113 protein-coding genes (1 of these 113 only partly in view) are annotated in these 113,101 nt (G+C 61.9%); 56 read left to right on the forward strand and 57 right to left on the reverse strand.

Annotation, left to right across the window (positions count from 1 at the left end):
- Positions 1-83: 83 nt before the first annotated feature.
- From B5526_RS25005 to B5526_RS25035, 7 genes are all read right to left on the reverse strand, one after another.
- Positions 84-794 (reverse strand): ABC transporter ATP-binding protein, encoded by a 711-nt coding sequence (locus tag B5526_RS25005; protein ID WP_079542511.1) that lies wholly within the window; start codon positions 792-794, stop codon positions 84-86.
- On the reverse strand, positions 787-1,566 hold the full coding sequence (locus B5526_RS25010; protein ID WP_079542512.1) for an ABC transporter ATP-binding protein: 780 nt from the start codon (positions 1,564-1,566) through the stop codon (positions 787-789). Before B5526_RS25010 ends, B5526_RS25005 begins: the two co-directional genes overlap by 8 nt.
- Positions 1,563-2,498 (reverse strand): branched-chain amino acid ABC transporter permease, encoded by a 936-nt coding sequence (locus B5526_RS25015; protein ID WP_079542513.1) that lies wholly within the window; start codon positions 2,496-2,498, stop codon positions 1,563-1,565. The genes B5526_RS25010 and B5526_RS25015 overlap by 4 nt, the downstream gene beginning before the upstream one ends.
- Before the next feature lies 1 nt (position 2,499).
- A complete protein-coding gene (locus tag B5526_RS25020) occupies positions 2,500-3,366 on the reverse strand; it encodes a branched-chain amino acid ABC transporter permease (protein WP_079542514.1) in 867 nt (288 codons plus the stop codon).
- Positions 3,367-3,373: 7 nt separating this feature from the next.
- Entirely contained in the window at positions 3,374-4,543 is a 1,170-nt protein-coding gene (locus tag B5526_RS25025) for an ABC transporter substrate-binding protein (RefSeq protein WP_172842102.1), read from the reverse strand.
- Between the two features lie 108 nt (positions 4,544-4,651).
- Positions 4,652-6,109 (reverse strand): dihydropyrimidinase, encoded by a 1,458-nt coding sequence (gene hydA, locus B5526_RS25030; RefSeq protein WP_079545328.1) that lies wholly within the window; start codon positions 6,107-6,109, stop codon positions 4,652-4,654.
- A 343-nt stretch (positions 6,110-6,452) separates the two neighbouring features.
- Entirely contained in the window at positions 6,453-6,836 is a 384-nt protein-coding gene (locus B5526_RS25035) for a tautomerase family protein (RefSeq protein ID WP_079542516.1), read from the reverse strand.
- Positions 6,837-7,079: 243 nt separating this feature from the next.
- On the opposite strand from B5526_RS25035, the gene B5526_RS25040 reads away from it, so the two are divergent.
- A complete protein-coding gene (locus B5526_RS25040) occupies positions 7,080-7,433 on the forward strand; it encodes a MarR family winged helix-turn-helix transcriptional regulator (RefSeq protein ID WP_244562052.1) in 354 nt (117 codons plus the stop codon).
- Between the two features lie 23 nt (positions 7,434-7,456).
- Here the strand turns inward: B5526_RS25040 and B5526_RS25045 are convergent, their stop codons facing one another.
- Together B5526_RS25045 and B5526_RS37925 are read right to left on the reverse strand one after the other, a co-directional pair.
- The gene (locus B5526_RS25045; protein WP_079542517.1) at positions 7,457-8,449 is read right to left on the reverse strand and encodes an alpha/beta hydrolase; all 993 of its coding nucleotides are present in this window, start codon (positions 8,447-8,449) and stop codon (positions 7,457-7,459) included.
- Positions 8,450-8,532: 83 nt separating this feature from the next.
- Positions 8,533-8,688, reverse strand: coding sequence for a hypothetical protein (locus B5526_RS37925; protein ID WP_154071446.1), 156 nt, complete (start codon positions 8,686-8,688; stop codon positions 8,533-8,535).
- A 14-nt stretch (positions 8,689-8,702) separates the two neighbouring features.
- Between B5526_RS37925 and B5526_RS25050 the strand changes: the two genes are divergently transcribed.
- The gene (locus B5526_RS25050) at positions 8,703-8,957 is read left to right on the forward strand and encodes an SDR family NAD(P)-dependent oxidoreductase (RefSeq protein ID WP_079542518.1); all 255 of its coding nucleotides are present in this window, start codon (positions 8,703-8,705) and stop codon (positions 8,955-8,957) included.
- Positions 8,958-9,005: 48 nt separating this feature from the next.
- Here the strand turns inward: B5526_RS25050 and B5526_RS25055 are convergent, their stop codons facing one another.
- From B5526_RS25055 to B5526_RS25070, 4 genes are read right to left on the reverse strand one after another with little or no spacing between them, the layout of a single operon-like run.
- A complete protein-coding gene (locus B5526_RS25055) occupies positions 9,006-9,761 on the reverse strand; it encodes a GntR family transcriptional regulator (RefSeq protein WP_172842103.1) in 756 nt (251 codons plus the stop codon).
- Entirely contained in the window at positions 9,751-10,740 is a 990-nt protein-coding gene (locus B5526_RS25060) for a Gfo/Idh/MocA family protein (protein WP_079542520.1), read from the reverse strand. The genes B5526_RS25055 and B5526_RS25060 overlap by 11 nt, the downstream gene beginning before the upstream one ends.
- Positions 10,737-11,624 (reverse strand): NAD(P)-dependent oxidoreductase, encoded by an 888-nt coding sequence (locus B5526_RS25065; RefSeq protein WP_154071447.1) that lies wholly within the window; start codon positions 11,622-11,624, stop codon positions 10,737-10,739. The genes B5526_RS25060 and B5526_RS25065 overlap by 4 nt, the downstream gene beginning before the upstream one ends.
- Positions 11,625-11,646: 22 nt before the next feature.
- A complete protein-coding gene (locus B5526_RS25070; RefSeq protein WP_079545333.1) occupies positions 11,647-12,612 on the reverse strand; it encodes a Bug family tripartite tricarboxylate transporter substrate binding protein in 966 nt (321 codons plus the stop codon).
- A 276-nt stretch (positions 12,613-12,888) separates the two neighbouring features.
- Here B5526_RS25070 and B5526_RS25075 point away from each other — a divergent pair, with 276 nt between their 5' ends.
- The 6 genes from B5526_RS25075 (at position 12,889) to B5526_RS25100 (ending at position 17,380) form a co-directional block, all read left to right on the forward strand.
- On the forward strand, positions 12,889-13,281 hold the full coding sequence (locus B5526_RS25075) for a carboxymuconolactone decarboxylase family protein (RefSeq protein WP_079542522.1): 393 nt from the start codon (positions 12,889-12,891) through the stop codon (positions 13,279-13,281).
- Between the two features lie 12 nt (positions 13,282-13,293).
- Positions 13,294-13,527 (forward strand): hypothetical protein, encoded by a 234-nt coding sequence (locus B5526_RS25080; protein WP_079542523.1) that lies wholly within the window; start codon positions 13,294-13,296, stop codon positions 13,525-13,527.
- Positions 13,528-13,571: 44 nt separating this feature from the next.
- Positions 13,572-14,636, forward strand: coding sequence for an amidohydrolase family protein (locus B5526_RS25085; RefSeq protein WP_079542524.1), 1,065 nt, complete (start codon positions 13,572-13,574; stop codon positions 14,634-14,636).
- 18 nt (positions 14,637-14,654) lie between these two features.
- The gene (locus B5526_RS25090; protein WP_079542525.1) at positions 14,655-15,767 is read left to right on the forward strand and encodes an amidohydrolase family protein; all 1,113 of its coding nucleotides are present in this window, start codon (positions 14,655-14,657) and stop codon (positions 15,765-15,767) included.
- Between the two features lie 20 nt (positions 15,768-15,787).
- A complete protein-coding gene (locus B5526_RS25095) occupies positions 15,788-16,207 on the forward strand; it encodes a Rieske (2Fe-2S) protein (RefSeq protein WP_079542526.1) in 420 nt (139 codons plus the stop codon).
- Positions 16,208-16,351: 144 nt separating this feature from the next.
- Complete coding sequence (locus tag B5526_RS25100; protein WP_079542527.1) at positions 16,352-17,380, forward strand: LLM class flavin-dependent oxidoreductase; 1,029 nt, start codon at positions 16,352-16,354, stop codon at positions 17,378-17,380.
- Positions 17,381-17,606: 226 nt separating this feature from the next.
- Here the strand turns inward: B5526_RS25100 and B5526_RS25105 are convergent, their stop codons facing one another.
- Positions 17,607-19,007, reverse strand: a complete 1,401-nt coding sequence (locus B5526_RS25105) for a TAXI family TRAP transporter solute-binding subunit (RefSeq protein WP_079542528.1) — start codon at positions 19,005-19,007, stop codon at positions 17,607-17,609.
- 455 nt (positions 19,008-19,462) lie between these two features.
- Between B5526_RS25105 and B5526_RS38670 the strand changes: the two genes are divergently transcribed.
- Complete coding sequence (locus tag B5526_RS38670; protein ID WP_154071448.1) at positions 19,463-19,978, forward strand: hypothetical protein; 516 nt, start codon at positions 19,463-19,465, stop codon at positions 19,976-19,978.
- Positions 19,979-20,202: 224 nt separating this feature from the next.
- Positions 20,203-20,409, forward strand: a complete 207-nt coding sequence (locus tag B5526_RS25115; protein ID WP_079542529.1) for a hypothetical protein — start codon at positions 20,203-20,205, stop codon at positions 20,407-20,409.
- A gap of 68 nt (positions 20,410-20,477) precedes the next feature.
- On the opposite strand, the gene B5526_RS38490 is transcribed toward B5526_RS25115, so the two are convergent.
- On the reverse strand, positions 20,478-20,642 hold the full coding sequence (locus tag B5526_RS38490; RefSeq protein ID WP_244562053.1) for a hypothetical protein: 165 nt from the start codon (positions 20,640-20,642) through the stop codon (positions 20,478-20,480).
- Positions 20,643-20,834: 192 nt separating this feature from the next.
- Between B5526_RS38490 and B5526_RS25120 the strand changes: the two genes are divergently transcribed.
- The 3 genes from B5526_RS25120 to B5526_RS25130 all read left to right on the forward strand — a co-directional run bounded on the left by B5526_RS25120 (position 20,835) and on the right by B5526_RS25130 (position 24,632).
- Complete coding sequence (locus B5526_RS25120; protein WP_172842104.1) at positions 20,835-21,635, forward strand: substrate-binding domain-containing protein; 801 nt, start codon at positions 20,835-20,837, stop codon at positions 21,633-21,635.
- A gap of 197 nt (positions 21,636-21,832) precedes the next feature.
- The gene (locus tag B5526_RS25125) at positions 21,833-22,831 is read left to right on the forward strand and encodes a hypothetical protein (RefSeq protein ID WP_079542531.1); all 999 of its coding nucleotides are present in this window, start codon (positions 21,833-21,835) and stop codon (positions 22,829-22,831) included.
- A 304-nt stretch (positions 22,832-23,135) separates the two neighbouring features.
- On the forward strand, positions 23,136-24,632 hold the full coding sequence (locus B5526_RS25130) for an aldehyde dehydrogenase family protein (protein ID WP_079542532.1): 1,497 nt from the start codon (positions 23,136-23,138) through the stop codon (positions 24,630-24,632).
- 236 nt (positions 24,633-24,868) lie between these two features.
- Here B5526_RS25130 and B5526_RS25135 read toward each other — a convergent pair whose 3' ends face one another.
- The gene (locus B5526_RS25135; RefSeq protein WP_079542533.1) at positions 24,869-25,243 is read right to left on the reverse strand and encodes a winged helix-turn-helix domain-containing protein; all 375 of its coding nucleotides are present in this window, start codon (positions 25,241-25,243) and stop codon (positions 24,869-24,871) included.
- A gap of 752 nt (positions 25,244-25,995) precedes the next feature.
- Positions 25,996-26,847, reverse strand: a complete 852-nt coding sequence (locus B5526_RS25140; protein ID WP_079542534.1) for an SDR family NAD(P)-dependent oxidoreductase — start codon at positions 26,845-26,847, stop codon at positions 25,996-25,998.
- Between the two features lie 232 nt (positions 26,848-27,079).
- On the opposite strand from B5526_RS25140, the gene B5526_RS25145 reads away from it, so the two are divergent.
- Both B5526_RS25145 and B5526_RS25150 read left to right on the forward strand, forming a co-directional pair.
- Positions 27,080-28,207 carry an alkene reductase gene (locus B5526_RS25145; RefSeq protein WP_079542535.1) on the forward strand — a complete coding sequence of 376 codons (1,128 nt, stop codon included), beginning with the start codon at positions 27,080-27,082 and terminating at the stop codon, positions 28,205-28,207.
- 107 nt (positions 28,208-28,314) lie between these two features.
- Positions 28,315-28,797 (forward strand): GFA family protein, encoded by a 483-nt coding sequence (locus B5526_RS25150; RefSeq protein ID WP_079542536.1) that lies wholly within the window; start codon positions 28,315-28,317, stop codon positions 28,795-28,797.
- Here the strand turns inward: B5526_RS25150 and B5526_RS25155 are convergent, their stop codons facing one another.
- From B5526_RS25155 to B5526_RS25165, 3 genes are read right to left on the reverse strand one after another with little or no spacing between them, the layout of a single operon-like run.
- Positions 28,798-29,193, reverse strand: a complete 396-nt coding sequence (locus B5526_RS25155; RefSeq protein ID WP_079542537.1) for a TfoX/Sxy family protein — start codon at positions 29,191-29,193, stop codon at positions 28,798-28,800. It abuts the gene before it with no gap.
- Between the two features lie 7 nt (positions 29,194-29,200).
- Complete coding sequence (locus B5526_RS25160) at positions 29,201-29,674, reverse strand: SRPBCC family protein (RefSeq protein WP_079542538.1); 474 nt, start codon at positions 29,672-29,674, stop codon at positions 29,201-29,203.
- The gene (locus B5526_RS25165; RefSeq protein ID WP_079542539.1) at positions 29,671-29,991 is read right to left on the reverse strand and encodes an ArsR/SmtB family transcription factor; all 321 of its coding nucleotides are present in this window, start codon (positions 29,989-29,991) and stop codon (positions 29,671-29,673) included. Before B5526_RS25165 ends, B5526_RS25160 begins: the two co-directional genes overlap by 4 nt.
- 173 nt (positions 29,992-30,164) lie before the next feature.
- Here B5526_RS25165 and B5526_RS25170 point away from each other — a divergent pair, with 173 nt between their 5' ends.
- Positions 30,165-31,826 carry a thiamine pyrophosphate-binding protein gene (locus B5526_RS25170; RefSeq protein WP_079542540.1) on the forward strand — a complete coding sequence of 554 codons (1,662 nt, stop codon included), beginning with the start codon at positions 30,165-30,167 and terminating at the stop codon, positions 31,824-31,826.
- Between the two features lie 122 nt (positions 31,827-31,948).
- Here the strand turns inward: B5526_RS25170 and B5526_RS25175 are convergent, their stop codons facing one another.
- On the reverse strand, positions 31,949-33,328 hold the full coding sequence (locus B5526_RS25175; protein ID WP_079542541.1) for an LLM class flavin-dependent oxidoreductase: 1,380 nt from the start codon (positions 33,326-33,328) through the stop codon (positions 31,949-31,951).
- Positions 33,329-33,394: 66 nt separating this feature from the next.
- Complete coding sequence (locus tag B5526_RS25180; protein WP_079542542.1) at positions 33,395-34,021, reverse strand: carboxymuconolactone decarboxylase family protein; 627 nt, start codon at positions 34,019-34,021, stop codon at positions 33,395-33,397.
- Positions 34,022-34,199: 178 nt separating this feature from the next.
- Between B5526_RS25180 and B5526_RS25185 the strand changes: the two genes are divergently transcribed.
- The 8 genes from B5526_RS25185 to B5526_RS25220 all read left to right on the forward strand — a co-directional run bounded on the left by B5526_RS25185 (position 34,200) and on the right by B5526_RS25220 (position 42,370).
- The gene (locus B5526_RS25185) at positions 34,200-35,582 is read left to right on the forward strand and encodes a M20 family metallopeptidase (protein ID WP_079542543.1); all 1,383 of its coding nucleotides are present in this window, start codon (positions 34,200-34,202) and stop codon (positions 35,580-35,582) included.
- Between the two features lie 48 nt (positions 35,583-35,630).
- Positions 35,631-36,935: an MFS transporter gene (locus B5526_RS25190; RefSeq protein WP_079542544.1), complete on the forward strand. Its 1,305-nt coding sequence runs from the start codon at positions 35,631-35,633 to the stop codon at positions 36,933-36,935.
- Between the two features lie 156 nt (positions 36,936-37,091).
- Entirely contained in the window at positions 37,092-38,009 is a 918-nt protein-coding gene (locus B5526_RS25195) for an amino acid ABC transporter substrate-binding protein (RefSeq protein ID WP_079542545.1), read from the forward strand.
- A gap of 104 nt (positions 38,010-38,113) precedes the next feature.
- Entirely contained in the window at positions 38,114-39,031 is a 918-nt protein-coding gene (locus B5526_RS25200; protein ID WP_079542546.1) for an amino acid ABC transporter substrate-binding protein, read from the forward strand.
- A 96-nt stretch (positions 39,032-39,127) separates the two neighbouring features.
- Positions 39,128-39,859, forward strand: a complete 732-nt coding sequence (locus B5526_RS25205) for an amino acid ABC transporter permease (protein WP_079542547.1) — start codon at positions 39,128-39,130, stop codon at positions 39,857-39,859.
- Between the two features lie 9 nt (positions 39,860-39,868).
- On the forward strand, positions 39,869-40,561 hold the full coding sequence (locus B5526_RS25210; protein ID WP_079542548.1) for an amino acid ABC transporter permease: 693 nt from the start codon (positions 39,869-39,871) through the stop codon (positions 40,559-40,561).
- Positions 40,562-40,571: 10 nt separating this feature from the next.
- Positions 40,572-41,303 (forward strand): amino acid ABC transporter ATP-binding protein, encoded by a 732-nt coding sequence (locus B5526_RS25215; protein WP_079542549.1) that lies wholly within the window; start codon positions 40,572-40,574, stop codon positions 41,301-41,303.
- Positions 41,304-41,512: 209 nt separating this feature from the next.
- Positions 41,513-42,370 carry a D-amino-acid transaminase gene (locus B5526_RS25220; RefSeq protein WP_079542550.1) on the forward strand — a complete coding sequence of 286 codons (858 nt, stop codon included), beginning with the start codon at positions 41,513-41,515 and terminating at the stop codon, positions 42,368-42,370.
- A 72-nt stretch (positions 42,371-42,442) separates the two neighbouring features.
- Here the strand turns inward: B5526_RS25220 and B5526_RS37935 are convergent, their stop codons facing one another.
- The 4 genes from B5526_RS37935 to B5526_RS25235 form a co-directional block, all read right to left on the reverse strand.
- Positions 42,443-42,646: a hypothetical protein gene (locus B5526_RS37935; RefSeq protein ID WP_154071449.1), complete on the reverse strand. Its 204-nt coding sequence runs from the start codon at positions 42,644-42,646 to the stop codon at positions 42,443-42,445.
- Between the two features lie 243 nt (positions 42,647-42,889).
- On the reverse strand, positions 42,890-43,348 hold the full coding sequence (locus B5526_RS25225) for a carboxymuconolactone decarboxylase family protein (RefSeq protein WP_079542551.1): 459 nt from the start codon (positions 43,346-43,348) through the stop codon (positions 42,890-42,892).
- Between the two features lie 38 nt (positions 43,349-43,386).
- Positions 43,387-45,024, reverse strand: a complete 1,638-nt coding sequence (locus B5526_RS25230; RefSeq protein WP_079542552.1) for an MDR family MFS transporter — start codon at positions 45,022-45,024, stop codon at positions 43,387-43,389.
- Between the two features lie 122 nt (positions 45,025-45,146).
- A complete protein-coding gene (locus tag B5526_RS25235; protein WP_079542553.1) occupies positions 45,147-46,304 on the reverse strand; it encodes an HlyD family secretion protein in 1,158 nt (385 codons plus the stop codon).
- Between the two features lie 137 nt (positions 46,305-46,441).
- Between B5526_RS25235 and B5526_RS25240 the strand changes: the two genes are divergently transcribed.
- From B5526_RS25240 to mctP, 9 genes are all read left to right on the forward strand, one after another.
- On the forward strand, positions 46,442-47,353 hold the full coding sequence (locus B5526_RS25240) for a LysR family transcriptional regulator (RefSeq protein ID WP_079542554.1): 912 nt from the start codon (positions 46,442-46,444) through the stop codon (positions 47,351-47,353).
- An 82-nt stretch (positions 47,354-47,435) separates the two neighbouring features.
- Positions 47,436-48,722, forward strand: coding sequence for a serine hydrolase domain-containing protein (locus tag B5526_RS25245; protein ID WP_244562054.1), 1,287 nt, complete (start codon positions 47,436-47,438; stop codon positions 48,720-48,722).
- A 44-nt stretch (positions 48,723-48,766) separates the two neighbouring features.
- Entirely contained in the window at positions 48,767-49,954 is a 1,188-nt protein-coding gene (locus tag B5526_RS25250) for an acyltransferase family protein (protein WP_079542556.1), read from the forward strand.
- 124 nt (positions 49,955-50,078) lie between these two features.
- Positions 50,079-50,957, forward strand: a complete 879-nt coding sequence (locus tag B5526_RS25255; RefSeq protein ID WP_244562055.1) for a tripartite tricarboxylate transporter substrate binding protein — start codon at positions 50,079-50,081, stop codon at positions 50,955-50,957.
- 142 nt (positions 50,958-51,099) lie between these two features.
- Positions 51,100-52,194, forward strand: a complete 1,095-nt coding sequence (locus B5526_RS25260; protein WP_244562056.1) for an alpha/beta hydrolase — start codon at positions 51,100-51,102, stop codon at positions 52,192-52,194.
- Between the two features lie 58 nt (positions 52,195-52,252).
- The gene (locus tag B5526_RS25265; protein WP_244562057.1) at positions 52,253-52,864 is read left to right on the forward strand and encodes a hypothetical protein; all 612 of its coding nucleotides are present in this window, start codon (positions 52,253-52,255) and stop codon (positions 52,862-52,864) included.
- A 208-nt stretch (positions 52,865-53,072) separates the two neighbouring features.
- Positions 53,073-53,501 (forward strand): GlcG/HbpS family heme-binding protein, encoded by a 429-nt coding sequence (locus B5526_RS25270; RefSeq protein WP_244562058.1) that lies wholly within the window; start codon positions 53,073-53,075, stop codon positions 53,499-53,501.
- A 237-nt stretch (positions 53,502-53,738) separates the two neighbouring features.
- The gene (locus B5526_RS25275) at positions 53,739-53,963 is read left to right on the forward strand and encodes a DUF3311 domain-containing protein (protein WP_433994597.1); all 225 of its coding nucleotides are present in this window, start codon (positions 53,739-53,741) and stop codon (positions 53,961-53,963) included.
- An 18-nt stretch (positions 53,964-53,981) separates the two neighbouring features.
- Positions 53,982-55,478, forward strand: coding sequence for a monocarboxylate uptake permease MctP (gene mctP, locus B5526_RS25280; RefSeq protein WP_079542560.1), 1,497 nt, complete (start codon positions 53,982-53,984; stop codon positions 55,476-55,478).
- 24 nt (positions 55,479-55,502) lie between these two features.
- On the opposite strand, the gene B5526_RS25285 is transcribed toward mctP, so the two are convergent.
- Genes B5526_RS25285 through B5526_RS25295 form a run of 3 tightly spaced genes read right to left on the reverse strand, consistent with a single transcriptional unit; the run spans position 55,503 to position 58,752 of the window.
- On the reverse strand, positions 55,503-56,288 hold the full coding sequence (locus B5526_RS25285) for a fumarylacetoacetate hydrolase family protein (protein WP_079542561.1): 786 nt from the start codon (positions 56,286-56,288) through the stop codon (positions 55,503-55,505).
- Between the two features lie 12 nt (positions 56,289-56,300).
- Positions 56,301-57,668 (reverse strand): LLM class flavin-dependent oxidoreductase, encoded by a 1,368-nt coding sequence (locus B5526_RS25290; RefSeq protein WP_079542562.1) that lies wholly within the window; start codon positions 57,666-57,668, stop codon positions 56,301-56,303.
- 31 nt (positions 57,669-57,699) lie between these two features.
- Positions 57,700-58,752, reverse strand: coding sequence for an Ldh family oxidoreductase (locus tag B5526_RS25295; RefSeq protein ID WP_079542563.1), 1,053 nt, complete (start codon positions 58,750-58,752; stop codon positions 57,700-57,702).
- Between the two features lie 334 nt (positions 58,753-59,086).
- On the opposite strand from B5526_RS25295, the gene B5526_RS25300 reads away from it, so the two are divergent.
- Positions 59,087-63,208: a sensor domain-containing phosphodiesterase gene (locus tag B5526_RS25300; protein ID WP_079542564.1), complete on the forward strand. Its 4,122-nt coding sequence runs from the start codon at positions 59,087-59,089 to the stop codon at positions 63,206-63,208.
- A 6-nt stretch (positions 63,209-63,214) separates the two neighbouring features.
- On the opposite strand, the gene B5526_RS25305 is transcribed toward B5526_RS25300, so the two are convergent.
- The 3 genes from B5526_RS25305 to B5526_RS25315 all read right to left on the reverse strand — a co-directional run bounded on the left by B5526_RS25305 (position 63,215) and on the right by B5526_RS25315 (position 65,637).
- Positions 63,215-63,508 carry a hypothetical protein gene (locus B5526_RS25305; RefSeq protein WP_154071450.1) on the reverse strand — a complete coding sequence of 98 codons (294 nt, stop codon included), beginning with the start codon at positions 63,506-63,508 and terminating at the stop codon, positions 63,215-63,217.
- Between the two features lie 70 nt (positions 63,509-63,578).
- A complete protein-coding gene (locus tag B5526_RS25310) occupies positions 63,579-65,102 on the reverse strand; it encodes an MFS transporter (RefSeq protein WP_079542566.1) in 1,524 nt (507 codons plus the stop codon).
- Between the two features lie 64 nt (positions 65,103-65,166).
- On the reverse strand, positions 65,167-65,637 hold the full coding sequence (locus B5526_RS25315) for a cupin domain-containing protein (protein WP_079542567.1): 471 nt from the start codon (positions 65,635-65,637) through the stop codon (positions 65,167-65,169).
- A 229-nt stretch (positions 65,638-65,866) separates the two neighbouring features.
- Between B5526_RS25315 and B5526_RS25320 the strand changes: the two genes are divergently transcribed.
- The gene (locus B5526_RS25320) at positions 65,867-66,475 is read left to right on the forward strand and encodes a 3-keto-disaccharide hydrolase (protein WP_154071451.1); all 609 of its coding nucleotides are present in this window, start codon (positions 65,867-65,869) and stop codon (positions 66,473-66,475) included.
- 79 nt (positions 66,476-66,554) lie between these two features.
- Here B5526_RS25320 and B5526_RS25325 read toward each other — a convergent pair whose 3' ends face one another.
- From B5526_RS25325 to B5526_RS25340, 4 genes are all read right to left on the reverse strand, one after another.
- Positions 66,555-67,379 carry a WecB/TagA/CpsF family glycosyltransferase gene (locus tag B5526_RS25325; RefSeq protein ID WP_079542569.1) on the reverse strand — a complete coding sequence of 275 codons (825 nt, stop codon included), beginning with the start codon at positions 67,377-67,379 and terminating at the stop codon, positions 66,555-66,557.
- Entirely contained in the window at positions 67,372-69,639 is a 2,268-nt protein-coding gene (locus B5526_RS25330) for an exopolysaccharide transport family protein (protein ID WP_079542570.1), read from the reverse strand. The genes B5526_RS25325 and B5526_RS25330 overlap by 8 nt, the downstream gene beginning before the upstream one ends.
- Positions 69,640-70,050: 411 nt before the next feature.
- A complete protein-coding gene (locus B5526_RS25335) occupies positions 70,051-71,493 on the reverse strand; it encodes a polysaccharide biosynthesis C-terminal domain-containing protein (protein WP_079542571.1) in 1,443 nt (480 codons plus the stop codon).
- Positions 71,487-72,653, reverse strand: a complete 1,167-nt coding sequence (locus B5526_RS25340; protein ID WP_154071452.1) for a DUF6492 family protein — start codon at positions 72,651-72,653, stop codon at positions 71,487-71,489. Before B5526_RS25340 ends, B5526_RS25335 begins: the two co-directional genes overlap by 7 nt.
- A gap of 195 nt (positions 72,654-72,848) precedes the next feature.
- On the opposite strand from B5526_RS25340, the gene B5526_RS25345 reads away from it, so the two are divergent.
- Entirely contained in the window at positions 72,849-73,907 is a 1,059-nt protein-coding gene (locus B5526_RS25345) for a glycoside hydrolase family 26 protein (RefSeq protein WP_154071453.1), read from the forward strand.
- Positions 73,908-73,984: 77 nt separating this feature from the next.
- On the opposite strand, the gene B5526_RS25350 is transcribed toward B5526_RS25345, so the two are convergent.
- Positions 73,985-75,157 (reverse strand): radical SAM protein, encoded by a 1,173-nt coding sequence (locus tag B5526_RS25350; RefSeq protein WP_079545343.1) that lies wholly within the window; start codon positions 75,155-75,157, stop codon positions 73,985-73,987.
- Positions 75,158-75,616: 459 nt separating this feature from the next.
- Here B5526_RS25350 and B5526_RS25355 point away from each other — a divergent pair, with 459 nt between their 5' ends.
- Both B5526_RS25355 and B5526_RS25360 read left to right on the forward strand, forming a co-directional pair.
- A complete protein-coding gene (locus B5526_RS25355) occupies positions 75,617-76,660 on the forward strand; it encodes a glycosyltransferase family 2 protein (protein ID WP_079542574.1) in 1,044 nt (347 codons plus the stop codon).
- Between the two features lie 219 nt (positions 76,661-76,879).
- A complete protein-coding gene (locus B5526_RS25360; RefSeq protein WP_154071454.1) occupies positions 76,880-78,346 on the forward strand; it encodes an O-antigen ligase family protein in 1,467 nt (488 codons plus the stop codon).
- Between the two features lie 37 nt (positions 78,347-78,383).
- On the opposite strand, the gene B5526_RS25365 is transcribed toward B5526_RS25360, so the two are convergent.
- A complete protein-coding gene (locus B5526_RS25365) occupies positions 78,384-79,604 on the reverse strand; it encodes an SGNH/GDSL hydrolase family protein (protein ID WP_079542576.1) in 1,221 nt (406 codons plus the stop codon).
- Positions 79,605-79,619: 15 nt separating this feature from the next.
- Entirely contained in the window at positions 79,620-80,705 is a 1,086-nt protein-coding gene (locus B5526_RS25370) for an acyltransferase family protein (protein WP_079542577.1), read from the reverse strand.
- A 15-nt stretch (positions 80,706-80,720) separates the two neighbouring features.
- On the opposite strand from B5526_RS25370, the gene B5526_RS37940 reads away from it, so the two are divergent.
- Positions 80,721-81,215, forward strand: coding sequence for a hypothetical protein (locus B5526_RS37940; protein WP_154071455.1), 495 nt, complete (start codon positions 80,721-80,723; stop codon positions 81,213-81,215).
- A 13-nt stretch (positions 81,216-81,228) separates the two neighbouring features.
- Here B5526_RS37940 and B5526_RS25375 read toward each other — a convergent pair whose 3' ends face one another.
- The gene (locus B5526_RS25375; RefSeq protein ID WP_154071456.1) at positions 81,229-82,320 is read right to left on the reverse strand and encodes a glycosyltransferase; all 1,092 of its coding nucleotides are present in this window, start codon (positions 82,318-82,320) and stop codon (positions 81,229-81,231) included.
- Positions 82,321-82,589: 269 nt separating this feature from the next.
- Between B5526_RS25375 and B5526_RS25380 the strand changes: the two genes are divergently transcribed.
- Complete coding sequence (locus tag B5526_RS25380) at positions 82,590-83,741, forward strand: GNAT family N-acetyltransferase (RefSeq protein WP_079542578.1); 1,152 nt, start codon at positions 82,590-82,592, stop codon at positions 83,739-83,741.
- Positions 83,641-84,999 (forward strand): acyltransferase family protein, encoded by a 1,359-nt coding sequence (locus B5526_RS25385; RefSeq protein WP_079542579.1) that lies wholly within the window; start codon positions 83,641-83,643, stop codon positions 84,997-84,999. Before B5526_RS25380 ends, B5526_RS25385 begins: the two co-directional genes overlap by 101 nt.
- A 22-nt stretch (positions 85,000-85,021) precedes the next feature.
- Here B5526_RS25385 and B5526_RS25390 read toward each other — a convergent pair whose 3' ends face one another.
- The 5 genes from B5526_RS25390 to B5526_RS25405 form a co-directional block, all read right to left on the reverse strand.
- Positions 85,022-85,981, reverse strand: coding sequence for a DUF5996 family protein (locus B5526_RS25390; protein WP_079542580.1), 960 nt, complete (start codon positions 85,979-85,981; stop codon positions 85,022-85,024).
- A 148-nt stretch (positions 85,982-86,129) separates the two neighbouring features.
- Positions 86,130-86,261 (reverse strand): hypothetical protein, encoded by a 132-nt coding sequence (locus B5526_RS39485; RefSeq protein ID WP_283807555.1) that lies wholly within the window; start codon positions 86,259-86,261, stop codon positions 86,130-86,132.
- A gap of 69 nt (positions 86,262-86,330) precedes the next feature.
- Complete coding sequence (wrbA, locus tag B5526_RS25395) at positions 86,331-86,930, reverse strand: NAD(P)H:quinone oxidoreductase (protein WP_079542581.1); 600 nt, start codon at positions 86,928-86,930, stop codon at positions 86,331-86,333.
- Between the two features lie 198 nt (positions 86,931-87,128).
- On the reverse strand, positions 87,129-87,827 hold the full coding sequence (locus tag B5526_RS25400; RefSeq protein WP_079542582.1) for a pirin family protein: 699 nt from the start codon (positions 87,825-87,827) through the stop codon (positions 87,129-87,131).
- Positions 87,828-87,864: 37 nt separating this feature from the next.
- The gene (locus tag B5526_RS25405; protein WP_079542583.1) at positions 87,865-88,617 is read right to left on the reverse strand and encodes an SDR family NAD(P)-dependent oxidoreductase; all 753 of its coding nucleotides are present in this window, start codon (positions 88,615-88,617) and stop codon (positions 87,865-87,867) included.
- 117 nt (positions 88,618-88,734) lie between these two features.
- Here B5526_RS25405 and B5526_RS25410 point away from each other — a divergent pair, with 117 nt between their 5' ends.
- A complete protein-coding gene (locus tag B5526_RS25410) occupies positions 88,735-89,667 on the forward strand; it encodes a LysR family transcriptional regulator (RefSeq protein ID WP_079542584.1) in 933 nt (310 codons plus the stop codon).
- A gap of 154 nt (positions 89,668-89,821) precedes the next feature.
- Here the strand turns inward: B5526_RS25410 and B5526_RS25415 are convergent, their stop codons facing one another.
- The 3 genes from B5526_RS25415 to B5526_RS25425 are packed head-to-tail and all read right to left on the reverse strand — an operon-like array spanning position 89,822 to position 91,931.
- Complete coding sequence (locus B5526_RS25415) at positions 89,822-90,277, reverse strand: YbaK/EbsC family protein (RefSeq protein WP_079542585.1); 456 nt, start codon at positions 90,275-90,277, stop codon at positions 89,822-89,824.
- Entirely contained in the window at positions 90,267-91,013 is a 747-nt protein-coding gene (locus B5526_RS25420) for a haloacid dehalogenase type II (RefSeq protein WP_079542586.1), read from the reverse strand. The genes B5526_RS25415 and B5526_RS25420 overlap by 11 nt, the downstream gene beginning before the upstream one ends.
- A 33-nt stretch (positions 91,014-91,046) precedes the next feature.
- Complete coding sequence (locus B5526_RS25425; protein WP_079542587.1) at positions 91,047-91,931, reverse strand: amidohydrolase family protein; 885 nt, start codon at positions 91,929-91,931, stop codon at positions 91,047-91,049.
- Between the two features lie 92 nt (positions 91,932-92,023).
- Here B5526_RS25425 and B5526_RS25430 point away from each other — a divergent pair, with 92 nt between their 5' ends.
- From B5526_RS25430 to B5526_RS25445, 4 genes are all read left to right on the forward strand, one after another.
- Positions 92,024-92,500, forward strand: coding sequence for a MaoC family dehydratase (locus B5526_RS25430; RefSeq protein ID WP_079542588.1), 477 nt, complete (start codon positions 92,024-92,026; stop codon positions 92,498-92,500).
- Between the two features lie 7 nt (positions 92,501-92,507).
- Positions 92,508-92,942, forward strand: coding sequence for a MaoC family dehydratase (locus B5526_RS25435; RefSeq protein ID WP_079542589.1), 435 nt, complete (start codon positions 92,508-92,510; stop codon positions 92,940-92,942).
- A 183-nt stretch (positions 92,943-93,125) separates the two neighbouring features.
- Positions 93,126-93,251, forward strand: coding sequence for a type B 50S ribosomal protein L36 (gene ykgO / locus B5526_RS25440; RefSeq protein ID WP_002718645.1), 126 nt, complete (start codon positions 93,126-93,128; stop codon positions 93,249-93,251).
- Between the two features lie 122 nt (positions 93,252-93,373).
- A complete protein-coding gene (locus B5526_RS25445) occupies positions 93,374-94,021 on the forward strand; it encodes a tetratricopeptide repeat protein (protein ID WP_079542590.1) in 648 nt (215 codons plus the stop codon).
- Positions 94,022-94,187: 166 nt separating this feature from the next.
- On the opposite strand, the gene B5526_RS25450 is transcribed toward B5526_RS25445, so the two are convergent.
- Entirely contained in the window at positions 94,188-94,370 is a 183-nt protein-coding gene (locus B5526_RS25450; protein ID WP_079542591.1) for a hypothetical protein, read from the reverse strand.
- A 300-nt stretch (positions 94,371-94,670) separates the two neighbouring features.
- Here B5526_RS25450 and B5526_RS25455 point away from each other — a divergent pair, with 300 nt between their 5' ends.
- Entirely contained in the window at positions 94,671-95,633 is a 963-nt protein-coding gene (locus B5526_RS25455) for an alpha/beta fold hydrolase (protein WP_079542592.1), read from the forward strand.
- Between the two features lie 123 nt (positions 95,634-95,756).
- Here B5526_RS25455 and B5526_RS25460 read toward each other — a convergent pair whose 3' ends face one another.
- Together B5526_RS25460 and cycA are read right to left on the reverse strand one after the other, a co-directional pair.
- Entirely contained in the window at positions 95,757-96,008 is a 252-nt protein-coding gene (locus B5526_RS25460; protein WP_172842106.1) for a hypothetical protein, read from the reverse strand.
- Positions 96,009-96,208: 200 nt separating this feature from the next.
- Positions 96,209-96,601, reverse strand: a complete 393-nt coding sequence (gene cycA / locus B5526_RS25465; RefSeq protein ID WP_079542594.1) for a cytochrome c-550 CycA — start codon at positions 96,599-96,601, stop codon at positions 96,209-96,211.
- Between the two features lie 255 nt (positions 96,602-96,856).
- Here cycA and B5526_RS25470 point away from each other — a divergent pair, with 255 nt between their 5' ends.
- On the forward strand, positions 96,857-98,350 hold the full coding sequence (locus B5526_RS25470; RefSeq protein WP_079542595.1) for an FAD-linked oxidase C-terminal domain-containing protein: 1,494 nt from the start codon (positions 96,857-96,859) through the stop codon (positions 98,348-98,350).
- 215 nt (positions 98,351-98,565) lie between these two features.
- On the opposite strand, the gene B5526_RS25475 is transcribed toward B5526_RS25470, so the two are convergent.
- Entirely contained in the window at positions 98,566-98,901 is a 336-nt protein-coding gene (locus tag B5526_RS25475; protein WP_079542596.1) for a putative quinol monooxygenase, read from the reverse strand.
- Between the two features lie 119 nt (positions 98,902-99,020).
- Between B5526_RS25475 and B5526_RS25480 the strand changes: the two genes are divergently transcribed.
- The 5 genes from B5526_RS25480 (at position 99,021) to B5526_RS25500 (ending at position 104,120) form a co-directional block, all read left to right on the forward strand.
- Positions 99,021-100,259, forward strand: coding sequence for an FAD-binding protein (locus B5526_RS25480; protein WP_079542597.1), 1,239 nt, complete (start codon positions 99,021-99,023; stop codon positions 100,257-100,259).
- The gene (glcF, locus tag B5526_RS25485) at positions 100,256-101,572 is read left to right on the forward strand and encodes a glycolate oxidase subunit GlcF (RefSeq protein WP_079542598.1); all 1,317 of its coding nucleotides are present in this window, start codon (positions 100,256-100,258) and stop codon (positions 101,570-101,572) included. Before B5526_RS25480 ends, glcF begins: the two co-directional genes overlap by 4 nt.
- A gap of 77 nt (positions 101,573-101,649) precedes the next feature.
- Entirely contained in the window at positions 101,650-102,105 is a 456-nt protein-coding gene (locus B5526_RS25490) for a hypothetical protein (protein WP_079542599.1), read from the forward strand.
- 405 nt (positions 102,106-102,510) lie between these two features.
- Positions 102,511-103,527, forward strand: coding sequence for a TorF family putative porin (locus tag B5526_RS25495; RefSeq protein ID WP_079542600.1), 1,017 nt, complete (start codon positions 102,511-102,513; stop codon positions 103,525-103,527).
- 68 nt (positions 103,528-103,595) lie between these two features.
- Positions 103,596-104,120, forward strand: a complete 525-nt coding sequence (locus B5526_RS25500) for an HPP family protein (RefSeq protein ID WP_172842107.1) — start codon at positions 103,596-103,598, stop codon at positions 104,118-104,120.
- Between the two features lie 16 nt (positions 104,121-104,136).
- Here B5526_RS25500 and B5526_RS25505 read toward each other — a convergent pair whose 3' ends face one another.
- The gene (locus B5526_RS25505) at positions 104,137-105,885 is read right to left on the reverse strand and encodes an ABC transporter ATP-binding protein/permease (protein WP_079542601.1); all 1,749 of its coding nucleotides are present in this window, start codon (positions 105,883-105,885) and stop codon (positions 104,137-104,139) included.
- Positions 105,886-106,209: 324 nt separating this feature from the next.
- On the opposite strand from B5526_RS25505, the gene B5526_RS25510 reads away from it, so the two are divergent.
- Together B5526_RS25510 and B5526_RS25515 are read left to right on the forward strand one after the other, a co-directional pair.
- Entirely contained in the window at positions 106,210-107,874 is a 1,665-nt protein-coding gene (locus B5526_RS25510; RefSeq protein ID WP_079542602.1) for an L-lactate permease, read from the forward strand.
- 168 nt (positions 107,875-108,042) lie between these two features.
- Positions 108,043-108,438 carry an META domain-containing protein gene (locus B5526_RS25515; RefSeq protein WP_154071457.1) on the forward strand — a complete coding sequence of 132 codons (396 nt, stop codon included), beginning with the start codon at positions 108,043-108,045 and terminating at the stop codon, positions 108,436-108,438.
- 99 nt (positions 108,439-108,537) lie between these two features.
- On the opposite strand, the gene B5526_RS25520 is transcribed toward B5526_RS25515, so the two are convergent.
- The 3 genes from B5526_RS25520 to B5526_RS25530 form a co-directional block, all read right to left on the reverse strand.
- Complete coding sequence (locus B5526_RS25520; protein ID WP_079542604.1) at positions 108,538-109,734, reverse strand: hypothetical protein; 1,197 nt, start codon at positions 109,732-109,734, stop codon at positions 108,538-108,540.
- Between the two features lie 156 nt (positions 109,735-109,890).
- Positions 109,891-111,537 (reverse strand): chaperonin GroEL, encoded by a 1,647-nt coding sequence (groL, locus tag B5526_RS25525; RefSeq protein ID WP_079542605.1) that lies wholly within the window; start codon positions 111,535-111,537, stop codon positions 109,891-109,893.
- Positions 111,538-111,672: 135 nt separating this feature from the next.
- Positions 111,673-111,969 (reverse strand): co-chaperone GroES, encoded by a 297-nt coding sequence (locus B5526_RS25530; RefSeq protein WP_079542606.1) that lies wholly within the window; start codon positions 111,967-111,969, stop codon positions 111,673-111,675.
- Positions 111,970-112,300: 331 nt separating this feature from the next.
- Between B5526_RS25530 and B5526_RS25535 the strand changes: the two genes are divergently transcribed.
- Positions 112,301-112,822 carry a hypothetical protein gene (locus B5526_RS25535; protein ID WP_079542607.1) on the forward strand — a complete coding sequence of 174 codons (522 nt, stop codon included), beginning with the start codon at positions 112,301-112,303 and terminating at the stop codon, positions 112,820-112,822.
- 153 nt (positions 112,823-112,975) lie between these two features.
- On the opposite strand, the gene B5526_RS25540 is transcribed toward B5526_RS25535, so the two are convergent.
- Positions 112,976-113,101, reverse strand: the end of a protein-coding gene (locus B5526_RS25540) for a protein phosphatase CheZ (RefSeq protein WP_079542608.1). The gene runs 648 nt beyond the window's last position; only the last 126 of its 774 coding nucleotides appear in the window; its start codon lies beyond the right edge, outside the window — the gene reads right to left on this strand; it ends in the stop codon at positions 112,976-112,978.

Below are 113,101 nucleotides of genomic sequence, written 5' to 3' on the forward strand. Positions count from 1 at the left end.
TCAAAGTTCCGTTGAAACGCAGCGGCTCCGCACGCTTTCCGCAGAGATCGACGGTTTTTGGCGGACGGGTAAGAGTCTGACGCTCACCCTCCCAGATACGCCTCGCGCACGCGCGGATCGTCGGCTAGCGTGGCGGATGGTCCGGACAGCGTGATGGTTCCGGTCTCCAGCACAAAGGCGCGGGCGGCGATTTCCAGCGCCATCGCCGAATTTTGTTCCACGAGCAGCACGCCGAGCCCGGTGCGGCGGTTGAGTTCGACGATCTTGTCGAACACCTGCTCGATGACGATCGGCGCCAGCCCCAGCGACGGCTCGTCCAGCATCAACAGATTGGGGCGGCTCATCAGCGCGCGGCCGATCGCGAGCATCTGCTGCTCGCCGCCGGACAGCGACCATCCGCCCTGCTTGATGCGCTCCTTCAGTCGCGGAAACAGTTCGAACACCAGCGCCAGATCGTCCTCGACTTCGGATTTTTTGTAAGAGCGCGACGCCGTGCCGGTGAGCAGGTTCTCGCGCACGGTCAGGCCCGGAAAAATCCGTCGCCCCTCCGGGCAATGCGCGATGCCGGCGGCGACGATGGTCTCGACCGCTGTCGTGTGGATGACTTCGCCCTTCCAGAAGATTTTGCCCGAGGCCGGGCGCAGCAGGCCGGACACGGTAGCGAGCGTCGTGGTCTTGCCGGCGCCGTTGCCGCCGATCAACGCGACGATCTCGCCCATCTCGACGGTGAAGGAAATGCCCTTCAGCACTTCTATATGGCCATAGGAAACGTGCAGGTTTTCGACCTTAAGCATGGCGGTGCCGCCTGCCGAGATAGGCCTCGATCACGAGTGGATTGCGCTGGACGTCGGCGGGCGCGCCTTCGGCGATCTTCTTGCCGAAATCCAAAACCGCGACGCGGTCGCTGATGCCCATCACCAGTCGCACATTGTGCTCGACCAGAAGGATCGTGATGCCCCGGTGTTTCAGTTTTGCAATCGTATCCAGCAACGTCATGCTTTCGGTCATGTTCATGCCGGCCGCGGGTTCGTCCAACAAGAGTACGCTGGGCTTTGTGGCCAGCGCGCGGGCGATCTCCAGGAGGCGCTGTTGCGCGTAAGGTAGCTGCGCGGCACGGTCGCCGGCGCGGCGGGAAAGGCCGACGATGTCAAGCGCCTCGCGCGCCGAGCGCTCGATCTCGGCTTCATTCTGTCTTTGCAGCGCATTCGCCGTCACGATGCCGAATAGCGATGCATTGATGTTGCAGCTGGCCGCGACCTTCACGTTTTCGAGCACGCTGAGATCGGTGAAGATTCGGATGGTCTGGAAGGTGCGTGCGAGTCCGAGCCGGGTGATCCGGTGCGGCTTGAGCCGGAAGACTTCGTTCCCGTCGATACGTATCGAGCCGGAATCCGCATGCGAGGCTCCGCTCAACGCATTGAGCAGCGTGGTCTTGCCCGAACCATTGGGCCCGATGATCGCCTGCACGATGCCGCGGGGAACATCGAGGTCGATGCCATCGAGCGCCAACAGGCCGCCGAACCGCCGGGTGACGCCGCGCGCGGCGATGATTGGTGCATCGCTCATGGCGCGCGCGCCTGGCGCTGATGTATCAGGGATGCGATCGACGCGAGGCCGCCCGGCGCCAGCACGATCACCGCGATGACGCCGAGGCCGTAGAGCACGAGATACCACTGGCCGAGGAATCGCAAGGCCTCGGGCAGGATCGTCAGCGCCACCGCGCCGATGACGCAGCCGGCAATCGAGCCCATGCCGCCGACGATCAGCATCGTCATCAGCAGCACGGCCTGCGTGCCCGAAAAACTGTCGGGGCTGATGAAGCGGATCGACGACGCATAGAGACAGCCGGCAAGGCCCGCATAAACCGCGCCGATCATGAACGCCAACACCTTTATGCGCGTGGTATCGACGCCGCTCTGCTCGGCGGCGATCTCGCTGTTCTTGGTCGCGATCATGGCGCGGCCGAGCGACGAGTGCCGGATTCGCGCTGCGACCAGCACCGCCAGCGCCAGCGCGGCGACTAAAAGATAAAAATGTTCGATCGGTCCCTGCGGCGCGAGGCCGAACAGGCTGATGCCGGGGATCGCGCGCAAGCCCGAGGTGCCGCCGGTAACCGGCTCCCAATGCACGATGACGAGGCGGACGATTTCGCCGAACCCGATCGTGGTCATGGCGAGATAGTAAGTCCGCAGCCGCAAGGTCGGCACGCCGAGCGCAAGAGAGGCGATCATCACCATGATGGCGGAGAGAAATGGCGTGGCGACCCAGGGCAATCCGGCCTTGCTGGCGAGCGCGGTGGTGTAAGCGCCGAGGCCATAGAACGCGGCCTGACCAAAGTTGATCTGGCCGGTCCAGCCGGTGGCGAAATTCAGACCTAAGACGACGATTGCGTTGAGGATCGCGATATTGAGCAATTGAATGACGTAGCCGTCACGGGTTGCGAGCGGGATCGCCAGCGCGGCGGCGGCGCAGAGCGCCACTGGCATCAGACGTTTCACCTCAGACCTTCTCGCTGCTCTTCTCGCCGAACAGGCCGCGCGGCCAGGCGACGAGGACGGCGATCATGACGATGAAGGCGTAGGCGTCGCGAAAATTCGACGAGATATAGCGCGCACCAAAGGTCTCGATCAGGCCGAGGAATAACCCGCCGATCACCGCGCCCGGCAGATTGCCGAAGCCGCCGATCACGCTGACGACGAATCCCTTTAAGCCGAGGCTCCCGCCCATGGTCGGCTCGGCCAAAAATATCGGCGCCACCAGAAGCCCGGCGATGCCGGACAAAACGGCCCCAAGCGCAAACGCAACCGCGATGGTGCGGTTGACGGGAATGCCGACGAGACGCGCGGTATGCAGATCCTGAGCGGTTGCCTGCATCAGGATGCCGAACCGGGTTTTTGTCAGCATCAGGAATTGCAGCAGCAGGATCACCGCCAGCGTCGCAAAGATAAAAAGCTGATGCATCGAGATCACGATACCGGCAAAGCGCAATGGCGCGCCGTGAACCGGCGAGGGCAACGATACCGGCAGCGGTCCCCAGATGATCAGTGCGAGGTTTTCCAAAACGATCCCCATCGCGATCGTGGTCAGGATCACCAGGAACGGCGGCCGGCCGCGCAGCGGAAAGTAGACCAGCACCATGAACACGATGCCGATCAGCGCCATCGCCAGCATGGTCAGCGCCCACGCCGCCGCTACCGGCAATTCATGCGACACCGCGCCGCTGATGCCGATGAAGGCACCCAGCATCAATAATTGTCCCTGGGCGAAGTTGACGATCTGGACGGTGTTGAAGATCAGCAGCAGACCGAGCGCGACCAGAGCATAGATGCTGCCGAGCGCGAGGCCGTTGACGACGAGCTGGCCCATGAAGCGATCAGTATCCGCTCTCTTTGATCGGGCCGGTCAGTTCGGGCATCTTGCCCTTGTTGCGATAGATCCCGAGCATGTGCGCGAGGTCGCCTTGCTTGTCAGCCTGATAGTTGATCAGCATGCCCTTCCAGTCTTTGGTCGCGGCCAGTGCGTCACGGATCGCGCCCTTGTCGCAACCCACCTTCTCGATGATCGATTTCAGCATGTAGACCGTGTCGTAATACGACACCGTGAAATTATCGGCCGGCACCTTGTATTTTTCCAGCACGCGCTTTGACCAGTCGAGAATCTTGGCGTCGATCGAAGTCTGCGGGATCATGCCGCCGATCGCATAGCTGCCGTCGGCTTCAGCGGCGGAGAGGTTGTTCAGCGTGGTCTGCGCGACGAGGCTCGAATTGCCGATCGTCGTCAGCTTGATGCCGAGATCACCCATCTGCTTCATCACCAGTGTCACGTCGGCCGGGCGGCCGAACAGGATCAGACTGTCGGCGCCCTTGTCCTTGATCTCGAGCAATTGCGCGCTCATGTCCTTGTCCGACGGCGCATAGGACGTCACCGCGACCGGCGCCACGTTGAGTTTTGCAAGCGCGGCCTGAATGCCCTTGGAGGCGCCGAGCCCGTAATCGTCGGCCACCGCCATGATGCCGGGTTTTGCCATCTTGAGCGACTTCACCAGATATTCCGGAATGAGGTCGGCGAGCTGGCCGTCATGGACATGGGTGCGGAACAGCCACGGGCTGCCCTGCGCCGTGACTTTCGCATTGGTGGCGCCGACCAGGAACGGCGTTTCCGATTTGGTCACGACCTCGGTCTGCGCGAACACATGCGGGCTGATCATCGATCCGAAGATGACGAGCGGCTTGCCCTCGAGAATGCGGTTCATCGCGTTGAGCGCATCGGTGGATGACGCGCCGGTATCTTCGCTCGTCAACGAAAATTTCTTGCCGGCGATGCCGCCGCCGGCGTTGATCTCGTCGACCGCGAATTCGACGCCGTTGCGCGCCTGGGTGCCGAGCAATGCCAGATTGCCGGTGAGCGCGGTGGTCAGGCCGAGCGGGATCGGCGAGGGGCAGCTTGCGGGCTCGGCTTGCGAGGAGGGCGCGGCGAATGAAGACAGGCAGATGACGGCACCCACCATCAAGGTCTTGCCTAATATCAACGTTCTAAACGACATCCGAAACATCCCGCGTCCTCCAGGTGAATTTGCTCGCAATTTGCATGCAAATGAAGTGCCATTTGACGCTGCAATCGAGAGGATTTCGGCGCGGGAATTTTCCCGCGCTCACGGTGTTACGTCAGCCCGCCTTACCGCTTGCGGCGCGGTCTGCTGTTTCCACGTCGAATTCGCGACATGGACCGGTGAGAACGGCGGCCGCTCGACATATTTTCCATCGCCCTTCTCGGCGCGAAGCTCGCCGTCCTTCCAGGCGATTTTTCCGCGCGATAGCGTGACCGCCGGTCCGCCGGTGCAGGAGAAACCTTCAAACACATTGTAGTCGATGCGGCTCATTTGTTTTTTGGCGCTGATCGTCTTACTTGCGGACGGGTCCCACACCACGACGTCGGCGTCGGAGCCCACCGCGATCCGCCCCTTTCTCGGATAGACGTTGAGGATGCGGGCGATGTTGGAAGAGGTCACCGCGACGAATTCTTCTTTTGTCAATCGGCCGGTAGTGACGCCCGCGGTCCAGAGCAACGGCATGCGGTCTTCGAGGCCGCCGGTGCCGTTCGGGATCTTGCGGAAGTCACCGACGCCGAGCCGTTTCTGGTCGGTGGTGAATGCGCAGTGGTCGGTCGCGACCACCTGCAGCGAACCGGATTGGAGTCCTGCCCAGAGCGAGTCCTGGTGCGACTTGTCGCGGAATGGCGGCGACATCACGCGCTGGGCGGCATGGTTCCAGCTCTTGTTCTGATATTCACCCGCATCGAGCAGGAGATGCTGGATCAACGGCTCGCCATAGACGCGCTTGCCGCCGGCGCGCGCGCGTGCGATCGCCTCATGCGCCTCGCGGCAGCTGGTATGCACGACATAGAGCGGCGCGCCGGTCATGTCGGCAATCATGATGGCGCGGTTGGTGGCCTCGCCCTCGACTTCCGGCGGCCGCGAATAAGCATGGCCCTCAGGGCCGGTGACGCCGCGCCCGAGCAGCGCCTCCTGCATCCGCGCCACGACGTCGCCGTTTTCGGCGTGCACCAGCGGCATGGCGCCGAGATGGGCGCAGCGCGCGAACGAGTTGTAGAGCTCGTCGTCGTTCACCATCAGCGCGCCCTTGTAGGCCATGAAATGCTTGAAGGTGTTGATGCCGTAGGTCTTGACCACGATCTCCATTTCGTCGAACACCTGCTTCGACCACGAGGTCACCGCCATGTGGAAGCCGTAGTCGCTCGCCGCCTTTTCCGATTTGCGCCGCCAGTCCTGATACGCCGCCAGCATCGATTGTCCGGGATCGGGAAGGCAGAAATCGACCACCATGGTGGTGCCGCCGGCCAGCGCCGCCTTGGTGCCCCATTCGAAATCATCCGCTGTGACGGTCCCCATGAACGGCATTTCGAGATGGGTATGCGGATCGATGCCGCCCGGCATCACATAGCAGCCGCCGGCGTCGATCGTTTGCGCGCCTGTGGGCGCATCGATCGCGGTGCCGATCGCGACAATGGTCTCGCCGTCGATGAGGACATCGGCAGGGTGCGAATGATCATGATTCACAACCGTGCCGCCGCGGATGATGAGATTGGTCATGGCATCTCCGAGCAGGTTTCTTGCGAACATGGCATCGCGCGTCGGCGATGCCAGTTTTCCCACTCGGATTGAAGCATCGCTTCAGCTTCTCGGCAATGGCGGTGCACCCTCTCCCCTAAGAGTCTGACTGAAAATGCGGCCAACGGATTCGGTGGTTTTAGTGAAGCTCGTCATGCCCGGGCTTGTCCCGGGCATCCACGTCTTCCCTCCTTGGCAGCAAGAAGGACGTGGATGGCCGGGACAAGCCCGGCCATGACGTTAGAAAGTGCCTGAATGGGCTGGCTGCATTTTCAGTCAGACTCTAAGGGGAGGGGCATGCATTGTCAGCTTTCCAGCATAGGGATCAGGATGCGTATTGAGCGACGCCGTTGCCGAACGACCAGTTCTCTTTCTTCACCTCGACGAGGCTGATGAAGACATCCTCGGGCCGAAGCTGCAGCGCGGTTGAGAGTCCCTCGGCGATCGCCTTGTAGAGCGCCTGCTTCTGCGCAACCGAGCGTCCTTCATTGAAGAAAATCTGCACGAAGATCAGGTCGCCCGTGCGATGGATGCCGAGATAGTCCGGGTCAAAGATGAAGTTGTCGGCGGAGTGCTCGCCGATGATCTGAAAATGGTCGTTTTTGGGGACGCCGGTGCTGGCCACCATCGCCTCATAAACGATCTGGCCGGCCTTTTGCCGGTAGCTCGCGTCTTTTCCCTTTTGCAGGTCGATACGTACCAGCGGCATCGGTCGTCTCCTTTGCGTGAGAATGGCTTACGTTTCGGCGTGACGGCCGCTTTGAAAGCACTTGCATATGCAAGCATTAGGCAATATGTGCATATGCAAATAATCGTCAAGGCTGGATTTTGGGAAGCGGAAAATATGGCGGCCCCGAGCGGGAAGCACAAAACCCCCTGCGATTGCACGGCGTTACGCAAGGCGACGCGCCGGGTCTCGCAACTCTATGATTCCGCATTGGAGCCCTGCGGATTGCGGACCACTCAGCGGGCGATCCTCAGTCAGATCGCTCGGACCGGCCGCCCGCCGGTAGGAGAACTCGCCGCGGCGCTGGTCATGGACCGCGGCGCGCTCACGCATAATCTAAAACCTCTCGAGCGCGACGGGCTTGTCGAAATCCGGGTCGATCCGGACGACCGCCGCAACCGCCTGATCGCTTTGACAAAAGCGGGGCGGGCAAAACTCGCCGAGTCGGAACCGCTCTGGCAGCGGGCGCAGGATGGATTCGAGGCGGCCTTTGGAGCCGCCAAGTCGGCGACGCTGCGCAAGGCGCTTGAGCATATCGTTTCGGAGGAATTTGTCGCAGCCTTCGCCCATCGCGATTGAGGAACCCTCAACCCGGTGGCCCCTCACGGCATGCCGCGGGCTTCGATTTCCCGCACCAGTTCCAGCGTCGGCTGCGCCAGGCTGCCGCCGGAAGGATCGAGCCCGAAGGCGGGGGCGAGACCGTCCTTGTTCTTCAGGATTGCCGTGTGCGGGCAATGGGTGTGGGAGTTGCAGAGCAGCTCTTTCAGCTTTTCACCCTGCGCGACCAGGCGCGGCGGGTCGAGCACCGACCAGGCGAGCAGGATCGGCGTCTCGATGTTCAGGATGCCGGGAAAGGCCGATCGCGCGTCATATTTGCTCACGTCCGCGCCGAAATAGGATTTTTCGGCGGCGCTGGCGTCGGGGCTTGGACGGTAGATGCCCGACACCAGCACGACTGCTGCGACGTCGGAGTCGCGCTCCTGTAATTCCGGATGGGCGAGAAGGCTCGCGACGTGAAAGGCGCCGACGGAGTAGCCGATCGCGATGATCTCGTCGCGGCTGCCGCCGAACAGGTCGACGTTCTGATGCAGCCAGGAGATCGCCGCCGCGACATCTTTGGTGGCGGCGGGCCAGGGGTTTTCCGGCGCGAGCCGGTAGTTCACCCTGACACCGACCATGCCGTGGTGCGCTGCAAAGCACAAAACCTCATCGCGCAGCGGGCCCGCGGCGTCGCTCGCCCCGGCCGCAAAACTTTCGCCGGCGACGAACACCAGCACCGGATGCGGCGATGATTCCTTCGAATCGCCCGCCGCGACGTCCAGCACGTTCTGGTCGCTCTCGCCATATTTCAAGCCGCGGGTAAACGACACGCCGGCGCAAACTTGCGATTGATCCGGCGCCGCCGCCGCAGGAGCTGCGGCGGAAGGCGCCGCGTCGGCCGGCGCAGGGGCTGCCGGGGGCGCGTCCGAGCCGTCGAGCGCAAGGCCGGCTTGCACCTGATTGGCCGCGATGTCCGATGAAGCGGCATCGCGGCCACCAACCGATGCCCCAGTGATTGCGCTCAGCAGAAAGCAAACAAGAAGAAATTTTGTCATTACAAACGACCACGCACGAACTGGAACCGGGTCAAGCTTCGAACCGCATTTTTGGCGATTTGACGGCACCGCCACATCACCGGCTATTTGAGCTCTCGCGCGAGATATTCAACCAGTGCCCGGACTTTTGTCGAGGGCCGCGGACCGCCGGGAAAAACCGCGTGCACCCCCACGGGCTTAAGCTTGTAGCCGCGAAGCAGCGGCACCAGCGTGCCCGCGTTCACCTCGGGTCCGCACATCGCGGACCTGGGCGATGGAATTGAAGGACCGCGGCATCCGCGTCAACACGCTGTCGCCGGGCGCTGTCGATACGCCGATCATCGATGGCCAGTTCAAGAGTAAGGACGAGGCCGACGGCGCGCGCGCCTTCTTTGCCGGCATCACGCCGCTCGGCCGCATCGGCCGCCCGGAAGAGATGGCGTCGGCCATTCTGTTCCTGGCATCGGACGACAGCAGCTACTCCACCGGCATCGATCTCGTTGCCGATGGCGGCATCACGCAGGTCTGAACGCGGTTGCGGAGGGGCGCGGCGATCTTGCCGCCCCTTCCGCGTCGCTCACGGCGCCGGCCGCAGCGATCGCTGCATGTCCATCGTATAGATGTAGCGTCCCTCCGGATGCGTCGTCACCGTGACCTCGAACAGCTCCTCGCGCAGACCGTAATAGCGGCGCACCATGGTCAGTGCCGGCGAGCCCGGCTTTGCCTGCAGCGGTTTTGCCAGTTTCGTGGGCAGGCCGCGCGCGAAAACTTCGAGCTGCGCGTATTCGATGGTCTCGCCGTACATCTTTGCGATCTGCTCATGCACGGGCGTGCGGCCGTGATCGCGCCGTTTCACGACGCCTGCAAATTTCCGCAGCACATAGATCTCGGTCCAGCCCAGCGGTGCGGCGAATTCATCCGAGCGGCGAATGGCCTCGATCAGGAACCAGCGCTTGCCCAGTTCGCATTTCAGCATGCCAGCGAGCTTGCGGTCGGCGACGATTTCGCTGGAGCGAACCACCTGCCGATAGGTCTCGTTCGAATAGCGCAGCCATTCATTCAGTGACTTGACGCTATGGGTGAACAATACCGGCGGCTCGGCCGCGATCACCACCGAACCCAGGCCGGCGCGGCGGATGATCAGGCCTTGTTCGAGCAGGATCCGCAAGGCCTCGCGCACGGTCTGTCGGCTCGCCGAATAGCGCGCCATCAATTCGGTCTCGGTCGGCAACAATTTACCGACGGCGTAAGTGCCGAGCCGGATTTCCTTCTGCAGCTCGGCCGCGATGTCGCGATAGCGCGTCGATGTGCGGTGTTTTGTCTTAGGCGCCAAGGTCGTCACCGCCATCGCAGTTGACGGGAAGGCCTGATGTCATCGACTGCAGCGCCGCCTCGAACGCCGACAATGTCGTGAGCACGTCCGCTTCCGGCACCGGAAACGGCCGCTGCGTCTCGATGGCGTCGGCGAAGGCGTCGAGCTCAGCGCGCAGCACATCGATCGCGGGATAGCTGATCCGCTGCGGCTCGCGGCCGCTCATGCGCAGGACCATGGTGCGCTCGTCCAGCACTTCGGCGGAGCCCTTGGTGCCGAACACATGGACGCGCCAATAAAGCGGCGTCGCCCGCACCGTGGCCAATGTGCCGGTCACGCCGTTGGCGAAATCGAGCGTCATGAGAGCCGTGTCGAGCCGCGGAGGGCCGGCGTCGCGCGAGGTCAGTTGCGCGTAGACGCGACTGACCGGACCGAGCATGCTGACAAAGGCGTCGAGCACATGAAGTCCGGCGCCAGTCAGTCCGCCGCCGGGCGATTCCTCCGGCGACAATCGCCAGCCGGACGTGATCTTTTGCGAGTTCTCGTTGCTGTTGTGGCCTTCGACATGAAGGATGGTCCCGAGCTCGCCGCTCGCGACCACCTCGCGCAAGGCGCGCATCGCGGGCCAAAAGCGCCGGTTATGCCCGACCGCGAGCACGATGCCGGCTTCGCCGCAGGCGTCGAACATCGCAGCCGCATCGGCGCGCCTTAGCGCCAGCGGCTTTTCGCAAAACACTTGCTTGCGCGCGGCGGCGCAGGCCCTCACCTGTGCCGAGTGCTGCGAATGCGGCGTCGCCAGCAGCACCGCGCCGATGCTGTCATCGGCCAGCACGGCGTCCAGATTGTCGGTCAAGTCGAGTTGATGTTGCGCGCAAAAGCCCTGCGCGCCCTTGGTGTCGGTCTCCACGGCGCGGACGATTGTGAGTTGCTCGTGGCCGCGCGAGGCCTCGACCAGATTGCGGCCCCAGCGGCCGAGGCCGACAATTGCGGCTTCGATCATCGCAAAACTCCCGCAGCCGGTTGCCGGATCGCCTCGATCACCGCGGCGCTGTCGCTGTCCGGACTTTCAAGCGCGATCGCCGCGCGCAACAGGTCGGCCTGCGTCGTGGTCATCGGGAGCCGCATGCCCAGCCGCCCGGCCTCCGCAAGAATCAATTCGGCGTCCTTCAAGGTCTGCGCGATATGCGAGTCGGGCCGAAAATCGCGCATCAGCATTTTTTCACCCTTGGTTTCCATCACGCGCGAATACGCCGCCGATTGTCGTGCCGCCGCCAGAAAGGCGTGTCCATTCAATCCAAGGCGCTCGGCGAAGGCAATTCCTTCCGCCAGCGCCGCGCGGTTGTTCTGCAGGATCAGGTTGATCGCGAGTTTTGTCCGGCTGGCATCGCCGATGGCGCCGACCCGCAAGCTGCGCGGACAGAGAATCTCCACGAGCGCGCCGACGGCGTCGAGCGTGCCGGCGTCGCCCGCGAGCAGCGCCGTGGCGGTGCCGTGGCGCACTTCCGCGCTGGTGCCCGATATCGGCGCCTCCACCAGCGGAATGCCTGATCTCGACGCGCGCTGGGAAAGGCGAAAAATTTCGTCGGGCGCGCAGGTCGTCGTGCAGATCACGATCGGCCGCGCGGAGCCCGCGCCGCTGACAATTTCGCCGAACAGCGCGTCGGCCTGTTCGCCATCATAGACGGCGATCATGAGCGTTTGCGTTGCGCCGGCGAGTTCACGCACCGATGTTGCGACCATGCCGCCGCTGGCCTTCAGCCTGTCGCATTGGGACGCTTCGATATCGAACCCGATCACCGGAACCTTGGCGTCGATCAAACGCGCGGACAGCGCGGTGCCCATCAGGCCGAGGCCAATGATCCCGACGGGCGCATTCACGGGCATGATCTGATCGCCATCGCGCCTCTCATTGCGGTTCAATGCCGGCAGCCTTGCATTCCGCGGTCCAGCGCGCGATCTCGCTGCGGATGAAGGTGCCAAATTCGTCGGGGCCCATCGGCGAGACGATCACGCCGACGCTCGCGAGTTTTTCCCGGGTCGACGGCATCGTGAGAAATTTCTCGCTTTCGGTGTAGAGCTTGTTGACGACAGGCGCGGGCGTTCCCACTGGGGCCAATAATCCATACCAGATGGTGGCCTCGAAACCGGGCATGGCTTCGGAAAGCGGCGGAAGGTCCGGCGTCAGTTCGTTGCGCGCCGGCGATGTCACGCCGATGCCGCGCAGCGTGCCGCCTTTCATCTGCGGGATCGCGAGGGAAAAATCCGCAAACGCCAGATTGATCGCGCCGCCCATCACGTCGGTGACGGCCTGCGGCACGCCGCGATAGGACGCCGCGATCACCGACAGGCCGCCGCGGCTCTGCAACTGCCCGATCGATATTTGCGATGCGCCGGAGCCGTAGCCTGCCGTCATGTTCGGATGCGCGCGCGCATAATCCATGAACTCCGCGAGGTTTTTCGCCGGGAAATCCGGCTTGACCACCAAGACCATCGCCGTCGTCGTGGTGCGGATGATGGGGGCGAAATCCTTTGCCGGGTCGTAAGCGAGATTCTTCAGCATCGCGACGTTGGCGGCCTGGGTGGTGTTGGTTCCCATCAACAGCGTGTAGCCGTCGGGTGCGGCGCGCGCGACCTCTTGCGCGCCGATGGAGCCAAGCGCGCCGGCGCGGTTCTCGATCACGACCGTCTGCCCGAACGCTTCCTGCAGATGCTGGCCGAGCAGGCGCGCGACCTGGTCCGGGCCGGCGCCGGCGGGAAACGGCACGATGATTTTGATCTGACGTTGCGGGTAGTCGTCGGCGGCCGCGGCGGCTTGCGGCGCCGCAAGTCCCAAAAAGACAAAACCGGCGAGAACGATCGAGCGCAGCTTCATCTTTGTTCCTCCGAAGTCGCTCAAGAAATCTCTGACGGATTTCCTTCCGCCGTCATTGCGAGCGAAGCGAAGCAATCCAGCTTTGGCGCCGCGAAACAGAAGCTGGATTGCTTCGTCGCTTGCGCTCCTCGCAATGACGACATACCGCATTTATACGGACAAATAGGCTCGATGCAAGATATTGTGCCTGTCCAGAAGCGAACTGTGCGGTTGAGGCGCCTTGAACTTGACCGTATAAATCAAAGCCAATAGCAAAGCCTGTGCGGGAGCGAAAACATGGACACCAGTGAATTATACGCGCGGGGCCTCTCCCGCCGCAAAAAGCTGTTCGGCGAGGCCGAGGTGGAGAAGCGCATGGGCGCTGCCGGCGAATTCGGCGCGCCGCTGCAGAACATCATCAACGCCTACGTCTATGGCGACATCTGGGAGCGGACGGGCCTATCGGACGCCGTCCGCAGCCTGGTCATGCTCGGGATCACGGCTGCCGGCAACAAGCCCGCCGAATTCCGCGTCCACGCCAAGGGCGCGCTGGCGAACGGGTGCAGCAAGGAGCAGGTGCAGGATGTGCTGCTATTGGTCGCGATGTATTGCGGCATTCCGGCCGCGATCGAGACCAATCGCATCGCCTCCGAGATTTTTGGCGAGATGCCCGAATCCGCGAAGCCCTAGCGGAACGGCATCATGAAATCGGTGCCGACGATCGACGCCCATCATCATATCTGGCGTCTCGACGACCTGCCGTGGCTGTCCGGGCCCCAGGTGCCGCGCATCTTCGGGCCTTACGCGCCGATCTGTCGCGATTATTCAATCGATGAATACCGCGGCGACATCGCCGGCTTGCCCGTTCCATCGCGTAACCCTTGTAGAACCCTTGCACCCGGGCGCTATCGGCGGCACATTGGGCGCGCGGCGTGACAGCCGCCAAGAACGATATTAGGGAACGATATTAGGGAATGCGCATGGCGGCCACGCGGATCGACTGCGATATTCATCCCGCCGTGGGCGGCACGCGCACCACGCTATTGCCCTATCTCAACGACCACTGGAAAGAGCAGGTGGTGAGCCGGGCGATCGACGGCCTCGACCTCACGAGCTATCCACCGAATATGCCGCTGTCCGGACGGGCCGACTGGCGGCCGACCAACGGCGGCAAACCCGGCAGCGATTTTGAAATGGTGCAGCGCGGCGCGTTCGATCAGCTCGGTTCGAGCCACGCGATCTGCAACGTGCTTTACGGCGCGCAGGCCGTGTTCGATCCTTATATGGCTTCGGCCTTCTGCAAGGCGATCAACGACTGGATCGCGGCCGAATGGCTTTCGCGGGATTCGCGCCTGCGCGCCTCGATCGTGGTGCCGATGCAGGCGCCTGATCTCGCCATTGAAGAAATCGAACGCCGCGCCGGCGATAACAGGTTCGTTTCCGTTCTGGTGCTGGCGCAGGGCGAGACCCTGTTGGGGCGGCGGCATTATTGGCCGGTCTATCAAGCCGCCGAAAAGCACAAGCTGCCGATCGCGATCCACGCCGGCAGCCAGTATCGCGGCGCGCCAAGCTCGATCGGCTGGCCGTCCTATCGCTACGAATATTATCTCGCCGAGGCGCAGGCGTTCCAGGCCCAGGTGCTGAGCCTCATCTATGAAGGCGTATTCGTAAAGTTCCCCGCCCTCAAAGTGGTGCTGATGGAATCCGGCGTCAGCTGGCTGCCGGCCTTCATGTGGCGCGCCAACAAGACCTGGCGCGGGGTGCGGGTCGAGGTGCCCTGGATTGATCGCGAGCCGGCCTCGATCATGCGCGACCACATCCGCCTGACCACGCAGCCGTTCGACAGTCCGGGCGATGCCAAGGGCGTTGCCGATATCATCGACATGATCGACTGCGACAAGATGTTCCTGTTCGCGTCCGATTATCCGCATTGGCAGTTCGACGGCGACGACGCGATCCCCCCGCATCTGCCGAAAAGCATCGTCTCGCGCATGTGTGAAGAGAACCCGCTCGAAACCTTTCCGCGGCTGAAGCTTGCCGCTTGAACATTCAAGGAGGATCGCATGAGTGACGTCATCGACCGCCCGCTGCTCGAACAGGAAACGCCAGCAAAAAGCCGCTTGCGCATCATCGACTGCGATATTCATCCGAGCCTGCATTCGCGCGCCGACCTCAATGCATTTTTGCCGAAACGCTGGCAGGAGCATTTGAAGACCTACGGCGATCATTTGCGCACGCCCTATATCGGCACCACGCCCTATCCGCGGTCCTCGCCTTTGATCGCGCGCCGCGATGCCTGGCCGCCGACCGGCGGCCCGCCTGGCTCCGATCTGGCCTTCATGCGGAAGCAGCACCTCGATCCGCTCGACGTCGAGTTCGGCATCCTGCAGGTGCTCGATCTCTTCATCTTCTCGCAGCAAAATCTCGATTTCGGCGCCGCGATCCAGCGCGCCATCAATGACTGGCAGCTCGCCTTCTGGTCCGACCGCGACCCGCGGCTGAAGGCCTCGATCCTGGCGGGGCAGGACGACACGGAAGCCGCGATCGCCGAGATCGATCGCTGCGCCAAGATCGGCCGCTACGTCCAGATCAATGTTTCGCCGCGCGCCAACGAGCCGCTCGGCCGGCATCGCTATTGGCCGATCTACGCCCGCGCCCAGGAGCTTGGCCTGCCGCTCGGCATTCATGTCGGCGGTTATGGCGGCCACGCGCCGACCGGCGGCGGCTGGCCGTCTTATTATGCCGAGGAGCACCAATCCAACGCGCATTCGGTGGCGGCGACGCTGACGAGCCTGGTGATCGAAGGCGTGCTCGAGCGCTTCCCGCGGCTGAAGATCGTATTCATCGAAGGCGGGTTCGGCTGGATCTCATCCACGATGTGGCGGATGGACCAGCATTTTGAGCGTTTCCGCAGCGAGGTCCCGCATCTCAAGCGGCGTCCGTCGGAATATGTGAAAGAGCATTTCTGGTTCACGACGCAGCCGATCGACGAGCCCGACGAAGCAAAACACCTGCGGTCCCTGATCGAATGGGTCGGCGTCGACCGCCTGCTGTTCTCGTCGGATTATCCGCATTGGGACTTTGACGATCCGCGCTTTGCCTTCAAGACGCCGCTAAGCGAAACCGAGCGGGCAAAAATCTTCAGCAGCAACGCCCGCGCGCTCTACAAGCTCTGATCGCAAGGCTTTAGCCAAAAATGGCCCGTCACATCGTCGCCCGCACCACGGAGATTCCGCCCGGCGGCAACAAGGTGGTCGACATCGACGGCCGCGACATCGTCGTGTTCCATGTCAATGGCGAGTTCTTCGCGCTGCTCAACCGTTGCCCGCATGAAGGCGCGCCGCTCGACAAGGCCGCCTGCGTGGCGCGGCTGACCTCGCCGGAGCCCGGTGTCTATCAGCGCTCGCGGGTCGGCGAGCTCCTGCGTTGCGCCTGGCACGGCTGGGAATTCGACATGCGCACCGGTCAATCCTGGTTCGATCCGAACAAGGTCAGGATTCGCACCTATCCGGTCGTGATCGAGGACGGCGAGACGCTGGCCAAGGGGCCTTATGTGGCCGAGACGTTTCCGGTGCATGTCGAGGACAGCTACGTCATTGTCGAGATCAACAATTAAGGCCGTCATTGCGAGCGTAGCGAAGCAATCCACCCTTGCTTTGCGGCCCGATGGATTGCTTCGTCGCTTCGCTCCTCGCAATGACGAAAAATCGCCGCAAGTCGTCACGGCTGATCAAAAATAATTTCAACGGGTGGTGGTGCGATGCAGTTCGGCATTTTCGATCAAAACGACCGCGGGCCCTATGAGCTCGGCGAGCAATACGAAAACCGCCTGAAACTGATCGAGTTCTACGATGCCGCGGGCTTTCGCACCTATCACATGAGCGAGCACCATTCGACGCCGCTCAGCCTCACGCCGTCACCGAGTGTGTTCCTTGCGGCGGTCGCGCAGCGCACCAGACATCTCCGCCTCGGCCCGCTGGTATATGTCTTACCGGCCCATCACCCGCTGCGGCTCGCGGAAGAAATCTGCATGCTCGACCATTTGAGTGGTGGCCGGCTCGAGGTGGGCATCGGCCGCGGCGCATCGGCGCATGAACTGCAATATTTCGGCATCGATCCGGATTCTGCGCCGGCGATGTATGTCGAGGCCTACAACGTCATCAAGCAGGCGCTGACCGGGAGCGAGGTCAACTTCAGGGGCAAATTCTACAATTTTGCAGACGTGCCGATCGAAATAAAGCCTGCGCAGCTGCCGCATCCGCCATTCTGGTATGCGGTTCCGGTCCCTGAGGGCGCCGCGTGGCCGGCGCAAAACAACATCAATGTCGTTTGCGGCGGGCCGGTCGCAAAAGTGCGCGAGATCACCGATCGCTATCGCGCCGAATGGGCGGTGGCGGGGAATTCGCCTGACGAACTTCCGTTATTGGGTATCAACCGTTTTGTCATTGCGGCCGATACCGATCGCGAGGCGATGGAACTCGGACGCCGCGCCTGGCCTCTATTTTATGCGAATTTCATGAAGCTCTGGAAAAAGCACGGTACCCAGCCGCGCTATGCGCGGATCCCGGAAGATTTCGACAGTGTGGTCAAGAACGGCGGCGCGCTCGCGGGCTCGCCCGGCACGATCCGCGAGCAGGTGAGCGTGATGGCGAGCGAGGCCGGCGTGAACTATTTCATCGCGCAGTTTTCCTTCGGCGACCTGTCGCAGCAGGAGGTGCTGCATTCCGCAGGCATCTTCGCCCGCGAACTGCTTCCCTCGTCTCGGGAGCGTGTTGCCCGCGCCGTGTGAATGACGGCGAGCCCGGAACCGGCCACTTCTGCCTCGCCCCGCTTGCGGGGAGAGGGCATAGGCGGCCTACGGCCGCCGTTCTTGATAGAAGAACGCCGATGCGAAGCATCGGCTATGGTGAGGGGCTCTCTCCACGAATACCGAATGCGCGGTGAGTCCCCGTCACCCGGATTGCTTCACAATCCGACCTCTCCCCGCAAGCGGGGCGAGGTGAAACGACGCAAGCCTATCGCGCGCGCACGCGGGCCAGTTCCGGTGTGCCATTCATAGCCAAACGTCTGTCGGCAACGGCATGATGGAACTGCTCGAGCACGAGGCTAGAGGCGGAGAGGTCTTCCTCTTCGATCGCGCCGTCATCATAGGCATCGAGCGTTTCACGGAGTATGGCGTCCACCTCGTCTTCCAGCGCCAACAATTGTTCCGGAGTTTCCGCGACGCGCGCCCGCGAAATCAGGTCCAAGATCCTGTCCCGATGCGATGTGTTGAGCTCCCTTTCGTCGCGCTTCCAAAAGTGGCGGAACCAGGCGCCGGCCGAACCGAGCCCCGAGAGAACCAGGATCGCGAACCAGAAGTAATCGCTGTATTTCTCGAGGAACGTCCGTTCATTGCCGTCGATATAGGCCGCCGCGCCGCGATGGACCGGCAACTCGGCATCTTTATCGGTGTCCGGCTTCTTGATGTGGGCGGCACCGGGCACCTGTTTTGCCAATGCCTGACGAATGGAAAATAGTTGCCGGGCCAACGTAGCGACCGTCGTTTCAGACAAAGCCTTTCGCGCGACGATCAAATGGTTGACGCTGATCGTATCGATCTTGTCATCCGGCCACGCTGGTTTTGCATTGAAGATGCTGCCCGGAATTTCCTCGGATTCATAAAGCGGGTGTTTGAGGGCGATCGCTTCCGATACATCGATCGGCAGAAATTTTGGTTCGCCTCTGGCGCGCGCGGTAGCAGTGAGGGCGTCAGTGGTGATCTTGCTGTCCAGCGGGCCCACGGCCATGAACGCATCGAGGCTCGAATCGTGCGCCATCTCTTCGATCTCTTTGATGGCAAACTGTTTGACCGTGACCTTGTCGGCATCGACGCCGGATTCAGTCAGGATCAGGCGCAGCAATGCGACATTCGCGGGTGTCTTGCCGATCACGCCGACCCGATGGTCGGCGAGATCGTCGAGGGTCTTGATTTTCGCCGCCGGTTGCCGCTTCGAGCCCTTGGCCGGCAGGCCGGAAGGCGACCACAGCACGACAAAATTCTTGCGCACGATGGCAACGGTTTCGGCCTCGCTGGGCATGTCGAGATCGCCGCGAGCAACCCCAAGATCGGCTTTGCCGGCGCCAAGCAGGCCGAGGCTTTCCACCGCGCCTTCGGTCGTTATCGGAGACAGCCTGACGGAGTAGCGGTCGAGGTCAAAACTTTGCGCCAGCGCCTGGACCAGCTTCTGATCATCGCTTCCCGGCGGGCCGACGGCGATCCGCAGCGTTGTTGGTTTTAGTGCGTAATACAGCGTGCCGGCGGCCGCACAAAAAAGCAGCATTCCAGCGGCCAGCACCAGCAGCGAATAGTTCCGCCTTTTCCGGCGCCGGCCGGACAGGTCCCTGGTTTCGCTTACATCGTCGGTTGAGGACATTGCGGCTGCCGGGTTGAGACAAGGAACAAAGAGGTATTCCGATCCCAGGAATACCACGTTTCTCGGCTCGGGTCAGAGGCCGGTATCTCACCCCAGAAATATGGCGGAAGGCCATCGTCGTGAAGCAGGGCAATAAGCCGCATCGAAAAGAATTGACCTCAGCGCGAGAGAGAGGGCGCGCTGAGGTCATCTGACGGCCGCCGATCAGGCGGTCGGTCGGCCGTTCCAGATCGCGATCAAGATCGATCTACGACAGTCCATCAACTGCAGACCTGACGGGGTTGCACGCGCCAGCCGTGGGTGGTGTGCACCCGTCGCTGAACCACATAGCAGCTGCCGTTGTCATAGTATGAATCGTTGTAGCCATACGGATAATCGTAGGCGTAGTCGTTGTAGTAGTCGTACGGGTAGTAGCCGCCGTAGCCGAATCCGAAACGGTGCCCGAAGTCGCGGTCATGGTCGAAGCCGCGACCATGTTCGAATCCACGCCCACCATGAAATTCACCGCCGCGGAAACCACCATCATGGAATGCCATGCCACCGCGGTGGCCGCCTGCGAAGCCACCATGGAAGCCGCCGCCGCCAAAGCCGCCGCCATGGAAGCCGCCACCACCCATCCCCATGCCGCCGTGGAAACCGCCGCCACCGCCGCCAAAGCCGCCGCCATGGCCACCACCAAAGCCGCCGCCACCGCCGCCTCCGTGGCCGCCGCCACCACCACCACCACCACCACCACCACCACCACCGCCGCCGCCACCGCCACCGCCACGCGCCAGCGCCATCGTTGGCGCAGCCAGGCCAACCGACGCAACTGCCAACAACGCGATCACCGTCTTACGCAACATGATCATTCTCCGTCAGAGATTTCGCTCCCAACCGCGACACTGGTCGCAGGTGGCGATCGCTTCGGAGAAACGCTACTGGCGTCGACTTCACTGTTGCTCAATTCTCCGCGAGAGACGGCAGATTAAACTTAAATTCAGAGAACGCGTTGTGAGCGCCGCATCGCATTGTTGCGGATGTAACTTGATCCGGAACATCGCAACAAAAAAGCTGTCGTTCGAACACGGAATCGAAGCTGGATTGAGCGGAGATACGATCCGGCTTCAGACCTATTTTTTTTGTAACAGACCGGTCGCAAGGCGCGACGTTGGTGCTATAAGGCTGCGGCAGCTTTCACGGCGGGTGCGGGCGGATGTCAAAACAGTCGATGCGGGAAGAGGCCGAGCGTCTGATCCGCGAAGCCATGGCGAGCAAGCCCCTCGTGGTGAAGCAGGGCCATACCAGGATCGAGGCGGTGTGCGGCAAATGCGGCGCGCCGAACCGCATCTCCGCCGAAAAAGGCGCGACGCGGGTGAAATTCGCCTGCAAGCAATGCGGCCACAAGCAAGAGACGCTGTGAGATTTCCTCCGCTGTCATTTCCGGGTTCGATGCTTTCGCATCGCCCCGGAATGACGGCGTCCGGCTTCCTACTTGAACGCTTCGCAAACGGTCTGGTGATCCCGTCCGATCGTCCCGGTGCTGCGGGTTGAGACGGCCTGCCACCACGCCGCCAGCGCCTCGCGCTCGCAGCGCAGCTTGACGCTCATGCCGTCGGCGAACCTGATCCAGTCCGCAAAACGATGGCTGGGCACCGTGGCGCAGTACGCGCCGAATGTGACGCTGCGGGCGCATTAGGGGTTTGAGGTCTGATGAGTATTTGATGCATCGTCATTCCGGGGCGCGCGAAGCGCGAGCCCGGAATCCATAACCACGATTGGGGGTCATGGATTCCGGGCCTGCGCCAAGCCGCGCATCCCGGAATGACACCGATTTGGAATAATTCGATGCGTGCTTGGCCGGTAGCGATCATGATTGTGTTAGCGGCGTCGTCCGCGCCGGCGGCGGAACTCCGGGTGATGGCGGCCGGAAGCCTGAAGGATGCATTCACGGCCATCTTTGCAGACTATACGAAGCGATATGGCGACAGCTTCGCTTCCGTCTGGGGGCCATCGGGCGTCTTGCGCGAGCGGCTGCAAAACGGCGAGGTGTTCGACGTCTTCGCATCGGCAGCGTTGCCGCATGCCCAAACCCTCACCGATGCCGGAGTGTCCGGTCCGAGCGTGCTGTTCGCGCGAAACGCGCTGTGCATCGTGACGGAGGCCGATCGCGGGCTCGATACCGGGAACCTGATCGAGACGCTGCTTCGACCGGATATTCGCGTGGGAACGTCGACGCCGGTTGCCGATCCGGCCGGTGACTACACCTGGGAGATGTTCCACAAGATCGAGGCCAAGCGGCCCGGCGCGTTCGAGACCTTGGCCAAAAAGTCGCAGCAATTGTTCGGCGGCCCCGCCACCGCAACTCCCATTGACGGCCGCTCCCGGCCGCTGGCAGCACTTGATGATCACGGGATTGACCTGTTCATCTCTTACTGCTCGAGCGCGCTACAGATTGCCCGCGACTCCCCGAAATACAAATCGATTGCGCTGCCGCCGGAGCTTTCGGTCGGAGCCGAATACGGTCTGACGGTTTCGCGCAAGGCGCAGCCGGGCGCGGCCGATTTCGGAATGTACCTGCTCTCGCCGCAGGGACAAGCGAGCCTGAAGGCTTTCGGCTTTATTCCCGTCGCGTTGCCGGCGGAATAATGTTTTCGCTTTAAAGGCGTAAAGTGGTGGCCTAGAATTGATTCATCGGGATCACTCCGGGGCTGCCATCGATGGATCGCAGTCCGTCCCTGCGCATCTCGAAGCGCAGCGAACCGATGGCTGGTGACGATCGGCCCCTGAGGCACTGCCTCACCCATCCCAACTCATCCATCCTATCTCGATCAGGAATCTCAATCATGAGCGTTGTACTGTGCTCGCCTGCACAGGGAGACTTGCTCAAGAACCGTCGCGCACATGCGTTCGGCATCGCGGGACTGACACTGATGCTCGCCGTCGCCTCCGGCGGGGTCGCGCGCGCCCAGTCCGCGCCGGTCGGCGTTCCCGACAAAAGCTTTCCGGAAAGTGTGACGTCAACCAACGACGGAACTCTTTATGCTGGCAGCTTCAACCTCGGCGGCGTGGTGAAAGCCACATCGGGCGGCAAGGCGGAACAATTCATCAAGCCCGGCGCCGGTGACAGCCGTTCCACGCTCGGCGTGCTCGCCGACGAGAAGGGTGGAATGCTGTACGTCTGCTCCAATGATCTGTCGGGCCTCGGTGTTGCCGGCCCCGGCGACGCCAAGGGCGCCGCGCTGAAACTCTTCGATCTTAAAAGCGGCGTCCTGAAAGGCAGCTTTGCGCTGAAAGACCCAAAATCCCTGTGCAACGACATTGCTGTCGGCGGCGACGGCACCGCCTATATCACCGATTCCTTCACGCCCAACGTGTACAGCCTAAAACCCGGCGGCAGCGCGCTCGAGGTCTTTGCGACCGATCCCGCGCTGGCCCCGGCCAAGGACGGTGTCGGCCTCGACGGCATCGCGTTCGGGGCCGACGGCAATCTCTATGTCACGACCTATATCCCGGCCGCGCTGTTTCGGATTGCGGTCAAGGACGGCAAGGCCGGCGCGGTCACGGCGCTGAAATCGTCGCGCCCGCTCGATCATGCGGATGCCATGCGCAGCTTCGGCGACAGCCTGTTGCTGATCGAGGGCAACGGCAAGCTCGACAAGGTCACGGTCAAGGGCGACGCCGCCGAGATCGAGACCATCAAGGACGGTTTTACCGAACCGGTCTCGGTGACGCAGGTCGGCAACACCGCCTGGGTTGCTGAAGGCAAGCTGTCTTACATCATCGGCGACAACAAGGGGAAGGATCCCGGCGCTTTCGCGCTCAAGCCTGTCGCGTTGCCGTAGTCGGGCCAGATTCGCGTACAGCTGTGGCCGCCGCGGCTTGGAACGGCGGGCGGACTTAACTCGGCAAGCGTTTCTCGGCCCAAGCAGAGAACCTCATGTCGAGTAGGCGCCCGCCGCTGCTACCTCTCGCCTTCATTATGCCGATGCGGCACGTCTGCCATGCCCAAAACGGCATGGCAGGTTTTCGTTCCACGCTCAAACGGTGGCGCGCTTTACGGTTTGACACTGTCGCTGTATAAGTTGGGATATAACGATCCGACGCATCGCGATGCTAGATTTGGATCGTCACCAAGGGAGTGCAGAGATGGCCGTGACGCAGGCGATACCGATGACCCGTCATCCCTATGCGGATGGTTCCTACAAGAAGATGCTGATCGACGGCAAATGGGTCGATGCCGCGTCCGGCAAACGGTTCGAGACGCATAACCCGGCGACCTCTGAGTTGCTGGCGACCGTCGCCGAGGGCGACGCCGAGGATATCAACCGCGCAGTCGCAGCCGCCCGCCGCGCCTTCGAAGGGTCCTGGAGCAAAGTAAAACCGTTCGAGCGCCAAAACCTGCTGCTGAAACTCGCCGATCTCGTCGAGAAGAATTTCGAGGAGCTCTCGCAGCTCGACACGCTCGACATGGGCGCGCCGATCAGCCGTACCCGCGGCAACAAGCTGCGCGTGCTCGGCATGCTCCGCTATTATGCGGGGCAGGCGACCGCGCTGCATGGCGAGACCATCGAGAATTCGCTGCCCGGCGAAATTTTTTCCTACACCTTGAAGGAGCCGGTCGGCGTCGTCGGCGCGATCATTCCCTGGAACGGCCCGCTGGGCGCCAGCGTCTGGAAGATCGGCCCCGCGATCGCGACCGGCTGCACCGTGATCTTAAAACCCGCGGAAGAAGCGCCGCTGACCTCGCTGCGTCTGGGTGAACTTTGTATGGAAGCCGGCATTCCGCCCGGCGTCGTCAACGTCGTGCCGGGATTTGGCGAGACCGCGGGCGCAGCACTTGCGTCGCATTCGGGCGTCGACAAGGTCGCCTTCACCGGCTCGCATGTCACGGGGCAATCCATCGTCAAGGCGTCCGCGGGCAATCTGAAGCGGGTGTCGCTCGAACTCGGCGGCAAGTCGCCCGACATCGTGTTTGCCGACGCCGATCTTGATGCTGCGGTGCCGGGCGCGGCGATGGCGGTGTTCGCGAATTCCGGCCAGATCTGCAGCGCGGGCACACGGCTGTTCGTCGAGCACAAAGTGTATGACGAGTTCGTCGGCCGCGTCGCCGAATTCGGCAAGAAGCTGCAGGTCGGTAACGGCCTCGATCCGAACACGCAGATCGGTCCGCTGGTATCGGAGCAGCAGCTCGAACGCGTCAGCGGCTATCTCGCCGTCGGCCAAAAGGAAGGCGCCAAGGCTCTCGCCGGCGGCGCGCGGTTAACTGAAGGCGCACTGGCAAAAGGCTACTTCGTGCCGCCGACGGTATTCGCCAATGTCCAGGACAATATGCGGATCGCGCAGGAAGAGATTTTTGGCCCCGTCATCTCGGCGATCTCGTTCAAGGATACCGATGAACTGATCCAGCGCGCCAATGCCACGACCTTCGGTCTCGGCTCCGGTGTCTGGACCACCAATGTCAGCAAGGCGCATCAGGTCGCAAAAGCGCTTCGCGCCGGTTCGGTCTGGGTCAATTGCTACCAGGCGATGGACCCGGCGGTGCCGTTCGGCGGCTACAAGATGAGCGGCTATGGCCGCGAATCCGGCAAGCAGCATCTGGAAGAATATCTCAACGTAAAGGCGGTCTGGATCAAGACCGCCTGAGCGTGTCACCTCGCCCCGCTCTTGTCCGCCGAAGCCCGCCTTCGGGCGAAGGCGGATGCGGGGAGAGGTCGGATTTGCGCGATAGCGCGAATCCGGGTGAGGGGGAGTCTCCGCATACGTTGCATCCGGAATTTGCGGAGGTAGCCCCTCACCCCAACCCTCTCCCCGCAAGCGGGGCGAGGGAGAAGCGGTCCATCGCGTGGCGGCCTCGGCCGCCGCTTCTCACGCTCTTCGCTTCACGTTTTTCTTGTCCGCGCGATGTCCGTCTGCAAGGCCGCGAGTTCCTTGCGGACCGCGCTCGCCGCATCGCGTTCGATCTTGCGGTAGCGCGCGACCAGGGACATGCCGAACGGCGTCAGGATAGCGCCGCCGCCGTTCCTGCCGCCGGTCTGCCGCTCGACAGCGGCATGCCGGCAGAGGTGATTGATCTCGTCCACCAGGTCCCAGGCCCGCTTGTACGACATGTCCATGGCGCGGCCCGCGGCCGAAATCGAGCCGCAGGCATGAATGTTCTCGAGCAACTGGATTTTGCCCGGCCCGATCCGGCCCTCGGCGTCGAGGTCGATACGTAGACTCAGCGATGGCAGCGACCGGGCGCTTGCTTTTGGCATTGAAGCTTCTCTAGAGGTCCGAGGTCGCAGATTGCCACTGAAGCGTTTTGCGGACAAGGCGAACCGGCTTGGAGCACGAACTGTCCACCTCCGGATCTGCCCGACGGGCAAATCAGCAAATTTGTGTCCAGCCCCTTTTGCAAAAATATTTCTGTTTTTCCGAAATGCAAATCAGGCTATATGACTAGCCGTCCCGTCCCACAAGAGGGGCGACACGCGATCGTCACGGCCGCGGGGCGGGATGCGGTGGACGCGGATGCGCTCTTGACGAACGGCGTGTGAGGCGGACGGCGAAGACGTGTGGTCCTGACGCCCCGACGCTGGCGTCAAGTTTGGCGGAGCAATCCGCTTAGCGACGGTGGCAAGAAAGCCCGGTCGCCGGGGAGAGCACGAAATAAGCCGTAAACCATTGCGTGGGGAATGCCGGGTGTTTCCGGTGTGACCTGACTAACGCGTGTGCGTTCTACCACTATCATTGCACACGCGGCTATCGGGCGCATCGGGCGCCCGGCATTCCCTGCGCCCTCTTTATCCAGGGGGTCGGAATCAAGAACAAAACTCGGGCGCTAGGCGCGGCGAGATCGCGAAGCCATGTGGCTGTTTGAAATTTGAAATCCGCAGCACACCCTCGGTGTCATCATCCGCGAAAGCGGATGATCCAGTATTCCAGAGACGTCAGCGATAGAGCAGAGAAGCCGCGGCGTACTGGATACCCGCTTTCGCGGGGTATGACGACTTCTTCTGACGAGAGTCTACGCCTCCTTCACAAACGCCTCAAACGCCTTGGCAAAATCCGGATGCCAGCGCGACAGCGCAGGACGGTTTTCGACGATGTCGCCAGCCGCCCATAAAATCCGCCGCTCGTCGAGCTTTCGCGGCACGTCGTTGTCCGGACAGAGGATGTAAAAGTCTCCGGCCTCGACGCGTTCGATCATGAAGTCGACAGTCTGCTCCGGCGTCCAGGCAGCATCCGGTTTTTTTGTGCGGCCTTTGGCGGTGAGGCCGGTGAAGACAAAGCCGGGGATAAAGAGATGCGCGCTGATCTTGGCTCCAGCCGTGTTTCGCAATTCGTGCTGCAGCGCCTCGGTAAACGCCTTCACGCCGGCCTTCGAGACATTATAGGCGGGATCGCCGGGCGGCGTCGTGATGCCTTGCTTGGAGCCGGTGTTGATGATGAGGCCGGGACGTCCGCGCTTGATCATCTCGGGGGCAAAGACTTGCGAGCCGTGGATCACGCCCCAGAGGTTGACGCCGAGAATGCGCTGCCAGTTTTGCAAGGGGCCGAACATCTCGCTGCCCGGCTGAATGCCGGCATTGTTCATGAGCACATCGGTGCCACCGAACCGCTCCCGCACGGCGTGCTCGAGCTCAGTGACATCTTCGGCGCGGCTGACGTCGACGGCCTTGATCATGACGTTGGCAGCACCTGCTTGCGCTGCCCCTGACAATTGACGACCCGCTTCCCTGAGGCGGCTCGCATCGTGATCGGCGATACAAACGTTCATGCCAAGGCTGGCGAACCGCATCGCGGCGGCAAGGCCGATACCGGACGCGCCTCCGGTGATGACGGCAACGTTGTTGGGCGACATGGCTGGGTGGGGCACGAAAATTCTCCTGAGGGTTTTGGGATGGCCCTGCTCAACGGTGGATATAAGCCGAATCCTATGCCGATGCGGCGCGCCTGCCATGCAGGAAACGACATGGGTGGTCTTCGTCCGGCGCGACCTTGCATGCACCGGACGGCGTCGACATTATCTATTGCCAGGGAGTGGCGGAGCAACCGCCACTCCTGTTTCGTGTGCTGAGGTTCCTCAAACCAACATTTTCGGGGCAGAGATGAATTTTCCGTCGTTGTTTTCGCCGCTCAAGATCGGCCCGTACCAACTCACCCATCGCGTCGCGATGGCGCCGCTGACGCGGATGCGGGCGGAACGGCCTTCGCTCGCGCCGCGGCCGCTGAATGCGGAGTATTATGGCCAGCGCGCGACGCCGGGCGGATTGATCATCGCGGAAGCTTCGCCGGTGATGGCGACCGGGCATGGCAATGCCGGGGTGCCTGGCATCTATTCGGACGCGCAGGTCAAGGGTTGGCGCGCCGTGGTCGATGCGGTTCACGCCAAGGGCGGATTGATCTTCTTGCAGCTCTGGCATGTCGGCCGCGTCTCGCATTCCTCGTTCCAGCCCGGCGGCGTGTTGCCGGTGGCGCCCTCGGCGGTGCCGATTTCAGCCGACTTGAAGACCATGACGGCCGACGGCAAGCCGGCAGCCTACGAGACGCCGCGCGCGCTGGAAACCGCTGAGATCGCCGGCGTGGTCGACAGCTTCCGGCACGCCGCCATCAACGCGCAACAAGCCGGCTTCGACGGCGTCGAAATCCACGGCGCCAACGGCTATCTGATCGAGCAATTTTTGCAGTCGAAGACCAATCGGCGCACCGACCAATATGGCGGCTCAATCGAAAACCGCGCCCGGCTTCTGATGGAGATCGCGCAGGCCGCGATCGAGGTCTGGGGCGCGAACCGGGTCGGCGTGCGGCTATCGCCCTATGGTATCGCCAACGATTCCGGCGAAGCCGATCCGATGCCGCTTTACACCCATGTGATCAAATCGCTCGATCCGCTCGGGCTTGCGTATCTGCATTTCATCGAGCCGCGCTCGAGCGGCGCCGGCCGCGCCGAGGTCAACCATCAGAACGTACCCTCGGCGATGGTGCTGTTCCGCTCCGTCTGGAGCGGCGTGCTGATTTCGGCCGGCGGTTTTACCGGCGAGACGGCGGAAGCCGCAATCGCCGCCGGCCACGCCGACGCCATCGCCTTCGGCCGCATCTTTATCTCCAATCCGGATTTGCCGCGCCGCTTGCGCGAAGGCTATCCGCTGACGCCCTATAACCGCGCGACCTTTTATGGTGGCGAGGAGAAGGGCTATACGGATTACCCTGCGTATGGCGAGCTGGAGCAGGCGTGATGACCCAGCCGTCATTGCGAGGAGCGTAGCGACGAAGCAATCCAGCTTTGACGCACGAAGCTGGATTACGTCGCTTCGCTCGCAACGACGGAGGAGAGAGGGCGCACATGGCAAAAGCAGCAACTGCAGCGGGGGTCGTCGACGGCCAATGCCTGTGCGGCAAGGTCAGCTTCGAGATCGACACGCCGGCGCGCTGGGCCTGGCATGATCATTCACCCGCCAGCCGCCGCGCGCACGGCGCGGCGTATGCGACCTATGTCGGAAGCTGGCGCAAGCGGTTTCGCATCACCAAGGGCGACAAGAGCATCACGCGCTATGAGGACAAACCGACAAAAACCGTGCGCAGCTTTTGCGCGCATTGCGGCACGCCCTTGTCTTACGAACGCGCTCGCTCCCCGCATATGGTGAACATCCCGCGCGCGCTGTTCGCGGGCCGCACCGGCCGCCAGCCGCTCTATCACATCGCGATCGAGGAATTGCAGGAATGGGCCTATACCGGCGAGCCGCTGGTGCCGCTGAAAGGTTTTCCCGGCGTGGTCTGGCAGCGTTCGAAAAGGAAAAAGCGGATCGATCATGAGGGCATGTTTTGATCAGGCACTTGCTCGGACGCGCTGCTGCTTCCGCGACTTGGGCCGGGTTGCCTTTCGCGCCGGCGGGGCGGAAGGCATCGCCGCCACGAAATCGACGCCGCGCTTCACCCACTTCTTTAGGGCAGCCTCGGTTCGGTAGCCCTCGGGAGCGACGCGCAGGAACCCGGCCATGGTGCGGCCTCGCATTTCCATCGGCTGGACGTGCGGCTCACCCAGCATCGACTGATGCGCGTCCGGCCCGACGCGGACCAGGAGGCCGCCCCTTCCACTCACGGAACAGCACATCCGGCCGTTCACCATGAAGCACAAGCCGCCCATCATCTTCTTTTCGACCACGTCGGTCCGGACCGACAGCAGTTTGCGCACCCGTTCCGCGGTTTTTTCGTCGTATGCCATCGGCGCACTACGCAGGATGAGTTGCCAGGATTTCCGACAGGCGGTCGAAACTGCTTCGCCAACCGGCGCCAACGTTGTTGCGTTGATCGGGCGCAGCAATGTCCGAGTGACGGACCGTGAGGTGCGTGCCCCCACTGATCGGCTCCAACAGGTACGTCACCGTCGAGGGCGTGCCTGGCGCGCCGGCAAAATGCCACGTTTGCACCAGTTTCCGTGGCGGGTCGACCTCGAGGAATTTTCCCTCGAGCGCATAGGGCGCGCCTCTTGCGATGCCCGAGGCGCGCCATTGCCCGCCGACGCGGACGTCGCCGGTCCACTCCCGCGTGTCGAACACGCCCGGATTGACCCACCATTCGATGACCTCCACCGAGGCCAGGGCCCGAAACACCCGCTCCGGTGTGGCAGCGAGTTCGACGGAGGCGACAATGCATCCGTCGACTAAGTCCGCAACTGCGCGTGCGCGCGTCTTGATCCCGCTCATTTGGCCTCCAGGTTACGCTTTAGTTTTGTCAAACTCACCTGCCAGAAGGCGCGATAGCCCTCGAGCCAGCCGGCAACGCTTTGCAGCGGCACTGGATTCACGGCATAGACCCGCTCGCGGCCGATCCGCGTGTCAACCACCAGCCGCGCCTCGCGCAACACCTTTAAATGCTTGGAAACAGCCGGCCTGCTCGACTGAAAGTCAGACGCGAGCGTGCCGGCATTGGCCGGCCCCGCGCGCAGACGATCGAGGATCGCCCGCCGGGTTGGATCCGCAATGGCGCGAAACGCGTCGGTTTTTGCCCGTATCCGTGACATGTAACCGATTGATTACATAAATGACCGCCATCGTCAAGAATCGAAGTTCGAAGCGTGCCCGGCACAACAGCCCGCGCAAGGCAGCCATGACCGGCATCCATTGCGTCAGCCATGCGAGATCGGCCATGTTGGAGCAAACCCGACGGTAACGGCCGCGGGGGAGGAGGAGAGGAATGAAAAATCGCATCACCGGGCGCTCGGCGTTTCTCGCGCTGCTCAAGGACGAAGGCATCACCCATCTGTTCGGCAATCCCGGCACCACCGAACTGCCGATCATGCACGCGCTGAAGGATCATCCCGATCTCACTTATGTGATGGCCATGCAGGAAAGCCTCGTGGTCGCCATCGCCGACGGTTTTAGCCGCGCCTCGGGCCGCCTCGTCGCCTGCAACGTCCATGTCGCGCCCGGGCTTGGGAACGCGATGGGCTCGCTCTACAACGCGAGCTTTACCGGCACGCCGATGATCCTGACCGCCGGCCAGCAGGAGCAGGGCCACGGCCTGATGGAGCCGCTGCTGTATGGCCCGCTGGTCCAGATGGCCGAGCCATTGGTAAAATGGGCGGTCGAAGTGACGCGGCTGGAAGATTTGCCGCGGATCGTGCGCCGCGCCGCCAAGATCGCGACCACGCCGCCGACCGGGCCGGTGTTCATCTCGCTGCCCGGGGACATCCTCAATGCCGAAGCCGGCATTGAGCTCGGCCGCTCGACCCGTGTCGATACAAGGGTAAAACCTTCCGACGAAGCGCTGCAGGCGCTGGCCGCGCGCATTCTCAAAGCCGAGCGTCCCGTGATCGTCGCCGGCGACGAAATCGTCAAGAGCGACGCGTTGCAGGAAGCAGCCGCGCTCGCGGCGACGCTCGGCTGTCCCGCCTATCAGCAATCGGCGCCCTACGGCGCGCATTTCCTCTCCGAAAGCCCGAGTTTCTTGGGCGCACTGTCGCGATTGCAGAAGCAGGTCCGCGAGGTGCTGTCGCCGTACGATCTGATGATCGTGCTCGGCGCCGATCCCCTGCGCATGTCGGTGCACAGCGAAATCGATCCGCTGCCCGATGGCCTGCCGATCCTGCAGATCGGGTTGGTGGAATGGGATCTCGCCAAGAATTACGGCGCCGAGATCGCGCTCAAGGCCGATGTGAAGGAAACCTTGCGCGCGTTGATCCCGGCGCTGAAATCCGCCGGCGGCGCCGCACTCGAGACGCGCGCGGGGCAGGGGATCGCGGCGCTGAAGTCGAAAAACTGGTCAGCGCGGCGCGCGGCCGTGGTCGAGCAAATCTCCAAGGCCAGAGATCGCTCGCCGATCGATCCGGACTTTTTGGCGCTGCAGGTGGTCGAGGCGATGCCTGACAATGCTATCCTGGTGGACGAAGGGCTGACATCGTCCCGCCAGATCCTTGCGCTGCGCCCGCACCGCGACCGCTACGGCTATCATGCGCTGGCTTCCGGCGGCATCGGCTGGGGATTGCCGGCCTCCGTCGGGGTCAGCATGGCCAATCCGCATCGGCCGGTCGTGTGTTATTCCGGCGACGGCAGCGCGATGTATTCGATCCAGGCGTTGTGGACCGCGGCCCATCACAAGCTGCCGCTTAACGTCGTCATCGTCAACAACGGCGGTTACCGCATCATCAAGCAGCGGCTGTTGGCGTTTCACGGCGACGATCATTACGTCGGCATGGATTTTGTCGATCCGCCGGTGGATTTTGCCGGTCTGGCGAAATCGCTGGGAGTGGAGGCGATGCGCATCACGGAGGCAAGCGAGTTGAAGTCCACGCTCACGTCGGCGTTCAAGCGACCCGGCGCGAAACTGATCGAGGTGGTTGTTGACGGTTCGCTCTAACGCTTCCCCGTCATTCCGGGGCGATGCGAAGCATCGAACCCGGAATCTCGAGATTCCCCGATGTGCAATTGCACATCTGAGGTCTGGTGCTTACGCACCATCCCGGAATGACGGCCTGCAAGTTACTTCGCCGTCACGCCCGCCCGGTACTGCACCGCCGGATGCGGCGCGGTCAGCCGGGCGCGGCCCGCGCCGAACAGCTTTTCCCGCAACGTGCCCGGCCGATAAGCGTCCTTGTAGCGCCCGCGCCGCACCAGCTCCGGCACCAGCATGTCGGAAATATCCTCGAAATCGCCGGGCGAGACCGCGAACGGCACATTCAAGCCATCGACATCGGTCAGATCGAACCAGGCTTCGATCTCATCGGCGACCTTTTCGGGCGTGCCGACCACGACCGGCCCGATGCCGCCGATGCCGACATGCTGCGCGACCTCGCGCACGGTCCAGACGCGGTCCGGATCGGCGCGGGTAATGTTGTCCATCGCGGTGCGGCCGGCGTCGTTCTGAACGTGGCGGACTTGTTGATCGAGATCGTAGGTGGAGAAATCGACGCCGGTCCAGCCGGACATCAGGGTCAGCGCGCCCTCCGGATTGATGTGGCTGCGATAGTCTTCGTATTTGGCTTTAGCCTCGGCTTCGGTTCGCCCCAAAATCATGGTGAACATGCTGAACATCAGGATTTCGGCCGGATTGCGCCCGGCCTTGGCGGCGAGTTCGCGGATGGCGGCGACGCGTGGCGCGATCACCTTGGCCGATGGTCCCGACATGAACACGCATTCGGCATGCTCGGCGGCGAACTGCCGGCCGCGCGGCGAGGTGCCGGCCTGATAGAGCACCGGCGTTCGTTGCGGCGACGGCTCGCTCAGATGAATGGCATCGACGCGGTAATTCTTGCCCTGGTGCTGGACGCGATGCACTTTGGCGGGATCGGCAAAAATGCCGCTGCTACGGTCGCGCAGTGCCGCATCATCCTCCCAGCTTCCTTCCCAGAGCTTGTAGACCACTTCCATATATTCATCCGCGACATCGTAGCGGTCGTCATGCGCGGTCTGCTTGTCCTTGCCGGCGCCGCGCGCGGCGCTGTCGAGATAACCGGTCACCACGTTCCAGCCGACCCGTCCCTCGGTGAGATGGTCGAGCGTCGACATCCGGCGCGCGAACGTATAGGGCGGCTCGTAGGACAGGTTCGAGGTCACCCCAAAGCCGAGGTGTTCGGTGACCGCCGCCATCGCCGGGATCAGCAGCAGCGGATCGTTGCAGGGTGTCTGCGTGGCGTTGCGCAGCGCCGCGTCCGGGCTATTGCCGAACACGTCGTAGACGCCGAGCACATCCGCCAGAAACAGCCCGTCGAACCGTCCGCGCTCCAGCGTTTTAGCCAGGCTAAGCCAGTACGGCAGCCGGTCATAATCGGCGGTGCGGTCGCGCGGATGGGTCCACAGTCCCGGCGACTGGTGCGCGACGCAGTTCATCGCGAAGGCGTTGAGCCGGATTTGTTTTTTCATGGCCGAAAACTTTCAACGCATGTCCGCGCGGCACGGTTGCCGCGCGGCATCAGTGGAGATGCCAGATTATCGTCCGGCCTGTCTGAACGGCAATTCCTCGCCGGCCGGCGGCGCGACATGGGCGACGTTGAGCGTCATCGAGACCACATCGTAATATCCGTTCACCGCGACCAGATCCATGATGCCAGCTTCGCCGAATTTTTCCAGCGCCCTGGCATAGATCGCGTCGTCCACCCCGTGATCCCTGCGCAGTTGGGTGGTGAACTCCCAGACGATGGCCTCGTCGTCCTTCATGGTGTCGGGCTTTCGTCCGGCGCCGATGGCGGCGACGACAGCGGGATCGAGACCCGCCTTGATCGCCAGCGGCGCGTGGGCGTACCACTCATATTGCGATCCCCAGGCCTGCGCGGTCATCAGGATCGCCATCTCGTTGATGCGCTTGTCGAGCGAGGTGTTGAAGCGAACATATTCGCCGACCTTTTGCAGCCGATCCGCCAATTCCGGGCTGCGCAGCCAGGCATTGAACGGCCCGCTCATCCGCTTCCTCGGGCCGGTCATGATGGCGTCGGCAACGACGCGCTGGGCGGGCGACATTTTTTCGAGCGGAATTTCCGCAAAGCGCTCGCCGGTCAGCGCCACCGCGGAACCTGCAAACAAAAGACATATAGCGGACAGCCGCAGGATCATCTTCATGATCGTCCTCCCTTAAACTTGCCCGGTCTGAGCGCCGGACTGTGAGGCGGAAATTGGTGCATTCCCCCCGACTTTGGCAAGGCAAATTCTTAAGCTGCGATGCCCACTTCCGCCCCCCGCGATATCCCGATACGCTCAGGCGCAACACCAAAACTTCGTGGCAGGACAAAAGGAAAACATGACCAGAGCTGACGCCGTTGCGCGGGCGCGCCAATCTCTTCAATCCGGCGAGTTCCTGGCCGAACTCGACCGCAGGGTGGCTTATCCTACGGAAAGCCAGAACCCCGAGCGGCGCGGCGCGCTGCATGCCTATCTTGCCGACGAACTTACGCCGGCGTTTTCAAAGCTCGATTTCTCGACGCGACTGATCGAATCCCCGAGCGGCAAAAATCCCTATCTGCTCGCCGAATATCGCGAGAGCGCGACCGCGCCGACCGTCCTGATGTACGGCCATGGCGATGTCGTCGACGGCATGGTGGGCGAATGGCGGGACAATCTCGATCCGTGGCGGACGACAATTTCAGGCAACCGCGTCTATGGCCGCGGCACCGCCGACAACAAGGGACAGCACAGCATCAATATGTCGGCGCTTGCCGCGGTGCGCGAGGCGCGCGGCGGCAAGCTTGGCTTCAACGCCAAATTCATCATCGAGACCGGCGAGGAGATCGGATCGCCGGACTTACGCCAGGTCTGTGAATCCCTGCGCGATGATCTGGCCGCCGATCTGTTTGTCGGCTCCGACGGGCCGCGGCTTTCCGCCGACCGCCCCACGATATTCCTCGGCTGCCGCGGGGGTTTGCGGATTCACCTCGACGTCAATCTGCGCGAGGGCGCGCATCATTCCGGCAATTGGGGCGGCGTACTCTCCAACGCCGCGACCGTCCTTGCAGGTGCGATCGCAACGCTGGTCGATGGCGAGGGGCGCCTTTTGTTGGACGAGTTAAAACCGCCGCGGATTTCGAACCAGATCCGCGCGGTGCTCGCCGACGTCAAAGTCGAGCCGATGGCCGATGAGCCGGCGCTGTCGCCGAATTGGGGCGAGGAAGGCCTCTCACCCGCCGAGCGGCTCTATGCCTGGAACACGCTCGAAGTATTGGCGATGTCGTCGGGCAATATCGAGAAGCCAGCCAACGCCATTCCGGGGCGGGCGCAGGCGGTGCTGCAGCTTCGCTTCGTGGTAGGCACCAAAGTCGAAAAAGCGGTCGACGCGATCAGGGCGCATTTGCACGGATGCGGATTTTCGATGGTCGAGGTCAGCGCGGCGCAAAGCTTTGCCGCCTCGCGCACCGATTTCGACAGCCCCTGGGTCAAATGGACCGCGGACTCAATCCGGCAGACCACCGGCAAGCCGCCGGCGGTGCTGCCGAATTTCGGCGGCTCGCTGCCCAATGACGTGTTTTCCGACACCCTTGGCTTGCCGACGATCTGGGTGCCGCACTCCTATCCGGGCTGCTCGCAGCACGCGCCCGACGAGCACATCCTGCTCTCGGTCACCGAAGAGGCGCTCGGCCTCATGGCGGGGCTATTTTGGGATTTGGGCGAGATGCCGCGCGCTTTGTAGAATTTGCGCGCGGGCAGGGCGGCTACGAACGCGAAGAGGGGGCCTGAAATGACATTGTCGGCGCCGGTCGAGTTGCCTGGAATGTCGCAGGCAGGTCCGGAGGAGAAGAACATCACCAAGCTCATCGTTGCGGTCTCGATCGGCAACGCGCTGGAATGGTTCGACATCTCCTCCTACGGCTATTTTGCCGTCTATGTCTCGAAGGCATTTTTCCCCAACAGCGATGCAACGGTCTCGCTGCTTCTGACCTTCGGCACCTTCGGACTGGCGTTCCTGGTTCGCCCGATCGGCGGCGTCCTGCTTGGCGCCTATGCCGACCGCTACGGCCGCAAGGCTTCGCTGATGATTTCCATCGTGATGATGACGTTCGGCACGCTGTCGATCGCGATCATGCCGACCTACGAGACCATCGGCATCCTGGCGCCGATCGCGGTGCTTGTCGCGCGCCTGGTGCAAGGATTTTCGGCTGGCGGCGAATTCGGAAGCTCGACCGCCTTTCTGGTCGAGCATCGGCCGGGCCGCCGCGGCTTCGTCGCGAGCTGGCAATTTGCGAGCCAGGGGCTGAGCGCGTTGCTGTCCTCCGTGCTCGGGGTCGGGCTCACGCTGTGGATGGCGCCAGCCGACATGAGTGCGTGGGGCTGGCGGATTCCGTTTCTGTTCGGTGTCCTGATCGGGCCGGTCGGCATCTACATCCGCAACCATCTCGAGGACGCGACCGCGCCACCCGCCACGGAGCATGGCACCCCGGTCAGGGAAGTCTTTCTGCGCCAGAAGCTCCGCGTGCTCTTGGGAATCGGCGCGCTCTCGATAGCAACCGCGGTCAACTACCTCGTCGTCTTCATGCCGACCTATGTGGTCAAAACGCTCGGCCTTCCGCCGATCGTCGGTTTTCAGGCAACGCTTGCGGGCGCCCTCGCTGTCACGCTGCTGACGCCGATCGCCGGAAGTGTCTCAGACCGGATCGGGCGCACCGCCCACATGATCGCGGTCAATCTGGTGCTGCTGGTCTCGATTGTCCCGGCCTTCCTGCTTTTGACCAGGAATCCGACGCCGATGGTCATTATTGGCGCCGTGTTATGGCTGTCGACCCTGAAAGCGCTCTACATTGGGCCGCTGGCGGCGCTGATGTCGGAATTGCTTCCGGCGTCGACGCGGGCCACGGGCCTCGGCCTTGGCTACAATATCGGGGTCACGCTGTTCGGCGGCATGGGGCCGGCGATCATGACCTGGCTTGGCACGATTGCCTTCATCGGCGATCTTTCGCCGGCCTGGTACCTGACCCTCGTCGGTTTCGTTAGTCTGTCCGCGCTGATCACGGTCAGGAGAACGTCGGCGGCCTCGCATACTGCCTGACGGCGAGGCTTCGACCGCCCGAGCCAGCCGAAATCGGGGCATATTCCCCAGCATTGGCGCCGTCGGTGGGTCCGTATCACGGCCGAAAGTCACATTCTATTCCGGCCCGATTTATGCAAGCATTCCGACTAGCTATCCAAAAGGGGGAGAAGACGAATGAAACATTTGCCTATGATGGGCCTTGCGCTCGCCGCCGCGCTCTGCGCAGGGCAGGGGCATGCCGAAGAACTCACGGGGACGCTGAAGAACATCAAGGAAACCGGGGCAATCACCCTCGGTTTCCGCGACTCGTCGATCCCATTCTCTTATCTCGACGACAGCCAGAAGCCGATCGGCTTCGCCATGGACATTTGTTACAAGATCGTCGACGCCGTGAAGAAGGAGCTCAAGCTCGACAAGCTCGAGGTCAAGCTCAACCCGGTGACGTCATCGACCCGCATTCCGCTATTGGCCAACGGTACCATCGACCTCGAATGCGGTTCGACCACCAACAATGCCGAGCGGCAAAAGCAGATTTCCTTCACCAACACGCATTTCCTGACCGCGAGCCGTTTCGTTTCCAAGAAATCCGGCAATATCAACTCGATCGATGACCTCAAGGGCAAGTCGGTGGTCTCGACCTCCGGCACCACCAATATCAAGCAGCTCACCGAAGCCAACGCCGCGCGCAATCTGGGCGTCAACATCATTCCAGCCAAGGATCACGCCGAGGCGTTCCTGATGGTCGAGACCGACCGCGCGGTGGCGTTCGTGATGGACGACATCTTGCTCGCGAGCCTCGTCGCCGGATCGAAAGAGCCGGACAGCTACGTCATCTCCAAGGACGCCTTCTCCAAGCCCGAGCCCTACGGCATCATGCTGCGCAAGGACGACCCGGCGTTCAAGAAGGTGGTCGATGCCGCAACCGCGGCGCTCTATACCAGCGGCGAGGGCCAGAAGCTTTACGACAAGTGGTTCATGCAAAAGATCCCGCCCAAGGGATTGAATCTCAACGCGCCGATCTCGGCGGAGCTGAAGCACGAATTCGCCAAGCCGTCGGATTCCCCCGATCCGGATTCCTACAACGCGATGTGAGGAATTCCGGGCTCATGCAATCATTGCATGAGCCCGGGGTTACATTCCATTGCGGCCCAAACTATGAATGCACTTCCGAAAGTCATCCAGCGAGGTCAGCACGAATGAAACGCCTGCCTATGATCGGTCTTGCGCTCACAGCCTTGCTCTCGGCCGGGCAGGCCAACGCCGAAGAGCTCACGGGAACGCTGAAGAAGATCAAGGAAACCGGCACGATCAACATCGGCTACCGCGACTCGTCGATCCCGTTCTCTTATCTCGACGACAACCAGAAGCCGATCGGCTTTGCGATCGACATTTGTAACAAAATCGTCGACGCGGTGAAGAACGAGCTCAAGCTCGACAAGCTCGTGGTCGAATTCAATCCGGTGACATCGTCGACCCGGATTCCGTTGCTCGCCAACGGCACCATCGACCTCGAATGCGGATCGACCACCAACAACGCCGAGCGGCTGAAGCAGGTCGCCTTCACCAATACCCACTTCCTGACCGCGACCCGCTTCGTCTCGAAGAAATCCGCCAATATCAACTCGATCGACGATCTCAAGGGCAAGACGGTGGTCTCGACTTCGGGCACCACCAACATCAAGCAGCTCACCGAAGCCAATGCGGCGCGCAACCTCAACCTCAACATCATTCCGGCCAAGGAACATGCCGAATCGTTCCTGATGGTCGAGACCGATCGCGCGGTCGCGGTCGTGCTGGACGATATCCTGCTGGCGAGTTTTGTGGCGGGATCGAAGGAACCGGACACCTACGTCATGTCCAAGGATGCGTTCTCCAAGCCCGAGCCTTACGGGATCATGCTGCGCAAGGACGATCCGGCCTTCAAGAAGGTGGTCGATGCCGCCACCGCGGCGCTCTATACGAGCGCCGACGGCCAAAAGCTCTACGACAAATGGTTCATGCAGAAAATCCCGCCCAAGGGATTGAACCTCAACACACCGATCGGCGCGGAGTTGAAGCATGAATTTGCAAAACCTTCCGATTCCCCCGATCCGGATTCCTATAAGGCGATGTGAGGTTTTGTCGGCTCATGCACTGGCCCGGCCATTGCATGGGCCGATCTCGACGGCGCAGGCTCAGCTGGGAGGGCGCGGTAGGACGCGGGGGGTTTTGTGAACTATCACTGGAACTGGCGCATCTTCTTCGATCCCGCGCCGAGCGGGACCGGCACCTATCTCGACATGCTGCTAGCGGGGCTGCTGCTGACCATCGAGACCGCGCTTTGCGCCTGGATCATCGCGCTGGCATTTGGATCGGTGGTCGGCGTACTGCGCACGCTGCCGTCGAAGACCGCGGCTAGCGTTGGCTTTGTGTGGGTCGAATTCTTCCGCAACATGCCGCTATTGGTGCAGCTCTTCATCTGGTTCTTCGTTTTGCCCGAACTGCTGCCGCGCACGTGGGGGCTGTGGCTGAAGCAGATGCCGCACGCGCCGTTCTACACCGCGGCAATCGGGATCGGACTGTTCATGTCGGCGCGCGTCGCCGAACAAACCCGCGCCGGCGTCAACTCGCTGCCGCGCGGCCAGAAACTGGCCGCGACCGCGCTCGGCCTGACCACCGCGCAGACCTATCGCTATGTGCTGCTGCCGATGGCGTTTCGTATCATCATGCCGCCGCTGACATCCGAATTTCTCTCGACCATCAAGAATACGTCGGTCGCCATCACCATCGGTCTGATCGAATTGACCGCGCAGGCCCGCGCGATGCAGGAATTCTCCTTTCAGGTGTTCGAAGCCTTTACCGCGGCGACCGTGCTGTACCTCCTGGTCAATATCGTCGTCGTCACCGCGATGCGCTTCCTCGAGCGCGCGATCGCGGTTCCCGGCTACATCACCGGGAAGTGAGCGGTAGCCATGTTCGCCAATTTCGATTTCGACGTCATCCGCCGCTCGCTCGGATATCTGTTCTTCGACGGCATGACGTTCACGTTGACGCTGACGGGGCTGTCCGCGCTGGGCGGCCTGATCTTCGGCACGCTGATCGCGCTGATGCGATTGTCGGGCTTGAAATTGCTCGGGTGGATCGCCGGCCTCTATGTCGACCTGATGCGCTCGCTGCCTTTGGTGCTCGTGATCTTCTGGTTCTATTTCCTGGTGCCGTATATCGGGCAGTGGCTGACAGGATCGTCACGGCCTGTCCGCGTCGGCGCATTCGCGTCTTCGCTCGTCACTTTCATCCTGTTCGAGGCGGCGTATTTCTCCGAAATCATGCGCGCCGGCATCCAGTCGATCTCGCGGGGACAGCCCGCCGCGGCGCAGGCGCTCGGGCTGACCTACAGCCAGACCATGCGCTACGTCGTGCTGCCGCAGGCGTTCCGCAACATGCTGCCGGTGCTGTTGACCCAGACCATCGTGCTGTTCCAGGACACCTCGCTGGTCTATGTGCTGTCGATCCCGGATTTCCTCGGCGCCGCCAGCAAGGTGGCGCAGCGCGACGGGCGGTTGGTCGAGATGTATCTGTTCGCGGCCATCGTCTATTTCATCATTTCCTGTTTCGCGTCCTTTGGCGTCCGCCGCCTGCAGTCGCGCATCGCCTTCGTGCATTAGTGAGATCCATATGATCGAGATCAATCACGTCGACAAATGGTACGGGCCGAGCTTTCAGGCGCTGAAGGATTGCACCACCAGCGTCGCCAAGGGCGAAGTGGTCGTGGTGTGCGGTCCCTCAGGCTCGGGAAAGTCCACGCTGATAAAATGCGTCAATGCGCTGGAGCCGTTCCAGAGCGGGGAGATCATCCTCGACGGCATCAAGGTCAACGATCCCAGAACAAACCTGCCGAAACTGCGCGCCCGCGTCGGCATGGTGTTCCAGCATTTTGAACTGTTTCCGCACTTAAGGATCATCGACAACCTATGTCTTGCGCAGGAAAAAGTGCTGGGGCGCTCGCATGACGAGGCGCTCGCAAAGGGCTCAAAACTGCTCGACCGCGTCGGGCTGAAGGACCACGCGCGCAAATACCCGGCCGAATTATCCGGTGGCCAGCAGCAGCGCGTCGCGATTGCCCGCGCGCTCGCCATGGACCCGATCGCGATGCTGTTCGACGAACCGACCTCGGCGCTCGATCCGGAAATGATCTCCGAAGTGTTGGACGTGATGGTCGATCTCGCCCGCGAGGGCATGACCATGATGGTCGTCACCCATGAAATGGGCTTTGCCAGCAAGGTCGCGCATCGCGTGATCTTCATGGACCAGGGCGAAATCGTCGAGGACGCGCTGAAGACCGATTTCTTCGGCAGCCCGAGGAGCGACCGCGCGCAGAAGTTTCTGTCGAAGATTCTGTCGCATTGAAAGACTGCGGCGTGCGTCGTCTCCTTTCGTCATTCCGGGATGGTCCAAAGGACCAGACCTCAGATGTGCAATTGCACATCGGGGAATCTCGAGATTCCGGGTTCATGCTTCGCATGCCCCGGAATGACGGCATGAGGGTTTATCGGCATTAACAATTTGCGTATACCGTTCCGCAACCACCGCTTCGCTTCCCCCACAGGAGAAATCGCTTGGACCAGATCGCCTACGTCAACGGGTCGTTCGTGCCGCTTAGTGAGGCAAAAGTCTCGATACTGGATCGCGGCTTTCTGTTTGCCGACGGCATTTACGAGGTCGCCGCCGTGCTCGATGGCAAGCTGATCGACAACGCCTCGCATCTGGCGCGGCTGGAACGTTCGGTCGGCGAGATATCGCTGGCTTTGCCCGAGACGACTGAGCGGATTCAGGAAATCCAGAAGGAGCTGATCGCGCGCAACAAGATCGTCAACGGCATGGTCTATCTCGAGGTGACGCGCGGCGCCGACACGGGGCGGGATTTTGCGTTTCCCAAGGCCGTCAAACCGACGCTGATCATGTTCACGTCGGTAAAAGACATCGTCAACGCGGCGTCCGCCAAGACCGGCATCGGCGTGATCACCGTGCCCGATCTCCGCTGGGAGCGGCGCGATATCAAGAGCGTGGCGCTGCTCGCGCAGGTCTTGGCAAAACAGGCGGCGGCCGAAGCCGGCGCCGGCGAAGCCTGGATGATCGAGGACGGCAAGGTGACCGAAGGCGGCTCGTCGTCGGCCTTCATCCTGACGCAGGACGACGTGCTGGTGACGCGGCAGAATTCATCGGCGATCCTGCCGGGCTGCACGCGCAAGGCCGTGGTCGCGCTCGCCGAAGAGCGGCAGCTCCGGGTCGAGGAGCGACCGTTCACGGTCGAAGAAGCGCTCGCGGCCAAGGAAGCCTTCATCACCAGCGCCACCGTGTTCGTGCAGGCGGTGGTGTCGATCGACGGCAAGCAAGTTGCCAACGGCAAGCCCGGTCCGATGACCAACCGCTTGCGCGAAATCTATGTCGATTTCGCCCGCGCCACCGCGGTGTAGTTTTGTGCGGCGTGCTGCCGACGAACGCATCACGTCGCAGCTCGCGGTCCCGTCGCATAGCGCGGTCGGAGGTTACCCCAGGATCATCCTGGCGGGCCAATCATCGTGCTTGGTATCGCCACCGGTCCAACGTGGCGCGCCGCTCTCGTGCGCTTTTTGCTCACAGGAAAGACAGTGAGCATTATGGTGCTCGGTCTGCTTCGCGAGTGCAGGTGAACCGGTCAATATAACGGTCGAAAGCACAAGCAATTTGGCCATTGTTTTGAGGTGCATCATGACAGAACTCCTTTTCGGCTTCACGACGATCAAGGATGACCGTGTGTACTTCCGATAAAGTGCGCCCTGTCCGATGATCGTTCCAATGGATAATTTGGCTTGTATTGATCGACGTCTTCGATGATTACCCAGCACGATGTGCTGGCGACGCGGCGGAATCATCCGCGACTCTGCCCGACCACCTGCGCGAAACCCCCGTGGATTTCGCGCGCGCCAAGCGGTGTGAATTTTCCAGTGCCGCGACTATGCGGCGGCCTTGGCCTTCACCGGCGGGATCGAGCGGAAGCTGATCGCGATCCGATTCCAGGCGTTGATGGTCGCAACCAGCATGGTCAGGTTGACCGTCTCTTCCTCCGAGAAGTGCTTGCGGACTTCTTCATAGACCTCATCGGGAGCGTGCGTTTCCGAAATCAACGTCACCGCCTCGGTCCATGCCAGTGCTGCGCGCTCGCGGTCGGTATAGACAGGGGCTTCCCGCCAGGCGTTCAACAGATAGAGGCGCTGTTCGGTTTCGCCGTGCTTGCGGGCGTCCTGGGTGTGCATGTTGATGCAGAACGCGCAGCCATTGATCTGCGACGCCCGCGTCTTGACCAGTTCGATCAGGGATTTTTCGAGGCCGCTTCCCTGCACCTGCGCTTCGAGCGCACTCAGCGCTTTGATGGTCTCGGGCGCGACCTGGTAGGCGTTCAATCGGGGTTTCATGGCTAGGCTCCTTTCGCTTTGTGGTTAGAGGGATGGTTTCAGTGTGCGCCGCCGCCTGCAAGCTGACCGGGTTTTTTGAGCAGCAGGGTTGCCATGAGGGCAATCAGCAGCGCGGCGCCCAAGAGATAAAAGGTGTCGCTGAACGCAAGTATAAAAGCCTGTTTCTGCACGATGTGGCCGATCGCGACCAACGCCCGATGCGCGGCGTCGGTGCGGTCGATGACGCCGTGATTGACGAAATACTGCGTGAGCTGCTCGATCCGGGTACGGGTGGCCTGCTCGAACAGGCTGACCGACTGCATCAAGACGTTGGAATGATACTGCTCGCGCTTGGTCAGGAAGGTCTGCAGCACGGCAATACCGACGGCGCCGCCGAGGTTGCGCATCATGTTGAACAGCCCCGAGGCCGAGCCGGCATTTTCGGCTTCGATGCCGGCGGTCGCGACCGCGGAAAGGGGAGTGAGGATCAACGCCTGGCCCACGGCGCGGACGACGTTCGGCCAGAACAACTGATCATTGGCATAATCCGATGTCAGATAAATGTTCATGAAGTTGGAAGCCGCGAACAGCGCGAAGCCGACACCGATGACGAGGCGCGGGTCGAAGCGCTTCATCAGCCGCGGCACCAGCGGGATCAACACCAGTTGCGGCAGACCGGTCCACGCCAGCACCATGCCGATCTGCTCGGCATTATAACCCTGGATGCGCGACAGATACACCGGCAGGATGTAGACCGAACCGTACAGCGCGATGCCGAGCAGGAAATTGGCGAGCATGCCGAAGCCGAAATTGCGGCGGGCGAGCAGCCGCAAATTCAAGAGCGGCTTTTTGGCTGTGAGTTCGATCACCAGGAATGCCACCAGCGCGACACCGGCAATGATCGACAGGCGAATGATAAAAGCTGATCCGAACCAGTCGTCCTTGTTGCCTTCCTCGAGCACGGTCTGCAGCGCGCTCAGGCCGATCGCCATGGTGATGATGCCGAGCCAGTCGCCTCCGCGCAGCAGCGAGAGTTTCATGGGCTTTGCTTCCAGCGAGAACCAGAGCATGCCGATCATCAGCGCGCCCGGCGCCAGATTGACGTAGAAGATGTACTGCCAGCCAAAGTTTTCCGTGAGGTAGCCGCCGATGGTCGGGCCGATGGCGGGCGCAAAGGTGGCCGATAGTGCGAACAGCGCGAGACCGACAGGCTGCTTCGCCTTCGGCAATAGCGTGATGATTAGCGTAAAGGCCATCGGGATCAGCACGCCGCCGCTAAAACCTTGCAGCGCGCGCAAGACGATCATTTGCGGCAGATCCTGCGCAAGCGCGCAAGCCGCGGAAAAGGCGAGAAACAGGGTGGCGTTGACGAGCAGATAGACCCGAATGGAAAACACCTGCGCGAGCCAGCCGCTCAAGGGGATGACCACGATCTCGGCGATCAAATAAGAGGTCGAAATCCAGCCGCCGTCGTCGATGCCGGCGCCGATCGCGCCCTGGATATCCGCCAGCGACGCGTTGACGATCTGGATGTTGAGCACCGCCATGAAGGCGCCGAGCGTGGCGCCGAACACGGCAAGCCAGGTTTTTGCTGAAACCGCCGGGACCGCGTTGTTCGACGCGGCCGTGGTTTGCAGACGGTCGCCGCTGGTGTTCGCGGGCGGAACGGCGTCGATGGTGCTCTGAAGCGCGGTCATGGGTCTCTCCTCTCGGCTGGCAGAGGCAGAATGCATTGGCGGGTTAGTTCGATAATCCTGAAAAAGCAGGAAGGATTATCGAGCAGGATTTTGTAATCTCCCGCGGTAATTACTCGATTGGCTCAGCGGCCGTTTGACCGCGCCAAGGCGGCATCGGACGCCAAGCGGCTACCATTGACGCGCTCGCCGAGCACGGCGGACTTGGTATTGACGGTCGGCTCGGCCGACATGCCCGGACGCAACAGACCGGTCAGGCTGTGGTCGTCGAGCGCGATCTTCACCGGCACCCGCTGCACGATCTTGGTGAAATTGCCGGTCGCGTTGTCGGGCGGCAGCAGCGCGAATTCCAGTCCGCTCGCCGGCGACACGCTGTCGACATGGCCCCTGAGCCTGGTGCCATGGAAACCGTCGATCCGGATTTCGACCGGCTGGCCGTTGCGGACATGCGTGAGCTGGGTTTCCTTGAAATTCGCCACCACATAGACCGCATCGAGCGGAACGACCGCCATCAGTTGCGTGCCGGCCTGCACATATTGTCCGACCCGCAGCGAGCGCGCGCCGACGGTTCCTTCAACCGGCGCCGAAATCTCGGTGTAGGACAGATTCAGCGCCGCCTGTTGCGCGACCGCGCGGGCATGATCGAGTTGCGCCACGGCCTTGGCGCGGTCGGTGGTGAGAACGTCGACCTTCCGCTGCGCCGCCAGCAAACCGGATTTGCCATGTTGCAACTGCGCGATCTTTTCGCGCAGCGCCGCGTCGGTTTGCTGGGCGCGCTGGATCGTGCCGGACCCGGTCTTCATCAGGCCGTCGTAACGTTCCTGTTCTTCCCTTGCGAATTTCAGATTGGCTTCGGCTGCGGCGACATCGGCGGTGCCTTGCTCGATCATCGGCTGCTGCAAAGCGAGCTGCGCATCGAGGTTGCTCACCGCGGCTTCGGAGGCGGCGACATCCGCATTGGCCTGATCGAGCGCGGTGCGGAAATCGCGGTCGTCGATTTTGGCCAGCAACTGGCCGGCTTTCACCGGCTGGTTGTCCTCGACCAGCACTTCCGCGATATAGCCGGAGACCTTTGGCGAGATGATCGTCGAATCGGCCTTGACGTAGGCGTCATCGGTCGTCTCCAGGTAGCGCCCGGTGGTGAGGTAGTCGTAGCCGAAGTCCGCCGCACCGGCGACGCCGAGCGCGACGGCGAGCGCAAGCGCCGCCCGCCTGATCGCCTGCCGCGACGGGCGAAGGCTGGTTTTCGTATGCAAATCAGTGACATAAGTTAGATCCGTCATGGCATCCTCCTGAGGCGGTCGGCGTCCGCCCAAGGGGGCGCGCTGGGCATGCCGGAAGATGCAATGCCTCGCGGTGCGTGATAATCCGGGAAAAAATGGAAGCATCATCCAGTGCGAGCGGATAATCGGGGGCGCCCATGGACCGGTTGACCAGTCTGACGGCATTCGTTCGGGTCGTGGACAGTGGCGGGTTTTCGGCCGCCGGCCGCAAGCTCAACATGTCGACGACGATGGTGAGCAATCACGTCCAGGCGCTCGAAGAGCGGCTCGGCGCGCGGCTGCTCCATCGCACGACGCGAAAAGTCAGCGTCACCGAAGTCGGCAGGGCCTATTACGACCGCTGCATCCAGATCCTCGCCGATCTCGAACAGGCCGACGACATCGCCGGCGCCCTGCAGTCGACGCCGCGCGGCACGCTCCGTATCTTTACCGCGACCCATATCGTCCCGTTTGTCGCGCCGGTCGTCGCCGAATTTCTTGCCGCCTATCCCGGCGTCACGGTCGACCTCAACATGGGCGAGCGCGCCATCGATATGATCGACGAGGGATTTGACGTCGCGATAAGGCTGATGCCGCCGCCGGATTCGTCGCTGATCGTTCGCAGTCTCGCAACCTGGCGTCACGTGTTGTGCTGCTCGCCGGCCTATCTCGAAAAACATGGCCCGCTGCGGCAATTGTCCGAGCTCGCAGAGCATAATTGCGTTCGCCACGTGCTTTACCCCTACCAAGACGAGTGGCGTTTTGTCGACCGTAAGGGCGCGCCGGCTTCGGTGCGGATCGCCGGCAATCTGGTCTCCAATAGCGGCGAGACACTGCGCACGGCGGCATTGCAGGGTGTCGGCATTTTGCTGGGGCCGGGGTTCCTGGTCGCCGACGATCTGGAGTCCGGCCGCCTGGTCCGCCTGTTGCCGGAATACCGTCCGGTCGAACTTTCGATGAACGCGGTCTATCCGCACCGGCATCACCTCTCGGCGAAGGTCCGCAGTTTCATCGATCTTCTCGCGCACCACAGCGCCGAGCGTCAGAAGCTGATCAATCCGTATGCCTGATCATCAAAGCCATGCCCGGCGCGCGCTGGATCGGTTTGCAGCAATGCAATAACGTCGGCCCGCGCAACGCAATCGAGCCGCAATGTTTTCGCATCCCCCCGCCTTATCCCGCAACGCCGTCATGGGGCTCGCCGCGCTCGCCGCCGCCGTCGCGCTCACCGCGCCCTTGCCGGCCGAAACCGTTGAACTGGGTCCGCCGCCGGGGGCCGTGCTGTCGGTCGATAAGCTTTCAGCCATCGACGATTTCATCGATGGCGAAATCGCCGCGGGCAGAATTCCCGGCGCCATTGTGCTGGTCCAGCGGCATGGCCAGCCGGTCTATTTCAAATGGTTCGGCATGCGCGACGTCGAAAAGGCAACGCCGATGACGGCGGACGCGATCTTCCCGATCCATTCGGTCACCAAGACGATTACCAGCGTCGCGGCCATGATGCTGATCGAGCGGGGCAAGATTGCGCTCACCGATCCCGTCAGCAAATACATCCCCTCCTTTGCCGGCATGAAGGTCGGTGTCGAGCGCAAGGATGACGCGGGCAACACCGTGCTAGATCTGGTGCCGCTGCGCCGGCCGATCACTATCGAGGATTTGCTGCTGCATACCTCCGGCATCACCTACGGCTTTTACGGCGAAGGGCTGGTGAAGAAGGCCTATGACGGGATTTATCTCGGCGATTTCGACAATGCCGAATTCGCCGAACGGATCGCGAAGCTGCCGCTGGCCGAGCAGCCGCGCACGCTGTGGGATTACGGGCATTCGATCGATATTCTCGGGCGCATCATCGAGGTCGTATCGGGCCAATCGCTCTATCAATTCGAGAAAGCCAATTTGCTCGATACGCTCGGCATGAAGACGACAAAATTCTTCTTAACCGATCCGGCCGAGCGGGCGCGCTATGCCCAGCCACTCGCCAAGGACCGGCATGTCGAACGAAATTCGCTAGACGTCACGCGGTGGGAATCCGGCGGCGGCGGCATGGTTTCCACGATCTCAGATTTCGCCCGTTACGGACAAATGCTTCTCAACGGCGGGACGTTGGACGGGAAGACCTATCTGAGGTCGGCGACATTCGCCGCCATGATGACCGATCACATCGGGCCGGGCTCGGGGGTTGCGCGCAATTATTTCTACTACCCCGGCGACGGCTTTGGGTTTGGCTACGGTTTTGGCATCCGCACCGATCCCGGCAATGCGGTGCCGCCACCGCCGGGCTCGCTCGGGGAGATCAAATGGGACGGCGCCACCGGCTGTTATCTTGTGGTCGACCGCGCCCAGGATATGTTTTTCGTCGTGATGCAAAACTCGCCGTCAGGGCGGTTGCACGTCCAGGTGACACTCAAGAAGATTATATACGACGCGTTCGGGAAGTGATCTGAAACGGCCGGCTGATCACCGTTTTGCGTGGGACCATAAAGATGCTGCGGAAACCCGATGGAACCAACCAGGTCATGACCGCACCGGTACGCATCGCGGCCCTCGACCGGGCGCGCACCTTTATCATCGTGCTGGTGCTGCTGCACCATTCCGTCCTCAACTACACCCATTTCGGCAATGGCGACAAGCAGCGCTGGCTTGGCTTCGATCTGGTCGTGCTGTTCAACGACAGTTTCTTCATGGCCTTTATGTTCTTCATCTCCGGATTGTTCGTCCGCGACAGCCTGGTGCGCAAGGGCCCTTTGATCTTCCTGCGCGACCGCGCCTGGCGGCTGGGCGTGCCATATCTGGTGTCGGTCGTGGTGTTGATGCCGATCGCGTACTATCCGACATTCCTGCGTTACCATTTGCCGGGAACGACGGATTTCAATTTCCTGCATTTCTGGTGGCGCACGCTCACGGTCGGGCCGTGGCCTTCGGGTCCGGCATGGTTCTTGTGGGTTCTGCTGGCATTCGACGCGATTGCCGCCGTGCTGTGGGCGATCGCGCCGCAAGTGATCGCTGCGTTCGGCCAGCTCCTGTTTGCCTTGCGCAACCGGCCGATGACGGCCTTCGCTTTATTCCTGATCTTCTCGATCGCAACCTATGTGCCGATGCGTCTGGCGTTCGGCGAAACCAGCTGGCTGGAATTTGGCCGGTTCCCGCTGCCGATCCAGACCAGCCGCATCCTGCTCTATGCCGGATATTTCTTTGTCGGCATCGGCGTCGGCGCGGTCAGCCTGAGGGCGGGCCTGCTCGCGGAGAACGGCGAGCTGGCAAAACGTTGGCCGGTCTGGCTCGCTTTCGCTTCTGTGTTCTACGCCGCGATCCTCGTTCTGGTCTACGCCCGCCACAATTGGGTGGCGGACCCCGATTCGCCACCATTTGGCTGGAGACTGGGGTATAGCCTCGCCTTTGCCGCCTACAGCGCGGCAATGGTATTCACGGTAACGTCGATCTTCGAACATTTTGCGGCCGCCCGCTTTCCCCTGCTCGACGCGATGCAGCCCTCGGCCTACGGCATCTACCTCGTGCATTATGTCTTCATTATCTGGCTGCAATACGTCATGTATGACTTTTCATTCCCGGCCTTCGTCAAGTTCGCGATCGTGTTCGTCGGTACGCTTTCGCTGAGCTGGGGGCTCACCTTGGCGTTGCGGAAGATCCCCGTCGTGGCGCGGATGATCTGAGATGGCCCGTTATTCCGTAGCGATGCCGACGGCCGGCGCGAAGCTCCGATGGCTCGCGCTTGCAGCGTTGTTGTTTGCAGTATGTTCGCCGAACAACGCCCTGGCCCTGTATCCGGAGCGAATCGTGAGAATCGTGGTGCCGTTTGCGCCGGGCGGCGGCACCGACGTGGTGGCGCGGACGCTGGCGCAGGAGATGGCTAGGGATCTCGGCGTATCGGTCATTGTCGAGAACAAGCCGGGCGCGGGGACCATCATCGGCACCCAGGCCGTCGCCGTCAGCGAGCCGGACGGCTACACGCTCTTGATGGGGACGTTCGCGAATGCGGTCAATCCGAGCCTGAATGTCAAGCTGCCGTATGACCCGAACAAGGATTTTGCGCCCGTCGCGCTGGTTGCGCGTTCCTTCAATATCGTCGTGGTCAATCCCAAGTCGGCGATCAAGTCGATTGCCGACCTGATCGCTGCCGCAAGAGCCGATCCGGGGAAATTATCCTATGGGACGTATGGGACCGGGACCTCGGCGCATCTCGCCGGCGAGTTGTTCAAGAACCTCGCAAAAGTCGACCTGACCACGGTGCCCTACAAGGGCGCCGCGCCCGCCATCACCGATTTGATCAGTGGCCAGATCCAGGTGATGTTTACGACCGTCGCAAGCACGGCTTCCTTGATCGAGGCTGGCCAGTTGCGGGCGCTGGCGGCGACATCAGCGGAGCGGTCGCCGGCGTTTCCGGAATTGCCGACGGTCGCGGAAGCCGGCGTTCCCGGCTACGCCGCGGAAAGCTGGTACGGCCTCTTCGCGCCGGCCAAGACGCCCAAGGAGGTCATCGACCGCCTTAACAAATCCGCCGCGATGGCGGTTCAATCCGAGGCCTTCAAGCGGCTCGGCGTCAACGAGGGCCTCGTCATGGTCGCGCGTCCCCCGGAGGAGCTCGACCGATATTTCCGCGGCGAGGAAGCGCGCTGGCGCAAGGTGATCGAGGACGCCGGCATCAAGGTCGAGTAGCGACAGCGGCGGCAATCCAAGGCTTACCGCGCTTTTTTCGGAATATTCGCTGAATCGTGGGGTTGCAGGGGGAACATCCGCAGCTCGTGAGCCGTTGCGCACTCTTTGAAGCACCAAGAAAAAACCGGAAGGGGAGCACGCGATGAGGCGATCGTCAGGCGGAATTCGCATGGTAGTTGCACGGCAATTAGGCATCACCACCCTTTTGTGCGCTGCGATGGAGATGACCGGTCCGGCGGCCGGTCATGCTCAAACGGCGAATTCGCCGATGCTCGAGGTTCCGGCACGCGCGGTGCCGGTGCCCACTACCGTCAGTTCGCAAATGGCGAAAATCATCGGCTTGCCGCTTCGCACCAACTGGAATGTATTGCCCAAGACCGGCGAGGAGTGGAAGCCGGTCGCCGACGCCGGCGCGGCTGCGATCATCAAGAATATTCCGGGCATGACCGAGCGGCTGCATGTCAAGGTCGAGAAAACCATGATCGACGGCGTGCGCGCCTTCGTCGTCACGCCCGATACGATCCCGCCTGATAACCGCAACCGGCTGCTGATCCACGTCCATGGTGGCTGTTACGTTCTCAATCCCGGTGAAGCAGCACTTCCCGAGGCGATGTTCATGGCGGGCTTCGGGCATTACAAGGTGATCGCGGTGGATTATCGCATGCCGCCCGAGGCGTATTTTCCGGCGGCGCTCGATGACGGCATGACCGTCTACAAGAATGCGCTTCGGACAATGGACCCGAAGAACGTCGCGATCTTCGGCAGTTCGGCGGGCGGGGCGCTGACGCTTGAAATGATCCTGAAAGCCAAGCAGGACGGGCTGCCGATGCCGGGCGCGATCGCCCCGGGTACGCCGATGTCCGACGTGACGAAAGTCGGCGACACTTTCGTGACCAACGCGATGCTCGACAATGTCCTGGTGTCGCCCGACGGGTTCTGCGATGCGGGCACCAAGGTCTATGCCAACGGTCATGACCTGAAAGACCCACTGCTGTCACCGGTATATGGCGACATGCAAGGCTTTCCGCCGACGATACTCACCAGCGGAACGCGCGATCTCCTGCTCAGCAACACTGTGCGCGTTCATCGCAAGCTTCGTCAGGCCGGCGTCGACGCGTGGCTACAGGTCTACGAGGGCCAGTCTCACGCGCAATATTACCGCGATGACACCTCGCCCGAGGCCAAGGAGGCGTTTGAGGAAATCGCCGGCTTCTTCGACAAGCATCTGGGGAAATAGCCCGTCAACCGAATAAGCAAATTTGCAACCGTCAACTCGCGAATCCAAGGAGGTCTTAATGTCCGGCATGATAACGCGCATCCTCGCTGCCCTGAGCCTCGCTTTGATCTGTCTCGCGCTGCCGGCGTCGGCGCAGGAAATCACGCGCATTCGCGGCACCGTCGATCGCATGGAAGGCCCGGTTTACGTGATCAAGAGCCGTGACGGCACGGAGCTGAAGCTGACGCTGACTGACAATCCGCTGTTTGTTGCGATCGCGCCCTCGACGATGGCGGATATCAAGCCCGGGATGTTCGTCGGCTCCGCCGGAATGATGCAGCCCGACGGCACCCAGAAAGCCATCGAAGTGCATATCTTCCCGGAATCGATGCGCGGTACCGGCGAGGGTCATTACGATTGGGATCTCAAGCCGGCGAGCAAGATGACCAATGGCAATGTCGAGCAATCCGTTGCCGGGGTTGATGGACCGGTATTGTCGGTCAAGTACAAGGATGGGGAGAAGAAACTGGTGGTGACCCCGGAGACGGTAGTTGTCACTTACGTCCCCGGCAGCAAGGACGAAATAAAGCCCGGCACCAAGGTTTTTGTGGCGGCGAAAAAGCAACCGGACGGGACCTTCCAGGCCCCGCGTATCACCTACGGCAGAGACGGTGCGGGGCCAGCGTTCTGAGCCCCGATACAGATGCCAAAGCACGATCGACAGCCTTAACGACGAAACCACAACTTCAACCAGGAGAAAAGTAATGCGTTCTATCGTTTCGATGACTCTGGCAGCTTGCGCGATCGTGGTCGTGAATTCGCCAACCCTTGCCCAAACGCCGGCGCCCGCGCCGGCAACGCCGCCGGCACAGCCCTCCGCAGGCGGAACGCCCGACGCGATGCCGTTCGATATTCCCTACGGCGTATCGATCGGACTCGATCGCGCCAAGCAGGTGCTGGCCGCCGCCGAAGCCGAAGCCAAAAAGCGAAACTGGAAGATGAACATCGCTGTGGTTGATACCAACGGCGAGCTGGTGCATTTCGCGCGGATGGAGGGCGCGCAGATCGCATCCGGCCCGATTTCGATCGGCAAGGCCCGCACGGCGGCCCGCTTTCGCCGGGAGTCGCGCGCGTTCTACAACGCGTATGAAACCGGACATGGCTATGTAGCCACGCTCGATCCCACCCTGGTGGCGAGCCCCGGCGGATTTCCGCTCGTCGAGGGCGGCAAGGTGATCGGCGCGGTGGGCTGCAGCGGTGGCACCGGCGACCAGGACGCCGCCGTGTGCAAGGTCGGCGCAGACGTCGTGAATAGCGCGACGCACTAGACCGTCGCGTCGCCGGGGAGCGCTCGCGCGCGTCGCCCCAACAACAGCTGTCATACCCCGCCACCGGGTCTCGCCTTCGGGCGGCGCGTTGCGCCGACCCGGTGGCGGGTGATGACACCTCTTGTTGGTCAGACCAGCCGCCTCGGTGCCGACACCCTGCGCACCTCGATTACCGCATCGCGGTAACGGCAAATTCGCCGTGGCGCGCAACAAATCGGCTCCTAGATAGTTCCGATAGTGGAACGCCGGCGAAGCACTCCGGCGGGGAGCCGGAGTCCGTCGATGTGGATCCTGTTGCTGTTGCCGTTTGTCGGTCTGTTGTGGGTGCCGTTCTATAATTTTATGGAGCCGACGCTGTTCGGCTTTCCCTTCTTCTACTGGTACCAATTGGCGTGGGTGCCGATCACTTCCGTGCTGATCTGGCTGGCCTATCGCAACCGCACGCCTGACGAAGCGCCGTAGATTTTCGAAGGCACCGTGATGACCGATCAGATCGAATGGGTTGCTCTTTCAATTTTTATCTTCTTCTTTGCGCTGGTCACCGTGATGGGATTCTTCGCCGCGCGCTGGAAGTCCGGCCCGGTCAGCGCGCATCTCGACGAATGGGGATTGGGCGGACGGCAATTCGGCACCTGGATCACCTGGTTTCTGGTCGGCGGTGATTTCTATACCGCCTATACCGTGATCGCGGTGCCGGCCCTGGTCTATGCGGTCGGCGCCTATGGCTTCTTCGCGCTGCCCTACACCATCATCGTCTATCCCTTCGTGTTCGCGGTGATGCCGCTGTTGTGGAAGACCGCGCACGCCAGTGGTCACGTCACCGCGGCCGACGTCGTCCTCGGCGCTTACAATTCGCGCGGCCTCGAATTGGCGGTCGCGATCACCGGCATGGTGGCGACGATGCCCTACATCGCGCTGCAACTGATCGGCATGGGCGTGGTGATCAAGGCGATGGGTCTGGCAGGCGAATTGCCGATCATTGCCGCCTTCATCATCCTTGCGCTCTACACCTATAGCTCCGGTCTGCGAGCACCGGCGCTGATCGCCTTCGTCAAGGACATCATGATCTATATCGTCGTGCTGGTCGCGGTAGTCATCGTACCGGCAAGACTCGGCGGCTATGGCGCGGTGTTTGCCGCCGCCAATGACGCATTCGCGGCGAAAGGTGGCGCCACAGGCCTGATCCTGAAGCCGGGCCAGATGTTGCCTTACGCGACGCTGGCGCTGGGTTCGGCGCTGGCCGCGTTCATGTATCCGCATACGCTGACCGGAATCTTCGCCTCGAAGTCCGCCGACACCATCCGCAAGAACGCCATCCTGCTGCCGGCCTACACGCTCTTGTTGGGCCTGATCGCGTTGCTCGGTTACATGGCCCATGCCGCGCAGATAAAAGTGTCCTCTCCCAACGACGTGGTGCCGATGCTGTTCAAGGCGCTGTTCCCGTCGTGGTTTTCTGGCTTCGCGTTTTCGGCGATCGCGATCGGCGCGCTGGTGCCGGCGGCGGTGATGAGCATAGGCGCCGCAAACCTGTTCACCCGCAATGTCTGGAAATCCTATGTCGACCCTGCCATCACGCACGCCGGCGAGGCGGCAGTAGCAAAAATCGCGTCGCTCGTCGTCAAGCTCGGCGCGCTGGCGTTTACGCTGTTCTTGCCGGTGCAATTTGCGCTCGACCTGCAATTGCTCGGCGGCTTGTGGATCCTGCAGACCTTTCCGGCGCTGGTATTCGGATTGTTCACGCGCTGGTTCCGCGCCGAAGGCCTGCTGCTTGGCTGGGCCACTGGCATCCTCTGGGGATCGTGGACGGCGTGGAGCAACGGGCTGAAGCCGGTCGCGGCCATCGATCTCGGCGGCGCCAGTTATGCCTTTTATGTCGGGCTCGGCGCGCTGATCCTAAATGTCGTGGTCGCTGTGATCGCGACCGTCATTGTCGGCCTGATCTCGCCAAACCGAAGCGGCGTCGTGGCGCGATCCTGACCGACAAACGCCGCTCCGCTTGCTCTAGACTGTCTCTTTGACAAACCGGTTGCGCAAGGTGCCGATGCCGGTGATCTCGATCTCGACGACATCGCCGGCTTTCAGGTCGGGGGAAGCGCCATCGGTTCCCATCCAGATCACGTCGCCGGGCCACAGCGTAAAATATTTCGTCATCTCGGCGATGAACGGTTTTATGCCGAAGATCATGTCGTTGGTGTGGAAGCGGTTGCTCTCCTTGCCGTTCACTTTGACGATGGTTTCCATCTTGTCGAGGTCGACATCGGTCTCGATCCACGGCCCCATCGGCTTGAAGGTGTCGGCATTCTTGGCGCGCCACAAGCCGCGATCGGCCTTCTGCCAGCTGCGCTCGCTGACATCGTTGCCGATGGTGTAGCCGAACACGCAGGACATCGCGTTGGCCTCGGTGAGGTGTTTTGCCTTTTTTCCGATCACGACGACGAGTTCGCCCTCATAGTGGATCTTCTCGGTGGCGGTCGCCGGGATCACGACGTCTTCGTCATGCGCGATCAGTGCATTCTGCGCGCGGTAGCCGATCTCGGGCCGATCGGGAACGTTGGGCACCTCGCCGCGCTTGTCGGCGGCTTCCTTGAGATGTTTCAGGTAATTCAGGCCGACGCAATAAAACGTGCGCGGCATCAGCGGCAGTTCGATCTTCACGTCCGCCAGCGGATGCGAGCGTGGTGTGCGCTGCCACTCGCCGAAGGGATCGCCGTCGACAGCGACGACACGGTCGCCTTCGACGATGCCCCATGAGGTTTTGTCATTTGCGGTGAATTTCAGCCAGCGCATTACATGATCCCTTTATTCAGCCGCGATCCGCGGTGAGGTTTTCCAGGCGCCGGCGGCCGGGCGCGGCAAGCCCAGATTCTCGCGCAAGGTCTTGCCGGCGTAATCCTTGTGAAACAGTCCGCGCCGCTGCAATTCTGGCACGATGTGATGCACAAAATCAGCGTAGGAACCGGGCACATAGGTCGCCGCAATGACAAACCCGTCGCAGCCGCGGCCGGCGAACATCTCTTCGAGCCGGTCTGCGATCTCCTTCGGCCCGCCGACGATCGCGTCGGCGGTTTGGCCGCGGCCCGAGAACGTGACAAAATCGCGCGTCGATGGATTGGTCTTGCCCGAGGTTCTTAAGACCCCGTCGCGAATGCCGAGCATGCCCTGCATCCCCTGCAGCTCCTCCGTCGTCAGCGGCTCGTCGATGCCCTTGGCAGCGAAGTCGAAGTTCAGCCCTTCGGCCAACAGCGACAGCGCATCGATTTCCAGCGGCAGCTTTTGGATCAGCGCCATCTTGTCCTCGGCCTCGGATTTGGTCGCGCCCGATACCGGCGTGATCAGATTGCAGAGAAACATCTGGTCGGGATCGCGGCCGGCTTTCGCCGCCTCGTTCCGGATCGCGTCATAGCCCTGTTTGGCGTTGGCGAGATTGCGCGCCGCGGTAAAAATGACTTCGCCCCACCGCCCGGCAAAGCGCTGGCCGCGGCCGCTGGCGCCGGCCTGGATGACGACGGGATGGCCTTGGCTCGAACGCGGCACCGTGAACGGGCCGCGCGACTTGAAGAATGGTCCGCGATGATCGAGCCGCTTGACCTTGTCGGGGTCGGCAAACCGGCCGGATTTCTTGTCGATCAAAAGCGATCCGTCTTCCCAGGAATCCCAGTGGCCGAGCACCACTTCCATGAATTCGTCGGCGCGGTCGTAACGCAGATCGTGCTCGAGATGCTGATCGCGCCCCATATTGTGGGCCTCACCGTCATTGACTGACGTGACCACGTTCCAGGCGGCGCGGCCACCCGTCATCAGGTCGAGCGTGGCGAAGCGGCGGGCGACGTCGAACGGCTCGTAGTAGGTCGTCGAGCAGGTCGATGCGAGCCCGAGCTTTTCCGTGACCATTCCCATCGTGGTCAGCACCACGATCGGGTCCATCTTCACGCAGCGGATGCCGTATTCGACGGTATGTCGATGATCGTTGCCGTAGCGATCCGGCATCGCCAGCCGGTCGTCGAAGAACGCCATGTGGAATTTTCCGGCTTCCAGAATGCGTGCAATCTCCTGATAGTAATCCGCCGACATCGAATCGTCGCGCGAATCTGGATGCCGCCACGAACTCGGCAGGTTGGTGCAGTTCTGCGCCTGCAGGAAGCCGACCATCACCATTTGCCGCGTCATGCTGCTCTCCCTTGATCGGCCGGATGCGCTCTCACGCGAGATCGAGCTCGCTGGCCAATTTGTATTCGCCGGCCAGTGCGCGCAATTTGTCCCAGGTGGCGTCTTCGACGTCGATGCCTGAAACCCTGCGCTGCTGCTCCCGGATAAATTCGACCTCGCCTGGATAGAACACGCCGGTTGAGCCTTCCGATGGCGGTGTTGCCTTCAGATAGCGCGCGAACTCGGCGACTTCTTTCTTGAAATCTTTTAAGGGGCGGAACGCGGCGACGTTGAACACCGCCATGAAACATCCGTCATTATGCCGCCCGGTCGGTTCGACGCCGAATCCCAAGCCGGTGAGCAGTCCGCACAAAACCTCGACCATCGCGGCGAGACCGCTTCCCTTGTAGCCTTCGGTGCCGCCGAGCGGCAGCAGCGCGCCGCCTTTGCGGAATTGCTTGGGATCGGTGGTCTGCCGCCCTTCGCTGTCGACGATCCAGCCTTTCGGGATTTCCTCGCCGCGCGCGGCCGCGAGCTGGATCTTTCCGGCCGCGACCGCCGACGTTGCCATGTCGAGATAAAACGGCGCCTCGAGGTCCGACGGCACCGCGATCGAAATTGGATTGGTGCCGAGCCGCGCCTCGCGGCCGCCGAACGGCGCAACGGCTTTCGGCGAGCGACCGGAATCGGCGGTGGCAAGGCCGATCATGCCTTCGCGCATCGCCATCAAGGGATAGGCGGCGAGCCGTCCGACGTGGCTCTGGCGGAATACCGTGCAGGCCGCGACATTGGCGGTTTTCGCCTTCGCGATCGTCAGCGCCATCGCCTTGGCGTTGACGTGAAAGCCAAAACCCCAATGGCCGTCGATCACACTCGTGGTCGGCGTCTCCTGCACGATCGTCCAGTGGGCGCCGGGCACGATGTGCCCGACCTTGATGCGGTCGATATAGGTCGGGATCGCGATCACGCCGTGCGAGTCATGGCCGGCGAGATTGGCATTGACGCAACCGACCGCGACCGCATTGGCTTCTTCATCCGACGCGCCGGCGGCCATCAGCAGCCGCGCCCCGATGCGTGTAAGACGGTCGGCCTGAACGATCGGCATGGGGTTTCCTCGCGACGCCCGCGGCGGCGGCGGGTCTTGCTTGTTTGTCTCAAGCCATGGTCTCAAAGCGGTGGCCCGATAGCAATGACCTCTGGCTAAATTCTTGGCTCAGTGGCGACACAATGGGCGGGGATCGGCGCCTGCCCGCCGCCGGACGGACTCCGCCACGGCCAAGGTCAGATCGAGCCGGGTTTTATCCGCTTTTCCGGCGAAATTATTGGTATGCCGTTTACTCTGACTCACAACTTATCGCCCCTAATAACGCCCATTTAGGCCTCTTCCTCGCATAAACCTCCCTTGGGACGAGCAATGGCAGCCACTGGGAGCTGATGGCTTGGAGACGAATATCGCGCGTACGTTTGCGGCGTTGAGTGCGACCAACGAAGCGATCCTGTATGCAAAATCGCCTGAGGAGCTATACGAAAAAGTCTGTGAAGCCGCGTTTTCCAGCGGGGACTTCCTGGCGACGGCTGTGTTTTTGCTGGAACCGGGCACCGTCATGCTCCGGCTTGCAGCCGGCTTCGGCGACGATCTCAAACGGCTGCAGGCGATCGATATTTCGATTTTCGCCAACACCCCCGAGGGCTCGGGCGTTTGCGGACAAGCCTTTCGCGACCAACGCCTGAGCATCAGCAATGATTACCTGAACGATACGCGGTCGCTGGCCTGGCGGACGGGCGCGGCCAAGGAGCATGTCGGCGCGGCGGCGGCGCTGCCGCTGACCTGCAACGGCCGCAGCGTCGGCGTTCTCTTGGTCACCAGGCGCGACGTCGGCTCGCTGACCGACCCGATCGTCGCGCTGCTCGAGCGCATGGCGGAGAATATCTCGTTCGCGCTGGATAATTTCGAGCGCGAAGCGGAAAAGGCAAAAGCTGATGAACAGAAGGAACGGCTGGCGCGCATGTTCGCGGCGCTGAGCGCAACCAACGAAGCCATCATGCGGGCCAAGTCGCGTACCGAGCTGTTCGATCTGGTCTGCGAGGCGGCGCTGCATGGCGCGAAGTTTGTCTCCACCACCGTCGCACTGGCCGAACCCAATTCGTTGCATCTCCATGTTGTCGCGTCGACCGGACCCGGCGCGGACGAGATGAGGCGGTCGGAATTTGCGATTACGGAAGCGCTCCCGCAAGGACGCGGGTTGACCGGGACGGCGTTCCGTACCCGGCGGCCTTGCGTCAGCAACGACTTTCTGGCCGACGAACGTACCAGGCCGTGGCACGACAATGCGATCCGAAGCGGGGTCAGATCGTCAGCGGTCTTGCCGTTGCTCAATGGCGATCGCGCGGCGGGCGTGCTGATTTTTCATTCGCCCGAGTTGGGGACCTTCACGCCCGAACTCGTCGAACTGCTGCAGCGGCTCGCGGAAAATGTCTCGTTCGCGCTCGGGAATTTCGATCGAACCGACGAAAAGGCCAGGGCCGAGCGACAAAAGGATCGCCTGGCCGGGATGTTCGAGGCGCTCAGCGCGACCAACGAAGCGATCATGCGGGTCAAGACGCGGGCGCAGCTGTTCGAGCTGGTGTGCCAGGCCGCCGTTTTGGGCGGGGTGTTCGCCTCCGCGACTATCGCGCTTGTCGAACCCGATAGCGAGTATCTTCGGATTGCCGCGACCAAAGGCTTGAATTACGAGCGGATGAAAAACCACCGCTTCGCCACCTCGGCTGAAAACCCCGAAGGCCGGGGGCTGTCCGGAACCTCTTTCCGGACCCGACAACCCTGCATCATGAACGACTTCCTGTCCGATCCGCGGACCGTTCATTGGCATCATCTTGCTAGGGAAGACGGGACACGCTCCGGCGCAAGCTTCCCGTTGCTGAAAAACGGCAACGAGGCCATCGGCGTGCTGCTGTTTCTTTCACCGGACGAAGGCGCCTTCACCGACGATGTGGTGGAGCTCTTGGCCCGGCTGGCAGAGAACGTTTCCTTCGCACTGGACAATTTCGATCGCGCCGAGGAAAAGGCCAAGACCGAGGAGCAGAAGCAACGCTTGACGCGGATGTTTGCGGCTCTGGGCGCGACCAATGAAGCGATCATGCGGGCCAAGTCGCGGACCGAGCTGTTCGAACTGGTGTGCGAGGCAACGGTCGTCGGCGGGAATTTCACCTCCACGGCAATCGCGCTGGAGCGGCCGGACGCAGAATTTCTGGAAAATGTCGCATCCGCCGGACCGGATCGGGTGCGGGCAAGAGCGGTGCAGTTGTCGGCCGATGCCACGCGCCCCGAGGGGCAGGGCATCACCGGGACGGCCTTGCGCAGGCGGTTGCCGTGCATCAGCAACGACTATCTGGCCGACTACGGAACCGAATCGCATTTCCACGATGTCGTTCGGGATAGCGGCACCCGATCGGGCGCGGCATTGCCGCTGTTGAAGGACGGCAAGGCCATCGGCGCCCTGGTGTACCTCTCCAGCGAGCTCGGCGCCTTCAGCCCCGAATTGATCGGGCTGTTGCAACGCGTCGCGGAGAACGTCTCGTTTGCACTCGATAATTTCGACCGTGTGGACGAAAAGGCGAGGGCCGAGGAGCAGAAGCAGCGGCTGACGCGAATGTTCGCGGCGCTGAGCGCGACCAACGAAGCGATCATGCGAGCGAAGTCGAGGGCGGAGCTGTTCGAGCTGGTGTGCCAGGCCGCATCGGGCGGCGGCAAATTCACCTCAACGACCATCGCGTTGGCCGATCCCGGCAGCGATCTTCTTGCCATCGTGGCCGCGGCCGGACCGACCGCGGAAACAACGCGGAACGTCAGGCTTTCGATCGACGCCGATCGTCCCGAGGGGCGCGGGCTCGCCGGCACCGCGTACCGGACGCGGCAGCCCTGCATCAGCAATGATTATATGGCCGACCCCCGAGTTAGTGCTTTCCATGCCATCATCCGTCGCGATGGCGCAAATTCGGGTGCCGCCTTTCCGTTGCTGATTCGCGGGCAGGCCGTCGGCGTCATGATTTATATGTCTTCGGAAAGAGACACCTTTAAGCCCGAATTCGTCGAACTGCTGCAAAGGCTGGCGGACAATGTTTCTTTCGCGCTCGAGAACTTCGACCGCGCCGATGAGAAAACCAAGGCCGACGAGCGCATCGAATATCTTGCGTCGCATGACAGCCTGACCAATCTGCCCAATCGGGACATGTTCAACGAGCTCCTGCACCATGCGATCGAGGCGGCGCACCGCCACCAGCGGCAGTTTGCGGTGCTGTTTATCGATCTCGATCGGTTCAAGGTCATCAACGACTCGCTCGGGCATGATGCCGGCGATATTTTATTGGTGGAAACCGCCAACAGGCTGCGTAACGCCTTGCGTGCAAGCGACGTCGTGGCGCGGCTCGGCGGCGACGAATTCGTCGTCATTCTCGAGGAGACCGCGGAAAGCGACGACGTCGAGAACATTGCCCGCCATTTATTGTCCATGCTGAGCCAGCCGCTGCAATTGAGCGGCCACGAATGCCACACCACGGCCAGCATCGGCATCGCGATGTACCCGTCGAACGGCACTGACGTGCAGACGCTGACCAAGAACGCCGACATGGCGATGTATCTCGCCAAGGAAGACGGCAAGAACGGCTTCCGCTTCTTCACCAAGGAGATCAAGACCCAGTCGATCGAGCGCCTGACGCTGGAAACCGCGCTCCGCCATGCGCTGGAGCGCGATCAGTTCGCCCTGCACTATCAGCCGAAGGTCGATATGGCGACAGGGCAGATCACCGGCGTCGAGGCGCTGTTGCGCTGGACCCATCCCGAGCTCGGCGTATTGCCGCCGATGCAGTTCATCCCGCTCGCCGAAGAAACCGGGCTGATCGTGCCGATCGGCCGCTGGGTGCTGAAGGAAGCGTGCGCGCAGAACATGGCCTGGCAGCGCCGCGGGTTGCGCCCGGTGTCGATGGCGGTCAATCTGTCACCGCGGCAGTTCGCCGACGAGCGCCTGCTGCAGGATATCGACGAGGCGCTGGCGGCGAGCGGCATGTCGCCGGTGCTGCTGCAGCTCGAGGTCACCGAGAGCATGGTGGTGCGCAATGTTTCGCGGGCGATCAAGGTGCTGGACGCCATCCAGAGCCGCGGCATTCGTCTTGCGATCGACGATTTTGGCACCGGCTATTCCTCGATGTCGCTGATGAAGCAGTTCCCGATCGACACCATCAAGATCGACCGTTCCTTTGTTCGCGATCTGCCGCAGGATTCCGAGGACCGCGCCATCGCCCAGGCGATCATCAGCATGGGCAAGGCACTCGGGATGACGGTCGTCGCCGAAGGCGTGGAAACCTCGGCGCAGGAAGCGTTCCTGCGCGATCATGCCTGCGATGAAATGCAGGGCTATCTGTACAGCAAGCCGGTTACGCCGCAACAAATGGCCGACCTGCTGCGCGCTGCCCCGGTGCTTGTTGCCCCGCCGCTGCAGCCCGCGGCAGGCGAGGTGCCCGAGCCATCCGCCTCGCGATCGATCCTGAAGAGTGCCGCGCAATAGGGGGCGCTAGGCAGGATCGGAATGTTTGGCGCTGCCCGGAAATTCCCCAGGCCAGGGCAGCGATGTCTGATCGGCGAGGGATTTGAGAAACACCTCCGCGCCATCGGCGAAGGTTGAGCCCTCCGGCAATTCCAGGCGTGCGCACCACACCGCCGGCATCGGTTGCTGTACGCCGAGCACGTCGAACGCCGGGCCCCACCACCATGCGGGAGCCGGTGATCGCACAGACTCCGGAACCGCGCGCCATTGTGCGAATTCGCGCACCACGCGCTCGAATTGCGCGTTTGCTGCCTGATGCATCGGTTCCTCCACATGGTCGGTTATACGCGCCATCGTAACTTTCGCCAATGCGATGCATGGACCCTGCGTGTCAGCGCGCCGCTTCCGGCCGGATCCAAAACCAGCCGGCAACGCCGCCGAGCGCGGCGCAGAGTGCCGTCACCAGCATCACCGTGCGCAGGGCGCGGTCGAATGCGGCGATGGCGCCTTCATTGACGCCGGCCTGTCCGGCCATCACCGCGTTCAACGCATCGTTGGCCTGCGTGGCCACGATCCCGGCCAGATGATGTGAAAAGCTCGCAAACAGCACCGCGCCGAGCGTCGCGACCGCAAGAAGGCCAGCCACCCGGGCGACCGCGTTGTTGACGCCGGAAGCAATGCCGGCCCGGGCTTCGCCCACGGCCGCCATCACCGTTGACGTCAAGGGCGGAACGGTGATGGTCATGCCGACGGCGAGCACCGCGATCGCAGGCAATACGCTGATCCAATAGGGGGCGCTGAAGTCTGCAAAAGCCAGCAGGGTCAAGCCGCAGGCGGCGATGATGGGGCCGACGGTCAGCGAAAGACGCGGCCCGAAACGGTCGGCTAGCGTGCCCGCAAACGATGCGCCGAATCCCATGATCAGAGCAAACGGCAGCAACGCGGCGCCGGCCTGCGTCGCGGAATAGCCGCCGAGCCGGATCAGGCCGAACGGCAGATAATACAGCGCGCCGCCGAGCGCGAAGTAGAGCAATAGCGTCAGCGCATTGGCGCCGGAAAAATTGCGTGAACGGAACAGCGACAGCGGCATCATCGCCCTTTCGCCCAAGCGGGCTTCGATCGCGACGAATAGTGCAAGGAATGCGGTTCCCGCTCCGAGCGCGCCGAGCACGGCCTTGTCATGAAATCCCGACCCCGGAATTGCGCCAAGTCCCCAGGTGATGGCGGCAAGGCCGATGGCGATTGCAATCGCGCCTCGCCAGTCGAGCGGATTTGCCTTGTCGTCGCGGCTCTCGCAGGCAAAGCCGGCCGCAAGGCCGGCCGCGGCGATCGCCAGCGGCACGTTGAGCAAAAAGATCGCGCGCCAGGAGATATGATCGACCAGCCAGCCGCCAAGTACGGGACCCGCCGCCGATGTCAACGCGCCGACGCCCGCCCATATTCCGATCGCGTGGCTGCGCTCGTGCTGGTCGAAGGTCGCCCCCAACATCGCAAGACTGGCCGGCGTCAGCAGAGCGGCGCCGAAACCCTGCACCGCGCGGCTTAAGACGAGCACGGTGATGTCAGGCGAAAGGCCGCACGCAACCGAGGCCGTGGTGAAGACCGCGACGCCGAGAAGAAAAATCCGCCGGCGGCCGTAAAGATCGGCGGCCGAGCCGCCGACCAGCACGAGAGCGCCGAGCAGCAAGAGGTACGCGTTGACGATCCATTGCGTCGATGCCGCGTCCGCATGCAGCGCCCGCTGGATATCAGGCAAGGCGATATTCACGACCGAGCCGTCGATGAACGCCATGCTCGATCCGAGGATCGTCGCCGCCAGTGTCAGGTGCTTGCGCTTTTGCGACAGCGCAGCCGGAACAGCCGGTGTCGCGCGGATGACGCCGGCCTCGCAGGGCGGCCGCATGAAACCAACCATATGGGCCTCGAACAAGCGCAGCTATGGCGATAGCGTGCGCCCGCCACAGGCGCCGCGGAGCGGTCTATTTTTCTTCTGCCACCAGCGTTGACGTCGCCGGCCCTTCGCCCATGATCAGGAGAACGGCGTCTTCATCCTTGGCGCCGTCCCAGTGCACCTGCTTGCCGAAATGGGTGACAAAGCTTCCGGCTGGCATTGGTGTGGTGGTGGCTGGATCGAATTTCGGTCCCGAGCCCACCCACCATGTCCCCTGGAGCACGACAATATAACGGTCGTTGGGATGGAAGTGCGGCCGGCTGAAATGGTTGCCCTTGGTCCATTTGGTGTAGACGACATAAAATCCGGGCTTATTGGGATCACCAACAACGACGGCATTTTGCGCGCCGCGGGCATCGACGGCACTCCAGGGGATCTGGTCCGGCAATTTGTAGATCACCGCGGCGGGATTGAGTTCGGCCGCGGAACAAAGGCTTAAGGTGGTGGCGAGAAATAGCGGGATCGCGAGATAACGCCAACGCCGGGTGGGGATTGTCATGGTTTCCTCCGCTGAGGGATGGCCTGAGTGCCGCGCCAGTCCATCTCTTCATTATTGTTATGTCGCCCATGCTAACCGTCGGCACTCCCGCGAAGCAAGATGCGGGCGTGCATGCACTGCAAGCAAGACCCGCGCAGAACGCAACCGATGGCCGCGAAAAGCCGTTTCCATTGCGGCGCGGTTTGCTATCTTCGGTTCGCCCAACAAAAATAAAATGGAGGAATTTGTTATGCACCACCGCCTGACGATGCTCGCCGCCGGACTATTGATCGGAACCGCCGCTTTCCAGTTTTCCAACCCGGCCTCCGGTCAGAGTGAAGGCGGGTGGGTCACGCTCGTCGACAGCAACAAGATGGGCGATTGGGACGAGGTCGGCAAAGCCAATTGGGCGATGCAGGACGGCGCGCTCACCGCCGACAAATTATTGGAAGGCAAGGACCCCGCTTACCTCGTCAGCAAGGTCTCCTACAAGGACTTCCAGATCAGGGCCGAATTCTGGACCGACGAAGAAGCCAATAGCGGCGTTTTCCTCCGCTGCGACCAGTCGAAGAAAATCGATGCCAAGATCTGCTACGAGGTCAACATTTTCGACAAGCGGCCGGACCCGAGTTATGGCACCGGCGCGATCGTCGGCGTCGCCAAGGTCGATCCGATGCCGAAGGCCGCGGGCAAGTGGAACACCTACGAGATCACGGCGCAGGGGCCGCATCTCGTGATCGTGCTCAACGGCCAGAAGACCGCCGACGTGCGGGACTCGACGCATCTCGGTGGTCCGATCGCCCTGCAATACGGTTCCGGCGTGGTCAAATTCCGCAAGGTGCAGATCAAGCCGCTGTAGGTTGCCTCGTGTCCCGGACGCGGTGCAGCGCGCTTTGTGGTGCACCGCAGAGCCGGGACCCAAACTCGATCTTGCAGTGTCAGCCTCGCGGCGTCCGATCGGTGCCGGAGGACCGGCTCTTGTTGAACAGCAGATAGAGCGCGCGCGGGTTGGTGGTGAGATAGCGCCAGAACAGCCGGCGCGGCTCGAGCCAAATTCGCCAGACCCATTCGAGCCCGACATTCTGCATCCAGCGCGGCGCCCGGGTCCGGCTGCCCGACAGGAAATTGAACAGCCCACCCGCGGTCTTGATGACGCCGACATTCGAGAGGTCCGGCGTGAATTCTTCGACAAAAGCCTGCTCGTAGGGCACGCCGAGCGCCACCCACAGATAGTCGGGCGCCAGCGCGTTGATCTCCTCGACCTTGTCCCGCAACGCCCGGCCCCTGAGATAGCCGTGCGAACGGCCGACGATCCGCAAGTTGGGGTACATTTTCCGGACATTGGCGACGGCTGCGGCATTTTCCGCTTCATCGGCGCCGAACATGTAGAAGGTCAGGCCGGCGTCGGCGGCCTTGCGGGCGACGACGTGAAACAGGTCGGTGGTGGCGACGCGTTCCGGCAGCGGCGTCGATGATTTCAGCCGCGACACCGTGACCAGCGGCTGGCCGTCGGCATTAATGAGGTCGGCGGCGCGAAACAGCAGTCCGGTCATGGGCTCGGTCGAACAGCGCGCCAGCACCTCGCCGTTGGCCGAGGTCAGGTAAAGCGGCCGGTTCACCCGGCGTTTCGGGAAAACCATCTCGATCATGAAATTCGCGGTCTGCTCGATGTCGAGCACGGCGAGCCGCAGGCCCCCGAGCGAAATTCGAGGAACGCGAGCCGTCGCGGCTCTGCCGACCGGATTTGCGCGGCGCTCAAGCATATTGTCTGTCCCGCTTGCGGTTGACAGAAGCCGGGGTGAGTTCGTTGAGCACGACCCCGATCAGCTTGCGCTCGGCGCCGCCGAGGGCGGCGATGATGTCTTCCATGCAGTCATTGATGTCGAGGCTGACCGGCAGGATCGCGACGATGCCGTCCGCGATATCGATCAGCTTGCGGCTGGCGGCGCTCCAGGGCATCGCCGGTCCATCGAGGATCACGAGATCGTAGCCGCCGCTGGCGCGCGCCTGCGCGATCGCCTTATGGATGGCCTCGCTCGCCTTGGCGTCGGTCCCATCGATATCGGGCAGGATCGAGATTCCGTTTGAGGTGTTGATCGCGCGCGACGCCTTGCTGCCGATGCTGAGCCAGCTCAGGCGGCTCGGTTCGCTCCTGCCGACGCGATTGATCTTATCGGAGAGTGCGTGGGTGACGTGATCGGCGTCGATCATCAACACCCTGGCGCCATCGCGGGCGGCGGCGAGCGCGACGTTCATCACGGCGATGCTGCGGTCCTTGCCGGCGCCGGAGCCGATCATGGCCATCACCGGCATGGCCTTGGCGGGCGAATGCTTCAAGAGCGTGGCGCGCATCTCGCGCATGGCGTTGAGGAAGGTCGTCATCGGGAAGCCGGCGCGCAGTGTCGGCCAGCCCAACTGCGTGACATCGGGCATGCCGCCGGCTTTGAGGATTCCGCTCAAGGTCCGCACCACATCGGACTCGTGAAGCCGGGCGATCAAGGGCTTTTCGATTGCCGCGACGGGTGCGGGCTGGCGTGGTTGATTTCCGGGCGGCGTCTTCGATGGCGATGGTCCGGTTTCGGAACGGACCGGTTGCGGGTCGCTTGCATCCGGCGGCAGCCGATCGGCCGCGACCACCCAGGCTGCTGCAGCCAGTGCGCCGAGCACGAAGCCGATCATGGCGATGAGGCTCATCGGCGGCGGGAAGGTGCGACGCTGCGGCACGGTGGCCTCGCCGATCACGCGCGCGCTCGAGGTGTTGAGGCTTTCCTGCTCTTCGGTCTCGCGCGAGCGCTTGAGAAAGGACTGATAGACATCGCGGCTGGCCTCGACGTCGCGCTCGAGCTCGCGCAGCCGCACCGAGGCCTGGCTGAGCTGGACGCTCTGGCGTTTCTGCGCTTCCAGCGCCTTGTTCAGAGAAGCTTCGTAATCGCGGGCGCGAGTCAGGTCATTCTTGGCCGATTGCGCGAAGCGATCGACTTCTTCGTTGATGGTGCGGCGCAGGTCCTCGACCTGCTTCTCCATCTGGCGCAGCGAGGGATGCAGCGGCCCTAACTCGGCGGTGAGCTCGGCATAGCGCTTGCGCGCCTCGGCATATTGCGCGCGCAGATTGGCGATGGTCTGAGACTGCAGCGCCTCGGGAATGGCGCCGGCATCGGTTGCCGCGCGGCGGCTTGATTCGATCTGGTCGTATTTGGCCTGGGCGTCGAGCGTCAGCGCGCGCGCCGCCGCAAGCCGCTGGTTGCTGGCGGAAAGCTGCTGGTCGCTGATCAGGGTGTCCTGGGTGCCGACGAAATCATTCTGCGCCTTGTAGGTTGCGAGCACGTTTTCGGCGTTGCGAAGCCGCTGCTGCAATTCCTTGAGCCGGCCCGACAGATCGGTCGTCGCGCGCCGCGCGGCGGTCGCCTGCGAGTGTTTCGATTCCGTTAGATATGCGTTGGAGAGCGCGTTCGCGAGCATCGCCGCCTTGACCGGGTCGTACGACCAGACATCGATATCGACGATGAAGCTGCGGTCGGTCTTTTTGACATTGATATGGCGGTTCAGGGCTTCGAGCGCCGCGGTCTCGCCGGATTTCGCTTCGCCGGTCGAACGGAGCTCGGGCCCGATCAGGCCGAGCAGGGACGCCAGGACGCCTTTGGATTCACCGCCGAACTCGGGATCCTTGTCGATATGGGTATCCTGGATCACCTGCAGAAGCACGCTGTTCGAGGTGATCAGGCGGGCCTGGCTTTCGACCACCATCGCGAGACCGGAGGTGTCCTGGGAGCGTGGCGTGAGCTCGCGATCGACCAGCTGCAATTCGCGGGGATCGACATAGAGCTGCGCGGTCGCGGTATATTTGGGGCTCAGTGTCTTGCCGATGGCAACCGCGGCGCAGGCGCAAATCACTGCAGCCGCCGCGATCGCGATCCGCCGCTGCCACAACAAGCGGGCGAGCTCCAGCAGGCTAAAACCTGCAGGAGTTCGCGGCGCCTGCCGGTCTGGTTTGGTCCGGCCTATCGGTTCGTCATAGACAAGCATCGGCCCCAGCTTCCATTCGAACTGCCGCACGCATCGGCTGAGGGGTTACTCTTTGCCTTACGCCACGCGCGCCAGGGATAAGCGCGGAACAAACGCAACAGGAAAAATTAACCATACTCAGTGAGGGACTATTCACCGAAATGGCAAAAAAAGCGTTTAAGCGCCCGCGCATAACGACGCCTCCGCGATGCCCGGAACCGGGATTTTCGGTCTGGGTACCGCCCGAGAGTTGTTAAACGTGAACGGCGGCGTATGGCCGTCGCGGCCCGGTCGCCCGGCGACGCCATACGGATAGAAAATTAACCATCTGTTATTGGTTTGCGCTTCGGCGGCCTTAGCACACACCCCGGCCGCAACATCGGCAAGAGCGGCGCGAGCGAGAGCGATCGTAACTGCTTTAATCACTGGTTTTTATCCGGTGCTGATGTTTGCAAGCTTGGCTCTGAAAAGCGCGAAACCGAGTTTCAAACGCCCGCGGGTCCGGGAGATGTCGAGCAGCCAGCACATCGCCGCGTAGATGGCCAGTCCCGTTCCGACCAGGACAGCGCATGCGGCAAGATGCGAAACATGCAAGTTGACGTCGATGGTTCTGACGGCCAGCGCCATGACCAATCCCGCAATCATCGTCAGCGCGAGCCGGCCGAGGGGAAGGGGAACCGGAAACGCGAAGCGGCTGAGCATCAGCGCGCAGACAAATCCGATGGCGTCGGCGCCCAGCCGGGCCCACGCGGCGCCGATGGTGCCGTAGTCGCTGACCAGGACGTAGGAAAGCGTCAGATTGGCCACGATGATCGAAGCGGTATTGATCAGGTAAAGCGCATTGCGTCCCGACAGCAGAAAGCTCGCATGCAGGTATTGCTGGGTCAGGACCTGGAACACCACGGCGACCGCGACAACCGGCATGGTCTGTGTCGCCACCTCCCGGAAGTCGGGTCCGAGGATGACATTGGCGACATGCCCGGAAATGACAGCAAACCCCAGGCAAGCCGGCAGCGTAATAGAGAGCAACAGCTCGACGCATTCGGCGAGATGCGATCGCACGGCCGCATTTCCCTGACTTGCGTGAATTTTCACGGCGAGCGGAAAGAACGCCGCGGCCGCGCTCATCGCCGGTATCATCAGCGTCTGCCGGACCAGGTCGAGGCCTGCGACATACTTTCCGGCATCTGCGGCGCCGATGAGATTGGCGATCACGAACCGATCGGTAACGCTGGAGACAGCGAGTAACGTGAGGGACAGCGTGAGCGGCAGGCCTTGCCTTGCCGCCGCCGAAAGCGCTGACACGTCGAATTTGACAATTGTTCCCCGCCACGCGGCCCGCGACTGGACGAATACTGCGAGCAGACAGGCAAGCGCCGACGAAAGCAGCAGCAGAAAGCCTGTCGGACTGAGAAGGGCAACGACGACGCCGAGGCAAAGTACCGAAGCTGCGCGAACCAGTGTGGCCTTCATCGCCGCGAGCGCCATAAGCCGCGCGCGAACCAGATCCTGGGTGAGTTCGAACAGGCCGATCGCAACCGAAAGCACGACGGCCGTCAATGCCGCCGAGGGGGCCAGGCCGAGCAGGCGTCCCAGTCCGTAGGCGATGGGCGCGCTGAGGCAGCTGATGAAATACCCCGTAATCACGAGGCCTCGAATGTCGGTGCCGTCATCCTTGGCGTGCCCGCTCAGGATAAGATTTCGAAACCAGCCAACCAGGAAGACGCTGACAACCGACGCAAATCCGACGCCAAGCAGATAGGTGCCGTAATCGTGTGGCGAAAACAGCCGCGTGAACGCGAACACGCTCAATAGCCCCAGCAATGCGGAGAGGATATTGGCGGATAGATTGATGCTGGCCTGCCCGATCAGCATATCGCGGCGAGCCCCGCGGCTTCACTGGGGAAGGTGATCGGGGCACCGACAGCGGCAGTTTCCTCGATCACGGCCCGGATCGTCTCGACCGGCGTGCCGGAGAAGGATGTCACGGAGAAAGCGACGTCATCCTTATCCGCACGGCGAAGCAGCGCGTTCAATTCGCGTCGGCTAAGCCTCGGCTGATCCCAATAGCTGACGCATGGCGTGCGCGAAGTGGGGCTGTGCCTGCCCGAAAGGTGAGCGTCGCTCTCGGCGAAATAGCCGTAGAGCATGTATTCGGAAAACTGTTGGGTCCGGCACAAGGCTTCGACCCAATCGAGGCCCGTCACGGCTTCGATGCGCGAGACCATCGCGCGCGTCGTCTCTTGGTCCCAAAAAATGATGTGGCCGATGAAATCGGACGCCGGCAGCGGCGGTGTCGTTAATCCAAGCATTTGATGGGTTGTCTCGACCCAATGCGAATGACTGAGGTGGCTGGATGTGACCTGGTTCGGCATGTTCAGCAGCGGGAAAGAATTTGGATATTCAAACCGCGAAATGTCAAAATTCCGGAAGAAAACGACGTCGGAATCCAGGATGCAATATCGCTTGTGAGGCAGCGCGATGGCCGCGGCGATCTTGAGGAACTGCTGCACATGCCAGCCGTTGACCGGCTTCGTTCGAAATGACCACCAATATTGGCGCCGCTTGCGCTGAACGAAGCGAGGCAGCGGCCGCAACCATTTGGGGAGGAACTGTGATGCCGGAAGTACGCTTCTGCGCTCGCTCGCAAGGTGAGAGAACAGCGGTAAATCACAATCCGGGACCAGCAGATAATGCCTGGAAAACGCGCCGACATGACGGTCGACACTCTCGCAGAGCAGACTGCACAGCTCGAGATCGCGCCCGTAAGTTGGGGTTAACAGCGCCACGTGATTCATCTTGTGGGTCTCTTTGGCGGTGACATTGGCCATCGGTTTTCGAGTCGGTCGTTTCCTTAGGTAGCGAAACAGCAAGATCGGTGCCGAACCGCTCCGGACCTGCAGCGGCAGTTTGAAGTTGGTTAATTGGCCGGCTCGGTAACCATCCCGCATATCCACACCGCTGCCACAGTGGTGCACGCTGCACTGCCGGACTGCTTCAGGCGCGTGTTTCCGGCACGGCGGACCGTCCGCCATGTCCGCATTTGCAACAGGCTATCGATTTGCCCGCGGTAACCATCATGAGCACACCGTTGGTGCGCGGTATCACTCTGGACCGGATGTTGCAGCAGCCCGCCAAATATCCCCAATCTCGTCGGCGAAAGGCGTGCGTGCGTGACAATAGGGTGGGATTTCCAGCGTGGTTTTCTTGTCAGGAGGCCGAAGCCCGTCGTGCCTGCTCGTTTCGGCACAGCCGGATTGTCCGGTGTGTCCGTTTTTGCAACAGCGCGCAATTCTCTTTTGGGCCGAAACATCTGTGCCAGTCGTCGCGATCGGGGGCTCACGAAACGGCTGGCCGTCGTTCTCGTGACGTTGGCTCTGAGCGGAATCCTTTCAGCCCACGGCGAGACACTGGTCGCCCCGCGCGCCTTCTCAAATTCCTCAAAGCTTGCCGGCGCATTCGTAAACTGGGGGCCCGACGGCCGCGAACATTCCTTGCAGATATGGGAAAAGTGGCTGCGGCAGGAGCCGTCGTCCGTGCCCGGCGTTGACTTTTACGGCGGGCCGACATGGGAGGATTTTTTCAAATTGAATTGGGTTCCGGGCATCTGGAAAAAGCTGAACCCGAAGCGAAACGTTGTTTGGTCGGTGCCGCTGACGGTGAAAGGAACCTCTCTTGCGGATGTCGCGAACGGCTTACACGACGCCGAATTTGAAGCGGCGGCCCGGGCGATTTCCGAGGCGCAGCCAACGGCCATCATTCGTCTGGGCTGGGAAATGAACATCGCCGACTCCGCATGGTTTGCCGGCGGCCAGGAGGCCGACTACATCCGGGCCTACCGGCGCGTGATCGGAATATTCAGGCGATACTCGAGCCACTTCAAATACGACTGGTGTCCGGGGTGGGGACCGCAACAACTCGCCGCCGATCTCGCCTACCCGGGCGACGACGTCGTCGATTACGTCGGTCTCGACGTGTACGATTTCAAACAGGACGGTTCGCCGCAACAGCGGTGGGACACTTATTATTTGAAGGCACCGTTTGGTCTGCAGTGGCAACGGGATTTTTCCGCCTTGCATGCCAAACGCATGAGCTACCCCGAGTGGGGAGTCGGCAATTTCGGCGACAACCCTTTTTTCATTCAGCAGATGCACGAGTGGTTCTTGAATAACGCAGAGAATATCGCTTATGCGGCGTATTTTGACGTGGATGGATTATGGCCGACACAAATCGACAACAACCGGTTTCCCAAGTCTCAGAAGCTGTTCAGAAAGCTTTTTGGGCGTTGATGCTGCGAGAAGTGCGGCCTCTGCCGGTTAGCCTCCAGCAGCAGGCAGCCGTGCAATACCAGGATCACTCGAGAAACCTAATTCGACTGGTTTCCGGCCATCAATGTCAGGCCCATCTTTAATTTATCGGTCAGCGTTCGTTGCGACAGGCAAGTGAACAAGCAGAGTTTGTCACAGGCAACGGTCTCTTTACGCCGCGTGCGGGCTTCCTCGCCATACCAGATTTCGCGCGCGGTTTGAGTTCGAACGTTCCCGATGGGCTTGAAGAACCAGCAAACCTCCAGGCGGCCATCTGAGCGAATGAAATAATTTCGCATGCCAATCCGGCACGGCATGACCTCCGGCGGCGCTTTCTCCCGCCGAAAATGGTTTGGCCAGGCATTGAGCACCGCTTCGCCATTCAGGATAGGTGCCCCGCCGCCCTTCAGTCGCAGTAATTCGTCACGAACGGCGATGAGATCTTCCATCTCATCCTCCCCAATCCACAATTCGTCTTCAACCTCCGACGTTCCCATTTCGACGGGTTGAAAACTGAGTGCGGTGGCGCCGATTTCTTGTATCCACTCAACCATCTCCGGCAGGCGGCGAAAATTAAGCTTATGGACGACGGGTTTAATGATGATCGGAAACTCCAATCCTTCGGATCGTCTCATATCGGAGATATTGCGGATGCCTTGCACGATATCGGTCAGCGAGTTTTCCACACCACGCGAATAATCATGGATCTTCGGATCCATCGAGTCGATCGAGATGTTTATGTTGAAAGGATTTGCCTGCACCGTTTGCGCGACGATTTTCTTGTTGTGATAGGCTCCGCCGTTTGTGGTCACGCCCCAATGGATGTCGTTATCCCGGCAAAATCGAACGAGGTCTATGAAGCCCTTTTTCAGATAAGGTTCGCCACCCGCGAATTCCACGTGATATGCGCCGATAAACTCCTTCAAACTCAGGAGCGCCCGCTGCCATTCGGCGATGGACATCTCATCCCGATAGTTCGGGCGCCTCCAATAGTCGCAGTAACGACACTTGTAATTGCACCGCTCTATGACTTCCGCGAATATGGCCGCCGGACGAGTAACGTCACGACCGGTTCGCAAATAAAGTTCTTCCGACAAGGCATTGCGGACATGCTTGGCGCCCAGTGAGATGAAGTCTCGCGCTTTCACAATGTGTCTCCGTTGTTTGCTCGATCCGCTGCCGCTGCCAGCAAGTTGTTTCGCATGCGTCGCGATTTGCACGATAGCTTGCATCAAGCACAGCAAATTGCGCGCCACCGCTCAGGAAATGCACCTGCTGACGGCCGTGACCGGCTGTTAACCCTAATAACCCGCGGCCGATCGATAGATGACGGCCAACTGCCTGCGCCGGTTCGTCGAGCTGTGCTCGAGATTTGAAGTCACGATGGATGCCTGACACCCGGGTTCCAGGAATGGGACGCCGGGTCGCGACATCGCTGTTTCAAATGCCTCATAACAAATCGCCTTGGCAGTATGAGGCAGTGAGCGATGTGACCTCGATCGCCACGCGCCATGGTTTCATTTCGGTTAACTCAATAGCGTTAACCGTAGCCAAAAATCGCCGCAGCAACGCATCTCTCTGGACCAAATATTGCTGTGTCGCTGCGGTATCGTTGGAGTCGAGGGGCGGAGTCAGGTGCACGCATGTCGATAGAGGCAGATTCCCGGTGTGATTTTCCTGTTGGCGCGGCAATGGCGGCGGCACAGGGCGTTTCCGGTTCGACTGCGCTGTCCGGAGTGTCCGAATTTGCGCCAAGGCAGGCCCGCCGCGCCGTGGTGGCGGCGTCGCCCTCGCTTGATCCTTCGATCGGGGTTGTGGTCTGCATTCCGAGCTTCCGTCGGCCACAGCATTTGCGGCTGACGCTGGAGTCGCTCGTCCATCAGCGCACCGATCGCCGCTTCGCCGTCGTGATAGTCGAGAACGACGCGTCGAGGTGCGAGGGTGTGCCGGTCGCTACCGGGTTCCTTCGGGCCGGCAAACTCGCAGGCCTCTGCGTGGTCGAGCCGCGGCAGGGCAATTGCCACGCGATCAACGCCGCATTCGAGACCGCACTGGCCACGTTCCCTACGGCAACCAAATTTCTGATGATTGACGACGACGAGATCGCCGCACAGGACTGGCTGGAGCTGATGCTGCGCGCGGTCGAGGCGACCGGAGCCGACGTGATCGGAGGCCCGGTATTTCCGAATTTCGATGACGAGCGCAAGCAAAGATTTCGCCGCCATCCAGCGTTTTATCCGGCCTATGAAGTCTCTGGCCCGGTACCGGTGATTTACGGTTGCGGCAATTGCCTGATTACGCGCGCGGTATTTGCAAGGCTTGGCAACCCCGCGTTCGATCTGCGATTCAATTTTCTTGGCGGCGGCGACTATGATTTCTTCACCCGTTGCCGCCGTGCCGGCTTCCGATTTCACTGGGCGGCGGAGGCGGTCATCATCGAGACCGTGCCGAACAGCCGGACCAATATCGGGTGGCTCGCGCGGCGGGGTCTGCGGATCGGTGCGATCAATTATCATATCCAGCGCAAGGCGGCGCGGACGGTCTGGTCGCGGACCAGACTGATCGCCAAGACGTTTGCGTTGCTGCCATTTTCGCTGTTTCGAGCTGGGCGACTGGTTTTCAGCGAGCACAGGGCGGTCTTGGCAATGCATCCGATGACGGTCGCGGTCGGCAGCGTGCTGGCGACCGTCGGCATCGAGCCGCAACCTTACGAAGCCTCGAAGATCGGCTCGTGAGCCAGCCCACCACCACGTCGGGCGTCGACGCCCTCATTTGGCGAATTGCGCCGTCGGCAAGTGATGGACATCGTCCGCGGCGCGACGTTCGTCGGGGCTCTTCTGCTGTCGTGGATTACACTGCGGCCGTTGAAGGTTTCGCCGAAATCACAAAAATGCTGCCGGTGGATTCGAGCTTCAGCGGCCGCACCAGACGCAAATAGTTAGAAAGACGTTAACTTGGAAACGGTAGTACGTGATGCCCGCCAAGACTTGTTCTTCGAATCGGTCACTTCTCCATCGCTGGACGCGCGGACGCCGCCAGCTCCGGTCGCCGCAGCGTTTCCTGGCTGCCGGCCTCAAGAGGCCAAAGTGAATAAGCCGCTATCATCTTTGCAATTTCCGGCGATCGTGGATCCTTTTGGACGCGTCGACGCGCTTCGCGTGGCGCGGTGCATAGGCTTTATCGCCACAGTTTTAATTCTTTGGGTATCGCTTCGGCCGTTCCCCGACCTCGGCGATCCCACGATTGGCGACGGAGAAAAAGGCAAGCTGGCCACGACCTACATAACACTCGGAATACTTTCCGTGGCTGTTTTGATGCTGACGGCATTTCGGCACGCACAGGCCTTTCGCAGCCTGCTAACGCCGATGTGCCTGTTGCTGTGTTGCTGGATGTGCATCAACACCGTCTTTTCACACGACTTCGAAATATCGTCCCAGCGTCTAATTCTTACCGCCAGCGCAATCGCGCTGGCAGCATCCTTGCTCCTGCTGCCCGATTCCCAGACTGAGCTGGATCTCTGGTTGAGCGCGGCTGTGCTGATATTCTTGGCCGTGTGCTACCTCGGCGTCATTTTGGCGCCCTCGCTATCGATACACCTCGCAAGCGATACGTCGGAATCCCAGCTTGCCGGCGATTGGCGCGGCCCCTACGGACACAAGAATGTCGCCGCTTCGATCATGGCCATGCTCGTCTTTGTCGGACTGTATCTTGCAAGCCGGCGAGCCATTATTTCGGGCGTCCTGATCGCATCGCTTGCAGCCTTCTTCCTGATATCGACGGGAGGAAAGAGCGCAATGGCCGTGTGCGTTGGCGCCCTCGTTCTCAGCGCCATGGTCGCTGCGATAAAAAATATACTGGTTCGCGCGTGTTTGTGCTTTCTGCCGCTGCTCTGTTTAAATCTGCTGACGGTGGGCTCGGTATTCAGCGAGCGGTTTGCTGCCGTTGCGAAACTATTGCCGTTCGACGCGACCTTCACCGGCCGTACAGATATCTGGGCGTTTGCGATCTCCTCGCTCGCCTTGCATCCCTTGCTTGGTTATGGCTTTGCCGCGTTTTGGGGGACCGACGCCATCGAAAGCCTGGTTCAAAACGATCAGATCGAATGGACCGCCTTCGCCTCCCACAGCCATAACGGCTACCTCGATAGTGCCTTGACCATGGGATATCCTGGCTTGGCTCTGATCGTGATTATTTTCGTCGTCGCGCCGCTTAGGAATTTCTCGGCTGCAATGCGATTTGGCAATGACGAGCCTCTGGCGAAACTATTTCTCCGGATCTGGCTATTCGGCATCTATCTGTCTTCAATGGAGAGCTTCCTGCTCGATCGCGCCGACCCGATCTGGTTCACTTTTCTGATCGGCGTTTTTGGCCTGCATTACCTGGCGCGGTTTCGGCTGACGCGAGAGCCGAAAGCCGCTTGAGGATCGCGGACCTTCGCGGCGCGGCCGGATCCAGCCTTTATCGGCGCCAATCATCCTTCAGGCCGATGCCTGCAATGCCAATCAGCCTGACTTGTTGACCTGCCGCGCGGCCGCTGCCTCCGTCATCATCAACAAGCTCGACGATGTGGCGCCCCGGTGTGAGGTCCTGGGCGAGGACAAGGATCGGGCGTTTCGGCTGCTTCAGAGTATCGAGCGTTTGAAACGATGCCCCGTCGATGCGGAATCGAATGCGGCGAGGGTCGAGTAGCGGGTCGGCAAAAACAGCGACAAGTCCGGTACCTGACCAGTCAAATGCGATCCGTCCCGCGGCCGCAGCGGCATTCCATGCAGCAACGCCCTTGTCGTCGAAATCCAGGTGCCAGCCTTGATTTTCATGGGGATCGAGAGCCGCCGCATCGCGCCAGTCTATATGTTCGAACGCATCTGAATGGAGCGGAGACGGCAGGGAGCTTGTGGCACCGGACCGGCCGGCAAGGTCCGCATGCCGTGCGTTATTGCACATGGCGGTTATGAAGCGCGCGGCCGCGGCGTGGCCGGCATCCGTGGGGTGAACGGTATCCACGATATAGTCGGACCAGTTGAGGCGACCGGCCGCCATTTCCGGCCAAAGCGCGTCGCGGAAGCTCACCATCGGCAGCTGGTAATGCGCGCCGACGTTGGCCTGCATTTCCTGGTCATTGCCGCCCTTTTCCCACATCATGAAAAGCAGCAGGACTGCCGGCAGGTTGGGCTGGGCGAGAATCTGGCGCACAAGGCCCTCGAAGGCTTCTCCGTCGGTCCAGTTGTCGTTGACGGCGAATTCTATGACGACGAAATCCGGCGTGTTTGAAAGCAAATCCTTGCCGGCGCGCAATGCGCCATACATCGAGCCGGTGCCGCCAACGCCGGCGTTGACCATGCGGACTTCGCACCGAGGGAACTGTTGTCGCCACCAGGTGAGCAGGCGGCCCGCGTAACTGTTTTCCTTAGTGGTCGCGAAAGCTCCGACCGTTATCGATCCGCCGATGACACCAAGCGTGATCGGCTCTCCCCGGTACGCCTTGGCGAAAACATTCATCAGGCGTCCCGGATCTCCAGCGGATAGCTGCGATCGGACAACAATTTTGTTTGTCAAAGGGTCGGCTGAAGCTAGGACCTTGGCGGGCCTGACGAGACAAGAGCCGAGCAGAAGTCCCGCCGTGCGGCGGGAAATCTGGATTTTTTGATGGATCGCGAGATCATCCGGACCGGACTTCATCCTGGCTCCATCGCATTAGGTTGCCGGCACCGCACGGCTTCGCCTTGGGCCGCCGGTCAAGAACGGTCTTTCGATGAAATGATGGCAGACGGCTCCGGATGCGAGGCCCACCAAAATGACAAGCGTAGCGCACATCAAATAGGCAGGCGGCTGATGGATATCAAACGGCCGCTTTGCTACAGCCCAAATCGCTCCGACGGAAAATAAGTGGAACAGGTAAACTGAATACGAAATATCGCCGATATACTTGAATAGTCTGCTGTAGGCGATCCGGCCCGCGGCTTCGTAATTGAGCCCGAGCAACACGATGTTCAAAGCGGTCAGCGACATCAGGAGATGCTTCCAAAGCGCGATCTCCTCGGCACCGCCCCAATCCACCACGTAGAACGCGACCAGGAGGACACACTGCGCGGCGATCGCCGCCCAGCGCAGTCGTTGGCCAAGATGCGCGAATGATGGGTGTCGATACACCTGCGCCAAAATGGTTCCGAAACTAAATCCGATCAGGCTCGGACTTGTGTAGATCGCTTCGACATAGCTGAGCCCCGTGACAAATTGACCGATTGCAACCAGGCAGGCGAAGATTGCGAGCAAAACCAGGATTCGCGCCGTGGATCCCAGGAAGAACAGGCTCGCGAACAGCAGATAAAAGAACACTTCAAAATTAAGGGTCCAGCCCAGGAGCAACAAAGGCGCCTTTGGTTCAAGCGAAGGCATGAACAGCAACGACTTCACCAGGCCCTCGATTGTGGGAATGGTGGTCCTGAACTGCGACGGTATGGCAACCGCAAGAATTGTGATCAATAAAGTTGCCGCCCAATACGCAGGTACGATCCGGAAGGCGCGCCGGATCAGGAATTCCTTCGGATTGAACCGGCCGTCGCCGGCAATTGTCGTTATGATAAAGCCGCTGATGACGAAGAATACATCGACGCCCAACCTGCCGGTTTTCAGCAAGCCCATGTTGATTTCGGCGAGCGGCCACTGCAACGCGTGCGTGGCCAGCACGCTGAGCGCCGCCAGGCCTCGCAAATACTGAATCGAAAGAAGCTGCGTCCGCGGCGTCCCAGAACCAGCGAGCGAGCGCGCAGTGTGCGTCATAACGAGACATCCTTTGTGGTGAAGGGCGACCTACACCGCATTTCAGCAAATCCTGCGCCACTCGCCGCGTTTTGGGGAAGCAGCGCGGTGCAAAATCTACCCGATGGCATGGAGTGGGCGGCGACGGCGGCGAATAGTCATAACGGCTACCTTGATATAGCTCTGGCGATGGGATTGCCCGGGTTGGTGCTTTTGATCGCCGTACTGGTGATCGCTCCCCTGCGGAATTTCCACGCCGCCGATCGCGGCGGCAATGGCGGGCCGCTGGCGATGGCGTTGCTGCAGATCTGGCTGTTCGGCCTCTATCTTTCGTCGCTAGAGCGTGGTGACTTTTCTTCGAATCGTCATCCCGCTCTATCTTTTTGTTTGAGCATGATCTTTTCGGAAAACCGGTACCCACTTTTCCGGATCATGCCCTCGAGAGCTTCTTTCTCGATCGCGCCTATCCGACGTGGTTCACGTTTCTGCTCGCGGTGTTCGGCCTGCACGACATGGCGCGCTTTCGAATAAGGGAGTGAGGCTTTCAGAACTGCGCCCGTACCGCCTGCGCGACGTCCTGCCACCAGCCGTCGAAATCGAACGGCGCTTGCACCGACGGCCGCTTGAGCGCCGATACGATCCGCTCGGCGTAAGCATCGTCATCCGATCCGCGCGCCACCAGAATAATGGCGCCGCGGTTGATCAGTTCCTTGAAACGCGGGTGATGGTCGAACTCGTCCGGTTCGGCGGGGCCGGTGACGATGACGGGCCGGCCCGACTGCACGCAGGTCAGAATGCTGGAGCGCCGCGCGGTGAGGCCCTCCTGGAGTGGATAACAGAATGCGTCGATCGCGGTAAACAGGCCGAACACTTCATGGTCGGAAGCGACATAGCCGCTGACGATGACGTCGCCTGACAGGCCGAGCTCGGCGGCGCGGGCGTAAAATTCGTGCTCGACATTGTCGACGCCGCGGATGAATGACCCGACATAGACGATCAGCGGCGCTCGCCCGCGCGCCTTCAAGGCCGCGCCGATGCCAAGCAGCGCATTGGGCTGCTTGCTCGGATAGATCGATCCGAAATGGCCGATTACCAGCCGTCCCTCGCCGCGCGCGGCGACGAGCCGGTGGCGCAACTCCGAATCGGCGATCCCCGGGGGCGCTTCGATGTTAGGGGGCAACGGCGCGAGCACGCATTTTTTGGCGGTAAAGCCGACCATGGGGTCGCAGGCGAGTTCGCGCCGCACCAGCGCTGAGAACGTCACGATGGTGTCGGCAAGCAGCAGCGCTGGGATGTAGGTGATGCGGCGCAGCCAATGCAGGCCGGCCCATTCATGCTGGATCAGGATGACACGTCGTCGGCGCAGCTGTGCCATGGCGAGCGCCAGCAGCGGTCGAAATATCACGCGTTTCCAGGCTACGATGGGGAAATTGCAGATCACGTTGCGCGCGCTTCCCACGGCGCGCCAGATCTCGGTGACCGACCCCTCCGTGCGCGTCAGGGTTAACGTGGTTGTGCCGCCGGGGCCGAGCTTTTCAACGGTCTCCGACAACAATCGGGTGAACTGTCCCACGCCGCACTGCATTTGCGGACCGGCGCCGAGAAAGAGCGCCTGATATGCGGGTTTTGGAGTCATCGTGGGGTTGCCGGCGCCTTCTCTAACGATCCGCGTTAGCCATACATCCCAGACATTATCTTACCGTAAGCAGCCGCAGGCGCCCCGGGCACTTTTCTTGCCAGATATCGGCTGAGGATTGGTTCGCCGTCTCATATCGGGACAGCGCTTTGGCGCATGCCTGGACAAAGCGGCCGTACGCACCGGGCTGTGGTGATGACGAACAAGTCTTCAAATTGGGCTGAAGTGACAGTGCTGGGAATGCTCGGTTTGCGGGAAGTGGGTTGGAAATGACGGTTTTGGAAGTTGGGCGGCTGAGCAGTCGGGCGTTTTCGGGAGTTTCCGGATTCCGGGTCGAGTTGGTGCGCGACTGGACGCAGGCATTGTCCCGTTGGGGCAACGCGGGCTCCGGAACAAGCTTCCAACATACCCATTGGCTTGCGGCCTGGTACGGCGCGTTCGATGCTGTCTCTCCGTTGATTGCCATCATCTCCGATAACGCGACCGACCAGCAGGTCGCCATGGTACCGCTGATCCATCGCGTGAAGGGCGGTATCCGTATCGTCGAATTCGCCGATCTCGATCTGACCGATTACAACGCTCCGATCCTGGGTCAGCGCGACGTCACGGACGCGCGCCTATTGTGCCAGGCATTGATGGCTGCGCTGCGCAGGTTGCCTGAGGGCATCGATCTCATCCGCCTGCGAAAGATGCCGGCCTATGTCGACGGCAGGCCAAATCCACTTGCGTCGCTGGGACGTATGGGTTCCTGCTCTCTGAACGGCAATCTCATCGTGATCGGCGATGATTTTGATGTCTACCGCGCCTCAATCAAGCGAATGCAGCTGCCGCGAAGCTGGCGCGTCTTCAATCGCTTTCCGGGTGCCACATTTCGGATCGTCGCCAGCGTTGACGAGGCGCTGGCGCTGCTCGACACCACGGATGCGCAACAACAGGCGCGCATGCATTCCCTTGGGTCGCCATTCAGCTTGAACGACGAATCCCCCGCGAGGTTCTATCGCGATCTCGTTGGTCGAGGCCTCGAAGAAGGTTATGTCGTCGCATCGGCGTTGGTGTGCGGCGAGGGAATAGTTGCGACCGGACTCGGCATCAGACGGGGGACGAGCTTTGTGTTCCTGCGTATCAGTAACGCCGGCAAACGATGGTCGCATTGCTCGCCGAGTCGGCTGGTCATTGAGCGAACGATGGCGGCTTTACACAAGGACGGCGTTCGGCAGTTCGACTTGAGCATCGGCAATTATGCTTTCAAGCGCCGGTTCGGTGCAGCCCAGTTTCCGCTGACGGATGCAAGCATCGCGCTCGGCTGGCGGGGTATTCCCTATGTCCTGCGCGATTACGCCGCGCAGTGGTTGCGGGGTCATCCCTGGTTGGCAAAACGGGTCGGACGCGCGCTGGGCAAACTGTCACATGACGGGGAATAACATGGCTTCAGCTGCGATCAATGAGACCAGGCAGTTCCGTGTGCTGGATGGTTGGCGCGGTATCGCCGCGCTGCTTGTCGCGCTGTTTCATCTGAACGTGTTCAGTGCGATCTATTCGCTGGATTTTGTCCGCAACGCATTTCTTTTTGTGGATTTCTTTTTCGTGTTGAGCGGCTTCGTCATTACCCACAGTTACGCCAACCGTCTCCGAACTCTGAAAGATTTAGGCGCGTTCGCGGTCAGGCGCTTCGGTCGCCTGTGGCCGTTGCACGCCGTCGTACTCCTCGCATTTGTCATCGTCGAAAGCGCGAAGGCGGTTTCCGCGGCGCGCGGCGCATCCCTCGCTAATCCACCCTTCACCGGGGCCTATTCGCTGGATACGATTGCGATGAACCTTGCCTTCGCCCAGTCATTCGGAATCGAACGGCAGCTGACCTGGAATTCGCCGAGCTGGAGCATTTGCGCGGAGTTCTGGACCTATCTGATTTTTGCCGGCGCGCTGTTCATTGCCGCAACATGGCTTTCTCGGATCCGTTTCGGGACCTTGAGCCTTATTGCGGCAATGCTGATCGGCTGCGCCGCAATCCTTATTTTATTCGCGCAACACGGCATCGACGCGACCTATGATCTGGGTCTGGTCAGATGTCTCTATGGTTTCCTCGTCGGGCACCTGACCTATCGCCTTTGGCAGGCTGCCTCCCACCTCAAGTTCAGGGGCGGACTTCTAGAAGTGGGGACGCTGATCGCAATCACCGTCTATGTGTCGGTTGTTGGACGCACGGGCTATTCATTTTTCGCGCCGCTGGTCTTTGCCGTCGCCGTCTTCGTTTTTGCGTTCGAGGCCGGGCCGATCTCGATCCTGATGTCGAACAGGGGAAATGCGTGGCTCGGCCGGATTTCCTATTCGATCTACATGTGGCAGGCCTTCATCATCATCAATTTCGTCGATCGTCCCTTCTCGATGTTCGAGAAGATAACGGGCCGGGTACTGACCACGACTGAAGGCGCAAGCTCGGCACTTGGCAATGAGGCCGGCAAGCTGATCATCTTGGGCGGCCATTTCGTGCCGATCCTGGTAACGATGCTTTATATTGGTCTTCTCATCGCCGTGGCGAGCGCCAGCTATTATTTGATCGAGAAACCTGGACAGGAATTGTTTGTACGCCTTGCACGCTGGCGATGGCGCCGATCTGGTTCGCCTGTGCAGGATGGCGTTCTGTCGCGGAGACGAGCCCCACCCGCTGGTGCTGCTCCATAGCGCAAGCCTCGCGCGAAGAGAATTAAATCTGCCGCACCACGCCGGGCTGGCCGAGCGGGCATTCCAGCGCGTCGCGATCCCATTTTGCGGCGTTGGCGGCGGCTTCGTAGGTGCTCTGCAAAAATTCGAGCAGCGCCTGGTCCGGGCTCGCCGCCGTGCGCACGGCGTCGTAAGGCAAAATGAATTCGCCGAGCGCCTCGCTGAAGAATGCTGCTTTCGGCGTGACCTGCGCGGTGCGGAAACCCGGCGGCTCGGGATAGGCATAGGAATAGAACGCCGGGTAGTCGATCGCGCCGCCGCCCGGCCAGAAGCCGGCGCTGCTGACTTCGTGCGAGTAGGCTTCGCAAGCGACGGCATCCGACAAATGCGGCACGCCGCCGGGATGGCGCGGCGCGCGCTTGCCGGAAAACCGCGTCACCGCGAGATCAAAGCTGCCCCAGAAGAAATGCACCGGGCTCGCCTTGCCGAGGAACGAGGTGCGGAATTGTTTTAACACGCGATCGGCATTGAGCAGAATCTGAAAGAACCGCCGCACCGCTTCCGGATCGTAGGAGGCATGCTTGTGGTCCAGCGAAAACTTGATCGGCTCCGGCAATTCGTTCGGCGTCTCGTCGATTGCGATGTGGATACCGAGTTCGGAAAGCGCTGCCAGGATCGCCGTGTAGAAACCGGCAACGGATTTGCCGGCGAGGGCAAACTGCCGCGTCGCGCCATCAGTGGTCGAAATCCGCAAGACATGATCGATGAAGTCGAGATCGACCTGAAAATCGCGCCCGCCGTCGGGGATCGGCGAGGTAGTCAGCCCCCGCGAGGTGACATAGAGCGCGACGTGCCAGGAGTGGTTCAGCCAGGGCGAACGGACGAGACGAATCTTGCCGACGATCTGGGTCCACAGATGCAGGGTCTCGCAGGTGTCGCGCCAGGATGCGGTCGGCAATTCCGGCCAAGAAACTCCAAAAGGGACTTCATGAGAATTACTCATGCGCCACCGTACAGTTTGTCATCGACATTTCCCCAAAAATGAACCTGCCGGACAGAAACCAGTCCGGCCCTTATATGCCAACTTTTAGGGGATTGGGAACGCGCGCGTCAGCTTGCCCTCGCCGCGTGCTTGCCGGAGAGCGTAACAATCAGGAATTGGTGCTTTCCGGGCACCCACGCCGTCCGCGCGAGGCGCGGAACAGGCTGCGGCAATACCAACGCCGCGCAATCGCCTCGAGCGGATTGCGCGCCAGTTGATAGAAAAACAGAATCTCGAGCATGGCGAAGCCCATCGTCTCCGCCACAGAGATGGGGCGGCATTCGCAAAAGAGAATGCCGCCCGCATCGCATCAGCCATGCAGTTTCTTCGCAGTCTCCGCGATCGTACGCCCTTGATAGCGCGCGCCTGCGAGTTCGTTTTCGGACGGCTGACGGCTGCCGTCGCCGCCGGTGATCGTAGTCGCGCCATAGGGCGAGCCGCCGGTAACCTCGTCGAGCTTCATCTGGCCGGCAAAGCCGTAATTCAGGCCGACCACCGTCAAGCCGAAATGCAACAGATTGGTGATGATGGAGAACAGCGTGGTTTCCTGGCCGCCATGCTGGGTCGCGGTCGCGCTGAAAGCGCCGCCTACCTTGCCGTGCAGGGCGCCCTTCATCCAGAGGCCGCCGGCCTGGTCGAGGAAGTTCGCCATCTGCGACGACATGCGGCCGAAGCGGGTGCCGGTGCCGACAATGATGGCGTCGTAATTGGCAAGCTCTTCGACCTTTGCGACCGGCGCCGGCTGGTCGAGCTTATAGTGTGACGCTTTTGCGACTTCCGGCGGCACCAGCTCGGGCACCCGCTTGATATCGACGGTGGCGCCGGCTTCGCGGGCACCTTCAGCGACGGCGTTGGCCATCTTCTCGATGTGGCCGTACGCGGAATAATAGAGGACGAGAACTTTAGTCATGCTTGGTCTCCGGGAGGGTTGATCGGGCTTCGTTTCATTTAGAGCGTCGTTGCCGGGCTTGACCCGGCAATCCATCACTTTTTCGAAAGAACCTTCCGAACAGGAAGGATACCCGGGCACAGGCGAGCGGAAGCGACGCCGTCCTTCGTACGGCTATGCCCGGGCATGACGAGCGAGTGTGTCTGTCGATGCACGGCCTTACGCCGCATCCACCAGCACCAGCTCGGAATCTTCCAGCGCGGTGATCTTCAGTTTCGCCTCGTCGCGTATCGCGACGCCGTCGCGGGCGTTGACGCGCACCCCGTTGACCTCGACGGCTCCCGCCGCCGGAACCAGATAGAGGTTGCGGGTTTTTGCTGGCGCATATTCCGCGCTCTCGCCGGCCTTCAGCGTCGTCGCAAGCACGCGCGCATCGGCGCGGATCGGCAGCGCGTCGTTGTCACCCTTAATTCCGCTGGCGATCGTAACGAAATTGCCGGAGCGATCCGCCTTGGGGAACGGTTTCGCGCCCCAGGTCGGCTGGCCGCCTTCGGTATTCGGCTCGATCCAGATCTGGAAGATTTTTGTCTTGGTCGGCTCCAGATTGTATTCGGAGTGACGGATGCCGCTTCCGGCGCTCATCACCTGCACGTCGCCCGCCTCAGTACGGCCCTTGTTGCCGAGACTGTCCTGATGGGTGATGGCGCCCTCGCGGACATAGGTGATGATTTCCATGTTGGCGTGGGGATGGGCGGGAAAGCCGGTGTTCGGCGCGATCTCGTCGTCGTTCCACACCCGTAAACGACCGTGGCCCATATTGCTGGGGTCGTAATGGCTGCCGAACGAGAAATGGTGTTTTGCCTTCAGCCAGCCGTGATCGGCGCCGCCGAGTTTTGCAAAGGGTCTGAGTTCGATCATGGGATTTTTTCCTTAAAGAGTGGATTTCTGTTGGAGTTCAGGCGCCGAAGCCGCCGTCGACATTGAGCACGGTGCCGGTCACGAACGACGCGCCGGGGCTTGCAAGGAACACGACGCCGGCGGCGATTTCCTCAGGGGTGCCGTAACGCTGCAGCGCGTGCTGGGTGCGTTGGGCTTCGGCAAAGGCGCGGCCGTCCTTCGGGTTCATGTCGGTGTCGACGGAGCCGGGCTGCAGCACGTTGACGGTGATGCCGCGCGGGCCGAGGTCGCGCGCCGCGCCCTTGGAGTAGCCGACGATCGCGGCCTTGGTGGCGGCGTAGTCGGCAAGCCCCGGAAACGATGCGCGGGTGGCGATGCCCGAGCCAATGGTGACGATGCGGCCGCCTTCGCCCATCAGTTTCGACGCCGCACGGATCGCGGTGACCACGCCGTGCACGTTGATGGCGTCCTGTCGCGCGAGCGCTGCAACATCCGCGTTCGCGTCATCGACCGCGCCGCCGACGGCAACGCCGGCGTTGTTGACGAGGATGTCGAGCCGGCCGAAATGGTTTGCCACATCCTTCACCAGTTGATCGACTTCGTTCGAGTTCGCCTGGTCGGCCTTGAAGGCGCGCGCCTTTACGCCCTTGGCCTTTAATTCTTCAACCACCGCTTCGGCCTTGTCGGGCGAGGCGACATAGCTGATGGCGACGTTGGCGCCTTCGTCGGCGAGCGCGCGGGCGCTTGCCGCGCCGATACCGCGCGAGCCGCCGGTGACGAGGGCAACCTTGCCGGCAAGTGATTTGGCCATTGGATTTCTCCGCTGTTCGAATTCCGTTGCGGCAGTGGATATGCGTTTCCAGATGTGTTAGAAATAGAAACTATCGAAACCTATTGTTTCTATTATTGTCCTAATCGGAGTGCTCCAATGGCCAAACTCCCCGACTTCGAAGGGCTGGCGATTTTTGCAAAAGTCGTGGAATTGCGGTCGTTTGCCGCGGCGGCCGGCGAATTGGCGCTGTCCAAGGCGACGGTGTCGAAGGCCGTCACCCGGCTGGAGGAACGGCTCGGGGCGCGGCTGTTCAACCGTACCTCGCGGCGGCTCGCCTTGACGGATGCCGGTCAGAAATTGTCCGAACGCGCCGCGCGTCTGTTGGCCGATGGCGAGGCGGCCGAGAACGAGGCCTTGGCGCAATCGGTGGCGCCGCGCGGATTGGTGCGGCTCGCAGTCCCGATGACGTTCGGGGTGAAGTCGGTGGCGCCGATCCTGCCGGATTTTCTCGCGCAATACCCTGACGTCTCGATCGACCTTCATTTGAGCGACGCCATGGTGGATTTGATCGGCGAGGGTTTTGACGCCGGCCTGCGGATCGCGAGCCTGCCGGATTCCTCCCTGATCGCGCGGCGGCTATGCGCGATGCCGCGCTATACGGTGGCCTCGCCCGCCTATCTGAAGCGCTACGGCCGGCCGACCCATCCGATGCATCTCGCGCAGCATCGATGTCTCGGCTACGCCTATCTCTCGACGGCTGGCGCCTGGAATTACACCAATGCCGCCGGCGAGCAGGCGAGCGTGCGCCCCGCCGGTCCCTTGCGCGTCAACAACGGCGAAGCGCTGATACCGGCGCTGCTCGCGGGCCTGGGCATCGCCGATCTACCGGATTTCATCGTCGGCGAGGCGATTGCCGCAGGCGAGGTCGAGGTGATCCTGAAAGACTGGAAGCAGACCGAGGGCTCGGTGCATCTGGTGACGCCGCCCGGCGGCCCGCGCCCCGCCCGCGTCGAGGTGCTGGCGGATTTTCTCGCCAAGCGCTTGTCGGTTGCCGGCAAACTCGGAAGGGCCCCCCGCAAGGCCCGCTGAACCCGGATTAAATCCACGTGGACCTTTGTGCAACCCGCAAGTCCGGTCGCGCGCCGATTTGCGAACCGAGTTGCATCTTGGTTGGGCGGACGGGCGACCGGCCTCCGGTCCGTGCGAACCTGGCGGCGGCGGACATGCGGGTCTCAGCCGATCCTCAGCACACATCGACCCATTCGGCGTTGACGAGGTCGGCCAGCCGAAAGGGCGCGATGCGGACCGCGCTGTGGGTCGAGCCCGCCGCCGGCACAACCTCGTCGAACGCCTTTAACGAGATGTCGCAATAAACCGGCAGCGGCGTCTTCAATCCGAACGGACAAACGCCGCCGACTTCGTGGCCGGTGATCGCGGCGACCTCGTCGAGGCCGAGCATCTTCGGCTTTGCCCCGAAGTGCGCCTTCAGCTTCTTGTTATCCATCCGCGCCGTGCCGCTGGCGACGATCAAAACCACGCGCTCACCGATCCGCAAGCTCAGCGTTTTGGCGATCCGGTCCGGCTCGACGCCATAGGCTTGCGCCGCCAGCTCCACAGTTGCCGAGCTTTCGGTGGACTCGATCACCGCGATATCGGGAGCTTTCTCCGCGAAAAACGCCCGGACCGATTCAAGGCTCATGCGCAGCGACCAGACCGGGTAGTTCCGATAGCGCGTGGATGCGATAGTCGGGCTTGAGCCCAAGCTCGTCCATCTGGGTGCGGATCGCCTTGAACATCGTGAGCGGGGGAACGACGTCGCTCTTCACACACGCCAGCGCCATCGCCTCCGGCGTCACCCGCTCGATCCACGCGACGTTCAGCCCGAACGACTTGGCGCCGCAGGAGTCCCACGGGTTCGACGACACGAACAGCACCTCGGTCGGCGGCACGCCGAGTACCTCCTCGATCAGCGTGTAGGCGTCTGGAGCGGGTTTGAAGATCTTTTTGGAATCGACGCTGATGGTGGCGTTCAGCACGCGGTCGAGCCCGCTATTTTTCACCAGCGCGCTGAGCATCGCGGTAGAGCCGTTGGAAAGGATCGCAAGTTTGCAGCCCCGCAGCGCGGCCAGCGTGGCGAGCGCATCCGGATAAAGGTCGAGATGGAGGTATTTTTCCATGATGCGCGCGAACGCGCCGGGCTCGGCCTTGAGCCCAAGCACTCTCAGCGTGTAGGCGAGCGATTCCTCGGTGATGACGGAGAAATCCTGGTGGCGCCGCATCAGCGAACGCAGCCAGGTGTATTCGAGCTGCTTGATGCGCCAGATCTGCGTGATGATCTCGCCATAGCTTGGAAACGCCTCCTCGGTGACCGATGCCACCGACTGGATATCGTACAGCGTGCCATAGGCATCGAACACGACGGCTTTGATGGTCACGGCACAGCTCGCTTTTTTTGAGATCAGCCGGGCTTATATACCCAAAATCCTGCGCGCGTTAGCTTTCAGTACCTTCGGCCTGATCTCGTCGCGGATCTCGAGTTTGGCAAAATCCGACAGCCAGCGGTCGGGCGTGATCACCGGCCAGTCCGAGCCGAACAGCATCTTGTCCTGCAGGATCGAGTTGATGTAGCGCACCAAAATCGGCGGAAAATATTTCGGCGACCAGCCGGAGAGGTCGATATAGACATTCGGCTTGTGAGTCGCGACCGACAGCGCCTCTTCCTGCCAGGGGAAGGAGGGATGCGCGAGGATGATCTTGAGGTCGGGGAAATCCGCCGCGACGTCGTCCATGTACATCGGGTTGGAATATTTCAAGCGCATCCCCATGCCGCCCGGCATGCCGCTGCCGACGCCGGTCTGGCCGGTGTGAAACAGCGCGATCGCACCGCCCTCGTTGATCGCCTCATACAGCGGATAGGCCATGCGATCGTTCGGATAAAAGCCCTGCATGGTCGGATGGAATTTGAAGCCGCGGACGCCGTACTCCTCGATCAGCTTGCGCGCCTCGCGCACGCCGAGTTTGCCCTTGTGCGGATCGATGCTGACGAAGGGGATCAGCACGTCGAGATTTTCGGATGCGACTTCCAGCATCTCGTAATTGTTGTAGCGGCGGAATCCAGTCTCGCGCTCGGCATCGACCGGGAAGATCACCGCGGCGATTTTCTTCGAGCGATAATAGGCCGCGGTTTCCGGCACCGTCGGCGGGTGCTTGTGCGGCGACTTGAAATAGTCGGCCATCTGCGCCTGGAAGTCGTCATAACCGTCGTCGCCATGCATGCCGCAGGGCTCTTCGGCGTGGGTGTGGATGTCGATCGCCACGACGTCTTCGATATTGGGCAATTTCAATTTTGTCATTTTTGGTTCCCGACGGCCGCTTGACTGTACAGTCTGAAAATTGATTATACCATATAACAAATTTAACAAGACCGCGGAAACGGGAGGATGAGATGGCGCAGGCGGAAGCCTTCGAGACCGACTTCTGGAAACACGCCAATCTGCGGAAAGTGTGGGACGACATCATCCCCGGCGAGCCGCGCAAGACTATTCCCTACACGCTGACGCGGGAAGCGATCGAATTGTATTGCAAGGCGGTCGGCGAGGATCACCCGATCTATTTCGACGAGGCCTACGCCAAGACCACGCGCTATGGCGGGTTGATCGCGCCGCCCTCGATCCACATCCTCTTGATGTTTTCCTGCACGCCGGCCGACGACTGGATGCGCAGTCCAGGCACCGTCAATGCCGGGCAATCCTGGAGCTACAACATTCCGGCGCGACCTAATGACGTGATTACGCTGCAGGCGCGCGCGCTCGACAAGTTCATCAAGCGCGAGCGGCTGTTCGTGGTGCACGACAATGTCTTCTTCAACCAGCACGGCGAAGTGATCTGTTCCGGCCGCGGCTGGACCATCCGGCCGCAGTGAGGGCATCATGACAACGACGTTTGAAGACCTGAAGGCCGGCGACGCGATCGAGGGTCCGACTTTCGCGGTCAGCCGCGAATCGATCCGGCTGTTTTGCGACGCGTCGCTCGATTACAACCCGCTGCATCTCGATGACGACTACATGAAGGGCAGTTTCGGCAAGACCAATTTCGGCGGCATCATCATGCACGGCATGAACAATTTTGGGCTGATCTCACGCATGATCACCGGCTGGGCCTATCCGCGAGGCGCCATTCACCGCCGCCTCGAAACGAGGTGGGTCAAGCCGGTCCGGCCGGGCGACACCATAAAGCCGACCGGGATCGTCACCTCGAAGCGGGCGACAGCAAAGTCGCGCTGGGTCCTGATCGACGTCATGGTGCGCAACCAGGCGGGCGAGAAGGTCGCGACCGGCGAGGCCATGGTCGAGTTCCCGCATTAACCCGGTGCGGTTCCCGTGGCCCGGCCAAATCGGCCCCAAAATGGCTGTTTGGATTGACATTCGGCCGCTGCATGGCTTAGAAACCGCGCGTCCCGGGCGGCGCGGCCGCCGGCGGGATGAAGCCCGTTTTGCCATGTATTTCGGCCTGTCCAACACGGCCTTTCAAAGCATCAGGATTGTCCCATGAAGGTCCGTAACTCGCTGAAATCGCTGCGTGGTCGCCATCGCAACAACCGTCTGGTCCGCCGCAAGGGCCGGGTCTATGTGATCAACAAGGTCCAGCGCCGCTTCAAGGCGCGCCAGGGTTGATACAAGGCTGAATCGGGCCTGATTCCGGCTCGCTCGAGGTTTCCACGAAAATTCTGGGCCTTCACGGGTCTTTGACGCCGTTGCTGCTTTGCAGCGCGTTTTTCCGCGTCTAGACTTTGGCCATGGCATCAAGATTCCCTCGCGCGCGCGACGGCCTGACCGCAATCCTCTTCACGGTGATGATAGCGGCTGTGCCGGCCTTGGCCTTTGCGCAGGACCCGCACGCTGCCCCGTCCCGGAAAAAGCCGCCGGAAGCACCCAGCAAGCTGCCGAAGGTCGGCGCTGACAAGACCAAAGGCCTGGATTTCCTGTTCGGTGCGCTGAAGGCCGCGCCCGATGAGGACAGCGCCAAGCATGTCGAGGCGCGGATCTGGGCGATCTGGATGCAGACCCCGAGCGATACCGCGGCGCTATTGATGTTGCGCGCCAAGGCCGCGATGGAAGCCCAGCAGATGGAAATCGCGCTGAAGCTGCTCGATGCCGTGGTCAAGCTGCGGCCCGATTATGTCGAGGCCTGGAACCGGCGCGCGACGCTGTATTATTTGCAGAACGATTACGCCCATTCGCTTCAGGATATCGAGCAGGTCCTGGTTCGCGAGCCCCGTCATTTCGGCGCGCTGGCCGGCCTTGGTATGATCATGCAGGACTTAGGCGACGACAAGCGCGCGCTGGACGCCTTCCGCAAGGCCCTCGCGATCAACCCGCATCTCGAGAAGGTGCCGGAACTGGTCAAATCCCTCAGCGAAAAGGTCGAAGGCCGCGATATCTGATCGCTCTTTGATCGATCCGATGCTGTTCGATCCCATGCTGTTCGATCCGATGCTGTTCGATCAGAGTCCTGATCTCTCCGCCGCCGTTAGCACTTCGCGCGAACAAAACGCGTCAAAACAAAGCTCTCACGCATCGGTTCTGGTCCCGTCAGAACCGATCGCGGCCCTAGTGCAGCGCGTTACTGCCGCGCTCGAACGGCCCGCCAAGGGCCACCGCTGCGTAAAGCTGCAAAAGTTCCGCCTCGAGCTGCTCGTTGACCAACAGCAGCGCCTTCAGCGCACCGTGCAGGTCGCCATTGCAGCTCGCCACAATCTCGTCGATGGCGGCTTCACTCGGTCTGGAAGTCATCGAAAATCTCCAATTGTCCCGTAACATAACGTTGAGCGCCCGATCTGCGTTCCTGTGGATAATGTGGATAGGTCGGGCGATGACAACCTCGATGGCTCCGCGCTCGTCCGATCGCCACAGTGCCGATCCCGGTTATATAAAGTTGCCGATGACGGCTATATGAAGGCACCTGCATGAGGGGCGGGAAAACCTATCCGTTTTGGGTATTCTGATCGCGAAACCGCCTCTGGTGGCGTCACGAAACCGCACCCGCTGTAGCTCCGTAACTTGCTTGTGCCCCAACTCATCCGGACCTTGCACATGATAGCAATCATCCTCGTGGCGGCGCTGGCTTTCCTGGCGCTGGTCACGCAGGCCGGTGTGCTTGCCGTGCAGCGCGCTTTTCCCGCGCAAGGCCAGTCGATCGAGGTTGATGGCGCAACACTGAACGTCCTCGAACTCGGCCCGCACGATGGCGCCGGCCCGCCCATCGTGATGATTCATGGCGCGAGTTCAAATCTCGAAGCGATGCGGCAACCGCTGGGCGAACTGCTCGCCAAAATGCATCGCGTGATCCTGATCGATCGTCCCGGGCATGGCTGGAGCACGCGTGCGCGTCTGGAGGATTCCACGCCGGCGATCCAGGGCAGGATGATCAATCAGGCACTGACAAAACTCGGCGTCGGCCCTGGCATCCTCGTCGTCCATTCCTGGGCCGGCGCGCTCGGCGCGCAGATGGCGCTCGATTATCCCAAGCGCGTTGCGGGCCTGGTGATGCTGGCGCCGGTCGCTTATCCGTGGCCCGGCGGCGTTGGCTGGTACAACAAGCTCGTCACCACGCCCGTGATCGGCCCGCTGCTCGCCTACACTATCACGCTTCCGCTCGGCTATTTCCTCGCAGAGCGTGGGGCCCGCGGCGTGTTCCTGCCGCAGACCATGCCGGAAAATTATGTCAGCGATACCGCCACGCCATTATTGCTGCGCCCGCGAGAATTCCTCGCCAATGCCTGGGACCTCGTCACGCTGAAAACGGCGGTCAAAGCGCAGGCGTCGCGCTATGCCGAGATCAGCGCACCGACGGTCGTGATTTCGGGCGACGTCGACAAGACGGTGTCGACCAACATCCATTCGCGGCCGTTCGCAATCACCGCGCCGCACGCGAAACTGATCGTGCTGCCGGGTGTCGGCCACATGGTCCAGAATGCGGCACCCGAGCTTGTGACGAGCGAGATCGAGGCCATGATCGGCAAGCTCACGCGCGGCACGGCAGCCGCGGCGAACTAGTTCCTCGTCATGCCCGGGCTTGTCCCGGGCATCCACGTCTTGCCGGTATCGCCGCAAGAAAGACGTGGATGGCCGGGACAAGCCCGGCCATGACGTGGAAGGGCCGCAACCAGTCAGCAATCTTCACTCGTGCGCCGACGCCGTTGCCGGGTGTGGGGCAGCCTCAGCTTCCGCCAGGCACTTCGTGATATGGGCGATCCGATCCCTAGGCAGCACTTTGGCCACATCGGCCTGGTGCGCGCATTCGCGCTGCCTGATTTGCTCGGCACGGCGCGCTTCCGCCGCCTCACGATACTCGGGAGCAACGGCATTCGGATCGACCAGCTTTTGGGCGAAGGCCGGCCCGCTCAATGCCAACGCCACGACAAAAGTCATTCGCCAAAATGATTTCAAAATAATCCCCCTTATGAAACAACCTCCATCATTGGCCTCCGTGATGAGGCCGGCTAGGCAATTCTAGTCCGGCCTTGGTCGGATGCCTATGAACCAAATCACACCTCCACCGGTGGAAGGGGGATGGCTTCCGCTCGTCTCGACCCCGCAAAGTGCGGGGCGAGGGAGCGACGGCAATCTGGTTACTTCGTCTTGCCGTCCTTGTCGTATTGCGAAATGAAGGCCCAGAGGTCGTTGACCTCCTTTTCGTTCTTGATGCCGGCGAAGGCCATTTTGGTGCCGGGAATCTTTGCTTTCGGGTCCTTGATGTATTCCTTGAACTGGGCCTCGTTCCAGGTGATGCCGGAATTCTTGTTGGCATCCGAATAGGAATAGCCGTCGGCGGTGCCGGACTTGCGGCCGTCAAGGCCGTTGAGCTCGGGGCCGACCTTGTTCTTGGCGCCTTCGCCGATCGAATGGCAGGCCATGCATTTGTTGAACGAGGTCTTGCCAGCCGCGACGTCCTGCGCCAGGGCCGCGGATGCCGCCGCCGATGATAGAATGACGACCAGCGCGCTCAGTGCCAAATTTTTCATGGTGTGCTCTTGGTGGGTTTTGGAGAGGGGGGCGACGGTGCCGCCGCCGTTGTGACACGGCGGCCTCAGTGTCTACAAGCCGCGAAATGGTTCCAGGTTTCATCGATCATCCCCATAACATTGGTGATGGCCGGCATTCCCGGTCGGTCACTCTTTGGTGAGCTACCCAAAACGGTCCGGACGTGCTTGATTTGCCACCAGAAATCGGCGAGCGAATGCGCTCGCGGCCCGCGAGCTCCTGTCGGAGAAAAACCCATGACCATCATGATGCCCGCTTCCGACCAGGCCGTCCTCGACCGCCGCGATGAAATCGTCGCAGCACTGCGCGCGATCGTGCCGGGCGAGGGTGTGATCGACAGCCCCGCCGAAATGCTGCCTTACGAATCCGATGGTCTGATGGCTTATCGGCAACCGCCGATGGTCGTGGTGCTGCCGGACACCACCGAACAGGTATCGAAGGTCCTCAAATTTTGCTTCGAGCAGGGCATCAAGGTGGTGCCGCGCGGCTCCGGCACGTCGCTGTCCGGCGGCGCGCTGCCGCTCGCCGATGGCGTGCTGCTCGGCTTGGGCAAATTCAAGCGCATCCGCGAGATCGACTTTGACAACCGCGTGGTGGTGACCGAGCCCGGCGTGACCAATCTCGCCATCAGCCAGGCGGTGGCGCATGCCGGTTTTTACTACGCGCCCGATCCATCGTCGCAGATCGCCTGCTCGATCGGCGGCAATGTGGCGGAAAATTCCGGCGGCGTGCACTGCCTGAAATACGGCATGACCACCAACAACGTGCTCGGCTGCGAGATCGTGCTGATCACGGGCGAAGTCATCCGCGTCGGCGGCAAATCCGCTGAGAACTCCGGCTACGATCTGATGGGGATCATCACCGGCTCCGAAGGCCTGCTCGGCGTCATCACCGAGATCACGGTGCGGATCCTGCAGAAGCCGGAGACGGCACGCGCGCTGATGGTCGGATTTGCCCAGGTCGAGGCGGCCGGCGAATGCGTGGCGCGGATCATCGGCAATGGCATCATTCCGGGCGGCATGGAGATGATGGACAGGCCGGCGATCCACGCCGCGGAGGCTTTTGTCCATGCCGGCTATCCGCTCGACGTCGAGGCGCTGCTGATCATCGAGCTCGATGGTCCCGGCGTCGAGGTCGATGAACTGATCGGCCGCGTCGAGGCGATCGCGCAAGGATGCGGCTCGACCTCGTGCCGGATTTCCAGTTCGGAGATGGAGCGCAATTTGTTCTGGGCCGGCCGCAAGGCGGCCTTTCCGGCGGTGGGGCGGATTTCGCCCGATTATCTCTGCATGGACGGCACCATCCCGCGCGGCAAACTGCCGGAAGCGCTTTCGCGCATCCGCGACCTCTCGGCCAAATACGATCTGCGCGTCGCCAACGTGTTCCATGCCGGCGACGGCAATCTGCATCCCCTGATCCTCTACGATGCCAACAAGCCCGGCGAGATGGAGCGCGCGGAAGCTTTCGGCGCCGACATCTTGCGCGTCTGCGTCGAACTCGGCGGCGTGCTCACCGGCGAGCACGGCGTCGGTATCGAAAAGCGCGATTTGATGCCGGAAATGTTCAGTGAGATCGATCTGAACCAGCAACAGCGGCTGAAATGCGCCTTCGACGCCCAGGGGCTGCTCAATCCGGGAAAAGTGTTTCCGACCCTGCACCGTTGCGCGGAGCTCGGCCGCATGCACGTCCACGCCGGCAAGCTCGCGTTTCCCGAGCTGCCGCGGTTCTAGCCGAATGAGCTCACCTCAATTTCCAATCGTCATACCCCGCTCTCCGCTCGTCATAGCCCGCGCAGGCGGGGTATCCAGTACTCCGCGCTGTCCAGGTTTATCTTCGACGCTTGTGGTTACTGGATCGTCCGCTGGAGCCTGTCATCGGGCGGCGCGGCGCGCCGACCCGGTGGCGGACGATGACAGCGAAATGCGGACAGGCGACTGCGCAACCTTTACAGCAGCGCGTATTGCGCGCGTTCGCGCTTGGCGAGCAACGGCAACGCCTCGCCGGCAATATAGGTCTTGAAATGCGCACTCTCCTGATGCGCCTTGAAGGCGGCTTCGTCTTGAAACAGTTCGTAGAACAGGAACTGTGCGGGATTTTCTTTCGCCCTCGAAATCAGGAACAGTTTTGCGCCGGGTTCGCTTTGCGCCTCGGGCAGGAAGCGCGACAGGATATCGGCGATCCGGTCGGCTTGTCCCTCCCTCGCTTCCCATTGCGCGACGACCAACAATCCGCCGCCGCTGACGGCCTCGCTCACACTCTTGTTGATTGCATATTGACCCATGGTTCTTGCTCCGTGATTGACAGGTATAGTTCGATATAGGACGAATATTGTCTGAGATGTTTCGATAGTGGTCGAAGTGAGGATGTCGTGGGCGCTCGGGGAAACGTGAGAAGGACGGCGTGGATACTCTGAAAGTACGTGACGCCAAGGACGTCGAAGCGGCGGTGCGCGCGGCGATTGCCGGCGACCAGCCGCTGGAAATCATCGGCCACGGCTCAAAACGGCTGATCGGCCAGCCGATGGCGACCAATGCGGTGCTCGACCTGTCGGCGCTCAATGCGGTGACATCCTATGAGCCGAACGAACTGATCATCACTGTGCAGGCGGGGGCGCCGCTTTCGGATGTGCTCTCGCTGATCGATTCCAAGAATCAGCAATTCGCGTTCGAGCCCATGAACACGTCCATGCTGCTCGGCACGCCCGATATCGGAACCATCGGCGGAATGATCGGCGCCGGCCTCGCCGGCCCGCGCCGGATCAAGGCCGGCGGCGCCCGCGATCATCTGTTGGGCGCGCATGCGGTGTCCGGCTTCGGCGACAGTTTCAAGGCCGGCGGGCGGGTGGTGAAGAACGTCACCGGCTATGACCTCTGCAAGCTGTTGGCGGGGTCCTGGGGCACGCTGGCGGTAATGACGGAAGTGACGCTGAAGGTGATGCCGCGTCCGGAGAGCGAGCGCACGCTGGTGCTACGGGGGCTCGACGATGTCAGCGCCAATAAGGCGATGACGGCGGCGCTGGGCTCACCGTTCGATGTGTCCGGCGCCGCGCATGTGCCGAATTCGGTGTTTCGGGCGGATACCGGCGGGGTCGGCGACCTCGGCTCAGTGCAAGCCGCGGTCACCTTGCTGCGGCTGGAGGGCATCACGGGGTCGGCTTCCCATCGCGCGGGGGCGCTCGCCAAACTTCTCGCGCCCTTTGGGAGCGCGGAAATTGTCGAAGATGCCGCTTCAGCTGCTATCTGGAGTTCGGTTCGCGACATAAGACCATTCGCGGCCAATGGCTCGCTCGGCGCCTGGCCGGTATGGCGGATCGCCTGTCCGCCGGCCTCGGGCGGGGTGCTCGGCGAGCGGCTGGCGCGCGACACAGGCGGCGATGTGATCTACGACTGGGGCGGGGGCCTGATCTGGGCGGCGCTGCCGCCCAAGCCCGACGCCCAGGCCGCTTTGGTGCGCCAGCGCGCCGAGGAGGCTTCCGGTCACGCCACCTTGATTCGCGCATCCGAAGAGGTACGGCGCAATGTCGACGTATTTCATCCACAGGCTGGCGGCCTTGCGGCGCTTGGTGAGCGCGTCCGGCAAAGCTTCGATCCGAAGAACATCCTCAATCGCGGCCGAATGCTGCGAGGTGCCGCGGCATGAAGACCGAATTCAGCCTCGCCCAACTCGCCGATCCCGACATCAAGGAAGCCGACAAGATCCTGCGCGCCTGCGTGCATTGCGGGTTCTGCACCGCGACCTGTCCGACCTATGTACTGCTCGGCGACGAACTCGATAGCCCCCGCGGCCGGATCTATCTGATCAAGGAGATGCTGGAGAAGGATCGCCCGCCGACGCAGGAGGTGGTGAAGCATATCGACCGCTGCCTGTCCTGCCTCGCGTGCATGACCACCTGTCCGTCGGGCGTGAACTACATGCATCTGGTCGACCAGGCGCGGGTCCGGATCGAGAAGAACTATACCAGGCCGCTGCCCGAGCGGGCGCTGCGGGCGGTCCTTGCGTGGGTGCTGCCGCGGCCCGGACTGTTTCGCTGGAGCATGATGTTGGCGCGATTCGGCCGGCCGCTCGCTGCCCTGCTGCCGATCCCAAGGTCGGCATCGGCATCGCCTACTTTATTGCGGCGGATCAAGGCGATGCTAGCGCTCGCGCCGCGCCGCCTGCCGGCGCCCGGACCATCAGGCGGAAGCGTCTTTGCGGCCCTTGGCCAACGGCGCGGTAGAGTTGCGCTGCTGCAGGGCTGCGCCCAGCAGGTGCTGGCGCCGCGCATCAATCAGGCCGCGATCAGTCTGTTGACGCGTCACGGCATCGAGGTCGTGCTGGTCAGGGACGAGCAATGCTGCGGTGCGCTGACCCATCACCTCGGACGCGACGACGACGCGCTGGCGCGGGCGCGCGCCAACATCACGGTGTGGCAGAAGGAGGCCGAGCAAGGCGGCCTCGACGCCATCCTGGTGACGACGTCCGGGTGCGGAACGGTGATCAAGGACTACGGTTTCATGCTGCGCGAGGACCGCGAGTTCGCGCCCGCGGCCGCGAAGATATCGGCGCTCGCCAAGGACATCACCGAGTATCTCGGCGCCATCGAACTCACGCCATCGCAGCAGCAAAGCGATATCGTCATCGCCTATCATTCGGCTTGTTCGCTGCAGCACGGACAGAAAATCAGCGAGCTTCCGAAAGAATTGCTTTCCAAGAACGGATTCGTGGTGAAAGATGTACCCGAGAGCCATTTGTGTTGCGGTTCGGCGGGGACGTACAACATTCTCCAGCCTGACATTGCGAGCAGATTGCGCGATCGCAAGGTCGCCAATATTGCGATGGTCAAGCCGGACATGATTGCTGCGGGCAATATTGGATGCATGGTTCAGATTGCCGGCGGCACGTCAGTTCCTGTGGTGCACACGGTTGAGCTTCTCGATTGGGCGACAGGCGGTCGAAGGCCAGGATTAAGTTGATCGATTGGCCCCGCGCCTTGTGGCGGACGACTTGAAACGCCCGATAGACATTGATCGGCGGCAACAGGAGGATCACGATGGCTAAAGGCAAAAAGAAGAAGGGCAAGAAAAATAAAGCTAAGAAGGACAAGAAAAAACTTTTGATGGCGAAAAAATCCGCGAAGAAATCTTCCAAGAAGTCCGCGAAGAAAGCCAAGAAGTCCGCGAAGAAGTCAGCCAAGAAAAAATCGGCCAAGAAGGCCAAGGCAGCGGCGCCGAAGAAATCAGCCAAGCAGGCGGTCGCCAAGAAGAGCCCCGCAAAGAAGAAGGCGGCTCCGAAACCGCCAGCCGCAGCGAAGCCTCCGGCTCCGAAGCCGCCAGCCGCAGCGAAGCCTCCGGCTCCGAAGCCCGTCGCGCCCAAGCCTGCGCCGCCGATGGCCGCGCCGGCTCCGGCGCCCGCACCGGCGGCCCCGAGCTGGGCCTCGCCCAGTCCGAGCTCCGAGCCGTCATGGGCGTCTCCTTCGTCGAGCTCAGGCGGCGACGAGGAAAAATAGCAAACGCCTCGCCGCCGACGACGGTGCGCAGGTTCGAAGGCCGCAGCGGTTCGCCGCTGCGGCCTTTTCTATGCCTTGGCTTCAGCCAGCGACTGATTCGGCTACCCCGGCCGACCAAGCCGGCATTGCCGTCCCTCGCGAGGGCACGGGTGTCGCGCCTCACCCTCCAGAAGTCGCGCGATAGCCGCGGACGGCCTCAAAGTTGTTGTTTGAATGCAACACCCGCGAACAACATTTCTGATAACGTCGATTTGGCCTAAAAAAGCATCAGATGATTATCTTTTTTGCTTCCCGCTCTGGTTGGCCCGTTCCAGATTGCTGTCACGTTAAGGAATTTTCTGCAGTCGGTTACCGCTAGTCCTGGGGGGCGCCGGAACTGGGCTGTTTTGGACAGCGGGGAGCGTCATGAAGAAACTGGTTTTAGCGGCAGCAGTACTTGCGGTGACTGCGGGGTCGGCTTTCGCGGCGGATTTGCCGGTGAAGGCCGTCAAAGCGCCGCCGCCGGCGCCGTTTGATCCCTGGGATGTCGCCTTCGGTAGCGCCATCATGAACGACTACATCTTCCGTGGCGTGACCCAGTCCAACCACAAACCCTCCGTCGCCGCCTATTTCGAGCCGCGCTACAATGTTACCAAGGATGTGCAGCTTTATGTCGGCACCTCGTTCGAGAGCATTTCGTTCCCGAATCGTGCGGCGGCTGAGGTCGACATCTACGGCGGGATCCGCCCGACCTTCGGCATGTTCGCCTTCGATTTCGGCCTTTGGGGCTATCTCTATCCGGGTGGACAGTGCTTCAACTCGGCAGCGTTCCCTGGTTCGGGCATCCCGGGTTCGGAACTCGGGTGCATTCTGAACGGAAACCTGCCGGTCAACGGCAACGTAGCCAAGAAAGACGCGAGCTTCTATGAGGGCTATGCGAAGGTCAACGTGACGCTGAACGACCAGTGGCAGGTCGGCGCTAACGAATACTACTCGCCGAACATCCTGAACCTCGGCGCTTGGGGCGACTACGCATCGCTGACCGCCAAGTGGACGGCACCGAGCACGACATTCGGCACCAGTGGCGTCGGCATGTACGTCTCCGGCGAATTCGGCCGGCAGTGGCTCGGCACTTCGGATCGGTTCTACGGCGTCGTCAGCCCCTTGGGTAACTTCGCTGCGGGTGTTCCTGAGCCCAGCTACAACACATGGAATATCGGCGTCGGCTTCACCTACAAGGTGTTCACCCTGGATCTGCGTTACTCCGACACCAACCTCTCGAAGGCTTCCTGCAACGTCTACACCAGCGACTACGCCACCAGAAGCTTCAGCCCTGCCTTCATCACTCCCACCAATCCGGGAGGCTTCGGCTCCAACTGGTGCGGCGCCGCCGGCATCGTCAAGCTCTCGGCCGACCTGACCGCGATGACGAGCTTGAAGTAAATCATTCTCTCAACGCTTAATGGGGGCGGCAGAGCGATCTGCCGCCCCTTTTGTTTTGGCGAGTTGGAATGAGCCTGGATTGGCGAAAGCTGGCGGAGAAGGTGCGCAGCCGCGCGGGTCTGCATCCTATGGCGGAGGCAACCGCTGCCGGCGTTGTCGCGGGCGCCGGCGCTGCCATCGCCATCTTCGCGATGGAGTGGTTCTCGCGCGCGTCCCACTACCCGCTGTTCATCATCCCGTTTGCCACCTCGATCGTGCTCGTGATCGGATCGCCGGAAGCCGAGCCGGCGCAACCACGCGCGTTGATCGGCGGGCATGTGGTGTCGACGATCACAGGCCTGGTCTTGCTGAAATTGACCGGGCCGCACGCCTGCGCGGCGGCGGCCGCGGTCGGGTTGGCGGTTCTGGCGATGTACCTCACCGGCACGTTTCATCCGCCGGCAGGGATCAATCCCCTATTGGTCGTCTCCAATCATCTGCCGTGGTCGTTCCTGCTCGCGCCGGTGCTGACGGGTGCGGTGCTGTTGGCGGTCTTTGCCTATGTCTGGCACCGCTGGGTCGGCCGCCGGAAATGGCCGCAGCGCTGGCTCTGACGCGTCAGAAAGACGGTCATTTCACGCTGGCCTCCTCGCTGCGGCTCTGCAGCTCGAAATGATCGCCGTCCCGCGTCAGCACAATATGGCGCTGGTGGAACGCCTCGAGCGTCGCGCGATGGCCGATCGAGACGATGGTGGTCGCCGGCAATTTCTCCTTGAGGAGCTGGTAGAGCTTGGTTTCCGAGGCTTCGTCGAGCGAAGCGGTCGCTTCATCGAGGAATAGATATTGCGGCGCATGCAACAGCGCGCGCGCAACGCCCAGGCGCTGCTGCTCGCCGAGCGAGAGCATCCGGTTCCAGTGCGCCTCTTCGTCCAGCCTGGAGGCGAGCTGAGGCAGGCCGACGGCGATCAGAACATCCCTGACCCGATCCGAACCGAATTCGCCAACCTCCGACGGATAGACGATCGCAGCCTTTAGCGAGCCGATCGGAAGATACGGCCGCTGCGGCAGCATCATCAGCGTTGCCTTTGCGGGAACAGCAATCGAGCCGCTGCCGTAGGGCCAGATGCCGGCGATGGCGCGAAACAGGGTCGACTTGCCGGCGCCGGACGGGCCGGTCACCAGGGTGCGCTCATTGCCGTTGATGTGGAAGTGGTCCGCCGCGACCAGCGGCGCTCCGTTGGGCAACCTGACCAGAAGCTGCTCCAGATCGATGCCGTTGCCGCCGGTCGACGACACGACATCGATCGAGCCGGCCCCGGTCGGCTCGGCGGTGGCGCTTTTGATGGCGGTCTCGAAACCGTCGAGACGGGCGATCACGGCGCGCCATTCCGCCAGCGTCCGATAGGTCGACACGAAAAACGACAGCGATTGCTGCACGCTGGAGAAAGCGTTCGCGGTCTGCATCATGCCGCCAAGCTGGATCTTGCCGGCAAAATAAGCGGGCGCCACCAGGATATAGGGAAAAACCACCGCGGCCTGCCCGTAGCTCGCGGTTAGCGCCGTGACCCGCTTGGTCCGCTGCATGATGGCATACCAGTTGGCGATAACGCGGCCAAAGCGCTCCGAAAGCCGATGCCGTTCGGCGTTCTCGCCCTGCAACAGCGCAATCTGTTCGGAATTTTCGCGCGCCCGAACCAAGTTGAAGCGAAAATCGGCTTCGTACCGCTGCTGCTGGAAATCGAGATTAACCAGCGGCGAGCCGATCCATTGGGTCAGCGCGGTTCCAAGGATCGCATAGATCAGCGCGCCCCATACCAGATAGCCGGGGATCATAAACTCGCGGCCGAAAATGTGCAGTGGAGCCTCCGCGGAGAGACCCCACAGGATCACCACAAAGGAGGCCAGCGTGACGATCGCGCTCAACAGGCCGACACTGATCGCGAGCGTTTGATCGACGAACATCTTGACGTCGTCGGCAATGCGCTGGTCCGGATTGTCGGCGGCATCGCCCCTGAGCTGCATCCGATAATGGTTGGCGTTGTGCAGCCACTGGCCGAGATAGAGCCTCGTCATCCAGCTCCGCCAGCGGATCTGGAGCCATTGATTGAGATAAAGCTGGTAGACCGACAGCGCGATGTAGAACGTCGCCAAAAGGCAGAAGATGCCGATTTCCCTGACGAAGCCGTCCCAGTTCTTCTCCTGCAGCGCATTGTAAAAGCGGTTGTTCCACGCGTTCAGCAGCACGTTGATCAAAACCAGCGAAAGCTCGATCGCGATCACTGCGGCAAGCAGCAGCCGGCCCGGCCATTTGTCCTCGGACCGGAAATAGGGGGCGGCGATCCGCCATACGGTCGCAAGCGTCGCGCGAAGGCTCTTCACAGGTTGTGCTCTCCTGGAGGGGCGGCCTAAAGGCCTGAGGAAGTACGGGAATTGCGCGATCTTAGACTAAGGTCGCAAGTATCATGATCCGGGTAAGCTTGTCCCAACCTCGGCCTAGACCCTAGCATGGGCATAACGGCGCGGGGCGGGGACGCTTTCAAATTCGCGAGCTTGTGAGCGGACTTGGCATTGCTAAAAGCCGGCATTGCCGAATTCGTGGGCATATTTCGCGGATTTGCCGGATCATCCCCATGATCGCGCCAGGCATGCCCAACCGTCCACGCTGGCCGGCATGCCGCAAATGTGGCGTGGGGAGGAACCGTAATGTGGAATCAAATCTATAACCCGCTCGGCAACGCGGCGCTGTCGACGGTCGCCGCCGCAATTCCCGTGGTTACGCTGTTGGTGCTGATCGCCAGCGGCAAGGTCAAGGCGCACCTCGCGGCGATCATTGCTGTGATCCTGACCAACCTGATCGCGATCTTCGTCTTCACCATGCCGGCCGGCATGTCGGTCCGCGCCACACTGCTTGGCGTCGTTTCAGGGTTCTTCCCGATCGGCTGGATCGTGCTGAACGTGATCTTTCTCTACCAGATCACGGTCGTCACCGGAAAATTCGAGCTGTTGAAGCGCGCAGTCGGCGGCGTCACCGAGGACCGGCGCCTGCAACTCCTGCTGATCGCGTTTTCCTTCGGGGCCTTCTTCGAGGGTGCTTCCGGCTTTGGTACGCCGGTCGCGATCACCGGTTCGGTACTGATCGGTCTTGGTTTCTCGCCGCTCGCCGCTTCCGGCCTGTCGCTCATCGCCAATACGGCTCCCGTTGCCTATGGCGCGCTGGGCACGCCGATTGCGGGACTGGCGCAGGTCACCGGACTCGATCCGTATGTTCTGGGCGCGATGGTCGGGCGGCAATTGCCCGTGTTCTCGCTGATCGTGCCGTTCTGGGTGGTATGGGCGTTCGCAGGCTGGAAGGGCATGAAGGACATCTGGCCGGCCATTCTCGTCACCGGGGTCTCGTTCGCGGTCCCGCAATTCGTGATCTCGAACTACATCAATCCCTGGATCGTCGACATCGGCGCCTCGCTGATTTCGATGGGCTGCCTGATCCTGTTCCTGAAGGTCTGGCAGCCGAAGCAGCTCTGGCTGTCGCCGGCGCTGCGCGGCAAGGACGAATCCGCCGCCACGATGACGGCGCCGACGGCCATGGACAAGACGCCGCTGACGTCCGGCGAACTCTTCAGCGCCTTGCTGCCGTGGATCATCGTTTGCATCGTGATGCTGATCTGGGGCAACGGCGCGTTCAAGACCTGGGCGAATACGATCTTCGTCTATAAGTATCCGGTCCCCGAACTGAACAACATGATCAATTCGATGCCGCCGGTGGCGGCGAAGCCGACGCCGCAAGGCGCGTCGTTTGACTTCTTCTATCTGTCGTTCACCGGAACCGGCATGCTGATCGCGGCGATCATTTCCGGCTTCCTAGCAGGCTTTTCGCCGGGCAGGATGATCACGGAATACGGCCGCACCATCAGGCTGTGCGCGATCTCGCTGATCACGATCTCGGCGATGCTGGCGATCGGCACGCTGACGCGGCTGTCCGGCGTCGATGCCACGCTCGGTCTGGCGTTTGCCGCGACCGGCGTGCTCTATCCCTTCTTCGGTACGCTCCTCGGCTGGCTGGGCGTGGCATTGACCGGGTCGGACACGGCCTCGAACATCCTGTTCGGCAATTTGCAGAGGATCACCTCGGAGCAACTCGGGCTGTCGTCGGTGCTGATGGCCGCCGCCAACTCCTCCGGCGGCGTGATGGGCAAGATGATCGACGCGCAGTCGATCGTGGTCGCCTCGACCGCGACCAACTGGTATGGGCATGAAGGCACGATCCTGCGCTTCGTGTTCAAGCATTCGATCGCGCTGGCGTGCCTCGTCGGCCTGTTCGTGATGCTGCAGGCCTATGTCTATCCGTTCACCGCGATGGTCCTGAAGTAGGGCCGGCTCCGGCGACACGAACAAAATTCCCGCGAGGCGCGCGCCCCGCGGGGATTTTTTGCGAATCGGCCATTTTTGTTACCGCCGATCTGGTCAATGTCATGCTTGCCGACTAGAAACGCGCGCCGGAATATTTCGAGAGGTATTATGTCTTTAGCGACACGTTTTATGAGGCAGGCCGCAATCGCGCTGGTGCTCGCCGCCCCTTTGTTCGAAGCCGTTCCGGCGTCTGCCGATAATGGGTTTCCGTTCGGGCTGGAGATGACACTGGATGCCGGGCGTCAGCCCGGATCGAAACGGGTCCCGGACCTGGAGATCGGCGACAATGGCGAAGCCATCCTCGAATTGTGGTGCAAGGGCGGCAAGGGCCAGTTTTCGGTGGCCGGCAATACCGTGATCTTTGTCGCAGGAGCGCTGGAGGATCGCGCCTGTCCGCCGGCGCTGGCCCAGGCGGATGACGACCTGGTCGCGGCACTGAGCGAGGCCGCGACCTGGAGGCGCCAGGGCGATCTCGTATCGTTCATCGGAACCAGGACGCTGCGGTTCCGGCTCAACACCAATTGAGCCAAGAATAAAATTCCAGGCCGTAGGTTGGGTTGAGCGAAGCGAAACCCGTCGCTTCGGTCGAAAGTTGCCGATGGGTTTCGTGGTTTCAGGCCCGGGCTATTTCCATGCCGATTTGTCGGCATCCCAGTGTTGGCCGCCAAATTCCTTGGCCAGCGCCTCGAGCGCGCCGTTGTCGTCCTTCTGGTCGCCTTCCTCGTCGCCGCTCGCCTCATCGCTCAGGTTGAGCTTTGGGCCCGCGGTCTCGTCCACGGTCGAAATCACGGGATTGCCGATCCACAGCATCAGCCGGTCGGTCGCGCCGGGTTTGTCGGGCGCCGCGAGTGCGGCAATTTCGATCGTCTCGGTGAGGTCGAGTGCGGGATAAAGCTGGCTCGGCCGCTTGAACGTCAGTTTCAGCGTGCCGGTATTGGCGTTCCAGGCCGAGGTAGCCGATTTCGCCGCAAGCGTTTTGGTCAGCACGCCCGTGATCGCCGCCGCGAGCTTGTCCTTGTTGAGCTTGTCGCCGTCGCGCCAGTCGGCGGCGGCAAAGCGGATGGTGCGCTCCATGTCGACGACGCCGCTGGTCCAGCCCGCGGCGACCACGCCGGGCTGCGACTTGAACTTCGCGATCAGCGCCGCGGCGCGCGATGGATCGGCGCTGATGGTGATGGTCTGCTCGCCGGCGCGCAACGCATCGCAGGTCACGCCAAGGCTGTTGAGCGACACTTCGAGATCCTGTCCCTTCAGCCCTTTGAGGAAATCCGACGCCGCATCGAGCTTTACCTTGACGCCGATCGATTCCGGCGACACTTCGGTAAAATCCTTTGGCGTCGCGGTGATACCCTCGTCGGTGGTCTGGTTGTCCAGAAATTCCTTTTCGCTGAGATCGGAATTGTCGGTCGAGGCCACTTCCGTCACGGTCTGGCCGACGCTGATCTGGCCCTTGAATTCGAAGCCGTCGCCGGTCGGCTTGCGCGTGAGTTTCACGCTCACCGGCAATTTGTCAGCGAGGCTCTGCGTGGTCCCGGTCAGGGTCTGGCCGCTGACCGCGAGGTTGACGACAAAGCGATCCTTGCGCTCGGAGCCTTTCTCGGCGGGGTAGCAGACGTCGAGCACCGCCGAGGTGACGGTCTTGCCCTGCCGGGTCTCTTTCAGGATGACGTCGGCATTGCCGTTCATCAAGCCGTCGATCGAGGTGAAATACCTGGTTTCGTTGGCGCCCGGCGCGGGTTTCGTCGAGAGTTTTATCTCGGCTAGCGCGAAATCCGGCGAGGCAGTCAAGAGGCCGATCAGGCAGAAAAAAAGCGCGCGCATAGGGGGGTCCTCGAAGATCGGATGGTGTCGCGGGGCTCGGTCGATTCGGTGCCAGTCGCTACCCAAGCCTTAGCAAACCTCTGTAACATTCGCCAAAAAAGAAGGCCGCCCGGAGGCGGCCTTCGTCGATTTGGTAGTGCGCAGCGCGAGGCGGGCTCAAAAACCCATGCCGCCCATTCCGCCCATGCCGCCGCCACCGCCCGGCATTGCGGGCGCCGGCTCCTTCGGCAATTCGGCGACCATGGCTTCTGTCGTCACCAGAAGGGCGGCAACCGAGGCCGCGTCCTGCAGCGCGGTGCGCACCACTTTGGCCGGGTCGATGATGCCCTTGGCGACCATGTCGACATATTCTTCGGTCTGCGCGTCGAAGCCGAAGGTTTCGGACTTGTCCTCCAGGATCCTGCCGACCACGATCGAGCCTTCGACACCGGCATTTTCGGCGATCTGGCGGACAGGGGCTTCCAGCGCTTTGAGCACGATATTGATGCCGGCCTGCACATCCGGATTGTCGTTGTGGATGCGGCCGACCGCCTTCTTGGCGCGCAACAGCGCGACGCCACCGCCCGGCACGATGCCCTCCTGCACGGCGGCGCGGGTGGCATTGAGCGCATCCTCGACGCGGTCCTTTTTCTCCTTCACCTCGACCTCGGTCGCGCCGCCGACGCGGATCACCGCAACCCCGCCGGCGAGTTTTGCGAGACGCTCCTGCAGCTTTTCGCGGTCGTAGTCCGAGGTGGTTTCCTCGATCTGCGCCTTGATCTGGTTGACGCGGGCCTCGATGTCCTTTTTCTTGCCGGCGCCGTTGACGATCGTGGTGTTCTCCTTGTCGATCACGACCTTTCGGGCGCGGCCCAACATGTTGACGGTGACGCTTTCGAGCTTCATGCCGAGTTCATCCGAAATCAGCTGGCCGCCGGTCAGGACCGCGATGTCTTCCAGCATCGCCTTGCGGCGGTCGCCGAAGCCGGGCGCCTTGACGGCTGCGACCTTCAACCCGCCGCGCAGGCGATTCACCACCAGCGTCGCCAGCGCCTCGCCTTCGACGTCCTCGGCGATGATCAGAAGCGGGCGGCCCGACTGCACCACGGCTTCCAATACCGGCAGCATCGACTGCAGGCCGGACAGCTTCTTCTCGTGCAGCAGCACATAGACGTCCTCGAGCTCGGCGGTCATCTTCTCGGCGTTGGTGATGAAATAGGGCGACAGATAACCGCGGTCGAATTTCATGCCCTCGACGATGTCGACTTCGGTCTCGAGCGATTTGTTCTCCTCGACCGTGATGACGCCTTCGTTGCCGACCTTCTGCATCGCCTGCGCGATCATCTTGCCGATTGCGGCATCGCCGTTGGACGAAATGGTGCCGATCTGGGCTACTTCGGAGGAGGAGGCGACCGGCTTGGCGCGCTTCTCGAGATCCTTGACCACCGCATGCACCGCAATCTCGATGCCGCGCTTGAGATCCATCGGGTTCATGCCGGCGGCCACCGACTTGGCGCCTTCCCGCACGATCGCCTGCGCCAGCACGGTCGCTGTGGTGGTGCCGTCGCCGGCGGTGTCGTTGGTCTTGGAGGCGACCTCGCGCACCATCTGCGCGCCCATATTTTCGAACTTGTCTTCAAGCTCGATTTCCTTGGCGACGGTGACGCCGTCCTTGGTGATGCGGGGGGCACCGAACGATTTGTCGAGCACGACATTGCGGCCCTTGGGGCCGAGCGTCACCTTGACCGCGTTGGCGAGAATATCGACGCCGCGCAGCATGCGATCGCGCGCGTCTCCGGAAAATTTAACGTCCTTGGCTGCCATTTGAATTCACTCCTGATGGTGGTCCTCATCCTGAGGAGCGGCCTCTTGGCCGCGTCTCGAAGGATGAGCTTGTGGATGGATCACCCTTCGAGACGGCAGCTTCGCTGCCTCCTCAGGGTGAGGACGGCGGGTGGTTCAGGCCACCACGCCCATGATGTCGCTTTCCTTCATGATCAGGAGGTCCTCGCCGTCGAGCTTGACCTCGGTGCCGGACCATTTGCCGAACAGCACGCGGTCGCCGACCTTGACGTCGATCGGGATCAGCTTGCCGGCTTCGTCGCGGCCGCCCGGGCCCACTGCCGTGATTTCGCCTTGCGAGGGCTTTTCCTTGGCGGTGTCCGGAATGATGATGCCGCCCTTGGTCTTCTCTTCGGCGTCGAGACGCTTGACCACGACACGGTCATGCAGCGGACGAAATTGGGATTTAGCCATGAGGGTTCCTTTTGGAGGGCTGGTTTTCAGATGTGGTTGGCGATCGAAAGTGGATCGGAAGACGCGGGGCCCGTTCGGCGCCGGCGGCGCAGAACGGGTCACATCCTTAGCAATCGCGCTCTCGGAGTGCTAATGGTGTGCCCGGGAATATGGCTTGACGCTGATCCTGTCAAGCAAAGGTGGTTAAGCCCTTGGTGATCCGGATATAGGATGCTCGCTTGGGAAACCACATCGGAGCGGCAGCGTAATTTGCCGGACGTGATTGCTCCGACAGCGGTTTTACGCTTGGCTGCGGACGGGTGCGGCCACGAGTTTTGCTTGGGGGAATGCCATGGTCAGGTTACGTAGCGGGCACGGGGTTGCCAATCTGGGGGTCGCCTCGGCGCTGACGCTATTCCTCGGCGCATGCAGCAGCTTCAGCCTGCCGTCATTGTCATCGTCGTCATCGCCGCCGCCGGCGTCCGAGCCTGGCGTCGCGCCCGAAATGCCGGCGACGATCCGCCCGGACGAGATTGTCGGGCGCTGGGGTCTTGCCTCCTACCAAAATCCCGCCGACCGCGCGCGTACCGAAGCCGCGGCGAAGGGGCAGTGCAAGCAGCCTTACGTGATCGGCGCCGGCTCCTCGGGCGGGGTGATCATGCATCTGGCCGACCAGGCGACGCCGCAGGAATTGCGTCTCAAGGGAAGCCCAAGCGGCAAGAATTTCATCGGTCCGCCCGGGCCAACTCCCAGCGAGCAGGATCGCGAGATCGTCTCCTTCGACGGCCGCGTCCTGATCACCCGCTTCGTCGACAAGGATGCCGCGACCCGTTACGGCAACATGGTCTACGTCCGCTGCGCGCCGCGGGCGTGAACTCCCGTCATTGCGAGGAGCGTAAGCGACGAAGCAATCCACCTTTCCGCTTTGCGGCGCCATGGATTGCTTCGCTTCGCTCGCAATGACGGTGAAACAAAAAACGCCGGCATCTAGCCGGCGTTTTGCGTTGATATCTGGCAGGCAAAAGACCTAGTCGAACAGCGCGTCGATGTCGTTCTGCGAGGCGTGACCGACGTCACCGTCGAGCTTCGGACCGTTGAGCAGCCGGGCGTCGCCTTCGCGATCGTCGACGATCGGCGGCGCGTGCGCCCGGAT

It is taken from the genome of Bradyrhizobium lablabi (assembly GCF_900141755.1).
Taxonomy (GTDB): Bacteria; Pseudomonadota; Alphaproteobacteria; order Rhizobiales; family Xanthobacteraceae; genus Bradyrhizobium; species Bradyrhizobium lablabi_A.

Bases quoted from the DNA above. Each gene is read 5' to 3' on its own strand.
- B5526_RS25165 (WP_079542539.1), bottom strand. From the start codon at position 29,991: ATGTCACGGATACGGGCAAAAACCGACGCGTTTCGCGCCATTGCGGAT.
- B5526_RS25515 (WP_154071457.1), top strand. From the start codon at position 108,043: ATGAGGCAGGCCGCAATCGCGCTGGTGCTCGCCGCCCCTTTGTTCGAA.
- B5526_RS25060 (WP_079542520.1), bottom strand. From the start codon at position 10,740: ATGATCGAAGCCGCAATTGTCGGCCTCGGCCGCTGGGGCCGCAATCTG.
- B5526_RS37925 (WP_154071446.1), bottom strand. From the start codon at position 8,688: ATGTGCGGACCCGAGGTGAACGCGGGCACGCTGGTGCCGCTGCTTCGC.
- B5526_RS25175 (WP_079542541.1), bottom strand. From the start codon at position 33,328: ATGAAAAAACAAATCCGGCTCAACGCCTTCGCGATGAACTGCGTCGCG.
- B5526_RS25195 (WP_079542545.1), top strand. From the start codon at position 37,092: ATGAAACATTTGCCTATGATGGGCCTTGCGCTCGCCGCCGCGCTCTGC.
- glcF (WP_079542598.1), top strand. From the start codon at position 100,256: ATGAAGACCGAATTCAGCCTCGCCCAACTCGCCGATCCCGACATCAAG.
- B5526_RS25090 (WP_079542525.1), top strand. From the start codon at position 14,655: ATGAGTGACGTCATCGACCGCCCGCTGCTCGAACAGGAAACGCCAGCA.
- B5526_RS25130 (WP_079542532.1), top strand. From the start codon at position 23,136: ATGGCCGTGACGCAGGCGATACCGATGACCCGTCATCCCTATGCGGAT.
- B5526_RS25285 (WP_079542561.1), bottom strand. From the start codon at position 56,288: ATGCGCTGGCTGAAATTCACCGCAAATGACAAAACCTCATGGGGCATC.
- B5526_RS25270 (WP_244562058.1), top strand. From the start codon at position 53,073: ATGCCGTTCGATATTCCCTACGGCGTATCGATCGGACTCGATCGCGCC.
- B5526_RS25085 (WP_079542524.1), top strand. From the start codon at position 13,572: ATGGCGGCCACGCGGATCGACTGCGATATTCATCCCGCCGTGGGCGGC.
- B5526_RS25020 (WP_079542514.1), bottom strand. From the start codon at position 3,366: ATGGGCCAGCTCGTCGTCAACGGCCTCGCGCTCGGCAGCATCTATGCT.
- B5526_RS25435 (WP_079542589.1), top strand. From the start codon at position 92,508: ATGACAACGACGTTTGAAGACCTGAAGGCCGGCGACGCGATCGAGGGT.
- B5526_RS25405 (WP_079542583.1), bottom strand. From the start codon at position 88,617: ATGGCCAAATCACTTGCCGGCAAGGTTGCCCTCGTCACCGGCGGCTCG.
- B5526_RS25455 (WP_079542592.1), top strand. From the start codon at position 94,671: ATGATAGCAATCATCCTCGTGGCGGCGCTGGCTTTCCTGGCGCTGGTC.
- B5526_RS25230 (WP_079542552.1), bottom strand. From the start codon at position 45,024: ATGACCGCGCTTCAGAGCACCATCGACGCCGTTCCGCCCGCGAACACC.
- B5526_RS25100 (WP_079542527.1), top strand. From the start codon at position 16,352: ATGCAGTTCGGCATTTTCGATCAAAACGACCGCGGGCCCTATGAGCTC.
- B5526_RS25490 (WP_079542599.1), top strand. From the start codon at position 101,650: ATGGCTAAAGGCAAAAAGAAGAAGGGCAAGAAAAATAAAGCTAAGAAG.
- B5526_RS25200 (WP_079542546.1), top strand. From the start codon at position 38,114: ATGAAACGCCTGCCTATGATCGGTCTTGCGCTCACAGCCTTGCTCTCG.
- B5526_RS25155 (WP_079542537.1), bottom strand. From the start codon at position 29,193: ATGGCATACGACGAAAAAACCGCGGAACGGGTGCGCAAACTGCTGTCG.
- ykgO (WP_002718645.1), top strand. From the start codon at position 93,126: ATGAAGGTCCGTAACTCGCTGAAATCGCTGCGTGGTCGCCATCGCAAC.
- B5526_RS25260 (WP_244562056.1), top strand. From the start codon at position 51,100: ATGAGGCGATCGTCAGGCGGAATTCGCATGGTAGTTGCACGGCAATTA.
- wrbA (WP_079542581.1), bottom strand. From the start codon at position 86,930: ATGACTAAAGTTCTCGTCCTCTATTATTCCGCGTACGGCCACATCGAG.
- B5526_RS25120 (WP_172842104.1), top strand. From the start codon at position 20,835: ATGCGTGCTTGGCCGGTAGCGATCATGATTGTGTTAGCGGCGTCGTCC.
- B5526_RS25145 (WP_079542535.1), top strand. From the start codon at position 27,080: ATGAATTTTCCGTCGTTGTTTTCGCCGCTCAAGATCGGCCCGTACCAA.
- B5526_RS25385 (WP_079542579.1), top strand. From the start codon at position 83,641: ATGTCCTGCGCGATTACGCCGCGCAGTGGTTGCGGGGTCATCCCTGGT.
- B5526_RS25245 (WP_244562054.1), top strand. From the start codon at position 47,436: ATGTTTTCGCATCCCCCCGCCTTATCCCGCAACGCCGTCATGGGGCTC.
- B5526_RS25095 (WP_079542526.1), top strand. From the start codon at position 15,788: ATGGCCCGTCACATCGTCGCCCGCACCACGGAGATTCCGCCCGGCGGC.
- B5526_RS38670 (WP_154071448.1), top strand. From the start codon at position 19,463: ATGGTCGAAGCCGCGACCATGTTCGAATCCACGCCCACCATGAAATTC.
- B5526_RS25475 (WP_079542596.1), bottom strand. From the start codon at position 98,901: ATGGGTCAATATGCAATCAACAAGAGTGTGAGCGAGGCCGTCAGCGGC.
- B5526_RS25070 (WP_079545333.1), bottom strand. From the start codon at position 12,612: ATGAAGCTGCGCTCGATCGTTCTCGCCGGTTTTGTCTTTTTGGGACTT.
- B5526_RS25250 (WP_079542556.1), top strand. From the start codon at position 48,767: ATGCTGCGGAAACCCGATGGAACCAACCAGGTCATGACCGCACCGGTA.
- B5526_RS25400 (WP_079542582.1), bottom strand. From the start codon at position 87,827: ATGATCGAACTCAGACCCTTTGCAAAACTCGGCGGCGCCGATCACGGC.
- B5526_RS25335 (WP_079542571.1), bottom strand. From the start codon at position 71,493: ATGCTGATCGGGCAGGCCAGCATCAATCTATCCGCCAATATCCTCTCC.
- groL (WP_079542605.1), bottom strand. From the start codon at position 111,537: ATGGCAGCCAAGGACGTTAAATTTTCCGGAGACGCGCGCGATCGCATG.
- B5526_RS25025 (WP_172842102.1), bottom strand. From the start codon at position 4,543: ATGTCGTTTAGAACGTTGATATTAGGCAAGACCTTGATGGTGGGTGCC.
- B5526_RS25180 (WP_079542542.1), bottom strand. From the start codon at position 34,021: ATGAAGATGATCCTGCGGCTGTCCGCTATATGTCTTTTGTTTGCAGGT.
- B5526_RS25160 (WP_079542538.1), bottom strand. From the start codon at position 29,674: ATGAGCGGGATCAAGACGCGCGCACGCGCAGTTGCGGACTTAGTCGAC.
- B5526_RS25170 (WP_079542540.1), top strand. From the start codon at position 30,165: ATGAAAAATCGCATCACCGGGCGCTCGGCGTTTCTCGCGCTGCTCAAG.
- B5526_RS25520 (WP_079542604.1), bottom strand. From the start codon at position 109,734: ATGCGCGCGCTTTTTTTCTGCCTGATCGGCCTCTTGACTGCCTCGCCG.
- B5526_RS25495 (WP_079542600.1), top strand. From the start codon at position 102,511: ATGAAGAAACTGGTTTTAGCGGCAGCAGTACTTGCGGTGACTGCGGGG.
- mctP (WP_079542560.1), top strand. From the start codon at position 53,982: ATGACCGATCAGATCGAATGGGTTGCTCTTTCAATTTTTATCTTCTTC.
- B5526_RS25430 (WP_079542588.1), top strand. From the start codon at position 92,024: ATGGCGCAGGCGGAAGCCTTCGAGACCGACTTCTGGAAACACGCCAAT.
- B5526_RS25450 (WP_079542591.1), bottom strand. From the start codon at position 94,370: ATGACTTCCAGACCGAGTGAAGCCGCCATCGACGAGATTGTGGCGAGC.
- cycA (WP_079542594.1), bottom strand. From the start codon at position 96,601: ATGAAAAATTTGGCACTGAGCGCGCTGGTCGTCATTCTATCATCGGCG.
- B5526_RS25305 (WP_154071450.1), bottom strand. From the start codon at position 63,508: ATGCATCAGGCAGCAAACGCGCAATTCGAGCGCGTGGTGCGCGAATTC.
- B5526_RS25065 (WP_154071447.1), bottom strand. From the start codon at position 11,624: ATGCCCGTGAATGCGCCCGTCGGGATCATTGGCCTCGGCCTGATGGGC.
- B5526_RS25350 (WP_079545343.1), bottom strand. From the start codon at position 75,157: ATGCAAGCTATCGTGCAAATCGCGACGCATGCGAAACAACTTGCTGGC.
- B5526_RS25005 (WP_079542511.1), bottom strand. From the start codon at position 794: ATGCTTAAGGTCGAAAACCTGCACGTTTCCTATGGCCATATAGAAGTG.
- B5526_RS25410 (WP_079542584.1), top strand. From the start codon at position 88,735: ATGGCCAAACTCCCCGACTTCGAAGGGCTGGCGATTTTTGCAAAAGTC.
- B5526_RS25150 (WP_079542536.1), top strand. From the start codon at position 28,315: ATGGCAAAAGCAGCAACTGCAGCGGGGGTCGTCGACGGCCAATGCCTG.
- B5526_RS25050 (WP_079542518.1), top strand. From the start codon at position 8,703: ATGGAATTGAAGGACCGCGGCATCCGCGTCAACACGCTGTCGCCGGGC.
- B5526_RS25370 (WP_079542577.1), bottom strand. From the start codon at position 80,705: ATGACGCACACTGCGCGCTCGCTCGCTGGTTCTGGGACGCCGCGGACG.
- B5526_RS25470 (WP_079542595.1), top strand. From the start codon at position 96,857: ATGACCATCATGATGCCCGCTTCCGACCAGGCCGTCCTCGACCGCCGC.
- B5526_RS25215 (WP_079542549.1), top strand. From the start codon at position 40,572: ATGATCGAGATCAATCACGTCGACAAATGGTACGGGCCGAGCTTTCAG.
- B5526_RS25380 (WP_079542578.1), top strand. From the start codon at position 82,590: ATGACGGTTTTGGAAGTTGGGCGGCTGAGCAGTCGGGCGTTTTCGGGA.
- B5526_RS25500 (WP_172842107.1), top strand. From the start codon at position 103,596: ATGAGCCTGGATTGGCGAAAGCTGGCGGAGAAGGTGCGCAGCCGCGCG.
- B5526_RS25295 (WP_079542563.1), bottom strand. From the start codon at position 58,752: ATGCCGATCGTTCAGGCCGACCGTCTTACACGCATCGGGGCGCGGCTG.
- B5526_RS25225 (WP_079542551.1), bottom strand. From the start codon at position 43,348: ATGAAACCCCGATTGAACGCCTACCAGGTCGCGCCCGAGACCATCAAA.
- hydA (WP_079545328.1), bottom strand. From the start codon at position 6,109: ATGACCAATCTCATCATCCGCGGCGGCACGGTTGTGAATCATGATCAT.
- B5526_RS25445 (WP_079542590.1), top strand. From the start codon at position 93,374: ATGGCATCAAGATTCCCTCGCGCGCGCGACGGCCTGACCGCAATCCTC.
- B5526_RS25265 (WP_244562057.1), top strand. From the start codon at position 52,253: ATGTCCGGCATGATAACGCGCATCCTCGCTGCCCTGAGCCTCGCTTTG.
- B5526_RS25415 (WP_079542585.1), bottom strand. From the start codon at position 90,277: ATGAGCCTTGAATCGGTCCGGGCGTTTTTCGCGGAGAAAGCTCCCGAT.
- B5526_RS25235 (WP_079542553.1), bottom strand. From the start codon at position 46,304: ATGACGGATCTAACTTATGTCACTGATTTGCATACGAAAACCAGCCTT.
- B5526_RS25035 (WP_079542516.1), bottom strand. From the start codon at position 6,836: ATGCCGCTGGTACGTATCGACCTGCAAAAGGGAAAAGACGCGAGCTAC.
- B5526_RS25115 (WP_079542529.1), top strand. From the start codon at position 20,203: ATGTCAAAACAGTCGATGCGGGAAGAGGCCGAGCGTCTGATCCGCGAA.
- B5526_RS25325 (WP_079542569.1), bottom strand. From the start codon at position 67,379: ATGCTTGAGCGCCGCGCAAATCCGGTCGGCAGAGCCGCGACGGCTCGC.
- B5526_RS25340 (WP_154071452.1), bottom strand. From the start codon at position 72,653: ATGGCGGACGGTCCGCCGTGCCGGAAACACGCGCCTGAAGCAGTCCGG.
- B5526_RS25290 (WP_079542562.1), bottom strand. From the start codon at position 57,668: ATGACGCGGCAAATGGTGATGGTCGGCTTCCTGCAGGCGCAGAACTGC.
- B5526_RS25075 (WP_079542522.1), top strand. From the start codon at position 12,889: ATGGACACCAGTGAATTATACGCGCGGGGCCTCTCCCGCCGCAAAAAG.
- B5526_RS25460 (WP_172842106.1), bottom strand. From the start codon at position 96,008: ATGACTTTTGTCGTGGCGTTGGCATTGAGCGGGCCGGCCTTCGCCCAA.
- B5526_RS25315 (WP_079542567.1), bottom strand. From the start codon at position 65,637: ATGACAATCCCCACCCGGCGTTGGCGTTATCTCGCGATCCCGCTATTT.
- B5526_RS25135 (WP_079542533.1), bottom strand. From the start codon at position 25,243: ATGCCAAAAGCAAGCGCCCGGTCGCTGCCATCGCTGAGTCTACGTATC.
- B5526_RS25310 (WP_079542566.1), bottom strand. From the start codon at position 65,102: ATGGTTGGTTTCATGCGGCCGCCCTGCGAGGCCGGCGTCATCCGCGCG.
- B5526_RS25365 (WP_079542576.1), bottom strand. From the start codon at position 79,604: ATGAAGTCCGGTCCGGATGATCTCGCGATCCATCAAAAAATCCAGATT.
- B5526_RS25355 (WP_079542574.1), top strand. From the start codon at position 75,617: ATGGCGGCGGCACAGGGCGTTTCCGGTTCGACTGCGCTGTCCGGAGTG.
- B5526_RS25105 (WP_079542528.1), bottom strand. From the start codon at position 19,007: ATGTCCTCAACCGACGATGTAAGCGAAACCAGGGACCTGTCCGGCCGG.
- B5526_RS25185 (WP_079542543.1), top strand. From the start codon at position 34,200: ATGACCAGAGCTGACGCCGTTGCGCGGGCGCGCCAATCTCTTCAATCC.
- B5526_RS25510 (WP_079542602.1), top strand. From the start codon at position 106,210: ATGTGGAATCAAATCTATAACCCGCTCGGCAACGCGGCGCTGTCGACG.
- B5526_RS25320 (WP_154071451.1), top strand. From the start codon at position 65,867: ATGCACCACCGCCTGACGATGCTCGCCGCCGGACTATTGATCGGAACC.
- B5526_RS37935 (WP_154071449.1), bottom strand. From the start codon at position 42,646: ATGATGCACCTCAAAACAATGGCCAAATTGCTTGTGCTTTCGACCGTT.
- B5526_RS25425 (WP_079542587.1), bottom strand. From the start codon at position 91,931: ATGACAAAATTGAAATTGCCCAATATCGAAGACGTCGTGGCGATCGAC.
- B5526_RS25210 (WP_079542548.1), top strand. From the start codon at position 39,869: ATGTTCGCCAATTTCGATTTCGACGTCATCCGCCGCTCGCTCGGATAT.
- B5526_RS25240 (WP_079542554.1), top strand. From the start codon at position 46,442: ATGGACCGGTTGACCAGTCTGACGGCATTCGTTCGGGTCGTGGACAGT.
- B5526_RS25535 (WP_079542607.1), top strand. From the start codon at position 112,301: ATGGTCAGGTTACGTAGCGGGCACGGGGTTGCCAATCTGGGGGTCGCC.
- B5526_RS25530 (WP_079542606.1), bottom strand. From the start codon at position 111,969: ATGGCTAAATCCCAATTTCGTCCGCTGCATGACCGTGTCGTGGTCAAG.
- B5526_RS39485 (WP_283807555.1), bottom strand. From the start codon at position 86,261: ATGCTCGAGATTCTGTTTTTCTATCAACTGGCGCGCAATCCGCTCGAG.
- B5526_RS25375 (WP_154071456.1), bottom strand. From the start codon at position 82,320: ATGACTCCAAAACCCGCATATCAGGCGCTCTTTCTCGGCGCCGGTCCG.
- B5526_RS25190 (WP_079542544.1), top strand. From the start codon at position 35,631: ATGACATTGTCGGCGCCGGTCGAGTTGCCTGGAATGTCGCAGGCAGGT.
- B5526_RS25080 (WP_079542523.1), top strand. From the start codon at position 13,294: ATGAAATCGGTGCCGACGATCGACGCCCATCATCATATCTGGCGTCTC.
- B5526_RS25390 (WP_079542580.1), bottom strand. From the start codon at position 85,981: ATGAGTAATTCTCATGAAGTCCCTTTTGGAGTTTCTTGGCCGGAATTG.
- B5526_RS25125 (WP_079542531.1), top strand. From the start codon at position 21,833: ATGAGCGTTGTACTGTGCTCGCCTGCACAGGGAGACTTGCTCAAGAAC.
- B5526_RS25045 (WP_079542517.1), bottom strand. From the start codon at position 8,449: ATGACAAAATTTCTTCTTGTTTGCTTTCTGCTGAGCGCAATCACTGGG.
- B5526_RS25330 (WP_079542570.1), bottom strand. From the start codon at position 69,639: ATGCTTGTCTATGACGAACCGATAGGCCGGACCAAACCAGACCGGCAG.
- B5526_RS25010 (WP_079542512.1), bottom strand. From the start codon at position 1,566: ATGAGCGATGCACCAATCATCGCCGCGCGCGGCGTCACCCGGCGGTTC.